General features: G+C 69.9%; 104 protein-coding genes, 1 tRNA gene and 5 pseudogenes (2 of these 110 only partly in view). 50 read left to right on the forward strand and 60 right to left on the reverse strand.

What is annotated here, in order from left to right; genetic code table 11:
* Together EV375_RS03050 and EV375_RS03055 are read left to right on the forward strand one after the other, a co-directional pair.
* Positions 1–116: the 3' end of an aldo/keto reductase gene (locus tag EV375_RS03050; RefSeq protein ID WP_130298071.1), read on the forward strand. It extends 871 nt beyond the left edge of the window; 116 of the gene's 987 nt are visible here — the last part of the coding sequence; its start codon lies beyond the left edge, outside the window; it ends in the stop codon at positions 114–116.
* On the forward strand, positions 113–2,155 hold the full coding sequence (locus EV375_RS03055; RefSeq protein ID WP_130298072.1) for a helix-hairpin-helix domain-containing protein: 2,043 nt from the start codon (positions 113–115) through the stop codon (positions 2,153–2,155). The genes EV375_RS03050 and EV375_RS03055 overlap by 4 nt, the downstream gene beginning before the upstream one ends.
* Before the next feature lie 73 nt (positions 2,156–2,228).
* Here the strand turns inward: EV375_RS03055 and EV375_RS03060 are convergent, their stop codons facing one another.
* Positions 2,229–2,900, reverse strand: coding sequence for a hypothetical protein (locus EV375_RS03060; protein ID WP_130298073.1), 672 nt, complete (start codon positions 2,898–2,900; stop codon positions 2,229–2,231).
* 47 nt (positions 2,901–2,947) lie between these two features.
* On the opposite strand from EV375_RS03060, the gene EV375_RS03065 reads away from it, so the two are divergent.
* Complete coding sequence (locus tag EV375_RS03065) at positions 2,948–3,136, forward strand: DUF5703 family protein (RefSeq protein ID WP_037976561.1); 189 nt, start codon at positions 2,948–2,950, stop codon at positions 3,134–3,136.
* 91 nt (positions 3,137–3,227) lie between these two features.
* Here EV375_RS03065 and EV375_RS03070 read toward each other — a convergent pair whose 3' ends face one another.
* The 3 genes from EV375_RS03070 to EV375_RS03080 all read right to left on the reverse strand — a co-directional run bounded on the left by EV375_RS03070 (position 3,228) and on the right by EV375_RS03080 (position 5,893).
* Positions 3,228–3,950, reverse strand: coding sequence for a chaplin family protein (locus EV375_RS03070; RefSeq protein WP_130298074.1), 723 nt, complete (start codon positions 3,948–3,950; stop codon positions 3,228–3,230).
* 173 nt (positions 3,951–4,123) lie between these two features.
* Positions 4,124–4,357, reverse strand: coding sequence for a chaplin (locus EV375_RS03075; protein ID WP_130298075.1), 234 nt, complete (start codon positions 4,355–4,357; stop codon positions 4,124–4,126).
* Positions 4,358–4,558: 201 nt separating this feature from the next.
* On the reverse strand, positions 4,559–5,893 hold the full coding sequence (locus tag EV375_RS03080) for a M20/M25/M40 family metallo-hydrolase (RefSeq protein WP_130298076.1): 1,335 nt from the start codon (positions 5,891–5,893) through the stop codon (positions 4,559–4,561).
* A 154-nt stretch (positions 5,894–6,047) separates the two neighbouring features.
* Here EV375_RS03080 and EV375_RS03085 point away from each other — a divergent pair.
* Positions 6,048–6,132 (forward strand) — tRNA-Leu (locus tag EV375_RS03085).
* A 532-nt stretch (positions 6,133–6,664) separates the two neighbouring features.
* On the opposite strand, the pseudogene EV375_RS03090 reads toward EV375_RS03085, so the two are convergent.
* Positions 6,665–7,786: pseudogene (locus tag EV375_RS03090) on the reverse strand (IS256 family transposase); the annotation flags it as partial.
* 347 nt (positions 7,787–8,133) lie between these two features.
* Complete coding sequence (locus tag EV375_RS03095) at positions 8,134–9,297, reverse strand: LLM class flavin-dependent oxidoreductase (RefSeq protein ID WP_165434669.1); 1,164 nt, start codon at positions 9,295–9,297, stop codon at positions 8,134–8,136.
* A 162-nt stretch (positions 9,298–9,459) separates the two neighbouring features.
* On the opposite strand from EV375_RS03095, the gene EV375_RS03100 reads away from it, so the two are divergent.
* The 4 genes from EV375_RS03100 (at position 9,460) to EV375_RS03115 (ending at position 14,530) form a co-directional block, all read left to right on the forward strand.
* Positions 9,460–9,852 carry a VOC family protein gene (locus EV375_RS03100; RefSeq protein WP_130298078.1) on the forward strand — a complete coding sequence of 131 codons (393 nt, stop codon included), beginning with the start codon at positions 9,460–9,462 and terminating at the stop codon, positions 9,850–9,852.
* 699 nt (positions 9,853–10,551) lie between these two features.
* Entirely contained in the window at positions 10,552–12,264 is a 1,713-nt protein-coding gene (locus EV375_RS03105; RefSeq protein WP_130298079.1) for a helix-turn-helix domain-containing protein, read from the forward strand.
* 311 nt (positions 12,265–12,575) lie between these two features.
* Positions 12,576–13,106, forward strand: coding sequence for a flavin reductase family protein (locus EV375_RS03110; RefSeq protein ID WP_130298080.1), 531 nt, complete (start codon positions 12,576–12,578; stop codon positions 13,104–13,106).
* 59 nt (positions 13,107–13,165) lie between these two features.
* Positions 13,166–14,530, forward strand: coding sequence for an NAD-dependent succinate-semialdehyde dehydrogenase (locus tag EV375_RS03115; RefSeq protein WP_130298081.1), 1,365 nt, complete (start codon positions 13,166–13,168; stop codon positions 14,528–14,530).
* A gap of 272 nt (positions 14,531–14,802) precedes the next feature.
* Here EV375_RS03115 and EV375_RS03120 read toward each other — a convergent pair whose 3' ends face one another.
* Genes EV375_RS03120 through EV375_RS03130 form a run of 3 tightly spaced genes read right to left on the reverse strand, consistent with a single transcriptional unit; the run spans position 14,803 to position 17,038 of the window.
* On the reverse strand, positions 14,803–15,495 hold the full coding sequence (locus tag EV375_RS03120; RefSeq protein WP_130298082.1) for an SDR family oxidoreductase: 693 nt from the start codon (positions 15,493–15,495) through the stop codon (positions 14,803–14,805).
* Positions 15,496–15,511: 16 nt separating this feature from the next.
* Positions 15,512–16,579, reverse strand: coding sequence for a cyclase family protein (locus EV375_RS03125; RefSeq protein ID WP_130298083.1), 1,068 nt, complete (start codon positions 16,577–16,579; stop codon positions 15,512–15,514).
* Positions 16,580–16,588: 9 nt separating this feature from the next.
* Positions 16,589–17,038 carry a VOC family protein gene (locus tag EV375_RS03130; RefSeq protein ID WP_130298084.1) on the reverse strand — a complete coding sequence of 150 codons (450 nt, stop codon included), beginning with the start codon at positions 17,036–17,038 and terminating at the stop codon, positions 16,589–16,591.
* Between the two features lie 152 nt (positions 17,039–17,190).
* Between EV375_RS03130 and EV375_RS03135 the strand changes: the two genes are divergently transcribed.
* The 4 genes from EV375_RS03135 to EV375_RS03150 all read left to right on the forward strand — a co-directional run bounded on the left by EV375_RS03135 (position 17,191) and on the right by EV375_RS03150 (position 21,666).
* Positions 17,191–18,132, forward strand: coding sequence for a LysR substrate-binding domain-containing protein (locus EV375_RS03135; protein WP_130298085.1), 942 nt, complete (start codon positions 17,191–17,193; stop codon positions 18,130–18,132).
* A 71-nt stretch (positions 18,133–18,203) separates the two neighbouring features.
* On the forward strand, positions 18,204–19,091 hold the full coding sequence (locus EV375_RS03140) for an NAD(P)-dependent oxidoreductase (RefSeq protein WP_130298086.1): 888 nt from the start codon (positions 18,204–18,206) through the stop codon (positions 19,089–19,091).
* Positions 19,092–19,149: 58 nt separating this feature from the next.
* Positions 19,150–20,253 (forward strand): enolase C-terminal domain-like protein, encoded by a 1,104-nt coding sequence (locus EV375_RS03145; RefSeq protein WP_130298087.1) that lies wholly within the window; start codon positions 19,150–19,152, stop codon positions 20,251–20,253.
* Positions 20,254–20,301: 48 nt separating this feature from the next.
* Entirely contained in the window at positions 20,302–21,666 is a 1,365-nt protein-coding gene (locus EV375_RS03150; RefSeq protein WP_130298088.1) for an MFS transporter, read from the forward strand.
* 382 nt (positions 21,667–22,048) lie between these two features.
* Here the strand turns inward: EV375_RS03150 and EV375_RS03155 are convergent, their stop codons facing one another.
* The gene (locus tag EV375_RS03155) at positions 22,049–23,791 is read right to left on the reverse strand and encodes a helix-turn-helix domain-containing protein (RefSeq protein WP_130298089.1); all 1,743 of its coding nucleotides are present in this window, start codon (positions 23,789–23,791) and stop codon (positions 22,049–22,051) included.
* A 346-nt stretch (positions 23,792–24,137) separates the two neighbouring features.
* Here EV375_RS03155 and EV375_RS03160 point away from each other — a divergent pair, with 346 nt between their 5' ends.
* The 3 genes from EV375_RS03160 (at position 24,138) to EV375_RS03170 (ending at position 26,663) form a co-directional block, all read left to right on the forward strand.
* Positions 24,138–24,479, forward strand: a complete 342-nt coding sequence (locus tag EV375_RS03160; protein ID WP_130298090.1) for a hypothetical protein — start codon at positions 24,138–24,140, stop codon at positions 24,477–24,479.
* Between the two features lie 200 nt (positions 24,480–24,679).
* The gene (locus EV375_RS03165; protein WP_130298091.1) at positions 24,680–25,729 is read left to right on the forward strand and encodes a 2,3-butanediol dehydrogenase; all 1,050 of its coding nucleotides are present in this window, start codon (positions 24,680–24,682) and stop codon (positions 25,727–25,729) included.
* A gap of 160 nt (positions 25,730–25,889) precedes the next feature.
* Complete coding sequence (locus EV375_RS03170; protein ID WP_130298092.1) at positions 25,890–26,663, forward strand: acetoin reductase; 774 nt, start codon at positions 25,890–25,892, stop codon at positions 26,661–26,663.
* A 210-nt stretch (positions 26,664–26,873) separates the two neighbouring features.
* On the opposite strand, the pseudogene EV375_RS03175 reads toward EV375_RS03170, so the two are convergent.
* Positions 26,874–27,880 (reverse strand): annotated as a pseudogene (locus EV375_RS03175) (IS30 family transposase); the annotation flags it as partial.
* A gap of 168 nt (positions 27,881–28,048) precedes the next feature.
* Between EV375_RS03175 and EV375_RS03180 the strand changes: the two are divergent.
* Positions 28,049–29,149 (forward strand): NAD(P)/FAD-dependent oxidoreductase, encoded by a 1,101-nt coding sequence (locus tag EV375_RS03180; protein ID WP_486588686.1) that lies wholly within the window; start codon positions 28,049–28,051, stop codon positions 29,147–29,149.
* A gap of 209 nt (positions 29,150–29,358) precedes the next feature.
* Here EV375_RS03180 and EV375_RS03185 read toward each other — a convergent pair whose 3' ends face one another.
* On the reverse strand, positions 29,359–30,318 hold the full coding sequence (locus tag EV375_RS03185; protein ID WP_130298094.1) for an IS630 family transposase: 960 nt from the start codon (positions 30,316–30,318) through the stop codon (positions 29,359–29,361).
* Positions 30,319–30,834: 516 nt separating this feature from the next.
* Here EV375_RS03185 and EV375_RS03190 point away from each other — a divergent pair.
* Positions 30,835–32,727 (forward strand): maleylacetate reductase and hydroxyquinol 1,2-dioxygenase domain-containing protein, encoded by a 1,893-nt coding sequence (locus EV375_RS03190; RefSeq protein WP_486588246.1) that lies wholly within the window; start codon positions 30,835–30,837, stop codon positions 32,725–32,727.
* 17 nt (positions 32,728–32,744) lie between these two features.
* A complete protein-coding gene (locus EV375_RS03195) occupies positions 32,745–34,517 on the forward strand; it encodes an FAD-dependent oxidoreductase (RefSeq protein WP_130298096.1) in 1,773 nt (590 codons plus the stop codon).
* Between the two features lie 104 nt (positions 34,518–34,621).
* Here EV375_RS03195 and EV375_RS03200 read toward each other — a convergent pair whose 3' ends face one another.
* Together EV375_RS03200 and EV375_RS03205 are read right to left on the reverse strand one after the other, a co-directional pair.
* Positions 34,622–35,497: a helix-turn-helix domain-containing protein gene (locus tag EV375_RS03200; protein ID WP_130298097.1), complete on the reverse strand. Its 876-nt coding sequence runs from the start codon at positions 35,495–35,497 to the stop codon at positions 34,622–34,624.
* A gap of 153 nt (positions 35,498–35,650) precedes the next feature.
* A complete protein-coding gene (locus EV375_RS03205; RefSeq protein WP_130298098.1) occupies positions 35,651–36,412 on the reverse strand; it encodes a pirin family protein in 762 nt (253 codons plus the stop codon).
* Between the two features lie 232 nt (positions 36,413–36,644).
* Here EV375_RS03205 and EV375_RS03210 point away from each other — a divergent pair, with 232 nt between their 5' ends.
* On the forward strand, positions 36,645–37,598 hold the full coding sequence (locus tag EV375_RS03210) for a pirin family protein (RefSeq protein WP_130298099.1): 954 nt from the start codon (positions 36,645–36,647) through the stop codon (positions 37,596–37,598).
* 526 nt (positions 37,599–38,124) lie between these two features.
* Here EV375_RS03210 and EV375_RS03215 read toward each other — a convergent pair.
* The 4 genes and pseudogenes from EV375_RS03215 to EV375_RS03230 all read right to left on the reverse strand — a co-directional run.
* On the reverse strand, positions 38,125–38,382 hold the full coding sequence (locus tag EV375_RS03215) for an integrase core domain-containing protein (RefSeq protein WP_486588687.1): 258 nt from the start codon (positions 38,380–38,382) through the stop codon (positions 38,125–38,127).
* A gap of 50 nt (positions 38,383–38,432) precedes the next feature.
* Positions 38,433–39,794, reverse strand: coding sequence for an IS30 family transposase (locus EV375_RS03220; RefSeq protein ID WP_207227970.1), 1,362 nt, complete (start codon positions 39,792–39,794; stop codon positions 38,433–38,435).
* Positions 39,707–40,168: a DDE-type integrase/transposase/recombinase gene (locus tag EV375_RS29515; protein WP_130301558.1), complete on the reverse strand. Its 462-nt coding sequence runs from the start codon at positions 40,166–40,168 to the stop codon at positions 39,707–39,709. The genes EV375_RS03220 and EV375_RS29515 overlap by 88 nt, the downstream gene beginning before the upstream one ends.
* A gap of 59 nt (positions 40,169–40,227) precedes the next feature.
* Positions 40,228–40,725 (reverse strand): annotated as a pseudogene (locus tag EV375_RS03230) (transposase); the annotation flags it as partial.
* A 321-nt stretch (positions 40,726–41,046) separates the two neighbouring features.
* Between EV375_RS03230 and EV375_RS03235 the strand changes: the two are divergent.
* On the forward strand, positions 41,047–41,889 hold the full coding sequence (locus tag EV375_RS03235; RefSeq protein ID WP_130301559.1) for a PhzF family phenazine biosynthesis protein: 843 nt from the start codon (positions 41,047–41,049) through the stop codon (positions 41,887–41,889).
* A gap of 164 nt (positions 41,890–42,053) precedes the next feature.
* Here EV375_RS03235 and EV375_RS03240 read toward each other — a convergent pair whose 3' ends face one another.
* The gene (locus EV375_RS03240) at positions 42,054–42,497 is read right to left on the reverse strand and encodes an Lrp/AsnC family transcriptional regulator (RefSeq protein ID WP_130298102.1); all 444 of its coding nucleotides are present in this window, start codon (positions 42,495–42,497) and stop codon (positions 42,054–42,056) included.
* A gap of 152 nt (positions 42,498–42,649) precedes the next feature.
* Between EV375_RS03240 and EV375_RS03245 the strand changes: the two genes are divergently transcribed.
* Complete coding sequence (locus EV375_RS03245; protein ID WP_130298103.1) at positions 42,650–43,834, forward strand: aminotransferase class I/II-fold pyridoxal phosphate-dependent enzyme; 1,185 nt, start codon at positions 42,650–42,652, stop codon at positions 43,832–43,834.
* 262 nt (positions 43,835–44,096) lie between these two features.
* Positions 44,097–45,395, forward strand: coding sequence for an amidohydrolase family protein (locus tag EV375_RS03250; RefSeq protein ID WP_130298104.1), 1,299 nt, complete (start codon positions 44,097–44,099; stop codon positions 45,393–45,395).
* A 503-nt stretch (positions 45,396–45,898) separates the two neighbouring features.
* On the opposite strand, the pseudogene EV375_RS29520 reads toward EV375_RS03250, so the two are convergent.
* From EV375_RS29520 to EV375_RS03265, 4 genes and pseudogenes are all read right to left on the reverse strand, one after another.
* Positions 45,899–46,034, reverse strand: a pseudogene (locus EV375_RS29520) (IS982 family transposase); the annotation flags it as partial.
* Between the two features lie 42 nt (positions 46,035–46,076).
* Positions 46,077–46,631 carry an amidohydrolase family protein gene (locus EV375_RS29525; RefSeq protein WP_486588247.1) on the reverse strand — a complete coding sequence of 185 codons (555 nt, stop codon included), beginning with the start codon at positions 46,629–46,631 and terminating at the stop codon, positions 46,077–46,079.
* Between the two features lie 230 nt (positions 46,632–46,861).
* Positions 46,862–48,109, reverse strand: a complete 1,248-nt coding sequence (locus EV375_RS03260) for an ABC transporter permease (RefSeq protein ID WP_130298106.1) — start codon at positions 48,107–48,109, stop codon at positions 46,862–46,864.
* 96 nt (positions 48,110–48,205) lie between these two features.
* Positions 48,206–49,609, reverse strand: coding sequence for a sugar ABC transporter ATP-binding protein (locus EV375_RS03265; RefSeq protein ID WP_130298107.1), 1,404 nt, complete (start codon positions 49,607–49,609; stop codon positions 48,206–48,208).
* Positions 49,610–49,774: 165 nt separating this feature from the next.
* Between EV375_RS03265 and EV375_RS03270 the strand changes: the two genes are divergently transcribed.
* Together EV375_RS03270 and EV375_RS03275 are read left to right on the forward strand one after the other, a co-directional pair.
* Positions 49,775–51,118 carry an FGGY family carbohydrate kinase gene (locus EV375_RS03270; RefSeq protein WP_486588688.1) on the forward strand — a complete coding sequence of 448 codons (1,344 nt, stop codon included), beginning with the start codon at positions 49,775–49,777 and terminating at the stop codon, positions 51,116–51,118.
* Complete coding sequence (locus EV375_RS03275; protein ID WP_130298109.1) at positions 51,115–52,101, forward strand: 2-hydroxyacid dehydrogenase; 987 nt, start codon at positions 51,115–51,117, stop codon at positions 52,099–52,101. Before EV375_RS03270 ends, EV375_RS03275 begins: the two co-directional genes overlap by 4 nt.
* A 265-nt stretch (positions 52,102–52,366) precedes the next feature.
* On the opposite strand, the gene EV375_RS29010 is transcribed toward EV375_RS03275, so the two are convergent.
* Positions 52,367–52,528: a hypothetical protein gene (locus EV375_RS29010; protein WP_165434671.1), complete on the reverse strand. Its 162-nt coding sequence runs from the start codon at positions 52,526–52,528 to the stop codon at positions 52,367–52,369.
* 359 nt (positions 52,529–52,887) lie between these two features.
* On the opposite strand from EV375_RS29010, the gene EV375_RS03280 reads away from it, so the two are divergent.
* The 3 genes from EV375_RS03280 to EV375_RS03290 all read left to right on the forward strand — a co-directional run bounded on the left by EV375_RS03280 (position 52,888) and on the right by EV375_RS03290 (position 55,960).
* The gene (locus EV375_RS03280) at positions 52,888–54,054 is read left to right on the forward strand and encodes an acyl-CoA dehydrogenase family protein (protein WP_207227971.1); all 1,167 of its coding nucleotides are present in this window, start codon (positions 52,888–52,890) and stop codon (positions 54,052–54,054) included.
* Between the two features lie 71 nt (positions 54,055–54,125).
* Positions 54,126–54,920 carry an electron transfer flavoprotein subunit beta/FixA family protein gene (locus EV375_RS03285; RefSeq protein ID WP_130298111.1) on the forward strand — a complete coding sequence of 265 codons (795 nt, stop codon included), beginning with the start codon at positions 54,126–54,128 and terminating at the stop codon, positions 54,918–54,920.
* Positions 54,921–54,997: 77 nt separating this feature from the next.
* Positions 54,998–55,960 (forward strand): electron transfer flavoprotein subunit alpha/FixB family protein, encoded by a 963-nt coding sequence (locus EV375_RS03290; protein WP_130298112.1) that lies wholly within the window; start codon positions 54,998–55,000, stop codon positions 55,958–55,960.
* Positions 55,961–57,476: 1,516 nt separating this feature from the next.
* Here the strand turns inward: EV375_RS03290 and rpsR are convergent.
* Genes rpsR through rpmG form a run of 4 tightly spaced genes read right to left on the reverse strand, consistent with a single transcriptional unit; the run spans position 57,477 to position 59,372 of the window.
* A complete protein-coding gene (gene rpsR, locus EV375_RS03305) occupies positions 57,477–57,713 on the reverse strand; it encodes a 30S ribosomal protein S18 (protein WP_130298113.1) in 237 nt (78 codons plus the stop codon).
* Between the two features lie 51 nt (positions 57,714–57,764).
* Positions 57,765–58,916, reverse strand: a complete 1,152-nt coding sequence (locus tag EV375_RS03310) for a GTP-binding protein (RefSeq protein WP_130298114.1) — start codon at positions 58,914–58,916, stop codon at positions 57,765–57,767.
* Complete coding sequence (locus EV375_RS03315; protein WP_130298115.1) at positions 58,916–59,170, reverse strand: type B 50S ribosomal protein L31; 255 nt, start codon at positions 59,168–59,170, stop codon at positions 58,916–58,918. The genes EV375_RS03310 and EV375_RS03315 overlap by 1 nt, the downstream gene beginning before the upstream one ends.
* A 37-nt stretch (positions 59,171–59,207) precedes the next feature.
* Positions 59,208–59,372 carry a 50S ribosomal protein L33 gene (rpmG, locus tag EV375_RS03320; RefSeq protein WP_055488288.1) on the reverse strand — a complete coding sequence of 55 codons (165 nt, stop codon included), beginning with the start codon at positions 59,370–59,372 and terminating at the stop codon, positions 59,208–59,210.
* Positions 59,373–59,440: 68 nt separating this feature from the next.
* Here rpmG and rpmB point away from each other — a divergent pair, with 68 nt between their 5' ends.
* The 3 genes from rpmB (at position 59,441) to rpmF (ending at position 60,294) form a co-directional block, all read left to right on the forward strand.
* Positions 59,441–59,677, forward strand: a complete 237-nt coding sequence (gene rpmB, locus EV375_RS03325) for a 50S ribosomal protein L28 (RefSeq protein ID WP_130298116.1) — start codon at positions 59,441–59,443, stop codon at positions 59,675–59,677.
* Positions 59,677–59,982, forward strand: coding sequence for a 30S ribosomal protein S14 (gene rpsN / locus EV375_RS03330; RefSeq protein WP_130298117.1), 306 nt, complete (start codon positions 59,677–59,679; stop codon positions 59,980–59,982). Before rpmB ends, rpsN begins: the two co-directional genes overlap by 1 nt.
* A gap of 141 nt (positions 59,983–60,123) precedes the next feature.
* Positions 60,124–60,294: a 50S ribosomal protein L32 gene (rpmF, locus tag EV375_RS03335; protein WP_130298118.1), complete on the forward strand. Its 171-nt coding sequence runs from the start codon at positions 60,124–60,126 to the stop codon at positions 60,292–60,294.
* A 114-nt stretch (positions 60,295–60,408) separates the two neighbouring features.
* On the opposite strand, the gene EV375_RS03340 is transcribed toward rpmF, so the two are convergent.
* Both EV375_RS03340 and EV375_RS03345 read right to left on the reverse strand, forming a co-directional pair.
* Complete coding sequence (locus tag EV375_RS03340) at positions 60,409–60,846, reverse strand: hypothetical protein (RefSeq protein WP_130298119.1); 438 nt, start codon at positions 60,844–60,846, stop codon at positions 60,409–60,411.
* Complete coding sequence (locus tag EV375_RS03345; RefSeq protein WP_130298120.1) at positions 60,846–62,306, reverse strand: Nramp family divalent metal transporter; 1,461 nt, start codon at positions 62,304–62,306, stop codon at positions 60,846–60,848. Before EV375_RS03345 ends, EV375_RS03340 begins: the two co-directional genes overlap by 1 nt.
* A 149-nt stretch (positions 62,307–62,455) precedes the next feature.
* Here EV375_RS03345 and EV375_RS03350 point away from each other — a divergent pair, with 149 nt between their 5' ends.
* Entirely contained in the window at positions 62,456–63,163 is a 708-nt protein-coding gene (locus EV375_RS03350; RefSeq protein WP_130298121.1) for a GntR family transcriptional regulator, read from the forward strand.
* 127 nt (positions 63,164–63,290) lie between these two features.
* On the opposite strand, the gene EV375_RS03355 is transcribed toward EV375_RS03350, so the two are convergent.
* Complete coding sequence (locus tag EV375_RS03355; protein ID WP_130298122.1) at positions 63,291–64,172, reverse strand: Scr1 family TA system antitoxin-like transcriptional regulator; 882 nt, start codon at positions 64,170–64,172, stop codon at positions 63,291–63,293.
* 166 nt (positions 64,173–64,338) lie between these two features.
* Positions 64,339–65,100, reverse strand: a complete 762-nt coding sequence (locus EV375_RS03360; RefSeq protein WP_486588248.1) for a lysoplasmalogenase — start codon at positions 65,098–65,100, stop codon at positions 64,339–64,341.
* Between the two features lie 230 nt (positions 65,101–65,330).
* On the opposite strand from EV375_RS03360, the gene EV375_RS03365 reads away from it, so the two are divergent.
* From EV375_RS03365 to EV375_RS03375, 3 genes are all read left to right on the forward strand, one after another.
* Positions 65,331–65,534, forward strand: coding sequence for a hypothetical protein (locus tag EV375_RS03365; RefSeq protein WP_130298123.1), 204 nt, complete (start codon positions 65,331–65,333; stop codon positions 65,532–65,534).
* A 252-nt stretch (positions 65,535–65,786) separates the two neighbouring features.
* A complete protein-coding gene (locus EV375_RS03370) occupies positions 65,787–66,257 on the forward strand; it encodes a VOC family protein (protein ID WP_130298124.1) in 471 nt (156 codons plus the stop codon).
* A 108-nt stretch (positions 66,258–66,365) separates the two neighbouring features.
* Entirely contained in the window at positions 66,366–66,752 is a 387-nt protein-coding gene (locus EV375_RS03375) for a MazG-like family protein (protein ID WP_486588249.1), read from the forward strand.
* A gap of 251 nt (positions 66,753–67,003) precedes the next feature.
* On the opposite strand, the gene EV375_RS03380 is transcribed toward EV375_RS03375, so the two are convergent.
* The 6 genes from EV375_RS03380 to EV375_RS03405 form a co-directional block, all read right to left on the reverse strand.
* A complete protein-coding gene (locus EV375_RS03380; RefSeq protein ID WP_130298125.1) occupies positions 67,004–68,533 on the reverse strand; it encodes an MFS transporter in 1,530 nt (509 codons plus the stop codon).
* A gap of 13 nt (positions 68,534–68,546) precedes the next feature.
* Complete coding sequence (locus tag EV375_RS03385; RefSeq protein WP_207227972.1) at positions 68,547–69,089, reverse strand: aconitase X swivel domain-containing protein; 543 nt, start codon at positions 69,087–69,089, stop codon at positions 68,547–68,549.
* Entirely contained in the window at positions 69,086–70,363 is a 1,278-nt protein-coding gene (locus tag EV375_RS03390; RefSeq protein ID WP_130298126.1) for an aconitase X catalytic domain-containing protein, read from the reverse strand. The genes EV375_RS03385 and EV375_RS03390 overlap by 4 nt, the downstream gene beginning before the upstream one ends.
* On the reverse strand, positions 70,363–72,081 hold the full coding sequence (gene ilvD, locus EV375_RS03395) for a dihydroxy-acid dehydratase (RefSeq protein WP_130298127.1): 1,719 nt from the start codon (positions 72,079–72,081) through the stop codon (positions 70,363–70,365). The genes EV375_RS03390 and ilvD overlap by 1 nt, the downstream gene beginning before the upstream one ends.
* A gap of 104 nt (positions 72,082–72,185) precedes the next feature.
* Positions 72,186–73,478, reverse strand: coding sequence for an FAD-dependent oxidoreductase (locus EV375_RS03400; RefSeq protein ID WP_130298128.1), 1,293 nt, complete (start codon positions 73,476–73,478; stop codon positions 72,186–72,188).
* 217 nt (positions 73,479–73,695) lie between these two features.
* Positions 73,696–74,652, reverse strand: a complete 957-nt coding sequence (locus tag EV375_RS03405; protein WP_130298129.1) for a LysR family transcriptional regulator — start codon at positions 74,650–74,652, stop codon at positions 73,696–73,698.
* 318 nt (positions 74,653–74,970) lie between these two features.
* Here EV375_RS03405 and EV375_RS03410 point away from each other — a divergent pair, with 318 nt between their 5' ends.
* Entirely contained in the window at positions 74,971–75,792 is an 822-nt protein-coding gene (locus EV375_RS03410; RefSeq protein WP_130298130.1) for an IclR family transcriptional regulator, read from the forward strand.
* A gap of 128 nt (positions 75,793–75,920) precedes the next feature.
* Here the strand turns inward: EV375_RS03410 and EV375_RS03415 are convergent, their stop codons facing one another.
* The 5 genes from EV375_RS03415 to EV375_RS03435 form a co-directional block, all read right to left on the reverse strand.
* Complete coding sequence (locus tag EV375_RS03415; protein WP_130298131.1) at positions 75,921–76,934, reverse strand: PDR/VanB family oxidoreductase; 1,014 nt, start codon at positions 76,932–76,934, stop codon at positions 75,921–75,923.
* Positions 76,931–77,152: a hypothetical protein gene (locus EV375_RS03420; protein WP_130298132.1), complete on the reverse strand. Its 222-nt coding sequence runs from the start codon at positions 77,150–77,152 to the stop codon at positions 76,931–76,933. The genes EV375_RS03415 and EV375_RS03420 overlap by 4 nt, the downstream gene beginning before the upstream one ends.
* A 5-nt stretch (positions 77,153–77,157) precedes the next feature.
* Positions 77,158–78,222, reverse strand: a complete 1,065-nt coding sequence (locus tag EV375_RS03425) for a Rieske 2Fe-2S domain-containing protein (protein WP_130298133.1) — start codon at positions 78,220–78,222, stop codon at positions 77,158–77,160.
* A 157-nt stretch (positions 78,223–78,379) separates the two neighbouring features.
* On the reverse strand, positions 78,380–79,162 hold the full coding sequence (ddaH, locus tag EV375_RS03430; RefSeq protein WP_130298134.1) for a dimethylargininase: 783 nt from the start codon (positions 79,160–79,162) through the stop codon (positions 78,380–78,382).
* 112 nt (positions 79,163–79,274) lie between these two features.
* Complete coding sequence (locus EV375_RS03435; protein ID WP_130298135.1) at positions 79,275–79,889, reverse strand: TetR/AcrR family transcriptional regulator; 615 nt, start codon at positions 79,887–79,889, stop codon at positions 79,275–79,277.
* Between the two features lie 110 nt (positions 79,890–79,999).
* Here EV375_RS03435 and EV375_RS03440 point away from each other — a divergent pair, with 110 nt between their 5' ends.
* The gene (locus EV375_RS03440; RefSeq protein ID WP_130298136.1) at positions 80,000–81,487 is read left to right on the forward strand and encodes a cytochrome P450; all 1,488 of its coding nucleotides are present in this window, start codon (positions 80,000–80,002) and stop codon (positions 81,485–81,487) included.
* 78 nt (positions 81,488–81,565) lie between these two features.
* Here EV375_RS03440 and EV375_RS03445 read toward each other — a convergent pair whose 3' ends face one another.
* Positions 81,566–82,792 (reverse strand): FAD-dependent oxidoreductase, encoded by a 1,227-nt coding sequence (locus EV375_RS03445; protein ID WP_130298137.1) that lies wholly within the window; start codon positions 82,790–82,792, stop codon positions 81,566–81,568.
* Positions 82,793–83,212: 420 nt separating this feature from the next.
* Complete coding sequence (locus EV375_RS03450; RefSeq protein WP_130298138.1) at positions 83,213–84,739, reverse strand: bifunctional aminoglycoside phosphotransferase/ATP-binding protein; 1,527 nt, start codon at positions 84,737–84,739, stop codon at positions 83,213–83,215.
* 427 nt (positions 84,740–85,166) lie between these two features.
* Here EV375_RS03450 and EV375_RS03455 point away from each other — a divergent pair, with 427 nt between their 5' ends.
* A complete protein-coding gene (locus tag EV375_RS03455; RefSeq protein ID WP_130298139.1) occupies positions 85,167–85,868 on the forward strand; it encodes a phosphoribosyltransferase family protein in 702 nt (233 codons plus the stop codon).
* On the opposite strand, the gene EV375_RS03460 is transcribed toward EV375_RS03455, so the two are convergent.
* The 3 genes from EV375_RS03460 to EV375_RS29015 form a co-directional block, all read right to left on the reverse strand.
* Positions 85,826–86,464: an MBL fold metallo-hydrolase gene (locus EV375_RS03460; protein WP_130298140.1), complete on the reverse strand. Its 639-nt coding sequence runs from the start codon at positions 86,462–86,464 to the stop codon at positions 85,826–85,828. The two genes, EV375_RS03455 and EV375_RS03460, sit on opposite strands and share 43 nt — an antisense overlap.
* Positions 86,465–86,537: 73 nt before the next feature.
* Positions 86,538–86,996, reverse strand: coding sequence for a CBS domain-containing protein (locus EV375_RS03465; RefSeq protein ID WP_165434672.1), 459 nt, complete (start codon positions 86,994–86,996; stop codon positions 86,538–86,540).
* A 40-nt stretch (positions 86,997–87,036) separates the two neighbouring features.
* Positions 87,037–87,252 carry a hypothetical protein gene (locus EV375_RS29015; RefSeq protein ID WP_165434673.1) on the reverse strand — a complete coding sequence of 72 codons (216 nt, stop codon included), beginning with the start codon at positions 87,250–87,252 and terminating at the stop codon, positions 87,037–87,039.
* Positions 87,253–87,906: 654 nt separating this feature from the next.
* On the opposite strand from EV375_RS29015, the gene EV375_RS03470 reads away from it, so the two are divergent.
* Both EV375_RS03470 and EV375_RS03475 read left to right on the forward strand, forming a co-directional pair.
* The gene (locus tag EV375_RS03470; RefSeq protein ID WP_130298142.1) at positions 87,907–88,152 is read left to right on the forward strand and encodes an acyl carrier protein; all 246 of its coding nucleotides are present in this window, start codon (positions 87,907–87,909) and stop codon (positions 88,150–88,152) included.
* A gap of 33 nt (positions 88,153–88,185) precedes the next feature.
* Positions 88,186–88,389, forward strand: a pseudogene (locus EV375_RS03475) (DUF1918 domain-containing protein); the annotation flags it as partial.
* A 387-nt stretch (positions 88,390–88,776) separates the two neighbouring features.
* Here the strand turns inward: EV375_RS03475 and EV375_RS03485 are convergent.
* Both EV375_RS03485 and EV375_RS03490 read right to left on the reverse strand, forming a co-directional pair.
* Complete coding sequence (locus tag EV375_RS03485; protein WP_130298144.1) at positions 88,777–89,820, reverse strand: cation diffusion facilitator family transporter; 1,044 nt, start codon at positions 89,818–89,820, stop codon at positions 88,777–88,779.
* 458 nt (positions 89,821–90,278) lie between these two features.
* Positions 90,279–90,653, reverse strand: a complete 375-nt coding sequence (locus tag EV375_RS03490; protein WP_130298145.1) for a DUF3140 domain-containing protein — start codon at positions 90,651–90,653, stop codon at positions 90,279–90,281.
* Between the two features lie 440 nt (positions 90,654–91,093).
* Between EV375_RS03490 and EV375_RS03495 the strand changes: the two genes are divergently transcribed.
* The 3 genes from EV375_RS03495 to EV375_RS03505 all read left to right on the forward strand — a co-directional run bounded on the left by EV375_RS03495 (position 91,094) and on the right by EV375_RS03505 (position 95,431).
* A complete protein-coding gene (locus EV375_RS03495; RefSeq protein WP_130298146.1) occupies positions 91,094–92,971 on the forward strand; it encodes a LamG domain-containing protein in 1,878 nt (625 codons plus the stop codon).
* A 1,041-nt stretch (positions 92,972–94,012) separates the two neighbouring features.
* Positions 94,013–94,276 (forward strand): DUF397 domain-containing protein, encoded by a 264-nt coding sequence (locus EV375_RS03500; protein ID WP_130298147.1) that lies wholly within the window; start codon positions 94,013–94,015, stop codon positions 94,274–94,276.
* A gap of 153 nt (positions 94,277–94,429) precedes the next feature.
* Entirely contained in the window at positions 94,430–95,431 is a 1,002-nt protein-coding gene (locus tag EV375_RS03505; RefSeq protein ID WP_130298148.1) for an SDR family NAD(P)-dependent oxidoreductase, read from the forward strand.
* Between the two features lie 296 nt (positions 95,432–95,727).
* Here EV375_RS03505 and EV375_RS29325 read toward each other — a convergent pair whose 3' ends face one another.
* Positions 95,728–96,189, reverse strand: a complete 462-nt coding sequence (locus EV375_RS29325) for a 2-keto-3-deoxygluconate permease (RefSeq protein WP_207227973.1) — start codon at positions 96,187–96,189, stop codon at positions 95,728–95,730.
* Positions 96,190–96,674: 485 nt separating this feature from the next.
* Between EV375_RS29325 and EV375_RS03515 the strand changes: the two genes are divergently transcribed.
* Both EV375_RS03515 and EV375_RS03520 read left to right on the forward strand, forming a co-directional pair.
* Positions 96,675–97,772 carry a peptidoglycan recognition protein family protein gene (locus tag EV375_RS03515; RefSeq protein ID WP_130298149.1) on the forward strand — a complete coding sequence of 366 codons (1,098 nt, stop codon included), beginning with the start codon at positions 96,675–96,677 and terminating at the stop codon, positions 97,770–97,772.
* Positions 97,773–98,041: 269 nt separating this feature from the next.
* Positions 98,042–98,806: a YqjF family protein gene (locus tag EV375_RS03520; RefSeq protein WP_130298150.1), complete on the forward strand. Its 765-nt coding sequence runs from the start codon at positions 98,042–98,044 to the stop codon at positions 98,804–98,806.
* A gap of 115 nt (positions 98,807–98,921) precedes the next feature.
* On the opposite strand, the gene EV375_RS03525 is transcribed toward EV375_RS03520, so the two are convergent.
* Positions 98,922–99,737: a GntR family transcriptional regulator gene (locus EV375_RS03525; RefSeq protein WP_130298151.1), complete on the reverse strand. Its 816-nt coding sequence runs from the start codon at positions 99,735–99,737 to the stop codon at positions 98,922–98,924.
* Positions 99,734–100,792, reverse strand: coding sequence for an HTD2 family dehydratase (locus EV375_RS03530; protein WP_486588250.1), 1,059 nt, complete (start codon positions 100,790–100,792; stop codon positions 99,734–99,736). The genes EV375_RS03525 and EV375_RS03530 overlap by 4 nt, the downstream gene beginning before the upstream one ends.
* 229 nt (positions 100,793–101,021) lie before the next feature.
* On the opposite strand from EV375_RS03530, the gene EV375_RS03535 reads away from it, so the two are divergent.
* Entirely contained in the window at positions 101,022–102,209 is a 1,188-nt protein-coding gene (locus EV375_RS03535; protein ID WP_130298152.1) for a CaiB/BaiF CoA transferase family protein, read from the forward strand.
* A 128-nt stretch (positions 102,210–102,337) separates the two neighbouring features.
* On the forward strand, positions 102,338–102,613 hold the full coding sequence (locus EV375_RS03540; protein WP_130298153.1) for a hypothetical protein: 276 nt from the start codon (positions 102,338–102,340) through the stop codon (positions 102,611–102,613).
* A 313-nt stretch (positions 102,614–102,926) separates the two neighbouring features.
* Here EV375_RS03540 and EV375_RS03545 read toward each other — a convergent pair whose 3' ends face one another.
* Complete coding sequence (locus tag EV375_RS03545) at positions 102,927–104,069, reverse strand: MGDG synthase family glycosyltransferase (protein ID WP_486588251.1); 1,143 nt, start codon at positions 104,067–104,069, stop codon at positions 102,927–102,929.
* A 197-nt stretch (positions 104,070–104,266) separates the two neighbouring features.
* Here EV375_RS03545 and EV375_RS03550 point away from each other — a divergent pair, with 197 nt between their 5' ends.
* The 3 genes from EV375_RS03550 to EV375_RS03560 are packed head-to-tail and all read left to right on the forward strand — an operon-like array spanning position 104,267 to position 106,708.
* Positions 104,267–105,052, forward strand: coding sequence for an SDR family oxidoreductase (locus EV375_RS03550; protein WP_130298155.1), 786 nt, complete (start codon positions 104,267–104,269; stop codon positions 105,050–105,052).
* A 19-nt stretch (positions 105,053–105,071) separates the two neighbouring features.
* Positions 105,072–105,941: a DMT family transporter gene (locus EV375_RS03555; protein WP_130301563.1), complete on the forward strand. Its 870-nt coding sequence runs from the start codon at positions 105,072–105,074 to the stop codon at positions 105,939–105,941.
* Positions 105,938–106,708 carry a polysaccharide deacetylase family protein gene (locus EV375_RS03560; protein WP_486588252.1) on the forward strand — a complete coding sequence of 257 codons (771 nt, stop codon included), beginning with the start codon at positions 105,938–105,940 and terminating at the stop codon, positions 106,706–106,708. Before EV375_RS03555 ends, EV375_RS03560 begins: the two co-directional genes overlap by 4 nt.
* Positions 106,709–106,762: 54 nt before the next feature.
* Here the strand turns inward: EV375_RS03560 and hypE are convergent, their stop codons facing one another.
* From hypE to EV375_RS03590, 6 genes are all read right to left on the reverse strand, one after another.
* A complete protein-coding gene (hypE, locus tag EV375_RS03565; RefSeq protein ID WP_486588253.1) occupies positions 106,763–107,857 on the reverse strand; it encodes a hydrogenase expression/formation protein HypE in 1,095 nt (364 codons plus the stop codon).
* Positions 107,850–109,064, reverse strand: a complete 1,215-nt coding sequence (gene hypD / locus EV375_RS03570) for a hydrogenase formation protein HypD (RefSeq protein WP_130298157.1) — start codon at positions 109,062–109,064, stop codon at positions 107,850–107,852. Before hypD ends, hypE begins: the two co-directional genes overlap by 8 nt.
* Positions 109,061–109,339 (reverse strand): HypC/HybG/HupF family hydrogenase formation chaperone, encoded by a 279-nt coding sequence (locus tag EV375_RS03575; RefSeq protein ID WP_130298158.1) that lies wholly within the window; start codon positions 109,337–109,339, stop codon positions 109,061–109,063. Before EV375_RS03575 ends, hypD begins: the two co-directional genes overlap by 4 nt.
* Before the next feature lie 63 nt (positions 109,340–109,402).
* Positions 109,403–111,883, reverse strand: coding sequence for a carbamoyltransferase HypF (gene hypF, locus EV375_RS03580; RefSeq protein ID WP_130298159.1), 2,481 nt, complete (start codon positions 111,881–111,883; stop codon positions 109,403–109,405).
* Positions 111,880–112,692, reverse strand: a complete 813-nt coding sequence (hypB, locus tag EV375_RS03585) for a hydrogenase nickel incorporation protein HypB (RefSeq protein WP_130298160.1) — start codon at positions 112,690–112,692, stop codon at positions 111,880–111,882. Before hypB ends, hypF begins: the two co-directional genes overlap by 4 nt.
* Before the next feature lie 5 nt (positions 112,693–112,697).
* Positions 112,698–113,099, reverse strand: coding sequence for a hydrogenase maturation nickel metallochaperone HypA (locus EV375_RS03590; RefSeq protein ID WP_130298161.1), 402 nt, complete (start codon positions 113,097–113,099; stop codon positions 112,698–112,700).
* Between the two features lie 210 nt (positions 113,100–113,309).
* Here EV375_RS03590 and EV375_RS03595 point away from each other — a divergent pair, with 210 nt between their 5' ends.
* Positions 113,310–113,413, forward strand: partial view of an NADH-quinone oxidoreductase subunit B family protein gene (locus tag EV375_RS03595; protein WP_130298162.1) — the beginning only. Its footprint extends 970 nt past the window's final position; 104 of the gene's 1,074 nt are visible here — the first part of the coding sequence; its start codon is at positions 113,310–113,312; its stop codon lies off the right edge, out of view.

Here is a 113,413-nt window from a genome sequence, read left to right on the forward strand (position 1 = left end):
TCACGGAGGCGCTGTCAGTGGAAGCCCTTACTCTTCCTGACGAGATCTGCCGCGCGCTCGACGATGTCTCGGCGCCGGTGCACCGCTACCCCGACCAGGACTGGAGCGAGCTGTGACGGACGACAAGGCAGCCGAACTCCTCGCTGCGGTAAGGGCGGTGGAGAGCGGCGAGCGCTCCGCCGCGTCCTTCTTCACTGCGCCCGAGAAGCCGCAGGCCGCGCCGCGCCCGGAACCATCCGCCGCCCCGCGGCCGGCGCCGGCGGGCGTTGCAGCCCGTCGCGGCCCCGTAGACGTCCCCGACGGACTGCGCGAGGTGCTTGCAGAGGGCGGCGCACCGGAAGCGCTGGCTCCCCGCGTCGCCGAAGTCCTCGGCGACCAGTCCGGCGACCTGCTGCGCTCCGACCCGTGGCAGCTGCTCGCCGTTCCGGGCGTGCGACCCGAGCAGGCGGACGGATTCGCCCGCGCGCTGCTGGGCGAGGCGGGCGGCCCCGGTGACGAACGGCGCACCCAGGCGCTCGTGTTGTGGCTGCTGGAGCGCGCGGCGCTGGCGGGGCACACGGCTCTGGAACCCGCCGCCCTCGCCAAGGGCCTCTCCGGATATGCGGTTCCGGAGCCCGACGAGGCGGTGCGGTCGGCCGTCGACGCGGGAGCCGTCCTCGTCTTTGAGGACGCGCTGGACACCATGCCCCAGGGAGGGCTTCCGGAGGCCGGCCAGGACGAGCGGGAAGAAGAAGAGGGCCGTCCCGTACGGATTCTGCTGGGCCTGGAGCACTGTGCGCTGGCGGAGGAGAGCCTCGCGGACGGGCTGGGGCGAGTGATCAGTACCGCGGCCCGGCCCGGCGCGCCGGGTGAGACGGGCCCGGACGCGTGGGAGACCGCCGCTGCCGGTGCTCCCTCGGCGTCCGCGGCGGAGCTGATCCGCGCGGTGGCCGGACACGGCCTGGTCGTCCACACCGGCGGCGAGGCGGCCCGCGCCGAACCCGCCGCGCTGCTCACGGCCGCCGGGCAGTTGGGGCTCCGTGTCTGCGCCGCTGCACACACGGCCGGCGGACGCGACCGCCTCGCGCGCCTCATGCCGGACCCGGCCCGTGCGGACAGCGCCGCGAGCGAGCGGCCACGCCCCCCGGTCGTCACCGTCGCCGGGCTGCTCGACGGCCGCGAGGGGCCCGGACGGGACGGCGAGGGTGCCTGGGTGCTCGATCTCCTGATCGTCTGCGACGCTCCCCAGCTCGACGCGGAGACCGCCGCGGCCCTCGTGGAATCCCTGCCGGACGGGGCCCGGCTGGTTCTGAGCGGAGATCCGAACGTGCTCGGCTCCGCCGGGCCGGGCCAGGTCTTCGCCGACGTCCTCTCCTCCGGCGCCTGTCCGCACGTCGCTTCGCGCACGCCGGACCCGGGCCCCGTCGGCGAGCTCGTCTCCGGCATCAGCATCGGCGAACTGAACCAGGTCGACGCCCCCGGCAAGGAGGTCGTCATCGTGCCGGTGCGGGATGCGGGCGAGGCAGTGCACCGCACCGTCCAGCTGGTCGCCGACTCGGTACCCAGGGCGATCGGTGTCCCCTCCGGCGACACCCAGGTGATCACCGCCGGCCACGGTGGAGCGGCGGGGACAAGGGCGCTGAACGCCGCTCTCAAGGAGCGGCTCCATCCCGGCCCCGGGCGCTTCGACGGCTTCGACCCGGGTGACCGCGTCGTCCACACCCCCTCACGTGGCCGTGCGACGCCGGCGGTGGTCGTCTCCGGCGAGGAGGAGGGCCTGCGGCTGGAGCATCTCGCCACGGGAGAGAGCGTCGTCGTCGCGCGTGATCGCGTCGCTGACGAGGTCCGGCACGGCTGGGCGGTCACGGCCCATCAGGCGGTGGGGATGAGCTGGCCCGCCGTGGTGGCGGTGCTGCCGGGCGACGCGGCCTCCGATCTCACCCGCGAGTGGGTATACACCGCCTTCGGACGGGCTGAGAGGCACCTGTCCGTCGTCCACGGCGTGGAGGACGCGCTCCCGAAGGCCGTCGCCTCGGTGACGGCCCCGGTACGCACCACGCGGCTGCGGGCCCTGCTCACGCAGTCCGCCCGCGCGGCGGAAGCCGCTCGGACCGCCCAGGCGGGACCGGGCGCGGCCGGAGTGCAGGACGATCAGCCGCAGGACGACCCGGCGTAGCACGGACTCCCCCAGCACGAGCAGGCGCTGCGGGAGCGGCGGCGTTCCGCGTGCCGCGGCGCCGCCCGTCCTGTCACTCTTCGTCGTCCAGCTCGATGTCGGCCTCGTCGAAGACGGAGCTGACGTCGAAGCGGCAGATCACCCTTTCGGGGTCGGCCTGCTCGAACGGCGCGGTCAGCCACTCCCCCGGCTCGGCCGGTTCCTCTGCCGCGGCCACCCACAGCGTCGAGTCGCCTTCCTCGAGACCGAATTCTTTGTGCCGGGTGGCGATCTCGTCGGCCTCGTACTCCCCGAACAGGACGCCTAGCGCCGCGGGCACGCTGCTGCCCGCCGACGTTGCGGCGGCGGTGTCCTCGTCCGCCGAATCGGGATCGAGGTCGGTGACGCGCTGAGCCTGCGAGAGCAGCCGCTGCGGATGGACGACGGTGTAGTCGCGACGGATCAGCACGCTCAGCGCGCTGGGGACCTCGGGCCCCGTGTAGGCGGGCATCGAGTCACCCCCGGGGATCTCGAATGGAGTGACCTCGTCATAGGTTTCGTAGAGCAGCTCGTCGTAGGCCTCGCCCGCGGCCGCGAGTTCGTCGAAGGCGGCGTAGACGGCGCCGTCGGAGTCGCCGTTCCCGGCGTCTTTCCCGGCGCCCTCCGCCCTTCGCTCGACCGCTTCGAGGTGCCGGTCCAGCGCGGCTTTCACCGCTTCGGCGGCGGCGCGTACGTCGGCAGCGGTGGGCTGCTCAGCATCAGACATAGTGCAGACGCTATCCGGATCGGTCCTCTGCCCGCACAATAGATGAGATGCCGGAATACGAATTTCGCGATGTGTACGTTCCTCGCGGGGTGTCCCGCAAGGCCGCGACCCGACTTCTGACCGACCATGCCGAGTACGGGCACTGGGAGTTGGCCCGTACACGGCTCTATCCCGACGGCAGCCGCAGGGTGCGGCTGCGCCGCCGGATCATCCGCCAGCTGCACGCGACCTGGTGAGCCTCCTGGCCGGAGGAGGCGACGGGACAAGGCAGCGGAGCGGGCCCCACCCGTGTGGTGCCCGCTCCGCTGTCTTTCAGGCTGTCTCTACTCAGCGCTGCGCGAGCCGCGCGGCACGACGGTAGAGGACGAAGCCGCCGACCAGCAGGCCTGCGCTGAGCGGCACGCCGATCCCGATCATCTCGCCGGCGCCGGTTTGCGCCAGCTCGCCCATCGGCTCGGACTGGGTCCGCACGTCCGAGGTCGGGGTGTCGTCGCCAGAGCCACCGGGGTTGTCGGGACCGGGGTTGTCCGGCCCCGGGTTGTCCGGCCCCGGGTTGTCCGGCCCCGGGTTGTCCGGCCCCGGGTTGTCGGGACCGGGGTTGTCCGGCCCCGGGTTGTCCGGCCCGTCGTCGCCGGGCGGCGTCGTCTCGGCGTCGCCGCCGCAGTCGGCCGATGCGGAACTGTCCACGCCGACCGCGTTGATGCCGTTACCGCACACGTTGACCGGGACGTCGATCGGCGCCTGGATGTTGTTGCCGGAGCCGATGCCCTCCGAGCTCCCGGAGCTGCCGCTGACGCTGGTCGACCCGCCGCCGCCGCAGCTGGTGCCGGACGCCGGGTTGAGAGCCCCGAGGACGGTCACGGTGTTGCCGCACACGTTGATCGGGGCGCTGATGGGCGCCTGGACGTTGTTGCCCGAAAGCACTCCGCCCGAGTTCCCGGTGGTTCCCTGCACCGCCGAGTCCGCGAACGCCGTTCCTCCCGAGAACGTGGCGAGCACGCCACCCGCCGCGGCTACGGTGATCAGGCCTTTTCTTGTGACCTGTCGCATGGTTCTGATTCCCCTGCCTTGCTATCTGCCAGTGGTGTTACAAGGGCACACAAAGGGGGATTGGATTCGTGGATTCCGCGCATCCGCCCCCCTGAAAGCCCTGACGGCACCGCGGCCGCGCAAACGGCGCGCCCGCCGCCCGGACTTCGCTCCTCATGCGTTGAGGGATGACCTCAGTTGCCGGTGCAGGCGCTGCCGGCGGCCGGGTTCATCCACCCGAGCACGGATACCGTGTTGCCGCAGACGTTCGCGGAGACATCGACCGGGGCCTGGATGTTGTTGCCGGAGACCAGGCCGGGTGAACTCCCGGTCGTCCCCTGCAAGCCCTGGTCGGCAGCGGCGATGCCCGCACCCGCGAACATCAGACCGCCGGCGGCAGCCGCGACAGCGGCGACCTTCTTGATCATGAATTCCTCCTCGTTGGCGTGCAGTTCAAACCTCGAACCGCATCACCTGTAACGAAGATGGAGGAATCGGGGTACGAGCCGACGCGGGCATTCACCCTTTCCGGGTGCTTGCGTACAAGAGCCCGAATTCACCGCGGGCGGGAGAGAGCGGAGTGCAGCAGAGCGAACTGCCATCTCCCCCGCCCGTACGGACGGTTCAGCTCAGCACTGGTCGAGGAAGCGGTCGAGCACGCGGACACCGAACTTCAGACCGTCGACCGGCACCCGTTCGTCGACGCCGTGGAACATTCCAGCGAAGTCGAGCTCCGGCGGGAGCTTCAGCGGTGCGAACCCGAAGCACCTGATACCCAGGTCGTCGAAGGACTTGGCGTCCGTGCCGCCGGAGAGCATGTACGGCACCGCCCGCGCGGCCGGGTCCTCGGCCTTCAGTGAGGCCTGCATCGCGTCCACCAGCGCGCCGTCGAAGCTCGTCTCCAGCGCCTTGTCGGCGTGCACGTCCTCGCGCTGCACACGCGGCCCGAGGACCCGGTCCAGATCGGCGAGGAACTCCTCCTCGTGTCCCGGCAGGAAGCGGCCGTCGACGTGCGCGGTGGCCTGCCCCGGGATGACGTTGACCTTGTAGCCCGCGCCGAGCTGGGTGGGCGCCGCGGTGTTCTGCAGGGTGGCGCCGATGATCTTCGCGATGCCGCCGAGCTTGGCGAGCGTCTCCTCCATGTCCTCGGGGTCGAGTTCGGTGCCGAGGGCGTCGGAGAGCTCGTCCAGGAAGGAACGCACGGTCTTGGTGACGCGCACGGGGAACTTGTGCCGTCCCAACCGGCCCACGGCTTCGCACAGTTCGGTGATGGCGTTGTCGTTGTTGGTCATCGATCCGTGCCCGGCGGTGCCGTCGACCGTGAGCCGCATCCAGTGCATGCCCTTCTGGGCCGTCTCCACCAGATACAGGCGCAGGTCCTCGTTGACGGTGAACGAGAAGCCGCCGACCTCCCCGATGGCCTCGGTCACTCCTTCGAAGAGGTCACGGTGGTTGTCGACCAGGTGCCGGGCCCCGTAGAGGCCGCCGGCCTCCTCGTCGGCGAGGAAGGCCAGCACGACGTCGCGCGGGGGCCTGCGGCCACTGCGCAGCCGGTCCCGTACGACGGCGAGGGTCATCGCGTCCATGTCCTTCATGTCGACGGCGCCGCGTCCCCACACGCAGCCGTCGGCGATCTCCCCCGAGAAGGGATCGTGCGTCCAGTCCTCCGCGTTGGCGGGCACGACGTCCGTGTGCCCGTGGATGAGCAGCGCGGGGCGGGAGGGGTCCTCCCCGGCGATGCGGGCGACGGTGGAGGCCCGGCCGGGCCGGGACTCGAAGATCTCCGGTTCCAGGCCCACCTCGGCCAGCTTCTCCGCGACGTACTCCGCGGCGGCCCGCTCCCCCGGGCCCTCGTTGCCGCCGTAATTGCTGGTGTCGATCCTGATGAGGTCACGGCAGAGGTCGACGACCTCACTCTCGGCGCTCGCTCCGCCACCGGCCGGTGCAGGGGTCGACTGGTTCACGCTGCCTCCTCGTATCGCCGCGGGGTCCGCCCCCATACTCCCGCTTACGGTGCGCCTTCCCAAGGGCGGGGAGCGGGAGCCGGGGTGATCGGTGCCGCGGGATCCAGTGTTAAAGTTGGCTCTGGCCGCACGCCGATGGCGGGCGGCGCACCTTGTCGGGGTGGCGGAATGGCAGACGCGCTAGCTTGAGGTGCTAGTGCCCTTTACAGGGCGTGGGGGTTCAAGTCCCCCTCCCGACACGGACCATTTCCCCACGGTCTTTCACGAACCGTGGGGTTTTGTCGTTCGTGGGGCAGGGCGCGAGCTCGGCCAGTACGGTCGCGTTGTTGGGGGCATAGGTGAGCCGAAGCCCGAGCAGCCGGTAGATCTCGGCTTTGTCCTCCACTTTGGCTTGTCGGACAGCTGCTGCGAGATCGCTGACGGAGCGGACGAGCTCCCCAATCGCTTCCCGGCTCATGTGGGCGGGCCGTTCGGATGCGCTCGCTAGGGCGGCTGCGGCCTTGGCACTGCGAGCCTGGGTCTCGGGCAATCCACCCGCTCACGATTGCGGGATCGGCGCCCGCTTCGCAAGCTGCCTCGTGCGTGGCGAGCTTGGAGTCGCAGTCCGCGATGACCGCCCGTGCTGATGCTTCTGTCTCCGAATCACGGGACCGTTGAGCGTGGCCCGCTGCCGCTGCCGGACGGTCGATGGTGTCCTCGAGCCGGTGCGGTAGGAAGACTTTCGCGAGCCAGTCATCCAGCGGTTTCGTCAGCCACGCTTCGCGTAGATATACGTTCCGAAAGTGATCGACGCGGGGCGTTGACGCTCTCGATGGCGTTCGTGGAGCAGATGACCTTGCGGGTCTCGACGTCGAAGGCGAGGAAGGGCACGAACTCCGCCCAGGCGTTCTCCCACAGGCGGATGATCGCCGGTACTTCCTGCCCCAGGTCTCGCTGAACTCCAGGAAGCGGCTGGTGGCAGCGTCCTCGGTCGGCGCGGTGTAGACCGGCTTCAGGTCGCGGGCGAGCGTGTCCCAGTCCGCGCGGGAGGCGTATCGAAAGCTGTTACGCAGCAGGTGGATGATGCAGGTCTGGACGATGGTGGCCGGCCAGACCGTCCCCACCGCATCCGGTAGGCCCTTCAGCCCGTCGCAGACCAGCATCAGGGCATCGTTCAGGCCGCGGTTCTTCAGCTCGGTGAAGATCGGCAGCCAGAACTTCGCGCCTTCACTGCCGTCGCCGGCCCAGATGCCCAGGATGTCGCGGTGGCCCTCGACAGTGACGGCCAAGACAAGGTAGATCGGCCGGTTGGCGACCTGCCCGTCGCGTATCTTCACGTGGATCGCGTCCACGAACAGCACGGGATACACCGAGTCCAGGGGACGGTTCTGCTACTCGTGCAGGCTGTCCATGACCGCGTCAGTGATGGTGGTGACTTCGACACGCTCGCGCCGTAGACCTCGGCCAGGTGGGCGGAGATCTCCCCGTGGGCGAGCCCCTTGGCGGACAGCGACAGCACCATCTCATCCACCCCGGACAGCCGACGCTGCCGCTTGCGAACGATCTGCGGCTCGAAGCTGCCGTCGAGGTCCCGCGGCACGCTGATCCCGACAGGCCCGATATCGGTGGTAACCGTTTTCGACCGGCGCCCGTTGCGGGAGTTGCCGCCGTCCTTCCCGGCGGCGTCGTGCTTCTCGTAGCCGAGATGGTCGGTCACCTCACCGTCCAGAGCGGACTCGATCACCCGCTTCGTCAGCCGCTGCAACAGCCCGCCCTCGCCAGCCAGTTGCAGGCCCTCGGCGCGGGCCCGATCCACCAGCATCCCCACCAGCTGGTCGTCCACCACCGGCTCCGCGACCGCAGCCGACGGCTCCGGTACGGACTCGGCCTGGGGCTCAGTACAACGTCAGTCATTCGGTGTCACTCCAAGATCCAGTTCCACCCTTCGTTGTACACGCCCCGACGCCGCCGCAGGGTGGGCCGAGGAACAGGCCGAAGCTCGCGCCTGGGCCGCCCGCTACGACATGCCGCCCCTGGACGGACCGCCCAAGATCGCCCTCGTCCCCGAAGGCACGTGGAGTGAGACCGACTGGGCCCCCATCGAGGAGGGAGCCCGCACGATCACGCGGGCCGGATGGTGGATCGACCCAGCGCGACGACGACGGAGCCGACCTGCCCGAACTGCTCGAGGCGGCCACCACCGAAGACAGGCGGCCGGATCTTCCGTGATCCGGCCGCCTGGCCACACCCCCGACGCTCACTCAGCCAGCCGCCGTGGCTTCCCGTTCCTTGGCGTGCCGCTCGGTGGCCTGGGCGATCGCGTCGGCCTGGCGACCGTCCAGCTCGTTCCAGCGCGACACCGCGTAGTCCTGGGACTGGAGGAGACGGTCCGCGCTGCCCTGGAACCTCGGCTTGACGTGGTCGGCGAAGAGCTCGTAGCTCTTGAGCGTGGCGGCGTGCCGTGCCCACTCGTGATGGATGAGCAGGAACGAGCCGAAGCCGCCCGACTGGCCCTCGAGCCGCTCGATCTGGGCGATCGCGTCGTCCACGGTGCCGATGACTCCGAGGCCACTCTCGTTGAGCCACTCGATGCGCTCGTCGAAGGTCTTGCCAGCAGCCCGGAAGTGAGGAGCTGCCAGCACGTCTTGGGTGTAGTCGCACCAGGCGTCGAGGCCGTAACGGACGTCCTCGATGGCCTGCTCCTTCGTCTCAGCGAGGTGCATCGGGCCACACAGACGCCACTTCGAGCGGTCGGGCACGTGGCCGAACTGCGGCGCACGCTCCTCCATCACGTCCCAGTGCAGGGCCAACGCGTCGAAGCCGCTCTTGTTGGTTGCGCCGACGGACATCAAGTGGATGCCGTTCTTCGAAGCGATGCGCGGTCCGGTGGGGGAGGCGATCGCGGCGACCGTGACCTCGAAGTCGCTGTACGGCGCGTACTGGGTGTGCGCGTCGACAAGGTTGTAGCGGCTGGTCTTCGCGGTCACGGTCTCACCGCGGAGGATTGCCATCAGCACGTCGACGTCCTCCTCGAACGCCGTGCGCTGCTCTTCCAATGTGATACCGATCATCGTGGCGTCGGTCGGCAGGGCACCGGGACCCAGGCCGAGCATGAACCGTCCGCGCAGCAGACGGTCGAGGAAGAGCGCACGGTCCGCGACCCACAGGGGGTTGTGGTACGGCAGCGAGAGCACGCCGGTGCCCAGCTTGATGTTCTTGGTCTGCGGGGCGGCCCAGGCAATGAACGACATCGGGTCCGGGATCAGCTCGTGGCCTCCCGAGTGATGCTCGCCGATCCAGGCCTCGTCGAAGCCCAGCTTGTCCATGTGCTTGAGGACATCCAGGTCACGCTCGTACGCCGTCGTGGGGTCCTGGCCCGGGGGGCAGTGGAAGGGCGCCATGAAGGTGCCGAACTTGAGTGTCATAGCCATTTCCTCCTCGTCGAGGGTGGAGTTCGCGCGTCCCTTGCTGCGCGCGGTGATGACTGTCACACGCGCCGCGCGGCCACGGTTGTGCCACTTTGGGACGCCCTGCGCTGTGCCAAGAATGGACAGTCATCCCCTCGGGGGCCGGGGTTGACTGTGTTCATGACCGCACATGACTCACCCACGCACCCGACTGAGCCTTCGTCTGCAGCACCGGCAGCGAGGCTGCGCCAGGTCGTGCATCCGGTCGATGACGTGCCCGCGGCCGTCGCGTTTTACGGCACCGTGCTCGGCCTCCCCACCCGTTTCGTCGACGGCGGCCGCTATGCCGCCCTCGACTCGGGACCCAGCACCCTTGCCATCGCCGCGGACACCGAGGACGTGGTCGGCGTCGTGGCAGCCGCTTTCAAGGTCGATGACATCGTGGCTTTTCTCGACCGGCTCGATGCCGCAGGCGGCCAGGTCATCCATGGCCCGGTCGATGGTCCGCACGAGCGCCGGGTCGTGATCAGCGATCCTTGGGGCAACCGCGTGATTGTCTACGCTGCCCTCTGAAGCTCCGGCAACAACCGGCTTCACCACGTCTCACCGATGTTGTCTGACCGCAAGGCGTCGACTTGGTCTTCTTCGTGGCGCCGCACCACGGAGACGAAGAGAGCGGCCATGCCGTCTTGCTGACGGGTCCGAAGACCGGACTGCTCTTGGCTTACACCACCAGGAGGCCGTGATCGCAGTAGCTCTCGCCAAACGCTGCGTCGACCTCGATCAAATCGCGCACGGCAGCGTGAGCGACAAGCCCGTGCCCGTCCGTACTCGGTCCTCGTCTTCCGCAGCCCTGACGAAGCCCACTCCAACTGTTCCATCACTCCGCCTGAACTCTCCGGCGGTGCGTCGCGCCAGACCAACCGCCCTATTCGTCGCTTCAAGCGTCTGTCCTGTAGCGGCGCCTTCGAGCTTGACCGGATCGATGTCAACGTCGTTACTCATGTCCCGGTAGTTCGACAGCTCAGCCGCGTCCCCCGCCGTCGATGTCTGGGACGCCACGAACTCGGGTGCGCGGCGGATCCCGACTGACCGTTGATCGGTTCCCGATGGCCACGGCCACGGACGCTTCCGGGTCACGAAACTCCACTCTCCGATTATTACGGCTGCCAAATGAATAGACACTGCATTGGTATTGGACGGTGTATGTGCTTCGTGCTTGTGTCAGGAGAAGTAACAGCGTCGTTACCGCGGTAGGAAGGTGGGACAGCAGTGATCGACGCCCATCGCGACCGCCTCGACAGCGATCAGCCGGGCTCTCTCATTGTGAGGACCGAAATCCTCGAGTCCTGGCGTCGGTCGAAGCTGAACGGGGTCGACCCGGATCACGTCCCATGTGTCGAGGGTGAGGCCGGCCTCGACAGTAGGATCGCCAAGGTCGCCATCCCCGTCCTTGCCTCGATGGCCGACGTTCTGATCGGCGCAAACACCAGCCTTTTGCTCAGCGCGCCGGACGGCACACTTCTCTGGCGCTGGGACGAGGACAGCCGCCTGCGTTCTCGCCTCAACCGCAGCAGCGTCGTGGTCGGCACCCGCTGGTCGGAAGACGTCATCGGCACAAACGGCCTCGGCACGGCACTCGAGACCGCGGGTGCCGTTACGGTCAACGGCGCAGAGCATTTCAGTGAGGCCTTGCACGACTTCACCTGCGCAGGAGCACCGATTCACCAACCGGTCACCAACCGGGTGACCGGCGTCCTCAGCGTCACCAGTCTGGTCGAGGACGCCAGCCCGCTGATGGTGCCGACCTTGCTGCACCTAGCGCGCGACATAGAGGAGGAGCTGTACGGCGAGACCTCGATGCATGAGCGCCAGATGCTGCGCCACTTCCTGGCCGAGCGACGCCGCGGACGCAGCGCCGTGGTCGCGGTCAGCGCAGACGTCGTCATCGCCAACTCCCAGGCCGCGGCAATGGATCTCGATCACGAGGCGCTGTGGCAGCAGATCGAGGGCGGGCCCGGCGACATCATCGGACTCGAACTTGCCGGCGGGTCACGGGTCACTGTGTGCCGCCCGGTGCAAAGGGGGGGCGCGTTGGTCGGGGCCGTGGTCGTGGCCGACGAGGGGTCGGCTGGTGCCGTCGCCCGGCCGACGCCGACCCGGGCTCGGAACTCCGCCCGGGAGCCGCAGCACCCGGAGCGGCCCTGGGTCCGACTCGTCGCAGACCTGCGTGCGATCAAGTCCACGACCGAGCGGCTCCTGGTCGTCGGCGAGCACGGGGTCGGCAAGCGCACCGCCCTGCGGGCCGCGCTTGCGGACTCCGATCGCCAATATCGCGAACTCGACTGCGCCACGATCAACGAGCTCGGCCACGAACAGTGGCTGGCCGATGCCCGGGCGCTGGTGGAGCATGCCGATGAACTCGTCGTGTTCGCCCACCTCGACGCTCTTGACGTCAACGTCTGCCGAGCGCTTGCCACGATCCTCGAGGGGGCACCGCGCATCGACGGATCCGACCTGCGCATCGCGGGCACGGTCTCCGCCGCCGCCCACCACAACGACACGCTTCCGCGAGTGATCCTCGATCAGTTCCCACCGTTCACCTTCGAGATTCCGCCCCTCCGTAAGCGCACCGAGGACGCCCTCGCCCGGCTGGTCGACCAAGGGCTGGGCATGCCGACGCTGTCGCGGGAAGTGATCCAGGTCGTCCAGCGTCATCCATGGCCCGGCAACCACCGCCAACTCGAAGAGTTCCGGCGGTGGTTGGCGCGTCAGATTCGCCCGACTGTCGCGACCGCAGACCTCCCGCCCGCGTGGCTCCACGAGGTCACTCGTGGTCACCTGACCGCCATGCAGAGCGCGGAGTCGAACGCCATCGCGACCGCGCTGCAAGAGCACCACGGCAACAAAGCGGCCGCGGCGACTGCACTCGGAATCTCGCGCTCGTCTCTCTACCGGAAGATGCGCGAGTACCGACTGCGCTGACGCCGCCTCACGATGCCGACCGCCAGCATCGTGACAACTTGGCTGCCGACGTACTGGTGGGCCCGTCGAAGCACCGACGCCTCCTGTGCTGTGTGCCAAATCGATACATCTGACCACGGTGCCCACGTGTGAGGGTCAGCACATGCACCGAGGTGGCGACCCGCGATACCTGTCGAGGAGGAAATGCTTTGACACTCAAGCTCGGCGCCTTCATGGCGCCCCCCCACTGCCCCCCGGGCCAGGACCCCACGAGCTCGCAGTGCGCCTCCGCCTGACTCCCCTCGCAGGCACCGCAGGAAGGAACAACACAGATGATCCGCATGCAACGGGTGACTTCCGGGGGACAGTTGCGCCGTGCCTTCGGCGCGTTCCCATCCGGAATCGCGGCCGTCTGCGCCCGCGTGGACCGCACCCCGATCGGCATGGCCGCCAGCTCGTTCACCTCGGTCTCCGTGGATCCACCGCTGGTGTCGGTATGCATCCAGAAGACGTCCTCGACTTGGCCCATCCTGCGGGAGCGGCCGCGCCTTGGTCTGAGCGTGCTCTCGCAGTGGCACGACGTCGCGTGCCGCCAGCTCGCGAGCAAGGAAGGCGACCGGTTCGCCGGCGTGGAATGGGACGCTGGGGCGAACGACAGCATCCTGATCCGCGGTTCGAGCGCGTGGATGGAAGTCTCGCTCCATGACGAAGTCGAAGCCGGCGACCACTTGATAGCGCTCTTGCAGGTGCACGGCCTCGAAACGGCGCCGCACACGCCGCCGCTGATCTTCCACGCCAGCCAGTTCCGCAAGATCGCGCTGACGTGCGACGAGGAGCTGCACACCAAGGCAGAACAGTGGTGACCAGCCCACACGACGGCACGCCCGTTCAACACCGAGATCCCATCCGGAGGACTCCCGAGGTGTACACAACCGTCGATCCGACCACAGGTGCCGTCGTGCGCAGGTTCCCGATCCTGACGGATCCCGAGGCCGAACAGGCCCTCAGCGCTGCGGCATCGGCCTATCAGGCTTGGTCCGCGACTCCCCTCACCGAGCGGGCGGCGGTCCTGGTGCGCATCGCTGCGTTGTACCGGGAAGGGGTCGAGGAACTCGCCGCCCTCACCACCCTGGAGATGGGCAAGCCCATAGTCCAGGCACGGGCCGAAGTCGAGCTGGCGGCGTCGATCTACGAGTACTACGCCACGTCAGGTCCTGATCTACTCACGGACGAGGTACTCGACATTGCAGGCAGTGGCCGGGCGTTGGTGCGCACCGCACCCATCGGGCCGTTGCTCGGCATAATGCCGTGGAACTTCCCCCTCTATCAGGTAGCGCGCTTCGTCGCACCGAACCTGCTACTCGGGAACACCATCCTGTTGAAGCACGCGCCCAATTGCCCGCAGCTCTCCCTTGCGATCGAGCGCATCGCGGCCAAGGCCGACGCCCTCGACGACGTGTACCAGAGCATCTTCGCCACGCATGAGCAGATTGCCACGATGATCGCGAGTCCGCTTGTCCGGGGGGTGTCGCTCACGGGCTCCGAGCGCGCGGGTCGGGCCATCGGAGCCCTCGCAGGCCAGCACCTGAAGAAGTGCGTGCTTGAGCTGGGCGGCTCGGACCCCCTGATCGTGCTGCCGCAGGCGGACCTCGACCAGGCTGTTCCCGCGGCCGCGATCGGCCGTTTCTGGAACGCCGGCCAGGTATGCACGTCAATGAAGCGGGCCATAGTCGCCGAGCCGGTTTGGGACGAGTTCGTGTCCCGCTTCCTCGAGGAGGCCACCACCTGGCAGACCGGTGACCCGACCGACGAAGCCACCCGCCTCGGTCCTTTGTCGTCCGTCTCCGCGCGCGACGAGGTTGCCGAGCAAGTCAGGGACGCCGTCGCCAAGGGAGCACTGCTTCACCTCGGTGGGGAGGTGCCCGACGGGTCGGGCGCGTACTATCCCGCGACCGTGCTCTCCGGCGTGACTCCGGAGATGCGGGCGTACCACGAGGAGATTTTCGGTCCGGTTGCCGTCCTCTATCGCGTCGACTCCACCGAGGCAGCGATCGACCTTGCGAACAGCTCACCTTATGGCCTCGGCAGCGCGGTGTTCACCGCGGATCCCGCCGAGGCCGAGTACGTCGCCAACCGGCTCGAAGTCGGCATGGTGGGTCTCAACCTGCTTGTCCGTAGCTCGCCCGAGATGCCGTTCGGCGGAGTGAAGAACTCCGGCATCGGGCGCGAGCTCGGCCGGTTCGGACTCGACGAGTTCGCGAACAAGAAGCTGATCCGCACTCCCTGACCACGCGTCAGTGCCGCACCAATCTAGGTGGGGCCCGTGTCGGCGTGGAGACGCACCGAGACCGTCTGCCGCAGGTGGAACTGTTCAACGACCACGTCAAGCCGCGATTCCAGCACCCCAACACTGGCGAGCGGCGGGATCGAACCCGCTTTCTCCGCCGGGCACGGCCCTTTTCTGGACGCCCATCGCGCTCCCCCGTCCCTGCCCGGCCCGGGCGTCAGTGCCTTGCGTACTCGCGGCGTGCTCCTTGTCCAGCGAGTCGGCACACCTGATCAGATTGGGGACACACCTGCGGTCAGCCCGCCGCAGACATAGACGACCTGACCGTTGACGTAGCCGGCTCGCCGGTCCAGGAGGTACCCGGCGCTGTGGGCGATGTCGTCTGGCGTGCCGATGCGGCGGACCGGGACGGCGTCGACAATCTGGTTTATCCGATCGGGGTCGTTGGCCTTCGTGAACAACTCGGTCGAGATGGGACCGGGTCCGATGGCATTGACCGTGACACCGAGTGGTCCGAGTTCCAGCGCCCACCCCTTAGTCAGCCCGATCAACCCGGCCTTCGACGCGGCGTACGCCGTTCGGAGCGTCTTGCCGAGTGCGGCCCGAGAGGTCATGTTCACGATTCGTCCGAACCTCGCTTCGGTCATTGCTGGGAGCAGGGCCTGCGTGCACTGAACCGCGCAGCGCAGGTTGAGGGTGTACGCCGCGTCGACCTGATCGAGGGTCTGCTCGGACAACGGTCCCGGGTATACCGCGCCGACGTTGTTGACCAACCGGGTAATAGGGCCGCCAGCCAATGCCTCCTCGAGCGCCGCGGTTGTGGCTTCGGTGTCGGCGAGATCGGCGACGATGCTGGTACCCGCAGGAGCCTGGTCCCGGTCCACGACGATCACCTCCCACCCGCGCGCCAGGCCTTCCTCGACGATGGCGCGGCCGATGCCCGACGCTCCACCTGTCACGAGCATGCGTTCAGGAGGCACTTCACACCGTCGCAATCGGGGTCAGCGGCGACCCGGTCGCGCCGGGAAGCCGTAGTGGAGGGGCAGTGAGGAGGAAGCGGAACCGGTGACTCTCGCGCAGGTACTTTGCGAGCTCGGAGAGCCACCAGAGCTCACCGAGGTGCACGCCGAGCCGGAAGAGACACAATTCGTGCAGGGGCAGTGCCGGGGCGCCGCGAACATGGTGAGGTGACGGGAATGCTTCGACGGCGTAGTTGTCCGCGGCGATCGCCGCCACGCCGCTCTCCCGGACCCAGCTCTGAAGATCAGGATCCGCACCGTCGAGGACGGCACAGACATCGAGCGAACCGGGGCCCGGCCGGCCGTTCTGGCCGAGCACCGCACGGGCGAATCCGGTGTGCAGAACGAGGATGTCGCCCGGCTCAACGATGACAGCGTCCTCGTCGAGCACGCGCGCGAACGCCTCGAATCCGACCACCGTACGCCCGGTACCGAGGTGTGCTTCGAGGTCGACGAGGACCGCCCGGCCCTGAACGCCGTGGCGGGCCATGTGACTGATGTCCACGGGTCCCGCGTTCGAGGTCGAAGCGGCACCCTCAGCGGCGCCATCGAGGCGGCAGAGGCTAGTCAGACCTGCCGAGCCCGTATCCTGCGGTCCGACCACGTCGACTCCGGCGCGCCAGCCGTTGTAGTAGACCTGTTCCGGAATCCCGTCGCCGTCCGCGTCGAAAACGGCTCCCGCGTGGCCGAACGCGTCCCACTGCGTCGAGTACTGAGTGTGCAGGACGACCAGGTCGTCGCTCATCACATCGGTCGCCCCCGGCACAGCAACCGACATGGCGCAGTTGAAGTTCACGACACCAGCCCGCAGGGACGGCCTCACAACGGGCGGGAAGCGGTTCGGGTTGAGGACGGTACGCCCAGGTAGGTCAAGCGGCAGAGACAGGCTGAAGACCTTCCCGTCCTGCACTTCGGCTATCCCTTTGCGGACCTGCTCCGGTCCAATGAGGTTGAGCCGTCCCAGGACATCGTCCGGGTCCTCGAAGTCACCCCAGGTCGAACCGGACGGCCGACGGCGCCAGCGTTGCACCGCGCGTCCTCAGGACAGGACTTGGTGGATCTCGATGACGTTGCCGGCGGGATCGGTGAGGAAAATCTGGTCCCAGTTCTTCACCGCCCACTCGCCGTAGTCGGAGAACGGAATCCCTGCCTTGGTCAGGTGCTTGCGCACTGCGTCGAGGTCATCGGTGCGGAAAGCGAAGTGACCGGTGAGCAGCGGGTTGATCACGTGGCCCATACGGGGACCGAGATAGGCCTGCCGCCGACCGGCGTGGATCTGCGCTTCGTCTTCGCCGCTCGCGTCGAAGAATGCAACGTTCGCCTTCCACTTTCCCTCGTCCTCGGACTCAGTCAGGTCGTTCTGGTGCGCGAGGTGCTCGATCATCGGGGGCAATGGCGCCGTCTCGAGACCGAGCACGTCACGGTAGAACCCGTGGAGTTCGTCCATGTCGTCGGAGACCACGTTCACGTGGTGCAGACGCAGCTTCATCGAGGTCGGTCCTTCCGTAGTGACTGTGCACGGTCGGCGTCGAACTCCGGTTCGGCCGACTCCTCGTTATGCTGCCTGCCCGAGCCTTACCAATCCAATACCAATGCCATCCGTACTGATACCTCGCGGATAAGAATGAGGGAGGTGTGCCCGTGGACCTGCGTGGCCTTGAAGCGTTCGTCGCGGTCGCCGAAGAACTTCATTTCGGCCGGGCCGCGGCCCGGTTGCACATGGCACAGCCGCCGCTCAGCAACCGCATCAGCCAGTTGGAGAAAGAACTCCGGCTCCAGCTCTTCCAGCGCAGCACGCGCAGCGTGACCTTGACCGGCGCAGGCGACAGGTTGCTGACGCCTGCCCGGCGTGTGCTCAACCAAGTCGCCGCGGTGCGGGAAATGGCTTCGTCGATCGTCTCCGGGGAGGAGGGGTGCGTCCGGATCGGCTTCGCAGGGGCGTCGAGTCGGCGAGCGCTGCCCCTGCTTACCAACGCCGTCCGGCGGGCTCACCCAGGCATCGAGCTGGACCTGCAGTCTCAGACGTACGTCTACACCGCGTTCGACCTGCTGGCCTCGGGCGACCTCGATCTCGCGTTCGTCCGGGTGCCCGTGACGGACCCCCAGCTCAGCTACCGCATCGTCGAGGTGGAACAGGTGCTTTGCGCACTGCCGGAAGGCCACCGCCTCGCTCGCGAGGACAGCGTGCGCCTGGAGGACCTCGAGGAGGACGGGTTCGTCAGCCTTCCGGAGAACAGCAGGTCCATGTTGCGGGCCACCATGCACAGCATGTGCCTGTCCGCCGGCTTCCCTCCGCGGATCACGCAGGTCGCCCCGGACTCCGCCACGGTGCTCGCGCTCGTCGCCGCCGGGGCCGGCGTCACCATCACACTTAGTTCGGTCTGCCCGGTCCAGAGCGTCGGCATCGTCTACAAATCCATTACCGGCACCGGCCCCAGCCACCTCTTCGCCGCGCTCGCCTGGAGGACCGACAACACTTCACCGGCTTTGGAGAAGGTCCTCGAGATCGGGAAAGCGGCGCTGCCGACACCGGACTCATATGGACTCGATATCAGCGAATCCGAATTTAGTGTTGGACAATAAAAGATGCCAGTCGTTAGCTACCCCTTGAACGCGGCGAGCACAGTTGCTCGCTAGTAGAGGGAGTGAGTTCGATGACCGATCTACTCGCCGACAGCAGTGCCTCCACCGTTGCGGTGGTCGGGTTCGGCGCGCTGGGGACTCCGATGGCGCGACGGCTCGCCGCTCACCGCCACACGGTCCTCGCTGTCGATCCGAACGCCGGTGCTCGGGCACGAGCCGAGAGGGAAGGCATCCAGGCGCTCCCCGACATCGCCGATGCGCCAATATGCGACGTCGTCCTGGTGCTCGTGGCCACTGGCCAGCAGCTTCTCGACACCGTGAAGTCCGGAAGCGCACACCGTCGCGTCGAAGGCGAGACTTGGGTGCTCTCCTCGACGGTTGGCCCGCAGGCTGCCCGCGAGGCGGCGGCGGCGCTGGTCGACGCCGGTGCAGGTGTGATCGACGCACCGGTCACTGGCGGTACATCGGGCGCAGAGAGCGGAACGCTGAGGTTTCTCGCCGCGGGTTCACCCGAGCTGATCAGTTCACAGACGCCGATTCTCTCGGTCCTCGGCACAGTGACGCCGGTGGGCGAGCGCCCCGGCGACGGCCAAGCCACCAAGATGGTCAATCAGCTCTGCAGCTCCGTGCATCTCGTCGCCGCCGCGGAGGCGATTGCCCTGGCCAACCGGCTGGGGCTCGACCCGGCCAGGACCGTCGATGTGATCAGCGGCGGCTCAGGAGCCTCCTGGTTCTTCGACGAGCGCGGGCCACGCATGGCGGAGCCCGGGACAGCACCCGAAGTGCTGACCCGCCTGGCGATTCTCACCAAGGACAACAGCTTGGTCGAGCAAGAGGCCGACGCACACGGGGCCCACGCCCCCCTGCTCAAGGCAGCTAAGCAGCAGTACCAGCGCGCGTCGGAACTGGGTCTGCTCGAGGCCGATGACAGCCAGATCATCCGGACCTACCTCGGCTGACCCGCCTGCGGGCAATCGCGGCGAATGGCCTTCAGCGACCACAGCAGGGAACCCTTTCATGCGGATCACCGACGTACGGGCCATCCCGTTCGCCATCCCCTACCGCAAGCCGCTGCACTTCGCGAGCGGCCACATCGACGTGGCCGACCACGTGCTCGTCGAAGTCGAAACCGAAGACGGTGTCGTCGGTGTCGCCGAAGCCCCTCCCCGCCCCTACACCTACGGCGAGACACAAGCCTCCATCGTCGCGGTCATCGACTCCCTGTTCGCCCCGCTCATCCGGGGCATCTCGATCCTCGCGCACGAACAGGTAGGCGCGAGACTCGCGAGGACAGTAGGGAATCCCACCGCGAAGGCCGCCATCAACATGGCGATGTGGGACGCCTGGGGCAAGACCGCCGGACGGCCGGTGCACGAACTGCTCGGCAACTACACCGATCGGCTCCGGGTCAGCCACATGCTCGGATTCGATGATCCGGCAGCAGTGGCCGACGAGGCGATCCGCATGCGCGAGGAGTTCGGCATCACGTCGTTCAAGGTCAAGGTGGGACGCCTGCCGATCGAACTCGACATCGCCGTGTGCCGCGCGATCCGCGGAGCAGTCGGCGACAACGCCGAGCTCTATCTCGACGGCAACCGCGGCTGGCCGGCGTCCGACGCCGCCGCCGCGCTTCGGCAGCTCGACGACCTCGGCCTGTCTCGGGTGGAGGAGCTCTGTCCAGCCGACGACATCCTTGGTCGCCGTTGGCTCGTACAGCACTCGTCCATCCCTTTCGTGGCGGACGAAAGCACCCCAACTCCTGCTGACGTTACCCGCGAACTACTCGCCGGGGCAGCCACCGGAATCAGCATCAAGACCGCCCGCACCGGTTTCTCCGACTCCCTCCGGGTTTCTCACCTCGCGGAGGGATTGGGCGTGGAAGCGGTGATCGGCAACCAGATCGACGGCCAGGTCGGTACCGCTTGCTCCCTCGCCTTCGGGGCTTCTCAGCAAATGACCTCCCGGCGGGCCGCCGAATTGTCGAACTACCTCGACATGGTCGAGGACCTCCTGACAGAACCGCTCCAGATCACGGGCGGAGTGATGACCGTCCTTCCCGGACCGGGGCTCGGCATCGAGATCGACGGGAAGAAATTGAACCACTACCGGACGGACCGCTGAACCTGCGTCGGGCATCACCCTCAGCCAGAAACGAAGGAAAGCGATTCAATGACGAATCATTCCGGCGCATTGACGCCGACCGACATCGAAACGCGCATCTACCGCAAGATGCTGCTACGCGTCATTCCGATCGTGATGCTCGGAATGTTCATCTCCTACATCGACCGGGCCAACATCGGCGTCCTGGCCGAACCGATGTCGAAGGATCTCGGGCTCACTGCCGCGACATTCGGTCTCGCCGCGGGCCTGTTCTACATCGGCTATTGCTTCTTCGAGATCCCTTCGAACATGGCTCTGGCCAAGTTTGGCGCGCGGCGGTGGATAGCGCGGATCATGGTCTCCTGGGGTGTAGTGACCATGCTGATGGGCCTGGTGCAAAACGAAACCACCCTCTACATCGTGCGCATCATGCTCGGCCTCGCCGAAGCCGGATTCTCCCCCGGAGCACTGCTGTTCCTTGCGATGTGGTGCCCGCCCCGCATGCTGACGAAGACCTATTCCATGGTGAACCTCGCGGTCCCCGTGGCCCTTGCGGTCGGGTCGGTTCTGACCTCAGCGCTGCTGTCGCTCGACGGCTTGCTCGGCCTCGCCGGGTGGCGGTGGGCCTTCCTGGTGGAAGGACTCCCCGCCATCCTGCTTGGGATCTTCATCTGGCGGCGGCTCCCCAGTTCGCCCGCCGAAGCCAACTGGCTGGATGCCTCGGAGAAGTCGTACCTCGCCGAGACGGGTGTCCAGCGTGGAGACTCGTCAGCCCATAAGTTCCGGCAGTTGCCGGCCGTGCTGAGGCGCCCCGCGTCATGGCTATTCACTCTGCTGTACTTCTGCATGACCATCGGATACTGGGCGATCACGTACTTCCTGCCCACGATCGTGCAGGAGCGGTTCTCACTCGACGCTGCCGGAGCGGGTTTCGTGTCCGCCATTCCCTGGGCCTTCTCGGCGGTAGTCATGTTGCTCGTCGCGAAGAACGTCACGCGGACCGGCGAGCGCACCTGGCACCTGACCATCCTTCAACTTGTCGGCGCAGTCGGGTTGATCGTAGCGGCCACGACCGACAACGCAGTGCTCGCCCTGGCAGGCATCGGCCTCGCCGGTGCCGGCTTCTTCGGCTCGCTCTCGACCTTCCAGTCCATGCCGGCGCAGGTTTTCGCGGGGGGCCTAGCGGCGGTGTCGCTCGCGATGATCAACGGCCTCGCCAGCCTGAGCGGCCTCGTTGGCCCGTACGTCGTGGGCGTGCTGAAGGACGCGACAGGCTCCACGAACAGGGGACTGCTCATCATGTCAGCCTTCTTTGTGGCCGCAGCGGTGCTGACTTATTTCATGAGCAAGTGGACGGACAAACTGACCGGCGGCCTGAACCCGAACATCTCCGAGAGCGCGGCGAACTCCACCGTCGCGCCCGCAACAGCGTGAAAGGCCAATTCACATCGCTGTACGCTCTGGGAATCCGGCTTTATGCCTCGATGCCGTTGGCGTGCCTCGAGGGATCGAGCCTGTCGTAGAATTCGGGTCGGTCGGGGTACTGGAGTACAGCTCCAGCCCACCCCGTGGCGCCGTCAGTGCCACGGCAGTGGCCAGGCCACCCACCGTGCCGCCGACGGCAAGCCGATCCGGGTCGATGCCCAGCTTGATTTCGTACTCATGCCCAGAAGCACGCGCAGCTGGAATGACTCGGTTACGAGACTAGGGATCCGAAACCATCCATGCTGCAGTTGCGCAGATGGCGCCCTTCCTCATCGGGGTGAGACACAACAGGTCGTGAGTGCCCGGATGCTAAAACGTCCTCGCCCATGCTTCAGAGAGACCCCTCGTCATCGTCCAGTCCGAGCTGGCGCAGACGTCGGTAGAGGGTGGTCCTGCCTATGCCCAGCAAAGTCGCTGCCTCCGACTTGTTGCCCCCGGCGACGTCGAGCGCCTGAATGATGGCCTCGCGCTCTGCCCTCTCGATCATGGTGAGATGACGTCGCGGCGGCGCCTGCCGCAGATGTTGCGGGAGGTGTCGACGCTGGATGACGGAGGTGGGAACTTCGCGCGCCAAAGTAGCCAGCGTTTCGGCGAGTTCAGCAATGTTGCCCGGCCAGCCCCACTGCATGAGGGACTGAAGCGCTGCCGGTGACATCGTGTGCCGTCCCTCGGGATCGACATTGTCGAGAATTCGCTTGACCAGGCCCGGCACTCGCTCGGGAGCCCGCGACAAGGCCTCGGTGCGTTCCGCCGGACCGACCTCGTCGATCAGGGCTTGGACTGCGGCGGACGCGTTCCCCCGAGAGACCGTGAGGAGGAGGGCGTTTGTCCGCTGTCCGGTGACCGCCGCAGCCCGATGGTCGGCGACAAGACGTGACAGCTGGTGGGCATAACGCTCAGGAAGATCCTCGACGCGACGAAGCAACACATCCGTTCCACCCGCCAGGAGATCAGCGAGACCGGACCATGGCGTTGTCAACGTCGGAGAGACAGTGACCTCCTCGAGGCACGCCCCGTGCGCGCGGTGCGCGTGCAAGCCCCGGGCGACCGTCGCCCTGCCCGATCCCCGCGGACCCTCGACGACAACCAATCCGTTGTCGGCGACCCCGCCGCCGACTGAAGACGTGACCGGACCGATGGCTGGTGGTGGCGGAGTCGTCAGGTCGACCTGTCCTCCAATGCCCTCCTTCAAGGCAGAGAAGTGCAGCACGAAGTGCACTCCCGGCCCGTCGAGCACCCGATGCGCCGTAACCTCCGCGCCCGTCCCGTCCAGGACAAGCTGCGCGACGGTACTCGACGACCAGTTGTGGGCGTTGAGCATCTCCCAGAGCGCGACGTGCGAACTGACATTCACGTACGGAAGCCCAGGCGTGTTGGCCAGGAGAGATTCGCGGTCCATCACCACCGTCGGTCGCCTCGAGTTCGTGAAACGCATGAACGACATCGCCAGGGCGAGGTCCTGAGGCCGGGACGCAGACCGGAGTCGTTCCTCTATTTGCTGACCGATCTCCCGTGTAAGGGAGAGCATGAGCGGGTTAGCGGTCTCGCTCAGCCCTCCGAGCGAGACCGAGCCGATGACAGATCCTGCAGGCGCGCATACGGGGGCCGCGGCGCAGGTGACGTCGGCCAGTGCATCGTTGTAGTGCTGGCTGCCCTCGATATAGACAGCACGCCTCTCGATCATCGAAGTGCCGAGCCCGTTGGTGCCAACCGAGTCCTCGGAGTAGTCGAAGCCTTCGGCAGCGTGAACGCGATCCAGACGCCGTCGCAGGCTACTGCCACCTGCGCGGCGGACGACGATCCTGCCCGCGCGGTCACTCAGAAACAGCGTGGTCCCAGTGTCGGTCAGCAGGTGCTGCCAACGATCAAGAACGGGTTTGGCTGCTCGACAAAGGAGGGAGTCCGTGTCGAAATCCTGGTAGCGCTGACAAAGGGACGCGTTGTCGACGCTGTTGCTGATCGACCTGCGCCAGCTGCGCAGGACCAGATCGGGCACCACCCCATCTGCACGAACCTCGCCAAGGAGACCGACGCGCATCAGCTCTTGACGTGCTTCTCGCACCAGATCAGGCATCGCACTGCCTCCTCCACTTACCCAGCTACCACCCTGTCCCCCGAAGACCAGGCAACTCCAATACAGAAAGTGTCTGGGTTTTTGCGTGCCGACTAAAGATCCTGGTCACATCCCGTTAACGTGCGGTGTTTCATGTTGAAACACCGCTGCTCCGCTGCTTCCTCCCACGATTGTGCCTCGCCAGTGAAGTAGTCCGCACAGGTCCACGGACGCCCCCGGAGGAGCAAGCGCCATGGATGGAACCCGCATCCGAACAGATATGCCAGCTCGACGCCCTCTTCTCCGGGACCAGTTTCGGCGGTATCCGGATGCTCTACAAGCTGCGCAACCAGTTGGGCTTGACGCGATGGCCATCGACAAGGCGGCCAGCGTGGCGACACATGGGCACTGGAACAAGTACCCCGGTGCGCTCTCGGACTCCGAAGACCTCGACTATCAGTACTCGTTGGACCAGGAGCTGTACGAGCAGCCTCCGTTGAAGACCAAGTTCGTGCATCAACCGGAGATTCTCGACTACGTGAACGCCGTCGTGGATCGCCACGGCATGCATGACCTCATTCGGCTTGAGGCTGGCCTGACGGCAGCCGAGTTCGACGAGGTCTCGGAAACCGGGCCCGCCCGATCACCCGCGACGAGGGCGAAGTCGTCCACGTCGCGAATCAAGTCGAGATCGGGATGTTGGGTGTAAAAGCCACAATCATGGGCGCCCGGACATGCCGTTCGAAGGTGCCAAGTACTTAGCGATCGGACAGAAGCCCGGCCGCTTCGGCCTCGACGAGTTCTCGAACAAGAAGCTCGTCCACTACGCCTGAGACCCCCGACTACAGAAGCCTGGCCGCTCCCACTACTGCAGGCACAGCCCGGAGCGGCGCGAGATGAGGAGGAGCCATGCGCGCTGCCGTCTACTACGGCAACAAACATCTGGAGATAGAGGACCGTCCCGAGCCCTCACCGGGTGCGGGGCAGGTCAAGGTGCGGGTCAGCCGCAACGGCATCTGCGGCACCGACCTTCACGAGTACTACGACGGCCCCATATTCATCCCGTCGGCCGACCCGCACCCGCTCACGGGGAGTCGCATGCCTCTGATCATGGGGCACGAGTTCTCCGGAACGGTTACAGAGATCGGCAAGGGTGTCACCGACGTGCGCGAAGGTGACCACGTCACGATCGAACCGGTCTATCGGTGCGGCGAGTGCCGCCCCTGCAAGACCGGCCGCTACAACGTCTGCAACTTGGTCGGATTCCACGGCCTCATGGCCGACGGCGGCATGGCCGAGTACACCGTGGTACCCAGCAATCAGGTGCACCGCCTGCCCGACAGCGTCCCGGTCGAACTCGGCGCATTGGTCGAGCCGATGTCGGTCGCCTACCACGCCGCCCGGCAGGCCGATGTGGACGAGCAGGGCAGCGCTCTCGTCTACGGCGCCGGCCCGATCGGGATCGGGCTCTGGTTCGCACTACGCAGCATGGGTCTGACCGAGATCGACGTCGTCGAGCCGTCGGAGACCCGTCGACGGTCGATCGAGGCACTTGGTGCGCGAACGCTCGACCCGACAGCCGAAGACATCCCAGCGCTGATTGCGGACCGGACGAAGGGAAACGGCGTCGACGCCGCGTTCGACGCGGCGGGTGTGGAGCCCGCGGTCGCGTCGGCTCTCGAGTGCGTCGGCGAACACCGGCCGCTGGTCAGCGTCGCGATCTACGACAAGCCGCTGTCCACTCCGCTGATCAACCTCGTCCTGCGCGAGCGCCGGATCCTGGGAACGCTCTGCTACACCGCCGAGGACTACAGCGCGGTCATCGACCTCATGGGGCGGAACCACTACGACACCACGGGGTGGGTCGAAACCGTCCCCCTCAGCGGCGTGGTCGATGAGGGATTCGAAGAGTTGCGAGCCGGCCGCAAGATGAAGCTGCTCGTCGACCCCACGGCCTGACCGCCTGCGTGAGCCTCCTGGAAGACGCAGCCAAGACAGGTTCGCCGCAGGACTCACAGCGAGCAGTCCGTGCAGCCGCAATCGTGCACCTTCAACGTGCCGCTGCCTGTGCCACGCCTCTCAGGAGACGACGTGCGAACCCAAAAGACTGGAGACAAACATGACCGTTGCACACGTCACCGGTGCCGCCCGTGGGATCGGCAAAGCCATCGCCTTGCGGCTTGCCCAGGACGGCCACAACGTCGCCGTCTCGGACCTCCCGGCGATGAGTGAAGCGCTTGAGGAAACGCGCAAGGTCCTCGAGTCCCACGGCGTACAGGCCATCGCCGTTACCGGCGACGTCTCTAACCCAGACTCCGTCCGAAGGCTGGTCGGCGACACGGCCGAACAGCTCGGATCCCTCGATGTGATGGTCGCCAACGCCGGTGTCGCACAGACGAAGGCACTGCTTGACGTCTCACCCGAGGAGTACGACCAGATTCATGCCGTCAACAGCCGCGGCGTCTTCTTGTGCTACACGGAGGCGGCACGGCTAATGATCACACAAGGAGCCGGTGGCAAGATCATCGGGGCCTCATCGATCGCCGGTCACAAGGGCTTTGGTTTGTTGGGCGTCTACAGCTCGTCAAAGTTCAGTGTCCGCGCTCTTACACAGGCGGCCGCCCAAGAGTGGGCCAAGCACGGCATCACGGTGAACGCCTACTGTCCAGGCATCGTTGACACGCAGATGTGGGTGGAGGTCGACCGTGACCTTGGCGCGATCAATAACGTCGGTGAGGGCGAGTCCATGAAGGCCATGGCCGAGGGCATCACGCTCGGTCGCGTTTCCACTGGTGAGGACGTGGCGAGCTTCGTCTCCTACTTGGCGGGGCCTGACTCCGACTACATGACGGGCCAGTCCGTGCTCATCGACGGTGGAATGCTTTTCGTCTGAGCCTGGACTCTTAAGATCCGGGCACAGGTTGCAATTAGGCCCAAGCCGCTGCTGTGAAGACCACACTCGTCACCCCGTTCAGAGCGCCGGCTCAGCCATGTCACCGCTGTGGGTACTAAGGGTTCGAATCTCACCGCCTCCGCGCTGAGAGCAAGCAACTCGGCCCCGACCAGGGAAGGCGGATTTCGGGGGTCGTTGCAACACAAGTGATCAACTGGCTGTTGCCAGGAGCTTAGCGAGCCGCTCGGCTGGGGTTTCCCAGCCGAGCGTTTTGCGTGGGCGGCCGTTGAGTTCGGCGGCCACGGTGTCCAGGTGCTCGCGGGCGTAGACCGACAGGTCGGTGCCCTTGGGGAAGTACTGTCGCAGCAGGCCGTTCGTGTTCTTGTTCGAGCCGTGTGTTGCCAGGGGCTGGCCGGTCGCAGAAGTAGACCGGAATGTCGGTGGCGATGGTGAACTCGAGGTGCCGGCCCATCTCACTGCCCTGGTCCCAGGTCACGGACCGCTTCAGATGGACCGGCAGGGTCCGGACACTCTCGACGAGGGCATCGCGGACCAGCTCGGTGCCCTGGCCGTTGGGCAGGTGCACCAACAGCACGTAACGGGTGGAGCGTTCGACCAGGGTGCCGATGACGGAGGCGCTGTCCCTCCCGATGATCAGGTCGCCTTCCCAGTGGCCGGGCACCGCCCGGTCCTCCACCTCGGCGGGACGCTGGCTGATCATCACCATGGGGTCGCGGAAGCGGGGATTGCGCCGCTGGGCCTGACGGCGGGGGCTTGCGCCGGGCCCGGCCGGTGCGCAGTGCCTTGGCGAGATCGCGGCGCAGTTCGCCCCGGCCCTGGACGTAGAGGGACTGGTAGACGGTCTCGTGGACCACGTGCATCTCCGGCCGGTCGGGAAAGCGGCCGCGCAGGGCCTGGCAGATCTGCTCAGGGCTCCACCGTAGGTCCAGGTGGTCCTGGATGAAGGCGCGCAGCCGGGGATTGTGCGCGATCTTCCCTGGCTTCGGGCGTGGCCGGCGGGCATCCGCGCGGGCCTGGGCAGCGTACGGGCGGTAAGCCCATCGGGAAGCGTCGCCGCGCAAGGGGATTCCGTTGCGACGGATCTCTCGGCTGATCGTCGACGGGCTGCGGTCCAGCTCCGCAGCGATCTGCCGGACTGTGGCCTTCTCCCGCAGCCGGTCGGCGATATGGATGCGGTCGGCTGTCTGGAGATGGCGGATTCAACTGGTCGTCGCAACACCTTGATCACGGAGGTGTGCGTTGGGGCGAGGCAAGACGCAGAAGGTGCCGGGGGTGCCTGCGGGTGCGCGACGGCAGTGGGCGGCAGATCGGGCGATGCGACCGCCGATGCGTTCACCGGGTCGCCCGGAGCCGTTCACGGATCCATCACCGTCATCGGGGGCGAGGTCCACCGGCCCTACGACCGACCGCCGCTGAGCAAGCAGGTATTGCGCGGTGAGCGCGACATCACGGAGTTCAGCGACATCGACGGGCTGGACGCGACATGGGCCCTCGGCTCGCGGGTGGCCTCGCTCGATACCGACAGCCGCGAAGTCGTCACCGAGAACGAACAGGTCTTCAGATACGACGTGCTCGTGCTGGCACCTGGCGGCCGCCCCCGCTCCCTGCCGGGAGTCGAGCCTGGGTCGGGCGTCCACGTGCTGCGGACGATCGACGACGCGATGGAGTTGCGTGAACGTATCCGCCGGAACAAACGGATCACCATCGTGGGCGCCGGTTTCATCGGCTGTGAGATCGCCGCTAGCGCCCGGCAGATCGGCTGCGAAGTCGACCTTGTCGAGTCCCTGTCCGCGCCTCTCGTACGCGTGCTGGGGGCGGAGGCCGCCTCACGAGTGGCCGATCTCCACGTCGGCAACGGCGTGCGGCTGCATCTGGGCACCACGATCAGCCAGGTCCTGCGCAGCGAGGACGGCAGCGTGCGGGGGATCGAACTGGGAGACGGGGCGATCATCGACAGCAGTGACGTGGTCATGGGGATCGGGATCGTTCCCGACGTCGACTGGGTGGACAGCTCGGGTATCGAGACCCAAGACGGGATCGTGTGTGACAGCAGCGGCCGGACGAACGTGCCGGACGTCTTCGCACTCGGCGACGCGGCTCAGTGGTGGCACCCACTCGCGGGCGGGCACCGTCGCGTGGAGCATTGGACGACGACCGCCGATCAAGCCGCGATCGTGGCCCAGGCGATCGTCTCCATCGGCCCGGACCGTCTCCCCGAACTCGCGGAGCCGCCCTACTTCTGGAGCGATCAGTACGAGGTGAAGATCCAAGGCATCGGGTTCATCGACCCGGCCGATCACATCGACGTCATGGACATCCGCGACCGGCCCGTTCTGCTGTACTCCCGTGACGGCGTGGTCCGGGGCGTGGCGGGCTTCTCCGCTCCCGCGGCAGTCATGCGAACGAAGCCGCTCATTCAACGCGGAGCTTCGATGCTCGAGGCAATCGAGATTCTTACGAGGTGAATGTGCCGCGGAGCCGCTCCAGGAGTCGTTCGTGGTGCTGGGTGTCGACGAAGCTGGCGGACAGGCCACCGAGTTCATGACAGTCCTGGCTGGGGGACCTCGCGTTCTCGGACAGGGTTCTGGAACCGCTCTGCAGCGCTCGCGTGTCCGTTGACCGCTTCGCGGTTCGGCCTGATCCAGGGTGCTGCTCCGCGTTAGTTCGTGGAGGGTCACGCAGCTTTGAGGCGGCTGCCGTCGTAGGTCCATCGGAAGGGCTTGGCGGTGTCGTTGCGGTTGATCACGTAGGTGTCGATTTTGTCGATCAGGTCGTTGCGGCTGGTGAATTCGCCGTGACGCAGGACCCTTCGGGTCAGGGCGGAGAAGAACAGTTCGACCTGATTGAGCCAGGACGCGTGCGGCGGGGTCCAGTGCACGTGCCAGCGCGGGTGATCGGCCAGCCATGCCGTGGTCTTCCGTGCGATGTGGGAGACACCGTTGTCCAGTACGACGTGGATGGGCCGGTCGGAGGCGATGACGCGGTCGAGCGTCCGCAGGAAGCCGATGACGGTCGCCGCGTCGTTGCGGGCGATGGGCTGGGTGAGAACCTCACCGGTTCGCACGTTGAGTGCGGCGCTGATCGAGACGGTGCCGTGGCGGACGTATTCGAACTCCTGCCTGGCCGGGCAGCCGGGGTGGGCTGCCCGGCCAGGGTGCTCGCGGGATCGGGCTGCGATCGCGGTCTTCTCGTCCACGGACAGCACCACCGCGTCCTTCGGCGGGTTGAGGTAGAGGCCGCAGATGTCGGCGGCGCGTTTCCAGAACTGCGGACACTCGCGGCGGGTGAGCCAGCCGCGAACCTTGTGCGGCTTGAGGTCCAGTTCGGCCAGGATTCGTCCGGCCTGGGAGGCAGAGATCGGAGCAAGGACGGTGGCTGCGACATGCGCGGCGACGGCCTGATGCAACCAGACTGCCTCCGGATGGGGCGGGGCGCTGGTCGCTGTGGCCACCACCGCAACCCGCACCTCGGGCCCGTAGATGCGAAGCCGGCCGGAGCGCTGCGCGTCGCGCAGTTCGTCGCTCCACCGCATCGATGAAGCCGCGCGCGCTCGGGCCGGGGCGGAGGTCACCGTCACCGCGCTGGACGCGGCCGGCACGGCCCAACTGGTCACGTCCGCCTGCAACCCCGACACCACCGCTCCTGCGGCGGAAGAGGGTGACACCCCGTGATCCGCCTGCTCCCACGACGCTGTTCGGCTCTGGAGGCTGCCGGCCCCGAAGCGGTGGAGGTGCGAGCACGCATGCTGGCCGTGGGCCCCCAGCTGGCTTCCACTCTGGTGGTGACCCAGGGGTCAGTCGCCGTCCATCAGGCCGACGAACATGGTCCGGTGACGGAGGGGATGCCGGGGCTGATACGACGGCAGGTGTCATTGCCTGCCGTCGATGAGCGCGATGACAGCTGTGGATGCCGCCGGCCACTCCCCGGCAAGGACGCACTCGGCGAAACGTGTCCAAGTGCCCTCCCTCCACGGGCCCCCGCGGCCCCCACCCCCGCACACACGCGTTTCGTGCAGAAGGACGCGCCGATCGTGCAGGAGTTCACGCGGTCGTCATCCACATACTCGGTGCCCAAGCACCCGACGTATCCAGACGACCAGCGGAGGCGGAACCCAATGGAGACGTTTGTCCATACGTCCCACCCTTCACGGGTGGTCTTCGGTCCCGGCACAGTGACCCGGCTCGGCGAAGAGGTCGAGCGGCTCGGCTGCTCGCGGGTGCTCCTGCTGTCCAGCCGGCCCCTCGCGCAGACCGCCGCGCGGGTCCGAGAAGCACTCGCCGACCTGCTGGCGGCGGAGTTCGACGGCGCGGCCATGCACACCCCGGCCGAGGTCACGGAGCAGGCCCTCGGCCTGCTCCAGGAAACCGACGCCGACTGTGTCGTGGCCGTGGGCGGAGGTTCGACGACGGGCCTGTCCAAGGCGCTGGCCCTGCGCACGGGCCTGCCGCAGGTCATCCTGCCGACCACCTACGCCGGCTCCGAGGTGACCCCGGTGCTGGGCGAAACCCGGGACGGGCGCAAGGTGACTCAGTCGTCCGCCGAAATCCTGCCGGAAACCGTCGTATACGACGTCGACTTCACGCTCACCCTCCCCCTGTCCCTGGCGGTCACCAGCGGCGTCAACGCTCTCGCGCACGCCGTCGAGGCCCTGTACTCCCCCGACGCCGATCCGGTCACCGATCAGCACGCGCTCGACGCGATCTCCCGGATCGGGAGAGCCCTGCCCCGCCTGGCCGCCGACCCCGCCGACCCGGAGGCGCGCGCCGATCTGCTGCAGGCAGCGTGGCTCGCCGGGACCTGCCTCGCCACGGTCGGCATGGGCCTGCACCACAAGCTCTGTCACACCCTCGGCGGCAGCTTCGACCTGCCGCACGCCGATACGCACACCGTCGTCCTGCCGCATGCCATGGCCTACAACGCGCCCGCGGTGCCCGACGTGATGCGCCGCATCGCCGACGCCCTGGGGGTGCCCGACGCCCCCAGCGGCGTGTACGACCTGGTCGTCTCGCTCGGCGGCCCCACCTCGCTGCGCGACCTCGGCATGCCGGAGACCGGACTCCCCCGCGCGGCCGAGCTGACCGCCTCGGCGCCGTACCCCAATCCCCGCGACCTGACCACCGAGGGCATCGCCGAGCTGCTGGCCGGAGCCTGGCACGGGCGTCGCCCCCAGGGCCCGCCTGCCACGGAAGCCAAGCTGGCCCGTCTCACCGAACAGGTGGTGGCCAGCTTCGCCCAGGCCCCCGAGCCCCGCATCGGCGCCTTGATGAGCGACCTCACCCGGCATCTGCACACCTTCGTCACCGCCAACGACGTCACCGACGCGGAATGGCGGTGCGCCATCGACTTCCTCACCCGCGCCGGACAGATGTGCACCCCCACCCGCCAGGAGTTCGTGCTGCTGTCGGACACCCTCGGCGTATCCAGTGCCGTGGACCTGCTCACCAACTCCCGTACACCCGACACCACTCCGTCCGCGGTTCTCGGCCCGTTCTACGTGGACGGTCCGCCCGAGGCCGCGCACGGCAGCGACATCTCCCATGGGCTGCCCGGCACCCCGCTCTGGGTGGACGTACGGGTCACGGACACCGACGGCGAGCCGGTCAAGGAAGCGGTCGTCGATGTCTGGCAGTCCAACGAGGACGGCTACTACGACGTCCAACTCCCCGACCTCGACGGGCCGGTGCTGCGCGCCCGGCTGCGCACCGACGAGGCCGGGCGCATCACCTTCTGGTCCATCCTGCCCTCGGACTATCCGATCCCCGAGGACGGACCGGTCGGGCAGCTGCTCACCGCGGTCGGGCGCCACCCCTACCGGGCGGCTCACCTCCACTTCCTGTGCGATGCGCCCGGGCATCGGCGGCTCGTCACGCAGCTGTTCGTCTCGGGCGGCACCTACCTGGGCAGTGACACGGTCTTCGGCGTCAAGGACGAACTCATCGCCGACTTCGCCCCGCAGACGGGCTCCACTCCCGACGGCCGCCAGGTCGACGGTGAGTGGCGCCGTCTCGACTACACCTTCCGTCTCGCCCCGCTGGCCGGATGACCGAGGAGCGCCCACCCATGAGCACCACCGACGCGCACGATCCATACGACACCGACGTCCTCGTCGTCGGCAGCGGCCCCGCCGGCGGCTCGGCCGCACTGCTGCTGGCCACGTACGGCATCCGCACCCTGCTGGTGACCAAGTACGGCTGGCTGGCCAACACCCCGCGGGCACACATCACCAACCAGCGCACCATGGAGGTGCTGCGCGACCTCGGCGTCGAGTCGGAGGCGCTGGCGTCGGGCAGTCCGTCCCAGCTGATGGGGGACACGGTGCTGTGCACGGCGCTCACCGGGGACGAGATCGGGCGTATCCGCAGCTGGGGCACCGGGCCCACTACGGCCACCGAGTACAGCTCGAAGAGCCCCTGCGAGATGATCGACCTGCCGCAGACCTACCTGGAACCGATCCTGGTGAGCAACGCGGCGACCCGCGGCGCCAAGGTCCGCTTCGACACCGAGTTCCTCAGCTTCACCCAGGACGAGGACGGCGTCACCGCCCTGCTGCGTGACCGGATCCGCGGCGACGAGTTCACCGTGCGTGCCCGCTACCTGATCGGTGCCGACGGTGGGCGCAGCAGGGTCGCCGAGCAGCTCGGCCTTCCGTCCGACGGACGCATGGCCAAGGCCGGCAGCATGAACATCGTCTTCAAGGCCGACCTCACCCGGTACTGCGCCCACCGGCCGAGCGTCCTGTATTGGGTGCTGCGGCCGGGGGCGGAGACCGGTGGCATCGGCATGGGTCTGGTCCGCATGGTCCGCCCCTGGTACGAGTGGCTGCTGGTGTGGGGGTACGACATCGAGGAGCCGCCACCGGACCTGGACGAGAGGGCGGCGAGGCAGATCGTGCGCGACCTCATAGGCGACCCCGACCTCCCGGTGGAGATCACGTCGACGTCGCTGTGGACCGTCAACCACTCCTACGCAACGCGGTACTCGTCGGGGCGGGTCTTCTGCGCGGGCGACGCCGTGCACCGCCACCCGCCGTCCAACGGGCTCGGCTCCAACACCTCCGTACAGGACTCCTACAACCTCGCTTGGAAGCTCGCCATGGTGATCCGCGGGGAGGCCGGGCCCGAGCTGCTGGAGACCTACACAGCCGAACGCGCCCCCGTCGGCCGGCAGATCGTCGAACGGGCCAATCTCAGCCGCGATCAGTTCGGGCCAATCTTCGAGGTGCTCGGCGTCGGCGCCGGCAGCGACGAAGGGGCCATAGCCGAGGGGCTCGCGGCGCTACGGGCCCGGTCGCCCGAGGGCGCCAAGAAGCGACGGCTCCTGGACGAGGCGATCCAGCTGAAGAACTACGAGTTCAACGCGCACGGCGTCGAGATGAACCAGCGCTACGTCTCCGCCTCTGTACTGCCTGACGAACGTCCCGCCGAAACCTGGGAGCAGGACCGGGAGTTGGTCCACCAGCCGACGACCCGGCCCGGTGCCAAACTTCCGCACGCCTGGCTCGTCGATCAGAGGGGAGAGCGCGTGTCCACGCTGGACGTCGTGGGCAACGGCGTCTTCACCGTGCTGACCGGCTTGTCCGGCGGCCTCTGGGAGAGCGCCGCAAGCGCCTGCCGGGATGCCCTCGGCGTGCCGCTGCGGGTGGTCCGTATCGGCGAGGAGGGCTGCCACGACGCGTACGGCGAGTGGAGCCGCATCTCGGAGGTCGCCGAGGACGGGGTGCTGCTGGTCCGCCCGGACGGATATGTCGCCTGGCGCAGCGCCGCCCCGCCCACGACCGCGGAATCGGCCCGGGACGAACTCCTCGGGGCGCTGCGCCGGGTGCTCACGCGATAGAGGAAAAGCACCCGGCATCGATCAGCTCGTGGCTGTGGTCCTGGCCTTGGCCTTGCCTCTGAAGCCCTGAAGCCCTGAAGCCCTGAAGCGACGTGTGCGCGCCCTCAGCCGGCCCGGCGAAGGGCTGCCGGGGTCGTATCGAGCCGGGCGCGCATGACCCGAGTGAGATGCTCCTGGTGGGAGAAGCCGCAGCGCATGGCCACTTCCGCGATCGGGTCGGAGGAGGTACGCAGCAGCCGGCACGCCAGCTTCAGGCGCTGCCCGAGCAGGAAGCGGTGCGGCGACTGGCCCGTACTCGCCCGGAACTGCCGCGTGAACTGGCTGCAGCTCAGCGCGGCCGCGGCAGCGAGGTCCGCGATGGGCAAGGGGTCGGCCAGCCGGTCCTCCATGAGCTGACGCACCGCGGCGAGCTGCCGGGGGGACAGCCCGGACGGCCCAGGTTCGGTGGGAGGCGAGGCGGTGGCGGCCTGGTGGCGACGTACGAGCTGTGCGGCGAGCATCCCGGTCAGGTGGTCTGTGTATGTACGGGCCGAGGGCTCCCAGGAACGGACCGTGCCCGCCAGCGCGAGCAGAAGCTGCTCGGTGAGTGGATCGGTGGCACCGAGTTCCTCGGAGAGTGCGACCTGCCGCCCACCGTTCGCATCGCGCAGGGCGTCGTCGCTGAGATAGGCATGAATGGTGTCCAGTCGGCCGCCGAGTTGGACGGAGAGGGTCCGTCCGGCCGGCTGCACGAACAGCCCGCCCGGCGAAATCGTCCGGGACCGGGCACCCGTACCTCGTCCCCGGCGCACGGTCACGGGGCCGTCGAGGTGCAGGATCACCAGGTGCGTGGAGGCCGGACCGAACGCGGCGCGGTAGGGCTGTTCTTCCTGTGTCGAGAGATACAGCCGCTCCCACCCGAGCCCCGTGCTGCTGTGGCGTGTACGCACGCCGGGCTGTTGCAGGATGCCGACCGTGTCGGCCAGACCGAGCTCAGCCATGGCGCGACCTCCTCGTGACACCTGATGAAATTGAAGAATAAGCTTTTCCGCGAGGGTTGGGAAGCGCTGATCCGCCTCACGATCCGGCGCCCGGACGTCCCCGTGGGGCATCACTCAAGTCTCCCTGTTGCACGGGAAGTTCAGCGTGCGCTGTCAAGTCTTGGAGATGGCGGCACGCATTTCCCACATGAGGACCTCGGCGCCCTCGGGACCGGCGGTGATGCGCTGACCCTCCGCACCGACGATGCGGACGGCGTCACCGACGGCCAGGGCGCCTGCGCCCTCCAATTCGGCGCTGCCGCGGGCGAGGAAGAGGTGAGTGAAGGGGGCGGTGACGATCGGGAGAGTCTCGTCGGGGCGAATGCGGGCGACATGCAGGGCGGCCTCCTTCTGCCGGATGCCGATCGCGCGCTGGTGTGTGTGCCGGGGCATGCCGGAGGCCAGGGTGGTCCAACCGCCGCGGGAGAGTTGGTCGTTGATGTCGAGCTGCTCATAGCCGGGCTTGATGCCGGCCTCGTCGGGGATGACCCACATCTGGATGAAGTGGACTGGCTCCTGGTGGACGGGCTCACCGGTGAGGGTCCAGGAGTCATTCTTCTCACTGTGGAGGATGCCGGAACCGGCGCTCATCCGCTGGGCGAGGCCGGGGTAGATCACCCCGTTGTGACCCTCGGAGTCCTGGTGGACCAGGCCGCCGTCCAGGACCCAAGTGATGATCTCCATGTCCTGGTGAGGGTGGGTTTCGAAGCCGGTGCCCGGCGCCACGACATCATCGTTGGAGACCAACAGCAGCCCGAAGTGGGTGTTGTTGGGATCCCAGTGACGGGAGAAGGAGAAGGAGTGCCGGGAGTCGAGCCAGCCGGCACGGGTGTGGAAGCGCTCGCCGGCGCGGCGGACGTCGGGGGCGAAGGCCATGACGTTGTCCTTGTCGTCGGTGGAAGCAGGGCCATAGGATTTAGTTGAATGTTATACCAACTGGCTCATCGGCCATTCCCCACCCCGGGGAGCGCAATGAGGGCGGGAGGATCCCGCAAGCGCCGAGCCGCGCCCGTACCGGCACAAGCATGCGAAACGCCACCGGGCGCCGCGCAGCCACGAACCCCCTCCGTGACACACCCGAGCGAGACATGAAGAAGGAGGTCTGGAGATGAGCGGACCGGTCAGCAAGGCCGACGCCCCTGCCGATCAGGCCGACACCGGACACCCCGCCCCGCCCTGCCTGGAGGTAAGCGACGGCCGTGAGGCGACCGTCGGCGCGCTGCGCGTGCGCCGGTCCCTGCCACGCCGAGGCCGACGCACGGTGGGCGCCTGGTGCTTCGCCGACCACATGGGGCCCGCCGACGTCACCGAGAACAGCGGTCTGGACGTCGGACCGCACCCCCACACCGGCCTGCAGACCGTCACCTGGCTGACCGACGGCGAGGTCCTCCACCGCGACAGCCTCGGCTCCGAGCAGGTCATCAAGCCGGGCCAGCTCAACCTGATGACTTCCGGCCACGCCGTCTCCCACGCAGAGGAAGGCACCGGCCACTACCGCGGCACCCTGGAGGGCATCCAGATGTGGACCGCCCTTCCGGAGAGCACCCGGCACGGCGCACCGGCCTTCGAACACCACGCGCAGCTGCCGCGGGCCGACCTCGACGGCGGAGCCGGCGCCGCCACCGTCCTGATCGGCGAGTTCGGCAGCCTGAACAGCCCCGCCCGCCACGACACCCCGCTCGTCGGCGTCGAACTGGACCTGCGCGCACCGGTCACGGTGCCCCTGCGCCCCGACTGGGAGTACGCGCTCATCGTCCTTAAGGGCGCCGTCGCCGTCCGCGACCAGCCCCTGCCCCCCGGGCGGCTGGGCTACCTCGGCGAAGGACGGGACGAACTTCCCCTGGACGTCCATGAATCCACCCGGGTCATGCTCCTGGGCGGTGAGCCCTTCCCCGAACCCATCATCATGTGGTGGAACTTCGTCTGCCGCAGCCGCGAAGAGGTCGACGCCGCCTACAACTCCTGGGCCCGGCAGGACGACCGCTTCGGCCGCGTTGAATCCTCCCTCCCCCTCATCCCGGCCAAGGCTCCCTACTGGCAGCAGGCGCCGGACGACCGATGAGCCCGGGTGCCCGATGAGCAAGGCGAGCGGCGGCGCCCGGTCTGGACGACGGGACCGGCCAGTCCCTGCGTTCCGGGCCGGACGAGCGAAGACGCGCCCCTCCCCAAGGGCGCGCCCGCCCCGTTCTCTTCCTTGCGGTACTGCAAGAGGGCCGTTGGCCTCCGGGCCCGGCATGACTGTTGCCCCCTGTCGAATTCGATGACCTGGGGGGCGGTCCTACGTTGTTGGCGGGTCGGATGGGCTGTCGTACGGCCCGGAAGATCCAGTGGCCTCGGGCATGGCTCGGGGGTGGTTGCCTTCCATGGTTCCTGTGGCACCTGGCCGCCCGGGGCCGCACGACGACTCGACCACTGATGAGGAGCTGCGAGTCCGCGGGTATCGCTGAGTAGGACCACGCTGGCGAGGTCGTCCGGATGCACTCTGCACGGCGAACGACCGGAGGAGCTCGTGGCCCGGAACTGGGCGGGAACCGACGTCGGCAAGGTTTGAGCTGCCCCGGGTTTCGTAGCGGCCGGTTTGTGTGTGTTCAGGCTGCTGTTGGGGGTGCCTGGGGTCGGTGGTGTTGGGCCTGGTATTCCTCGAGTGGGAGATAGTCGAGGGCGGAGTGCAGGCGCTCGGTGTTGTACCAGCCGACCCATTGGACGAGGGCACGTTCGACCTGGTGAGCGTCACGCCAGGGGCCTCGATGCTCGATCAGCTCGGCCTTGAAGGAACCGTTGAAAGCTTGCTTCAGCCATCGCGTTGTCGTAGCTGTCCGCGACGGAACCAACTGAGGCGGTTGCACCGACCTCAATCAGCCGCTCACCGTAGCGAATTGATACATATTGGGCAAGTTCAACCGGTCGTTGCACCACCGGGCTGTTGTAGCGATCGTAGCTGTTCCTCGAAGGCCTCGGCCGGTGTCCGCCAACCGAGGATCTTGCAGGGTCGATTGTTGATCGCCAGTGCGACGGCTTCGAGGTCCGTGGACGACCAGCGGGCGAGGTCGGTGCCCTTCGGGAAGTACTGACGTAGCAGCCCGTTCGTGTTCTCGTTCGTCGGTCGTTGCCAGGGCGAGTGCGGATCGGCAAAGAACACTTTCGTCCCGGTATCGAGAGCGAACTGGGCATGGCCGGAGAGTTCCTTCCCGCGGTCCCAGGTGAGGGTCTTGCGCAGTTGCCCGGGCAGTCGGGTCATCGCCGTGGTGAGCGCCCTGTTCATGGCGATCGCGCCGTAGCCCCCGAGCGGGGTGCCGTTTTTCACCGGCGGATTCTCGCCCCAGCCCTCGAGCCGGGGCAGGTGCACCAGGAGCGTGCAGCGGCTGCTGCGCTCGACAAGCGTGCCGATCGCGGAGCGGCCCGTCCCGATGATCAAATCGCCTTCCCAGTGTCCGGGGGCCGCACGGTCCGCGGCCTCGGCGGGGCGTTCGCTGAGGAGGACGTCCGCGGTGACGTGCCCCTGCGGCTTGTTCCGCGACCGTGCACGGGGAGTCCGCAGCGCCCGGCCGGTGCGCAGGCACGTGACCAGCTCCCGCTTGAGCGCGCCACGGCCTTCGATGAACAGCGCCTGGTAGATCGCTTCGTGGCTGATGCGCATGGACTCATCATCGGGGAAGTCGACATGGAGTCGGTGTGAGATCTGTTCCGGGCTCCATGCTGCCGCCCATCGTCTGTCCTGCCGATGCGGCTTATTCAGCCCCTTCCAAGCGGGCGTTTCAGGCCCGGTGACGGTCGTGCCGTCGGGGCGGCGGACGCTGCCGGCGAGCCGTTCCTGTACGTATTCACGCAATCTGTCATTGCCCGCGAGCTTCGCGACCTTCGGGCGTTTCGCGGCTTGCTGCGCCTTCCACTGCGCCACCAGAGCCCGATGGACCGGTTTGCCGCCCCGGGTCGCCGCGTTGCGGCGCAGCTCGCGTGAGATCGTGCCCGCGTCGCGTCCGATCCTGCGGGCGATCTCACGCACGCCGAGCTCCTGGGCGTGCAGCAACGCGATCTCCTCACGCTCGGCGAACGACAGGTAGCGGCCGGTGGGCTCGTCCAGGCTGATCGGCGATATCCCGCCAGCGTGGCGGAACCACCGGGTTCCGACAGGCCACGAAACGCCGACAGCCGCCGCGGCCTCTGCCGTCGTCACTCCCGACGCGATCTGCCGCCAGAAGTCCCGCTGAACCGCACGAGACGGCTCCGGGCGACCCGGTGAACGCATCGGCGGTCGCATCGCCCGATCTGCCGCCCACTGCCGTCGCGCACCCGCAGGCACCCCCGGCACCTTCTGCGTCTTGCCTCGCCCCAACGCACACCTCCGTGATCAAGGTGTTGCGACGACCAGTTGAATCCGCCTTGCGATCCGCGATCGCTGTGATGAATCAGATCCGAGCCCTTCTTGATTCCCCGCCGCCACAAGGCCATCTCCGGTGCGTCCAGCGGGAGATCGGTCCGCATGTGGGTGGCGAGCTGCCACCCGACGATCATCCGCGAGTACACGTCCATGACGAAGGCGACGTAAACCCAGCCCGACCAGGTGCGGATGCAGGTGAGGTCGGCGACCCACAGCTGGTTCGGGTGGCTTGCGGTGAAGCGCCGGTTGACCAGATCGGGCGGCCTGGGGCGGACCGCTCAGGAATGGTGGTGCGGCGCTGCTGCCCGCGGATCACACCTTCGAGGCCGTCTTCGCGCATGAGGCGTTCGACGGTGCATCGGGCCGCGGTGATGCCTCCGCGCCGCAGCTGGCGGTGAATCCACCGGGCTCCGTAAGTCGGGCGTTGTATGCCGAGACCGACAGATCCAGTTCCAGGCATACGGGCTCGACCCCGAAGTCGTCGCGGAGGTGGTTGATCACCGCGTCGGCCTCGTGCGGGGCTGGTCGAGCTCCATCGCGAATAAAAAACCGATGCGGCTTTCAGGATCTCGTTCGCCCGACGCAACTCGGCTATCTCCTTGCGGAGTTGGGTCAACTCGGTCCGCTCGGCGGTGGTCAGCAGATCCGGCCGGTCGCCCTGGTCGGCCTCGGTCTGGCGGACGCACTGCCGCAGCGCTTCCTTGTGGATGCCCAGGTCTTTCGCGACGTGGGCGACCGGACGGCCGGAGGTGTGGATTTCGCCGGCGGCTCGCTCTCGCAGCCCGTCGGGGTACTTCCGTGATGCAGGCATAGGACTTGTGTTCTCCCATCTGCCGAGGCGATCGGGCCTGGCTTCAGGCCGCTACAAAATCCGGCTCAGCTCACCCTCTGTGCAAGGAGGGCCTCAACCCGGCAATGGCAGGAACTCCTCGGAGACGGGCGCGGGGCATCGCGTCGTCTCGCGACACGAGTCCGACGATGTGCGCCCCGCCCTCATGTCCCGGTCCGTCGGTCCAATTTGTTGTGACTGGCTCTGTCCCGACCACGCAAGCCTCGTTGGGATGGGCTTGCTTCCGCTGACGTGTGGACGCACAGCACTCGCTGCAGTCGCTACGAAAGGCCCTTGGTGACGATGCCGCGTACACGCTCGTTCGTGCAGGTCGACGTGTTTTCCACGAGTCCTTATTCCGGCAACCCGGTTGCGGTCGTCCTGGACGGGACGGATCTGACCGATGAGGAGATGCAGCGCCTGGCGCGTTGGACGAATCTGTCCGAGACCACGTTCGTCCTGCCTCCGACGACTCCTGAGGCGGACTACCGGCTGCGGATCTTCACGCCCCAGGGCGAGTTGCCGTTCGCCGGACACCCCACGCTCGGCTCCGCGCATGCCTGGCTGGACGGCGGCGGCATGCCGCGGAACGCAGACCGCATCGTGCAGGAATGCGCCGCCGGCCTGGTCACCGTGCGCCGAGGCGAGGACGTCCTGTCCTTCGCCGCGCCCCCACGGGTCCGCGAGGGCGCGCTCGATGATGCGTACCTGAACCGGATCGTCGACGCGTTCGGCATCACGCGCGACCAGGTCCTGGCTCACCAGTGGGTGGACAACGGGCCCGGCTGGGCGGTGGTCCGGCTAGCCACCGCCGAGGAGGTCCTCGCCCTCGACCCCGACCTGTCCCTCATCCCGACCGCGATGGTCGGCGCGATCGGGGCTTACCCCGAGGGATCCGAGCACCACTTCGAGATGCGCACCTTCGCCCCCGGTGCCGGCGTACCCGAGGACCCCGCGTGCGGCAGCATGAACGCCGGCGTCGGGCAGTGGCTCACCTCCACCGGCGCCGCGCCCTCCGCCTACCGGGTCTCCCAGGGCGCGAGGCTTGACCGGGCGGCCAGCATCGAGATCACCTCCGGTGCGGACGGCATCGTCTGGGTCAGCGGCGCCGCCACCGTCTGCATCCGTGGAGCCATCACGCTGTGAACGGGCTCGATGCGGATGCGGCAGCGACTGCCGGAGTAGGGGCATCTTCCTGGCGGTTCGCGCGCCGGATCACCCATGGCTGCCGCAGGGGGTGTCTGTGCTCGCACGATCGGTCGCTCTCCCGGGCTGCCCGGCACTTCAGATGAGCCGCCGGGCCGGGGCCGTCAGGTGGTGTCTCCGGAGAGCGTTTTCATGGTGACGTAGCTGGTCACCGTCGCCACGTGGGGCAGACCGGCCAACTGGTTGGCGTGGAAGTCCTCGTAGGCGGGCAGGTCGGCGACCTCGACCTGGAGCAGATAGTCGAAGTTGCCGGTGACGTGGTGGCTGTGGACCACCTCGGACAGCCGGGTGACCGCGCTCTCGAACGCGACCACGTCCGCGCGGGTGTGCCGCATCAGCCGCACCCCGGCGAACACCCGCAGACTGCGGCCGACCGCGGCGGGATCGATCATCGCCCGGTAACCGCGGATGACCCCGGCTTCCTCAAGCCGGTGCACGCGCCGTAGGCAGGGCGACGGCGACAGCCCGACCCGCGCGGCGAGCTCGGTGTTGCTGATGCGACCGTGCTGTTCGAGCACAGCCAGAATCGACCGGTCCACCTCGTCCATGGCGGCAGATTATTGCTCCAACAGCTTCACTACCACAATCCTGCGCCTGCCCTGAGCGCAATTTGCTGCCAATGTTGCCGGGATTCACTCAGATCGGAGCGATGGTCGGCCATGCTTCATGGCGTCATACCGAGGTCCACGAAAGGGCACCCATGCCGGGCAACAGCACCATCACCGTCCACGCTGATCGCGATGTCCACTCCAGCCGCGCCGTGGCACCGCCCATCTACCAGACGGCTGCGTTCTGGGCCGAGAACGGGGAGGCGTTCGCGCAGGTTGCCGTCGAACCGCGCGGCAAGGACTTCTACACCCGCTTCGGCAACCCGAACCACGCCCAAGTCGCGGCCGTCGTCGCGGAACTGGAGAACACCGAGGCGGCCATGGTCACCGCGTCCGGGATGGCCGCGCTCACCACCGCCGTGCTGGCCCTGGTCTCAGCCGGTGACCACGTCATCGGGCAGAAGTCCACCTACGGCGGGACCGCGTCGTTGCTGCAGAATCTGCTGCCACGCCTTGGCGTTTCGACCACGCTGGTCGACCAGACCGACCCGGAGGCGTTCGCGAACGCGCTGACCCCGCAGACCCGCTTGATCCTGGTGGAGTCGCCGAGCAATCCGCTGCTCCAGATCACCGACCTGCGCGCCGTCGCGGAACTGGCCCGCGCGCACGACGCGCTGACTATGGCGGACAACACCTTCGCCACGCCGCTGAACCAGCGTCCGGCGGACCTCGGCATCGACCTGGTCTGGCACAGCGCGACCAAATACCTCAACGGCCACTCCGACGTCTCCGCCGGAGTGCTGGCCGGGCCGGCAGAGCTCCTGAACCGGATCTGGGACGTCGGTCTGCTCACCGGTGCCACCCTCGGTCCCATCGACGCGTGGCTGCTGCTGCGCGGCATGCGCACCCTGCCGCTGCGGGTGCCACGGCACAACGCCAACGGCCAGGCGCTCGCTGAGGCGCTGAACAAGCATCCAGCAGTGAGCCGGGTGCACTATCCCGGTCTCGCGACTCACCCGCAGCACAAGCTGGCTGCCAGTCAGATGAGCGGCTTCGGCGGGGTGCTCGGCATCGAGTTCGCCGGTGGTTTCGAGATGGCCGACGCCTTCCTCGGCCGGCTGCGCTACCCCCGGCGGTCGGCCAGCCTCGGCGGCGTGGAATCGCTGGCCGTGCACCCGGCGTCCATGTGGCGCGGGATGCTCAGCGAGGAACAGATCGCGGAATCGGTTCCGTTGGGCCTGGTCCGGCTGGCCGCAGGCACCGAGGAAGCGTCCGACCTAGTTACCGACGCACTCGCCGCGGCCGACGCGGTCCACGGCCTAGCGGGTAATGCCTGAGCGACCGATCGTGCCGCGGCGGCGACGCCCAAGGCACGCGTGCCAATGCTTTGCGGGGCCCGCACCCCAACTACTGGGGGCGTCAGGACGTCAACGGCGCCCTCATGACCGGTGGCCTGGCGTGCCCCTCCCCCTCGTTGTCTACCTGCGGCACAAGGGCCTGCCCGTCCTCAGCTCATCTTCTCGGCCACAGGCAGAGCCGCGGCGGCCGCCACAACATGATCTTGAACATTCCGAAAGCGCCTGTGAAGGAGTTCATCCGATGAAGACCCTGCTCACTGGCGGCACCGTGGTCAGCATGGACCCGGCTGTCGGCGATCTCGACCGCGGTGACGTGCTGATCGAGGACGGCGTGATCGTCGAGGTGGCCGAGCGCGTTGACGCGCCGGACGCCGAGGTGATCGACGCGACCGACCGGATCGTCATGCCCGGCTTCGTGGACAACCACCGCCACACCTGGCAGACCACGTTCCGAGGCGTCGGCGCGGACTGGACGTTCCCCGAGTGGGCAGTGGCCACGCACGGCACGGTCAAACCCCACTACCAGCCCGAGGACGTCTATACGGCCACCCTGGTCGGCCGCCTGGAGGCCCTGCACTCCGGCGTGACCACGATGCTGGACTGGTACCACGTCGCACAGAGCCACGAGCACGAGGACGCCGCCGTTACCGCGCTGCGGGACGCTCCGGGGCGGTCGATCTTCTGCCTCGGCGCCGGATGGGGCACCCCCGACCCCGTCGACGCCGACATCCGCCGCGTCCGCTCCGACCTTGCCGGGGACGGCCTGGTCACCATGGCGCTGGGGCTGCGCGGACCCGAGGACACCAGCATGGCCACCGTCGCCCAGGACCTGAACCTGGCAGCCGAACTCGACCTGCACACCAGCGTGCATGTCGTCGGCGGCGGGACGCAGCGCCCGGTCGCCGATTTGCGCGAGCACGGTCTGCTGCGGGACACCACCACGTTCGTGCACGCCAACGGGATCAGCGACGAAGAGCTGAGGATGCTCGCCGAAGCGGGCAGTTCGGTGTCGATCAGCCCGGACGTCGAGCTGAAGCTGGGGTTCGGATCGCCGATAACAGGCCGGGCGTTGGCCGCCGGCCTGCGCCCGACGCTGTCCATCGACGACGTCCCGTCGGCCGGCGGCGACATGTTCTCCACCATGCGTACCGCCTTCGCCGTGCAGCGCGGCCTGGACGGCGGCCTGCGCTCCCGGGACCTGCTGGAGTTCGCCACCGTCGATGCCGCCCAGTCGTGCGGGCTCGACGCCCAAACCGGCAGCATCACACCCGGCAAGGACGCCGACGTCATCCTTCTGCGCGCCGACGACCTGACCGTCTTCCCGGTCACCGACCCGGTCGCCACCATCGTCAGCGCCGGCCATCCCGGCCTGGTGGACACCGTCCTCGTCGCCGGCCGCGTGGTCAAACGCGACGGCGTGCTGCTGGACCTGGACTTGGCGGCGCTGAGGACCCGACTGCTCGAATCACGCAACCGGATCGCGACGGCAGCCGGCATCCCACTCGACGGCACATGGCGCCCACGGCCGGAATCGGACTAGGGGGCAATGCCGTTCGGTTAGGGGTCTTGCCTGCGGTGCAACTCTCGTTGCTCCGGCTGGTGTTACGGGTGCAGCTTTTGTAGTGGTTCTCGGGTCCGCCAAGACTCGTGTTCCACCGCAAGGGCTGCAGTGTCCGATTCTGTCATCACGGATGCTCCCGGCCCGTTGGCCGTTGGCCACCTGGGCGAATTGACCCAGGCTGTTCCGTTCGAACTCGTCGGCGAGGCACTCCCATCCGCGGGTGGTCTGCAGCATCGCGCTGGCGCGTCCGCAGGAGAGGGTCGTGGTGCTGAGCGAGGTTCGCGGTCCCGTCGACGCGGTCGACCAGAGTCTGCAGATGCGGGTGAGCGACCCCGCGCAGCAGAGCCACCGGTGCCTCGGCGGCTTCGGCGGGACGCAGCACCGGTCCCGCCCGGTATCGCCGGTCGTCGATCTACTCGGCGAAGTCCCGGTAGACGAGCTTGGCCACCAGCGGTCGGACCTGGTCCCGGAGGGCCCCCATGAGTCTCACAGTTGTGCCAAATGCGTGGTCATCGCGAGAATGCGCTGGGCAACGCGGACAGTTACGCCTTCGAAGGGCCGCCCGCCGTGTTGTTCCAGGTCGAGCCGGCCCTTGAGGCTGTCGTTGGCCGACTCGATCGCAGTGGGTGGCAGGACCCCTTTCGCGGCGGGAAGAAGCCGTCATTCGGTGGAAGCCAGCCGGTACACCTCGGTCGCCGTACCCGAAAAGAGTCGAGTCCGCTCGTGGCTGCTGAAGTCGGCGGTCAGTTCGTCGAAGGCGGCGTACAGCTCACTGAAGGTCGAGTAGAGGCTGTCCACGGGGAAGTTGCTGGCGAACATGCTGTGGTCGGGGCCGAAGGCCTCGATCGCGCCCAGCACGATGGGCCGGACGGAGTCGGGTGTCCAATGATGGTCCTGGGTGCCGATGGCGGAGATCTTGCAGACAACGTTGGGGCACTGGGCAAGGAGGCGCATCTGCTCCCGCCAGCTGGCGAGTTCCGGCTGATCGGCATCCCGGCGTGGTCGAGGATGATCTGCACCTCGGGGAAGGCGCGGCCAGTAGGACCGCCTGTTCCATTTGGTGCGGGTAGATCTGGAGGTCGAAGGAGAGTCCGAGTCCGGACAACCGGTTGAAGTTGTCCAGCCATGAGGGGGCTTCGATGATGTCCGGGACGGTTGTGTGCGTGTACGCCGGGTCTGGGTGCCAGCTGAGGATCTGTCGGAATCCACGCACACCTGGCTGGGCTGCCTGCCACTCGAGGTCTTCGGCGGCGTTGCCGGACAGCAGGTCGGCCTTGGCCACCAGCGCCCAAGGAATCTGCGCGGACCGCATGATGTCGACGAGCCACTCGGTTTCCCTGCGGGGGTCCGCCGCGCCGTTCTCAACGTGTACCGATCCGATCAGATCGATGCCGTCGGCATCGGCGAGATAGTCCTGCACGAGGTAGTCCCGGCGCAACGACGTGTCATCGCCGTGGTAGGGAAATCCCTGCTCGACGGGCCGCTCCAGCCAGGGGTAGGACTGGCGGCTGAAGTTGCACAGGTGGTGGTGTGCGTCGACAACGGGGAGATTCACCCGCCGATCTGCCGCTTCCCGGCGCGCAGTCGTGCTCACGGCGTCTCACCGGCCGAAGCGGCACACGAGGTGGGCTCGGCCGCCTCGGGCAGTATCGCGATGCGCTGTGCCATGTCGTGTGCGGAGACGGGAGTGCCGGCGGGTCCGTTGGCCGGCCTCGCAGCATCGGCCATCCCTTGGCGCCCTGGTCGACGGCGACCGCGACGATGACGACGGCACCGGTGACGATCTGTTCGTAGAAGCTCGGCACGTTCAGCAGTACCAGGCCGTTGGTGAGGGCACCGAGGATCAGGGCTCCGACGAGGGTGCCCGCGATGCGTTCTTCCCCGCCCATCAGGTTCGCCCCGCCGATCACTGCGGCGGCGATCGCCGTCAGGAGGTAGGGGCTGCCGCCCTCTGGCTGTGCTGCGCTGATGCGTGCGACCAAGACAAGTCCGCCCAGGCCCGCCAAGGCCCCGGAGAGGGCGTAGACGCCGAGCTTGATGCGCTTGACGGGAATGCCTGACAGCCAGGCGGTTTCCTGGCTGCCGCCGACGGCGATCACGTTCTCGCCGAAGACGGTTCGGCGCAGCAGCAGCCATGTCACGAGCCCTATCAAGAGCACCAGGGCCACCCCTGTGGGGATGCCGCCGATGTAGCTGTTCAGCATGAACACGAAGGACTGCGGGACGTCGTAGACGGGGTCCCCTTCGGTCACCACGTATGCGCATCCTTGGAAGACGCTCATGGTGCCCAGCGTGGCGATGAATGGCGGGAGTTTCAGGCCCGTGACCAGGGCGCCGTTGGCCAGTCCGCAGATTGCGCCCGCCAGGAGGCCGATGAAGAGGCCCGCGACGGGAGTCACGCCGTGATCGACCATCAAGGTGGCGCTGACGATGCCGGCGAAGCTGGCGATGGAACCGACAGAGAGGTCGATGCCGCCGGTGATGATGACGAATGTGACACCGAGGCCGATGATCGCGTTGATGCAGGCGGACACGGCGACATCGCGGAGGTTGCCCAGCGTGAGGAAACCCGGCGCGAGCAAGCTGAGAAGGATGAAGATCGCCAGCGCGGCGACGTAGATGCCGAGTGCCTGTGCGCTGACGGCGGGAAGCTTCAAGCCTCCCGGTCGGGCCGAGTGGTTCGGCTCATTCATCGGTTGCCCCTTCCGTGTGCCCCATGGCGCTCGCCACGAGTGAGTGCTCCGTCATCTCGGCTGCTTCGTGTGTGGAGTTGATCCGCCCGGAACGCATCACCAGTGCCCGGTCGCAGAGGGTGATGATTTCGGGCAGGTCTGACGAGACGACGATGACCGCTTTGCCCGCACCGGCCAGCTCATCGATGAACTTGTAGATCTCGGACCGCCCCCGATGTCGACACCCTTTGTGGGCTCGTCGAACAGGTATACCGACGCGTCTCGCCACATCCATTTTGCAATGGCGATCTTCTGCTGGTTTCCACCGGAGAACTGCCGTGCTGTCAACGTGACATCGGATGGCCGCAGTTCGAGTGCGCGGGACGTCTCGCAGGCGGCTGCCAGTTGCTTCCTGCGGCTGGTGAACGGGCCAAGGGCGTTGAACTCGTTGCTCGCGGTCATGGCCACGTTTGCGTAGGCGGGAAGTCCGAGCACCAGTCCTTGTCCCTTGCGGTCCTCCGGTATGAAGGCGATGCCCGCGCGTCGACGGTCACGCGGACTGGAGATCTCCAGCCGGCGGCCGTCGATCCCGGCATCCCCGGAACATCCGCTGTCCGCCCGGGTGAGAGCCCGGAGGAATTCGGTCCGTCCTGATCCCACCAACCCTGTGATGCCCAGCACTTCGCCTTGTCTGACGTCCAGTGATATCGGGCCGGTGCCGTTCGGATGAGTCACTCGGCTTGCGGTGAAACGGACCGGACGGTCAGGTGTCAGCGGGTGTTGGCGGGTGAACTGAAGAAGCTCGCGGCCGACCATGCGGCGCACGATCTGGCCCTGATCCGTCTGCCCGATGGGGCTCCTGGAGGCCACTTTGCCGTCCCGCAGAACCAGCACCGAGTCGGAAACGCTCATGATCTCGGGCAGTTTGTGGGACACGTAGAGGATGCCCACACCGCGTTCGTGCGCGAGTTCCCGTATGCGCTTCAGCACGTGCTGGACGTTGTGCTCGAGCATGCTGGTGGTTGGTTCGTCGAGAGCGACGACCTTCGGATTGAAAGCGAAGGCCCGGGCAATCGTGAGGGCGTGGCGCTGGGCAGGACTCAGGGTCGCCAGCCGGCTTTTCGGGCTCAAGGGAAAGCCCATGAGGCGGACGTCCTCAAGGACCTGGCCCACGACGTCGGGCATCTTTGCTCGCTCTGCCCGGGAGCGGCCGAGCACGACGTTCTGTGCGACGGTGAGTTGGGGAACGACGGCAGGCTCTTGATGGGCGATCGCGAGGCCGTCTGCCAGCCCGACCCCAGGGGTGTACTCGTGGCGTTCGACGCCGTCGAGTGAGACCGAGCCCCGGTCAGGCTTCAGTGCTCCTCCGAGAATTGCCAGAAGGGTGCTCTTGCCAGCGCCGTTCTCGCCGCTGATCGAGCAGACCTCGCCTCGTTCGAGGTGGAGGGTCACGCCGTCCAAGGCACGGACGCCGGGAAAGGACTTGACGACGTCGTTGACTTCTAGGAGATGGGTTGGCATACCGACGAACCTCCTGGTCGTCTCGTGGTGGTGCGCGGAGGGCCCTGCGCTTCCCCGTCTGTGTTCGAGTACGTGTGCGGACGCGCGAGCGTCGTGCCGTCATCGGCCGTATAAGGTTCGCGGCGTCGATGAGGCCTCGTCGACACGGCGGCTTGGGGCCGCAGCCTGCGCACGGCATGCCGTGCACTCGGCAGGGCAGCCGCCGACGTCTGCGCGATCGGCCTCTCTGTGCACTGCCCGGTGGCTGTGCTGCTCGGAGAGGACGGGGAGGCACTCGCTCCGGGCATCACCTGGAGCCACCCAGCGCTGCCGCCGCTGGTCGTGGAGTACCGCCGGGTGCGGGCCGAAGAGGAAGAGGAAGACCATGTAGGCAACACCGCCTCGGCTTCCACTGCGCTCGCCGTGGCCTGGCAGGTCTTCCTCGACGAAGAACCCAGTGCAGCGGAGCGGGCCAACACGCTGGCCTTCACCGGGACATGGCTCGGCCGGCAACTGACCGGCCACGACGCCATCGACCCGACGCAGGCGTCGTACAGCGGATTGTTCACAACGTCCGCCGGCAGCACCGGAACCTGGCTGCCAGACCTGGCCCGGAAGGTCGGGGTGGAGCCCCGGCTGCTTCCTCCGCTGCGGCCCTCTCTGTCGCAGCTGGGCCACCTGCGCGCGGACGCGGCGGCGGATCTGGGGTTGCCGCCCGGCATCCCCGTCATCGTGGGTGCAGCAGACACCGCAGCAGCAGCGCACCTCCTGGACCTCCGTACGAACGACGACGACCCCCCGCTCTACACCCTGGGCACCACCCATGTGCTGACCCGGGCCGCCTCGGCACCGATCCACCGCCCCGACGCGCTGCAACGCGCGGACGTACGTCCCGACCGGTGGTCGCGGCATTCCGCCCTGGGCGGCGGCGACGCTCTCTCGGCCGCGGCGCGGCAGCTGGGATTCGGCGAGGACGTGTCCCAGATGATCGCCGCGGCTCGCGGAGCGACGCAGGAACAGACCAGAGGCGCACCGCACTTCATCCCGCACGTGGCACCGGAACGCGGACCACTCTGGCTCGACCGTCCGCACACCGCGCTGCTCGGGTACGGGCCGGACACATCACCGGTGGCCGCCGCGTGGGGTGCCGTGGAAGGTGTGGCCTTCGCGATGCGGATTCTCCTCGAACTGGATACACCGGCACGCCAGAATGTCCCGATCCTGCTCGCCGGCGCCTCCGGGGCCGACGCCGGCTACCCGGCACTGGCTGCGGACCTGCTCGGCCGCCCCATCGAACTGGTAGAGGAATCACACCTGTCGGCGCTGGGCGCCGCCGCGATAGCGGTCACGGCTACGAACGGCAGCCGTCTGCCGGTGCCGCACTCCCGTCTTATCGAGCCGCGGCCCGGATGGTCAGCGGCGGTCGCAGACCGCTGGGCCGTATGGGCAGAGCACTGGAGCGCTGTTGTGGGCCGCCGCTTTCCCATCCCTGCTGCGCTGCCCGGAGACCAGAAAGGCGTCGCTGTATGACTGCGGCATCACCACATGTCTACGTCGCCCGTGCCCTGACCGATGACGCGATGCGGGCCGTGCAGGACATCGGCCTCCCGACCGTCCTCAGCGCCGAGGAACCGCCGGAACGTGAGGAGTTGCTCAGGTCAGCCGCCGGGGCGGCAGCAGTGGTCTGCACCCTTACCGAGCAGATCGACGAGGAGTTTCTGGGCACTGCCGGGCCGCACCTGCGAGTGGTGGCGAACACCGCGGTCGGCTACGACAACATCGACGTCGCGGCAGCCACCTCACGCGGGGTGGTCGTCACCAACACGCCGGGAGTACTTGACGGGGCGACAGCCGATCTGACGATGGCTCTGATCCTCGCCGCTGCCCGCCGCGTGGGAGAAGGAGACCGGCTACTTCGCTCCAAGACCCCCTGGGTGTGGGGGCCGACAATGATGCTCGGGCTGGATCTCAGCGCCGGCGCGGTACTGGGCATCGTCGGGTACGGCCGGATCGGCAGGGCAGTGGCCCGGCGCGCCCGCGCTTTCGACATGACGGTCATCGCCACACCACGGGCGGAGCCGGCAGCGCCTGCTGCCGAGGACGGGACGGAGTTCGTGCCCCTGCCGGAGCTCTTGCAACGCAGCGACGTTGTCTCGCTGCATTGCCCACTCACGCCAGAGACCCGCCACCTGATCGACACCGCTGCCCTGTCCCTCATGAAGCCGTCGGCCGTGCTCGTGAACACCGCACGTGGCGGCATCGTCGACGACCAAGCACTGACTGCCGCGCTGCGAGCCGGCACCATCGCCGCTGCGGGACTGGATGTGTTCGAGGAAGAGCCGAACGTCGACCCGGCCCTTCTCGAACAGGACAACGTGGTACTCACACCCCATCTGGGCAGCGCAGGCGCGGCCACACGCCAACGCATGTGCGGCCTGGCCGTTGCCAACGCGGCAGCTGTGCTGGGCGACCGGGCCCCCCTGACTCCGGTCACGATGCACGCCGCTCATTGAGCCGGGCCAATTCCAGCTACCCGCGCATTTCGTGAGTCCAGGACGGCTGCACCCGTTGACGGCGTCCGCGAGCCCGGCCGCAGCCGCCGACACCCGCACACCGAAAGCCCGGAAAGGGTGCGATCGACGCCGGGCTGCGCGACCGTCAGGCGGACGAAGCCGAGGCCAAGTGAGACGTCTGCGATCCGCGCCTGGGGCGAGGTTGCGTACATCTTGCCCTCAATGATCAAGGCAATGCCCGATTGGGAAGTTCGGGCTGCCCCGGTCAGCCCTGGCGTCTCGTGGCTGGAGGTTCCAGCGAAGCCCACAATGTCCCGTCGGAGCCGTGGCGGAGGAGCTGCTGGGCCATCTGGTACCCCCTGGCGGCCCGGCCGAAGTGCAGCTCCTCCGCCACAGTGAAGAAGGCTGCCAGCTGGCGCAGTTCCATGAGCGTTATCGGCCTCTCGCAGCCCCCTCCTGCGATCTATCAATCTACTGTCTCAATGTGACTGTAGTTCGGTATTGGACAGTATCAATGGGGTGCTGTCACGGTGGGGTCAATCGTTCAACCGGTGAGCAGTACGACACGAATGTCAGCGCCCACAGATCTGCTCGCCAGCCGTGAACAAGGCATGGAGAGGGGAAGGCGGTCGTGACGTCCCTCCACCACGAGGTCCGTCTCTCCCTCTCAGGAGTTCTGACGCCCAACTGCTAGCCGCGAAGGCCAACTGGAAACGCGGGTCCATGACCAGGGACGAATGCTGGCCCGATGCCTCGAATTCCTCGACCATCCCGAAGCCAAGGAGCATGACAGTGTACGCACGAGATTTCGGCCTGACTGAGACTCAGCGCGACTTCCGCGCCATGGCCGCCGACTTCGTCGACTCGGAGATCGTGCCGCACGCCCGCGAGTGGGACCGCGCCGAGCGCGTGGACCCCGGCGTGGCCAAGAAGCTGGGCGAGCTGGGCTTCCTCGGGCTGACGCTGCCCGAGAAGTACGGCGGTGTCGAGGCCGACATGCTCAGCTACGTCCTGGTCACCGAGGAACTGGGGCGCGGGGACTCTGCCGTGCGCGGCATCGTTTCCGTCTCCCTCGGCCTGGTCACCAAGTCCATCGCTGCCCACGGCACCGACGCACAAAAGGCCGAGTGGATCCCGCGGCTGACCGCCGGAGAGGCGCTGGGCTGCTTCGCGCTCACCGAGCCCGGCACCGGCTCCGACGCTGGCGCGCTGACCACTCGCGCACGGCGGGACGGAGGCGACTGGGTGCTCGCCGGAAGCAAGATGTTCATCACCAACGGCACCGTCGCGTCCGTGGCTCTTACCTTCGCCCGTACAAGTGAACGCGGCATCACCGCCTTCCTCGTGCCCACCGATACTCCCGGCTTCACCGCAACGGAGATCCACGGCAAGCTCGGCTTGCGCGGCCAGGCCACCGCCGAACTCGCCCTGGACGGCGTGCGGGTGCCCGACTCCGCCCGCCTCGGCGACGTCGACCGCGGGCTGGGCATCGCCCTGGGAGCCCTCTCACGGGGGCGCATATCGGTGGCGGCGGGCTCCGTCGGCCTGGCCCAGGCCGCGCTAGACGCCGCCGTGCGCTATGCGGGTGAGCGGCAACAGTTCGGCAAGTCGATCGCCTCTTTCCAGCTGGTGCAGGAGCTGCTCGCCGACTCCGCCGTGGACGTGCGCGCCTCGCGGCTGCTCACCCACCAGGTGGCGCGGATGGCCGACGCCGGCGCCTCGCCTAAGGAGTACGCGACCGAGGCATCCGTGGCGAAGTACCACGCCAGCGAGGCAGCCGTCCGCGTCAGCAACAACTGCCTGCAGGCCTTCGGCGGTTACGGCTTCATCGACGAGTACCCGGTCGGCAAGTACCTGCGCGACGCCCGCGTCCTCACCCTCTACGAGGGCACCAGCCAGGTGCAGAAGCTCATCATCGGCCGTGCGCTCACGGGCGTCGACGCCATGGTCTGAGCCCACCGGGGTCCGTCCAACACGCCCCTGATCTCGAAACGCGTGACAACTAGCGAGCAAGGATGACCGGCGTGAGCTTGAGGATCGTTGTCTGTGTGAAGTACGTGCCCGACGCCACCGGCGACCGGCACTTCGCCGAGGACCTGACCACCGACCGCGAGTCCGTGGACGGCCTGCTCTCGGAACTGGACGAGTACGCGGTGGAGCAGGCGCTGCAGATCGCGGAGGACGCCGATGCCTCCGAGGGGGCCGAGATCACCGTGCTGACCGTCGGACCCGAGGACGCGAAGGACGCGCTGCGCAAGGCGCTGTCCATGGGTGCCGACAAGGCCGTCCACGTCGAGGACGACGACCTGCACGGCACCGACGCGCTCGGAACATCCGCCGTACTGGCCAAGGCGATCGAGAAGACCGGGTACGACCTGGTCATGTGCGGCATGGCCTCCACCGACGGCACCATGGGCGTGCTTCCGGCGATCCTCGCCGAGCGCCTGGGCGTGCCGCAGGTGACGCTGCTGTCCGAGGTCTCCGTCACCGACGGCAAGGTCAACGGGCGGCGCGACGGCGACACCGCGACCGAGCACCTCGAGGCCTCCCTGCCCGCTCTCGTCTCGGTCACCGACCAGTCCGGCGAGGCTCGTTACCCGTCCTTCAAGGGGATCATGGCGGCGAAGAAGAAGCCGGTGGAGTCCCTGGACCTGGACGACCTGGACATCGAGGCGGACGAGGTCGGACTCGAGGGCGCCTGGACGAAGGTCGACGACGCCACGCCGCGTCCGCCGCGCACCGCGGGCACCGTTGTCAACGACGAGGGCGAGGGCGGCAAGCAGCTCGCCGAGTACCTCGCGGGCCAGAAGTTCATCTGAGGCCCGCCCGAGCGACACGCACCTGATGCGAACGCCCGCCCGCACCATCCGCCCCATTCTTCCGCAGGAGCAACCCCATGGCTGAAGTCCTTGTCTACGTCGACCACGTGGACGGTGCCGTCCGCAAGCCGACCCTCGAACTGCTCACTCTGGCCCGCCGCATCGGCGACCCGGTCGCCGTGCACCTCGGCGCGGGCGCCGACGAGGCCGCGAAGACGCTCGCCGAGTACGGAGCCGTGAAGGTACTGGCCTCCGACAGCGGTGAGTTCGCCGACTACCTCGTCGTGCCGAAGGTCGACGCGCTGAAGGCTGCCTACGACGCCGTCTCGCCCGCCGCCGTCCTCGTCCCCTCGTCCTCGGAGGGCAAGGAGATCGCCGCCCGCCTCGCGGTGCGCATCGGCTCCGGGATCATCACCGACGCCGTCGACCTGGAGGCGGGCGACGAGGGGCCGGTGGCCTCGCAGTCCGTCTTCGCCGCGGCGTTCACCACCAAGTCCCGTGTCAGCAAGGGCACTCCGGTCATCACGGTCAAGCCCAACTCCACCTCCCCGGAGGCCGCGCCGGCCGCCGGTGAGGTCGAGCAGCTCTCGGTGTCCTTCGGTGAGACGGCGACCGGCACCAAGATCGTCTCCCGCACGCCCCGTGAGTCGACCGGGCGTCCGGAGCTGACCGAGGCCGCGATCGTCGTCTCCGGCGGCCGTGGCGTGAACGGTGCGGAGAACTTCCACGTCATCGAGTCCCTGGCGGACTCCCTCGGCGCGGCGGTCGGCGCCTCCCGCGCCGCCGTCGACGCCGGCTGGTACCCGCACTCCAACCAGGTCGGCCAGACCGGCAAGACGGTCTCCCCGCAGCTGTACATCGCCACCGGTATCTCCGGCGCGATCCAGCACCGGGCCGGCATGCAGACGTCCAAGACCATCGTCGCCATCAACAAGGACGCCGAGGCACCGATCTTCGACCTCGTCGACTACGGCATCGTCGGCGACCTCTTCGAAGTCGTGCCCAAGCTGACCGAAGAGGTCAACACCCGCAAAAGCTAAGCCTCGTAGATCGGGAGAAGGCATTACCCATGCAACTCACACGGCGATCGTCGTGACGCTCGTGCTCACCGTGGGCGGTGTGCCCTCATCACATGTGCAGTCGCGCAGATCTACCGTTTCGTCATGCGACTGGGGAAGCCGCTGCCTTCCGGGCCGCGGACCAACGCCCCGAAGGCCCATACCACTACTGGGGACTCCGTCAAGACCCCCACCGACGGCTCCGGCGAAGAGGATGAAGCCAACGACGCACCGGAGCCGGAGCCCGCGAAGCGACCGGACTCTGGAATTCAGCAAGCGTCACACCGGTGGCTGGGACGGGGTCGGGCGAGGCGTGTGGCCCAGTCCAGGAAGGCCGAGACGGAACTGGCCCGGCAACGGCAGCCCCTCGACCCGGCCGTGGTCCGCAGCCCGGCCCCCCCTTCGCGCCCCCCCGGGGGGGGGTGGCCGAGCCTGAGCCAGCCGTTGACTTGATCCGCTTGTGGTCCCCAGTCAGACATTTCATACGAACGGAGCTTGCCGCATCAAATGACAAGCTCTGTTCGCGACTTTCAACATCGGCTACCGCTCAGACAAAGAGCATTCCGCAATCGATGAGCACGGATTGGCCGGTCATGTAGTTGGAGTCAGAGCCAGCCAAGTAGGAGACGAAGCTCGCCACGTCCTCGCCGATTGACAGTCATTGCGAACGGCAAGATCCATTCCGTCCTGGGGGAACGATCCAGCTCTGATCCAGCACGGTCCGGATTCCAACGGATGACGTGGGGTGACGACGTGTCAGGTTATCCAGCACCGAGCCAGCACGGCAAGAGCTTGGGGCCGAGGTCCGGAGAACCCGACCCCATCTGACCTGCATGTTTGTCAGGTCAGCGATGCCGTGCTGTGGCATGCGCTAAACGTTGAAGCGGAGCTCCACCAGTTGACAGGAGTGGCTGACCCGCACTGGCCCTCACGGGCATTGCCTCGGCTCGGAACGATCCGCCGACGGCAGCCGCATCATGCGCACAGCAGCGACCACAGTTTCAGCTGTATGACAATTCCAGTTCCGTCGTGACCGGCGTGATCCGTGGGGTATCGGTCCAATTCCCCCTCCCGACACAGAACCCACCGTGAGACATGAGCGGAACGGGCCCCGGCCAACGGCGGAATCGCCGGCCGGGGCCCGTTCCCTTGGGCCGGTCACATGCCTTTTCCGCACATGCACCAACCTGCTGCCCTCCCCCGGTCTTCCGTTCCCGCACGCCACCGGTGAGGGTCCTCCCGCCGCGGTACGGGCACCCGGGGAGGCGGTCAGGACCGTCAGCCTTCCAGTGGCTGGCTCACGCCTGCGGGACGCCCTCCGGCGTTCTGCTGGAGCGAGCCGTTCGCGGATCTCCTCGTGGGAAGCAGGGCAGCGGCCGCCGGACAGGAGCCGCCCTGCCGTCGTGTCCTCCCGGGCGCGGGGGCCGGCCTCGGTGCCGTGCCCGGGAGGACGTGGCCGCGAGGCACGGGCCCGAACCGTCCCTCGGCGGCGGCGTGTTCAGCGGGTGCCGTAAGGCAGCAGCGCCATCTCGCGGGCGGTCTTGATCGCCCTTGCCAGCTGCCGCTGTTGCTGCGCGGACACGCGCGTGACGCGGCGGCTGCGGATCTTGCCCCTGTCGGAGATGAACTTCCGCAGGAGATCGGTGTCCTTGTAGTCGATGTAGGTGATGCCGGCCTGGTCCAGGGGATTCCGGCGGGACCTGGCGGGTTTGCGGGAGGCGTTGGGACGTGGCACGGGGTCTCCAAGGATGTGCGGCGGTACGGGCGTCGACTGGTTGCGGCGGCGTCAGGTCGCGCGGTCGAGAAGCGGGGCGAAGCCGGACGACAACTGCCGCCATGCGTCAGGGCCTTCGGCGTACTCGGCGTCGGTCAGCAAGCAGGATTCGAGGAGTTGCTCGATGCCGTCGCGGTCGAGGTCCGGTGAGGTGAAGACCAGGTGCTGGCACCGGTCGCCGTGTTCGGGATGCCAGTCGAGTGCGGCGGCGGCTCTGCGCTCAGGCATGACCAACTCCCACGCGGCGTCCGGGAGGGCGGCCAGCCAGGGACCGGCGCTCTCCACGCTGAGTGCGCCGCCGGCGGCGTCCCATGCCAGCAGGGTGTCGGGGCGGTCGGCGAGCCAGAAGCGTCCTCGGCTGCGGGCCGCGACGCATGTCAGGTCCTCCAGCGCCTGGTAGAGCCGTTCCGGGTGGAACGGACGGTCGCGGTGCCAGACGCAGGTGCTCACTCCGCACTCGTCCGCCTCCTGCGGCAGCAGTGCGCAGGAGGCGTCCTGCGCCGCGGCCGCGGCCCGTACGTCGAAGCCGGCGAAGGCCGCGGCTGCCAGCTCGCCGGAGGCCGCGTGAACATGGTGCGCCGTGGGGTGCAGCTGGTTCAGCAGCGCGGCGTCCTGCTCGTCCGCGTCCTCGCTGTCGACGAGGGCGAGGACGGAGGCGTACTCCAGCTGCCGGGCGAAGGTGTCGGCGACGGTCCGCTGGTCGGTGGGAGCCGCCGCGAGGCCGGCGTCGGCCAGGTCGTCGCCGTTGCCGAGGCAGGGCAGGACCAGAGCCGGGTCGACTGCTGTGAACACACCGGTGAGGACGGTCTCTTCGCCGTGCGCGGCCACGACCTCGGCCATCGCCTTGGGCTCCACCGAATCCCACAGTTCCACGACGGCGAGCCGGGTCATGCCGTCCGCGGCCAGCCTCTCCAGTTCCGGCATCAGGTCCTCGCGCAGGGCGCAGCACGCGCAGTCGTTGACCAACGGGACGTCTCCTGCGTGCAGTTCACCGGTCGCACTGCGTATGGTGCGCCGCACCGTTCCCCGCGAGGCCGTCGAGTGATCGTGGTGCAGCGCGACGCTGCCGGGCACGGTCCGCAGCAGACGCTGCACCACCTCGGTACGGGCCTCGGAGTGCAGACCGCACACGATGACCACGGGAAGTCTCGGCTGCCTCTGCATCAGCGGACCTCACGGCGGCCGTAGCGGCGCTCGAAGCGCTCGACCCGTCCGGCTGTGTCCAGTACGCGGGCCGTGCCGGTGTAGAAGGGGTGGCTCCGGGAGGAGATCTCGACGTCGATGACGGGGTAGCTGTTGCCGTCCTCCCAGTCGACCGTCGTGTCGCTGGTGGCGGTCGAGCGGGTGAGGAAGGCGAATCCCGCCGCCTTGTCCCGGAAGACGACGGGGCCGTAAGCGGGGTGGATGCCGTGCTTCATTGCGGTCTCCTCTGCGTGGGGTCGGCTGGATGGGATCTCAGCGGGTTTCGCGGAAGTCGACGTGGCGGCGGGCCACGGGGTCGTACTTGCGCAGGGTCAGGCGGTCGGGGTCGTTCCGGCGGTTCTTGCGGGTCACGTAGGTGTAGCCGGTGCCGGCCGTGGAGCGGAGCTTCACGATCGGGCGGAGTTCGTTGCGAGCCATGACTGGTACTATATGAAAATGGTTCCCATTAACAAAACGCTTCACGCGCTTCGAGAGGCAGGTCACCCGTGTCCGCCCGCTGCCAACTGACAGGCGCCGAGCCCCGCTTCGGCAACACCGTGTCCCACTCGCACCGCCGCTCCCGCCGGCGCTTCGACCCCAACATCCAGCGCAAGCGCTACTGGCTGCCGAGCGAGGGCCGCCACGTGCGGCTCACCCTCAGCACGAAGGGGATCAAAACGGTCGACGCAATCGGCATCGAGGGGGCAGTCGCCCGAATCCGCGCCCGGGGAGGAAAGGTCTGATGGCGAAGAAGAGCAAGATCGCCAAGAACGAGAAGCGGAAGGCCGTGGTGGAGCGGTACGCAGCCCGCCGGGCGGAGTTGAAGGACATCCTCCGCCGTCCCGCCTCCACGGAGGCTGAAAGAGAGGCCGCCCTGCGTGAGCTGCGCCGTCAGCCCCGCGACGCCAGCGCCACGAGGGTACGCAACCGCGACGCCGTCGACGGCCGCCCGCGCGGGCATCTGCGGAAGTTCGGGCTCTCGCGCGTGCGCGTCCGGCAGCTCGCGCACAAGGGACACCTGCCGGGAGTGACCAAGTCCTCCTGGTGACGCCCGGCTCGGTGAGGCGTTCGATCCGCACCCGCCGGCAGCGCGACCGGCAGCGGAACACCCCGGAACCTGCCCGCCGTCGATGAGCCCGTGCGTAGCCGCAATCCGCCCGACTGACCCGAACACCCGAGGAGAACCTTCATGGCTGTCCCCAAGCGGAAGATGTCCCGCAGCAACACCCGTCACCGGCGCGCTCAGTGGAAGGCTTCCACGCCTCAGCTCGTGCCGGTCGCCGTCGACGGGTCCGTCCGTCTCGTGCCGCAGCGGCTTGCCAAGGCGTACGCGCGCGGACTCCTGCGCCCCGAGGGCTGAGCCGGGCGGTCCCGGTTCGCGGAGGAGCCGGCGCAGGCTCCTCCGCGACCGGGGGCAAGACCCGCCGGGTCCCCGGGAATTCGCCTGTACGGCGGGGCCTCACCCCGACAAGGGTCAGTGCTGCGCCAGTCCTGCCCTTGTCAGCGTGGAGACCGCACGCCCCGCCCGGCGGGCCCGGTACAGCGAGAAGAGTGCGGCGGCGCAGGCGAACAGGGCGAGCGGGGGCTGGACCATCAGCAGCGCGCCGCCGACAACCACGCCCACGGCGCCGAGAACCTGCCACTGCCGAGCCGAGGTGCGGTACCCCTCCAGGGAACGCTCCACCTCGGCGCGGTCGGGGCCGGGCCCGGACGGCGCAGCAGCCCGGCTCGCAGCGGCGCCCGTCGAGGCGGACCGCGCCCGTCCTTCGTGTACGCCCAGCCAGAAGTTCACGGCCGCGGCCGTGGCGAACACCGCGGCCCACACCGGGGCGTCCTGGGACGCCCTGACACCCGCGAGCCCGACGAAGCCGAGACCGATCACCAAGTAGCGCCATTTCAGAGGCCGGTTCATCAGATGACCTCCACGTACGCGAGCATCGCCACGACGCCGCACACCGTGAGGAACACCGACCCGAGCGCCACCAGCCGGCGCACCAGGGCACTCATCCGGTACTCGGCGGGCAGGTTGACCTTGTCGACGTAGAGGAGTCCCGCGCCGTAGATGCCGCACGCGAAGACACCGCCCACGATCGACGCGGGGGTGATCAGCGCCAGGAAGCTCGCCCCGGTGGCGATCATCAGCAGGGCGCCGATGCCGGTCCACGCGTAGACGAAGGGCCTGATCCCGCGCTGCCCCCGCAGACGCACCTTCTCCGAGACGGCCGCCAGGCTCTCGTACGTCGTCCACGAATACGCCTCCCACACGGCGTAGACGGTGCCGAAGAGCACCGTCACGATGGCGACGATGTAGAAGGACTCGAATATCCGGGCCACCGAGGCGAGGAACTGCGACTGGTACGTGAGCACGTCGTTGCCCTCGGGCACCAGGTGCTTCTCGCCGAGTATCGCCGCGCCGTTGATCATGAACGCCGCGGCGATGATCGCCAGGGCGATGAAGGCCGCCATCATGTCGAAGAGCGGGGCGCGGCTCCACGCACGGGCCTTCGTCACGTCGTCCGGGGCGGTGGACAGCGGGATCGTCTCGCGCGCCTCCATGCCGGCCAGCCGCCGGCCGATCGCGTCGATCTCGTCGTGCCCGAGCATTCCCCACTTCTTCTCGCGCAGCATGCCCGTGTAGCCGATGTAGTCGTACATGCCGCCGCCGAGGCCGCCCATGAAGACCACGAGTTCGACCCAGACCGAAGTGCTGGTGATCTCGGGGTACTTCTCCGCGACGAAGGGCGCGTAGTCGAAGCTGCCGGGGACGAGTCCGCGCAGCACGCCGAGCCATTCGGGCTGCGCGACGAAGACGGCGACGAGGACGAGGACGACCATCAGTCCCGCGATGGCGACCTGCACCCGCTCCAGCAGTGTGTACCCCCCGACCCACGAGAGGACACCGGCGAAGAGGAGGACTCCGACGGCGTAGGCGGTGGCGTTGCCGGCCCCTTGCGATTCGAGGAAGTCGCCGAGCGCCACGGCCACACCGCTCGCCCAGCCCGGGAAGGACGCCAGACAGATCAGCGCCAGCAGGACCGGGAACCATCCGCGCGGCCCGGGCAGCACCTTGGCCAGACGCATCATGGGATGTTCGCCGGTGAGCGTGATGTGCCGGTTGGAGGCGTAGACGAGAGCGCCCTTGGCCACCGTGCCGACGACCACCGCCCACAGCACGGTGTAGCCGAAGACCGCCCCTTCACGTGAGGCGAGGATGGATTCGCCGCTCCCGATGGTGAGCGAGGCGATGATCGCGCCCGGTCCGAAGAACTTGAGGACCGTGGCGACGCTGAAGCGCCCCCGTCGCAGCTCCGTCGGTGGTTCCGGGATACGCAGGGTGGAGTCTGCGTGACGACCGATTTCTTCTGTGGCCATGTCAGTCCAGACGATCGGCTTCGTATATCCTATAGGATACGTTTGACTGGTCGACGATTATTCGAGCGGGTCAGTGCGGCGTCAAGGGAGTGGACCGCTCTCTTTCCGTCACACCACGACCCCTCCAAGGAAACCCAGGGGGAGCCACCATGGGCCGGCCACCTGCGAGAACGGCGCAAGGCACGGATTCCGCGGCACCGCTGCCGCGCCGTCAGATGCTCACCGACGACGTCCACGAAGCGATCAAGGCACTGATCATGGATCACGCCATCGCTCCGGGCGCACGGGTCTCCATCGACGGCCTCGCCCGCCAGCTCGGCGTCTCCCCGACTCCGGTGCGGGAGGCGCTGGCCCGTCTGGAGACGGCGGAACTCGTCGTCAAGGAACCGCTGCGGGGCTACCGGACCACCCCCCTGCTCGACCGTGAACAGCTCGCGGACCTCTACCGGTTCCGGCTGCTCATCGAGCCGTGGGCGGCGGCACGCGCCGCCGAGAACGCGGACGAGCGGGGGCGCGAGAGGCTGCGGAGCGAGATGGCCGCGTGCCAGGCTCCCAGCGAGGCGACGTACGAGGCGTACAAGGCGCTGGCGGCACATGACACCCGCTTCCATGTGCTCGTCGCGGAACTCGCCGGAAGCGCTCAGGTGCGGCTGGCGTTCGAGCGCACGCACTGCCACCTGCATATCTTCCGGCTCCACTACGACCGCGGGATAGGGCAGCGGACGCTGGAGGAGCACCGCGCGATCACGGACGCCGTCCTGGCCGCAGACCCCGGGGCCGCCGAGGCGGCGATGCGCACCCACCTTGAGACGGCGTACTACGAGCGGCTGCGGCCGGTCACGGAGACGACCGGATGATGTCCCCGCCTGCCGGCCCTCTTTCACCGACCCCCGTCTCAACGCCCCCGCTGCGCCGGCCCGTTGACCGCCTCCGCACCGGCCCGGCGGTCGTGGGACTTTCCTTGTATGAAGAAGAGGAGGGATCTCAGCTGCCGTACTCCTCGCGCAGTTCCCTCAGATAGGTGCGGACGTCGGGGATGTACTTCGCGGCGAGCTGTGAGATGCGGGTGTGCGTCTCCAGGTGCGGTACGACCTCGCGGCGCTGGTCGTGGTAGAGCGCACTGGTGAGCCCCACCTCGGTGTACACGATGTCCTGCAACTCAGGCTCCTGGAAACGGAAGTACGTGAAGTGGCTGCCGGCGCCGGAGTGCGCGCCGGCGGCGAGTGGCAGAACCCGCAGGGTGATCCTCGGGTGGTCGAGCGCCTCGATGAGCCTGCCGATCTGGCCCCGCATCACCCTGTGACCGCCGACTTCGCGGCGCAGAGCCGTCTCCTCCATCACGACCCACAGGGCCGGGGCGTCCGGGGAGTCGAGAAGGTTCTGGCGGCGCAGCCTGAGATCGACGCGCTGTTCGAGGGCCTCCTCCGGCGCGTCGGGGAATCCGGCGCGGATGACGGCGCGGGCGTATTCGCGGGTCTGCAACAGCCCGGTCACGTAGTGCGGTTCGTACACGCGCAGCACCTGTGCGGAGGTCTCCAGGCTGACGTATGCGCGGAACCAGTCCGGAAGTGCCTCGCGGAAGGAGTGCCACCACCCGGGCCGGTTGGCCTGCTCGGTCAGCACCGTGAACTCGTCGGCCTCCGCGGCGGAGACCTCGTACAGATCCAGCAGCGCCCTGACGTACGGCAGTTTGAAGCCCACCTGGCCGCTCTCCAGGCGGCGCACCGTCAGCTGGTTGACGTCCAGGACGCGGGCCGCGTCGGACAGGCCGAGCCCGCGCTCCTCGCGCAGTTCACGCAGCCTCCGCCCCAGGACGATGCGCAGCACCGTGGGCGCGCTCTGGCCGCTCGGCAGCGGGCTGCTCACGCCGGACCTCCTGACTGGGTGCGAACTGTGTGCGGATGCACCTCAGTTGGACGGCGCACAGTTGTTGACCTTGTGAACTTCACCTCGATGCCGTCGAGTTGAAAATATCAGGAGACAGCTCGGTCATTGAAGGGTCAAGCACGCCCGGAATCGGACGGACCGGGGCTCATGCGGGCAGTGCGGTGTGCCGGGGTGGCCCGTAGGCGTCCAGGCGGTCGAGCCAGCCGGTGGTGATCAGGTACTGCCCGAGGATGTAGCCGGCCATGATCAGCAGCTCCTGCGAGGGCACCTTGCGGCCCGCCGCCTGAAGTCCGATCAGCAGGTCCGAGCCGACGAACGCCACGGCACCGGCGCCCACCCGGCCTCCGACTCCGAGCCCGGCGACGCCCATCACCGTCAGCGCGAGGCTGTAACCCGCCACAGGCAGCCGAAGCCGCTTCTCCAGCGAGGGTGCGAGGACGGCGTTCACCGCGGCCCAGCCGGCGAAGCACCCGACTGCCTGCCAGGGCCTGTTCCGCAGCGAACGCAGGGCGCCCATGCGGGCGTAGCCCGTGGTGTAACTGATCTGGGTGCCGAGGAAGGCGGCCATGCCCAGGAGGAACGCAGGTTCGTGCTCGTCGAGGAGGAGCGCGGTGTCCCCGGCGGTGGAGCAGGCGAGGCCGGCGACGAGCGGAGCGGGTGCGGGTGTCCGCGGGTCGGGGCGGCGGCGCAGGACGTACGAGGCGAGGGCGGGCATCAGCAGCGGCTTGGCGGCGCGGCTCGGCCCTCGCGTGCGGTCACCGGCGACGGCTGCCAGGTCCGCCGCGGCCAGCGCCCCGAAGGCGACGAGCGCCCCGCGGCCCTTCCCGTCGGGCCGCGTGGCCCACGCCGCCGTTCGTGAGACGGCTCTTCGGATTCCGTGCCGGGCCGAACGTCCTGTGATCATCATGCCGGGCAGTCTTGTCGGCGCCCGTACGGCCGGTCAACAGGGCAGGAGCGCGGCCGGTGGTGCGCACCTGCGGCGCATTCGGCCGAAGCGGGCGAGTGGCGCGACCCGGTCGGATCGGAGCGTTCCTACCGTTCGTCTGTGAGGGCCGGAACGGCCGCACGACCGCACTGCTCCCCCACGGCTGCGCAGCGCTGCTGCGAAGTCGTCCTCGACCGGCTGGAGAAGACCGTATGACGCCCCCGATCGTCGTTCATCCACCCGCCGCCGGAGGCGGCCGCCGGGTCACCGCGCACGCCGAGCAGCTGGGTGTCGCCTTCCGCCCGGAGGACGTCAGCGAGTTCCTGCGCTACGCGGGTCTGAGCGAGGACGAGATCCAGCTCGACGATCCGAACCTCATCGAGTGGCGCGGAGGCGGCCCCGACGAGTGGGGCTGAGGATCTCTGCGGGGCCGGAGACGTGCGGAGGCCGAGCAGGACCGGCCTGCTACGGCGCGGCCTCGAAGCGCAGCCGGCCCTGAAGCGCAGCCGGCCCTGAAGCACCTTCCGAATCACCGCCGCCGCCCGCGGCTCTCCGCATCACACCCCGTCAGAACGCGACCGACCGCACGCGATGACTCCGGCATCCGCCGGCGGTCGGTCCATGCAACGGCAACCGCGCCCACCGTGGCCGAGGAGGACGGAACAGCCATGCAGAAGATCACCACATTCCTCTGGTTCGACGACCAGGCCGAAGAGGCCGTGGAGCACTACACGTCGGTCTTCCCCGACTCCCGGGTGATCGACGTGCAGCGTTACGGGGAGGCGGGGCCGGGCGAGTCGGGAACCGTCATGACGATCGCGTTCGAGCTCGCCGGGCAGCGCTTCACCGCTCTCAACGGCGGCCCGGAGTTCACCTTCAACGAGGCCGTCTCCCTCTACGTGGACTGCGCCGACCAGGCCGAGGTCGACATGTACTGGGCCAAGCTCGGCGAGGGCGGCGAGGAAGGACCGTGCGGCTGGCTGAAGGACAAGTACGGCCTGTCGTGGCAGATCGTCCCCCGGGTTCTGACCGAGCTGCTGAGGGACCCCGATCCGGCCAGGTCGGCGCGGGTCATGAAGGCCATGTTGGGCATGAGGAAGCTCGATGTGCAGGCGCTGGAGGACGCGGGCAGACAGTGAGCGGCGGTTCGACGGGTGTGGCACGGGCGGCGTGCCGCACCCGTGCGCTGCCGGGGTGATGCCGCACTCGTCAGGCGGCACGGGCGCCGCCCACGGAAGGAGCGAGCGATGACGCCTGATCAGTGGGCGACGATCCGGGGTCTTGTGGAGTGGCTCGACGCGGCCAACGGCGAAGGCGAGCAGGAGACGGCGATGCGGCTGATGAAGCTCGCCGAGGAGTCCGGCGAGGTGATGCAGGCGTACATCGGCGCGACGGGCCAGAACCCCCGCAAGGGCCGCACGCACACCTCCGAGGACGTGGCCGCCGAGCTGTGCGACGTCATCCTGACCGCCGCTGTCGCCCTGCACCGCTTCACCGGCGACCCGGCCGCCGCCCTCGACGCGCGGATCCGCGAGGTGGCGCGGCGCTCCCGCTCCCCGCGTGAGCCGCGGCAACCGGCGCCGTCCGGCCCGGGACCGAAGCAGCCTCGTCCCCCGGAGCAGGCCCTGGGGTGAGGCGGGTGCGGCGGGGCCGGCGGAATGGACGCGCGGGGAGAGCGCCGGGCGGAGCGCACGGACGCAGGGTGCGGGCGCAGGGCACGGCCACCTCCACGTCCGGCCCAGCGGTTGCGCCCCCGCCCGGCGGGGTCACCGTGGCGCACCCGGCCCCGAACTCCCCGGGGGCGCACGGCACTTGAGGAAGTCGCCCGGGCCGCGGGAACGGCGGGGGCCACCGCACCTGAACGGAGGACGGGAGGGCCGGGGGGTCAGGGCTGCGGCTCCCGCTCCGGCCCGCCGTGCACCGCGTCGCGGGGTTCGCCCGGCAGCACCCTCGCAGCAGGGGCGGCTTCCGGTGTTCCTGCCGCCCGGCCCGCCGCGTCCGCGTCGGCCTCCGCGGCAGCGGACGCCAGCGCACCCTCCGTGTCCGGAGAGAGCGACCTCTGGGCGCGTCCCATGACGAAGAGGACGACGACCATGACGGCGGGGCACAGCGCGAAGGTGGTGAAGGCACCGGACGTGCCCAGGCCCGCGTCGAGCAGCACACCACCGAGCCAGGGGCCGACCATGGCACCGACCTTGGCGACGGATGACGCCCACGCTGCGCCGTTGGCTCGGATCGCCGTGGGATAGAAGGTGCCGGCGATGCTCGTGATGCCGCCATGGCCGCCGTTGACGAACATCTTCGCGGAGATGACGACGCACACGTACAGCACGGGCCCCGGTGCGCCGAGGCCGAGCATCAGCATCGCGGCCGTCGCCATCAGCGGCATCCACAGGATGCTGCCCACGCCCCTGCGGTCCACGAACCGGCTGATCGCGAGCTGCGCGCATGCGCCGGCGACGCTCGCCGCGGCGGCGATGAGGGCGGCGTTGCTGACGCTGAAGCCCATCCGCTCGTTGATCATCGGCGTCCAGAAGACCATGAAGTAGATCAGCGCGGACGAGCACACGTACACGATCCACAGCAGCGGAGTGATGCGGGCGAGTGAGCCCCGGAAGAGCGTGACGGGCGTGAACTTCTTCTCGGCGGCGGGCGGTTGGGGGTCGCCGGCGACGAAGCGCGTTCCGGGTGCGACGGCGTGGCCGGGCCACAGCCGGGTGAGTATCGCCGCGATGCGCCGGTCCGCGTCCGGACGGCCCCGCTGAGCGAGGAACTTCACGGATTCGGGGAGGAAGATCATCACCGGCACGAGCGCGAGCAGCGAACAGACACCGCCCGCGACGAAGACCGAGGTCCAGCCGTAGTCCGGCACCAGCAGGTTGGATATGGGCCCGCCCGCCGCGCCGCCCAGTGTGTAGCCGACCATGATCACGGAGATCGCGGTGACGCGGACCTTCCTGGGCGCGTACTCCGCGGTCAGCGCCCAGGACAGCGGGAGCACCCCGCCCAGGAAGAAGCCCGAGACGAAGCGCAGCACGAACAGGTGCTCGTAGGTTTCCGCGAGGGCGAAGGCCGTCATGAAGACGCCGAAGCCGGCGACGCACACCACGATCGAGGGTTTGCGGCCCAGGCGGTCGCCCAGGTAGCCCATGCACAGGCCGCCCACGAGCGTTCCGAAGAGACCGACCGTGCCGAGCGTGCCCAGTTGGGTGTCGCTGAGGCCGAAGTCGCCCTTCAGGTAGGTGGCGGTGAAGGAGAGGATCTGGAAGTCGAAGCCGTCGAGGAAGGTGATCAGACAGCAGACGGCGAAGACCCGGTACCAGGCCCTGCGGCTCTGCTGCTTCTCGATGAGCGGGGCGAGTTCGACGACGGGCGGTGCCGGGGGTCCGTCCGGGGACGGCTGTGCGGATGACATGGGAAGCTCCTCGTCATTGAGGGGGCGCGGGATACACGCGGATGAAGCCGTTGTCGGCGTCGGCGTCGACCCGGACACGGTCACCGGTACGGATCACGGTGAGCGGGTCCTGGTCCAGCCCGGTGATGGTGGGGACCCGGGTGACAACCGCCCCGAGGGCGGCCTTGGTTGTGGTGGTGACGTAGATCATCGCGAGCGGTGCGGTGCCGAGCAGCCGCGTGGACTGGAAGAAGCCGGCCCAGCCGGAGGAGCCCTTGGCGCCGGGGAAAACGAGCACCTTGCCAGCGAAGGACTGTCCGTGAAGCGGGTGACGGCGTTCGATGATCACGCCGCGGGCCGGGTCGATGCCGCCCCAGCCGGAGATCGTCTCCGGGGAGACGAGCGCCTCTCCTTCCGCCGTGCCGGGCACGACCGTCCTGCCGCGCAGCTCCAGGGGGGCGCGGATCTCTCCGCCCGCCGCGGAGTCCGCGGTCCCGGGCCCGGCACCGCCGGTGAGGGGGCGGCTGCCGGGGGTCGCGCGGGACGGCGGAAGGGCGGAGGAGTGACGGGGTTTCACCGCAGTTCTCCTTTCCAGCGTCCGGTGACCGCGGCCGAGACGCAGTCCTGGAGCGTGCCGAACCACGCCTCGATGCCGAGGATCGCGGGCAGGTAGTGCGCCTGCTTCGCCGAGTCGGTGGCGAAGACCCTGGTGCCGGGCGGCGCGGAGCGGGACATGGCGGGGCAGGAGTCGGTGAGCACCCTGCCTCCCGCTCGTTCGATGGTTCCGGTCCATCCGTTGCGGTCGGCGGTGGTGCGCAGCGCGCGGGGCACCATCAGCCACAGCTGCGTCCCGGAGTGCAGACGGCGCCCTTCGAGGAGGTGCGCCGTCTCGCGCACCTGGTCCAGGGAGGCGTGCGGGCAGCCGAGCAGGACGAAGTCGACGTCGGTGCGGTCGCCCTGGGAGTTCAGGTCGTCGTAGACGGCGCGGCGTTCGCGCTGCCCGTACGGCACCGCCTCGGGCGGACCGGTGCCGAAAGCGGCCTGCACGGTGGGGGCTTCGGGTGTGATGCCGGGCAGGTGGTAGATCTCCACTCCCCCGGACGAGGCCGCGGCCGCACCGAAGTGCTTCAGGTCGAGCAGGTCGGGTTGCCTCAACTCACCTGTGACGACGGGACGTTCGTCCTGGACGAGGCCGCCGGCGAAGTACCCGAGCATGCCCCACTCCAGCGGTCCGTCCACGGGTGTGCGTGCCTCGACGAGGTGGGTGCCGCGGCGGTTGGCCTCGTGATGGTTGCCCCAGCAGGGGATGCGGCCGGTCAGTGACGCGGCTCCCGTGGAGGCGGTGCCCTCGCAGTTCGTGCGGGCGCCGAGTACGGAGTTGGCGTACACCACGGCGGAGGACTCCATCCACGCGACGTGCTCTCCGCGGACGGGGATGTTGCCCACCTGGTAAGGCGTGCACGTGGCGAGGATGTTGACGCCCTTGCGCCCGTAGAAGGATTCGGCGTCGCTCTGCAGCTCGATCATTTCCTTCGGGTACGGGGCGATGCCCTCGGAGTCCGGGCCGAAGGACTGCTGGAGCTGACAGGTCGGGACGCGCATGGCCGGGATCTCCAGTTCCTCGTCGCTGTCGAGGTTGATCACGGCGTACGCCTTGTCCCAGCCGCCTTCGCGCACCAGTTGCGCCTTGACGGGCGAGGGCTGCGTCATCGTTCCGGCGACGTTGCGCACGTCGCACAGCCTCTCGGCGTCGAGCGCGCGGCCGTAGCGGACGAGGAGGTCCATGGCCGCCGCTGCGGCGGGGCCCTCGGCGCCGTCGAGCATCGCCTTGTCGGAGTCGGTGAGCAGCATCAGCGGCGGTCTCCTTGCGCGCGGGGTGAGAGGACCGCACCCTCCTGGAGCGGGCGGACGGTGCGCCGGTAGACCGAGAGCCAGCCCCGGGACGCGGGACCGCCCGGGGCCCCGGACGCCTCCGGTTCCGGCGGCTCGGCCAACTCCTGTCTGCGCCGGTCGAGTTCACCGTCCGGCACGAGGAGGTCGGCGCGGCGCGAGGTGAGGTCGATCGAGATGGTGTCGCCGTCCCGGACAAGAGCCAGCGGCCCGCCGTCCGCGGCCTCAGGCGAGACCTCGCCGACGACGACTCCCTTGTTGACGAGTCCGGAGAGCTGTCCGTCGGTGACCACGGCGACCCGACCGGTCAGCCCGGCGCCGTCCAGGGCGAAGACGGGCCTGGAGGCCATGCCCATGCCGGGCGTGCCCTTGGGGCCGAGTCCGCGCAGTACGAGCACGTCCCCGGCCTCGACCTCGCCGTCGCGCAGGCCGTCGAGGGCCGAGTACGGGTCCTCGTAGACCCTGGCCGGCCCCGTGAACGACGTCTCGCGCCGCTCGTCGACCGAGAGCTTGACGATGCCGGTCGCCGGGGCGAGGCTGCCACGCACGAGGACGATGGTGGGATGCCGGCCGAGCGGCCTGTCGGCGGTGCGTATCACCCGTCCGTCGGAGGGCTGCGCCGCCTCCAGGTTCTCACCGAGAGTGCGGCCGGTGACCGTCCTCGCCTCGGTGTGCAGCAGCCCGCCGAGGCTGCGCATCACGGTGGCGGCTCCGCCTGCGGCGTCGAACTCCTCGATGGAGTCGGGGCCGTTGGGGCGTACGGCCGCCAGCAGCGGTACGTCGTCGGCGAGTTGCTCGTACAGCCCGTACACGTCGACGCCGGACTCGGCCTCCTCGGCTATCGCCTGGAGATGCTTCACCGAATTGACCGAGGCGCTGAGCGAGAGCATGAGCGTCACGGCGTTCTCGAACGCCTGCGGTGTGAGCAGATCCCGCGGGCGCAGGTCCTCGTGGACGAGCGAGACCGCACGGCGTGCGGCGGCCCGTACGTCCTCCCACATCTTCGGACTGTCGGCGAGGACGGGCGTGGATCCGGGCAGAGTCATGCCGAGGGCTTCGCACGCCATGTGCATCGAGTTGGCGGTGCCCATGCCGGCGCACACGCCGGGGCCCGCCACGGCGTTCTCGCTCATGCCGGTCAGCTCCTCCAGCGAGATCCGCCCCTGGGCGTGGTGACCGGCGCCGAGGAAGACGTCCTCGATGTCGCAGTGCTTGCCCTCGAAGGTGCCGCACGCCTGGTAGCCGCAACCGACCATGACCGTGGGCAGGTTGATGCGGGCGGCGGCCATCAGCTGGCCGGGGGCGGTCTTGTCGCACGAGGCCAGACAGATCATTCCGTCCAGCTGTGCCCCCTCCACGGCGGCCTCGATGTCGTGGCTGATCAGGTCACGGGAGGAGAGGATGTAGCCGCCGCGGCCTCCCGCGCTGTGGATGAAGTCGCTGGGTGCGACGGTGCGGATCTCGAAGCCGAGGCCGCCCGCCTCCGCGACCGCCTCCCTCGCGGCCTGCGCGACACCGTCCAGGTGGCTGTAGCAAGTGGCCAGTGAGGACGAGGAGTTGACGATCGCGATCTTCGGCTTGGCCATGTCCTCGTCGGTGAGTCCAAGGGCGCGCCACTGCGCCCGGCGTACGGCCCAGGGAGATGTGCCGGGCCGGTAGTTGCTGCGCAGTTCCGTCATGCTCTCCTCCTCTTCCCGCTTCCGGTCTGCTCCTTGACCGCTCGCGTCGTGGCCGCGTTCCTGCCTGCGGGCCCGCGGGCGGCTGTTCTTCGCGCCCGGCCTCGTCAGTCGTCGAGGTTGGCTGCGAGCCGTTCGCGGAGCACGGGGATGTCGATGTCGTGCACGCTGCCGTCACCTCCCGCGAGGTCGAGGGCGTGGGCGGCGCCGGCGCCCATGGCGGCGCACGGGCCCATGACGCGGACGCTGGAGAGGGCCGCGGCGTCCCCGTCGGCGCAGCGTCCCGCCGCGACGAGGTTGTCCGCCTGCGGGGAGAGCATCGAGCGCAGCGGCACGTAGTGCACGTGGTCGGCGTCGAACATCTCCCACACGTAGCCTTCGGGACGGTCGTGCAGTTCGACCGGCCACGCCGTACGGGCCACGGCGTCGTGGAAACGGGTGCCGGAGCGGACTTCGTCGAGGCCGAGGGCGTGAACTCCCTTGATCCAGCGGGTCTGCCGGCGGCCGGGCAGCCCGTAGGAGCGCACCCGTGCCCGCCCGAACGCCTTGGGGTACTCCGCGCGCAGGAACTCCACGACAAGGTCCGCCTGTTCGCGTCCTTCGAGCTGGGCCCGTGCGGCGCGAACGGGATCGAGCGGCGCCTCGATGTGGGTCATGTTCATCACGGCCGTGTTCCTGCCGGGGAAGAAGAAGGCGAGGCCGTCGCGGCGCAGCAGCCCGTACTCGCCGGCCTTGCGGGCGACGTGCTCGGCGAGTTCCTCGCGTCCGGGCTGGTGGGTCTCGTCGAGGTGCTCCAGCACGATCTGCTGCGACCCGTAGATGGTCCTCTCCGGGACGCGGCAGGGCAGTCCCGCCTCCCAGGCGAGGGCCGCGTCTCCGCTGGCGTCGACGAAGCCGCCCGCCTGGACGCGTACGTCGCCGAAGCGGGTCGCGAAGGTGACGGCCCCGATGCGGCGGCCGTCGCGTTCGACGCCGGTGATCGAGGCGCCGAGCACGACGCGGATGCCCAGTTCGCGGATTCTGCGCTCCACCCAACGGCCGAGGACCACTTCGTCATAACTGACGGTGATGGTGTGTCCCTTGTTGAAGTGGAGGTCGTCGCTCGCCCCGAGAGCGGCGAAGACGTCGTCGAAGATGCCGTGTGTGAGCTGCCGGTATCCGGGTGCGTTGCCGAAGACGCCGCAGAAGAGGCCGATGAGGGAGTTGACCATCTGGCCGCCCAGCACCGGCAGGCTGTCGACCATCACGACATCCCGCCCCAGCTGGGCCGACTCGATCGCGGCGGACACTCCGGAGACGCCGGCCCCCACGATGCACACGTCCGCGTCCAGGGCGTGAGCAACCGGGTCCGGCGCCTTGGTGACGGTGTGCAGGGTGAGTTCGGTCAGCGCGTGGGGCATGCGGCCTCCCTTGGCGAGCTGCGGCGGCACTGTCGGGTGCGGCGTGAACGCGGCGTCGCGGGCAGGTTAGGGAGGTCACATCCGGAAAAGGAACGTCCGGTTCAATAGGCTCTTCGGCTGGTTGGCATCAACGGTGTTTATGCCGGCAACTCGGCGGCAGGTCACAGCCGTCCCGGACAGGTCCGTGACCGGACCGCCGGGCGCGCGGGCGGTCCGGTCACGGCGCGGCCTCGGACGCCGCCCGCTCCACCAGGCCGCGCAGCCAGACGTTCGCGGGGTCCTTGTCGTAGACGGTGTCCCACCACAGCAGTTCGTCGATCTCGTCGAGCGGGACCGGCCATTCCAGGGCCCGCACGCCGCGCTCGGCAGGCAGCCGCGCAGCGAGCCGGGCGGGATACAGGGCGACCCGGCGCGTGCCGGCGATGAAGTCCGGGACCGCCCGGTAGCTCTCCACGCGTACGGCGACCCGCGGGCGGATGCCGAGCGCCGTCAGCTGCCGGGTCGCCGGGGAGGCGGAGGGGTAGCCGGCGTCCCGGTGGTACGGAACCACCCAGGGCAGCGGCGTGAGGTCCTCCAGGCCGAAGGAGTGCGCTTCGCACAGCGGATGGTCCGCGGAGAGCAGGCACATCCAGCGGTCCTTAAACAGCGGCTGCGAGCCGACCGGCGTGCGGAAGTGGCCAAGACGCGGGGAGACCATGCCGTCGACGAGCCTGATGGCCTCGACGATGTCCCCGCCGATCGTCTCCCGTACGAGCCGCATGTGCAGGGCGGCACGCGGCGCCTCACGCTCCAGCAGCCGCGAGATCCGATCGCCGAGGACGGTCGCCGGATAGTCGGACATCAGCAGCGTGAACTCGCGCCGTGACGCGGAGGGATCGAAGGCGCTGCCGGTGGCGAAGAGCCGTTCGGTGGCCGCGCACACCGTCTCCACCTGGTCGGTCAGCTGCGTGGCCAGCGGAGTGAGGACGTACGCGCCCCCGGAGCGCAGCAGCAGTTCGTCCCCGAAGTGCCGGCGCAGCCGGGACAGCGAGGCACTGACGGCCGGCTGGGAAACGCCGAGTTGCCGGGCCGCCCGCGTGACGTTGCGCTCCCGGAACAGCTCGCGCAACGTGACCAGGAGGTTCAGGTCGAGGTTGGCGAGGTGTGCGGGTGTGCGCTCCGGTGGGGTTGCCATGCGGGCAGCGTGCGCGGTGGTTCCCCCGGCGGCAAGCCTCTGACGGCGGTGGACGCGGTCGGGCGGGGAAGACGCAGGCAGGAGAGGCAGGCCGCCAGGCGGAGCAGGAGGCGAACCCGGGCACGACGGCGGAAGCGGGGCGCAGACGCTGTTCCTGGTGGTGAGCGCGGTAGCGGAACGCGCCGCGCCCGGCTCTGTCCCGCCCGTGCGGGGGCGCCTCCCTCAGGGGCGGGCCCGCCGCTCACGTTGACGGATGGCGTGGGCCTGTCTAGCTTTTCGCCGGGGCGGCCCGGTCCGATTCGTCCGAAGGAGAGCCACATGCGCGAGGAGAACCGGGCCGTGGCGAGCACGGGCTCCGTGACCGGCAGAGCCCTTCGCGTTCTGGAGGCATTCTCCCCCTCCGCCCCCGTCCTCACCCTCACGGAGATCTCGCGCCGCAGCGGACTGCCACTGACCACGGCGCACCGGCTCGTGAACGAACTCGCCGAGTGGGGCGCCCTGGAACGCGACCCCGAAAGGGGCTACCGCATCGGCCTGCGGCTGTGGGAAATAGCGGCACTCGCCCCGCGGGGGATGGGCCTGCGCGAGGTCGCACTCCCCCACCTGTCGGACCTGGCGCGCGTGACCGCCGAGAACGTGCAACTGGCCGTGCGTGAGGAGATGTCGGTCGTGTACGTGGAGCGGCTCGCGGGGCGCCGCTCCGTTCCGGTGCTCACCCGGGTCGGCGGACGGTTCGCGCTGACGCCGACCAGCGTGGGACGCGTCCTGCTGGCCTACGCACCACCGGAGGTGCAGGAAGACGCCCTCGCTCAGCGGCCCGTCCGCTACACCGAACGCACCGAGTGCGATCCGGCGCGGCTGCGTCAGGCCCTCGCAGAGGTACGGCACACCGGAGTCGCCGTGTGCGAGCGGCAGGTGACGATGGACAGCGTGTCCGTGGCCGCTCCCGTGCACGGCCCGGGCGGCGAGGTCGTCGCTGCTGTCTCCGTCGTCGCACACGTCGACTCCGTACAGGGCCACAGCCTCGTGCCCCTTGTGCAGGTGGCCGCTTCCGGCATCTCGCGCGCACTCGGTGCCACGCCGCCCGGCTCCCCCGCGCCACGGCCGGTGCGTGCGGTCCGCGGCTCCGTGCGCCGCTGATCCGGTGCCGCACGGGCGCGCCGGTGCCGGACGAGCACGCCGGTGATCACGCCGGTGAGTGACATGCGGGCCGCAGGGGCCGCTCACCACCAGGTCCGCGTCTGCCGTGCGCGGCACGGGTCAGGGATTCACAGATCCAGCACGAGCCGGTCGCCGCGGCACCGGGAGACGCAGAGGAACATCACATCCGCGGCTGCGCGTTCGTCCGGCGTGAGCAGTGAGTCCCTGTGTTCGGGCTCACCGCCGAGCACCGTGGTCTCGCACGTGCCGCAGGTGCCTTCCCGGCACGACGAGAGCACCTCGATCCCGGCCTCCTCGACGGCCTCGAGCACGGAGCGTCCTGGCGGGACCGTCAACTCCCTCCCGGACCGCGCGAGTTCCACGACGAAGGAGCTGTCGCCCCCCTCGCCCTCCCGCACGCGCGGAGTGAATCGTTCGGTGTGCAGCGCGCCCCGCGGCCATGGGCGGCACCGCTGCTCGACCGCGTCGAGCAGCGGTGCGGGACCGCAGCAGTAGACGGCGGTGTGCGGGCTGGGAGACCTCAGCAGCGGGTCCAGATCCAGCATTCCGCTCTCATCCTGAGGGCACAGCCGGACCCGAGCGGGCCACCGCTGTGCCAGCCGGCCGGCGAACGCCATGGAGGAGCGTGTGCGCCCGCCGTAGAGGAGGTGCCAGTCGGCGCCGCGGCGGTCGGCCTCGGCGAGCATGGGAACGATCGGGGTGATGCCTATTCCGCCGGCGATGAAGAGGTAGGCGGGGGCGGGGGCCAGCGCGAAGTTGTTGCGCGGTCCGCGGACGCGGACCGTCGTCCCTTCGGCGAGTTCGTCGTGCACGTACCGCGAGCCGCCCCGCCCTTCGTCCACGCGCAGGACGGCCACCTGGTACGCGGACGTGTCCCCCGGGTCGCCGCACAGCGAGTACTGCCGCTCCAGTTCCTCCCCGAACCGCAGGTCGAGGTGCGCGCCGGGTGTCCAGGCCGGCAGCGGCCCCCCGTCGGGCCTGGCCAGGGTCAGGCGCACGACGGCCTCGGCGAGGTGCTCCTTGCGCACCAAGGTCAAATTCAGGACGCTCTCGCCGGTTGCCGTCGCTTCGCCCTGTGCCTCGCCGGCCGTGACGGCCGGGCTCGCAGCGTCGCTGTTCACGCGTGCTCTCTTTCGTCTCGTCGCGGCACGGGGCCGTCGTGCGCGGAGAATCCGTCCTCTTCCGGATGTGCGAGCAGCCAGTCCCACAGACGCAACGGATCGTCGAACTCCCGCTCGCGACCGCAGAAGCAGCGTGCGAGGAGCAGATCGGTCCCCGGGATCCAGCGGATGCGCCGCAGTCCGGGCGCCGGTGGGGAGGACGTCGTGTGCGTGTCCATCCCGGTCACCGCGCGGCCGGCTCGCGGCGGCGCTCGCCTTCCTCGCGCAGCCGGGCGAGGATGCGCCGGGCGGCGAGGCCCCCCGTGTCGATGTTGATGCTGAGCTCCTGGCGGCCCGGCGGCTCGGAGGCCAGGGCCTTCTCCAGCGCGTCGAGGGCGACGACGTCCTGGAGGACCACGGTGCGGTTGTTCTCACCCAGGAAGTCGGAGACCTTCTCGTCCTCGGTCGCGAAGTCCCGTGCGACGGCCCAGAAGTCGTGGGTGCTGCCTTCGGTCTCCGGGGTGATCGCGTAGACGACCTCCACGTGGAAGGCCCCGGGGTCGCTGCCGTCGGCGCCGGGCGGCGACGTGCCCACCGGAGCGATGCGGCTGTGCAGCAAGTACAGGCAGGGGGCGAGGTATTCGATGTCCTGCCAGCGCGTGATGCGGCCTTCGATGCCGGTGGACTCGGCGTAGAAGGGAGGGCAGGCGGCGTCCTCCATGTGACGGCTGACCCGCACGATGCCGGCGGCCTCGTCGACCTCCGTGGTGATGGGGGTCTCCGCGACCTCGGGGGTGCCGATGTAGCCGCCGTGCAGATACGTCTCGTGGGAGAGGTCCAGCAGGTTGTCCACCAGCAGGCCGTAGCGCGCCGCGAGCGGCTCCATCCCGCGCACGACGCTCCAGCCCGGAAGGTCGAGCCATGGTGCGCGCGGAATTCGTCCCTCATCCGCCTCCGCGGGGTCGCCGATCCAGACCCAGACGAAGGAGTCCCGCTCGGCGACCGGGTACGTCGCCAGCCGTGCCGTGCGCGGAATCCGCTGCTGCCCCGGCACCGAGACGCACACACCGTCCGTGCCGTACGTGAAGCCGTGGTATCCGCAGACCACGCGGTCGCCGTCCAGCCGGCTGGGCTCCTGGGACAGCGGATACCGGCGGTGCACGCACCGGTCCGCCATGGCCGTCACCGCGCCGGCCTCGGTACGCCAGAGCAGCAGTGGCTCACCGCAGACCGTACGGGAGAACAGCGTGCGGCCGATCTCGGTGCCGTAGGCGGCCACATACCACTGATTCCGGATAAAGGATGTCATGGCGCCTCCTGCCCGTAACGGGCCGTAGGGGAGGTATGGGAGGCACCACCGTGCGCCCGGCCACCGGGCCGGAAACAGAGGTGTTTCCGGTCAACGGAAGACGGGGCTGCCGTCGGCCCGCTCCCCGGCGCGCTCCCGGCGCCGGACTCCCGGCCGCCTACGCGGATGCGGGCACGTCGCGCAGCCGAACGGACAGGCAGGTCACGCAGCCTTCCAGCTTCTCGAACTCGCCGATGTCCACAAGGACGGGCTCGTAGCCCATCCCGGACAGCACTTCCGCGGTGCGGGGCGCACTCGCGGCCATGAGCAGCCGGTTCCCGCCGAGGAGTACGACGTGGGCGCCGGATTCCTCCGGCACGGGCCGGAAGGCGGGAAACCGCGACGGGTCGTCGACGAGCCGCGGGTGGCCGATGACGGTGCCGTCGGGCAGCGCGGTGACTGCGGACTTCAGGTGCAGCACCCTCGCGACGGGAACGGGCGCCACGCGTGCCCCCAACGGCTCGAAGGCGTCCCGCAGTTGGCGCACGCCTCCCTCGTTGGTGCGCCCGCCGGCACCGACGTACACGGTCTCTCCGCTCTTGAGCACGTCGCCGCCGTCCACCGTCCCCGGAGCCTCGACACGGCGGACCGCGTACCCCAGGTCACGCACCGACGCCTCGACCGCTGCGGCCTCGGGGCGTCTTGACGGCGCCCCGGAGCGGCAGATCAACGCGGTCCCGCGCAGAACGACCACGGCGTCCTCCACGAACACACTGTCGGGGCAGGCCTCTTCGGCCGGCACCTCGATGGTGCGCCAGCCGTTGTCCCGCAACGCCCGTACGTAGCCCTCCCATTGGCCGACGGCGCGTTCGCGGTCCACCGGCACCCGCTCCACGTGGGTGACCAGCCCCTCGGCGAGGCTCGCGGCGGGCGGGCGTACGAGGGCCTTCAGTTCGCTCACGGGACGGCTCCCCCTCCGGTGTCCGGCCGGGCCGGCCGCTCGGACGGCCCGGCGTCCTTCTGGTCCCTGCTGCCGCCGGCGGGTTGCGGTGACCCTACGGGCGCAGCCGGCCTCACGGGGACGTGATCGCGCCCAGCAGCGCCCGTGCGCACAGGTCGCGTACCTGGTCACGCGGCATCCTGGGCTCCTCTTCGAGCCACTCCAGGCACACCGTCACCATGAAGGACAGCCAGCCGCGCACGGCGATGCGGAGCGTGGGCAGGTCTCCGGCGGTGCCGGCGGACTCGGGGTCCGCTGCGAGCGCGTCCAGGATCTGCCGCTCCTGAGCCGCGAGGCCTTCCCTGTAGACCCTGCGCACGGCCGGGTCGCCGGCGGCCTCGGCCCGGTGGAAGGCCCGGAAGCCCTGCGCATGTTCCTCCACGTACTCCAGGAAGCACTCCAGGCCGCTGGTCAGCTGCTCCCGTACCGGCACTCCCGGTACCGCGGCGGTCAGCCGCAGCATCCGGCGGCTCTCCCGCTCGACGACGGCGGCGAAGAACTCGTTCTTGGTCGGGAAGTAGTGGTAAAGGAGCCCGCGGGAGACGCCCGCGATCTCGGCGACCAGCTCGATCGACACGTCCTCGTGGGGCCTGGCGGCGAACAGCCGCGCCCCCACGGCCAGAAGCTCCTCGCGACGCTCCTCGGTGCTGAGCCGGCGGCGCGTACGCTCCCCGTGCTTCTCGCCCATGGCCCGTCACTTTACTTGACGCCCGCAGGACGGCGCGCCCAGACTGAACCCTCTATTGAACTCATGTACAACAAGCCCGATCGCAGTGTTGGCACGGGGAGTTGAGGTGGATGGCTCAGGCACAGGCGTCGCAGCCCGGTGCCCGGCACAAGGGATTCCGCAGTGCCCGGCTCGACTGGCCGGAACTGCACCGCATCCCCCATCCGCCGCGCCGCGTACCCGTGCTCGGGGACGTGCTCGGCACCAGCGTGCGCTCGCCCGTGCAGGACTCGATGCGCCTCGGACTCGAACTCGGCCCCGTTTTCCGGCGCAAGGCGTTCAACCGGGAGATCGTCTTCGTCTGGGGCGCGGGCCTCGCAGCCGAACTCGCCGACGAGTCCCGCTTCGCCAAGCACGTCGGCCTCGGTGTCGCCAATCTCCGCCCTCTCGCCGGGGACGGCCTCTTCACCGCGTACAACCACGAGCCCAACTGGCAGCTCGCGCACGACATTCTCGCGCCGGGCTTCAGCCGTGCGGCCATGGAGGGCTACCACCCGCTGATGCTCGACGTCGCCCGGCAGCTCACCTCGCACTGGGACGAACGCAGCGGCGCGGGCGACGCCGTGGACGTACCGGGCGACATGACCAAGCTGACTTTGGAGACCATCGCGCGCACCGGGTTCGGACACGACTTCGGCTCCTTCGAACGCTCCCGTCCGCACCCGTTCGTGACTGCCATGGTCGGGGCGCTCTCGTACGCGCAGCGCCGCAACACCGCCCCGCCGCTCCTCGGCCGGCTCCTGCAGCGCGGCGCCGCGAAGCGCAACGTCGCCGACCGCGAGTACCTCAACCACACGGTCGACCAGGTCGTCGGAGCCCGCCGCCGGTCCGGCGGCAGCGGTGCCCGCGGCGACCTGCTGGACCGCATGCTGGAGACCGCGCACCCCGATACAGGAGAGCGGCTGTCGCCGGAGAACATCCGCCGCCAGGTCGTCACCTTCCTCGTCGCAGGACACGAAACCACCTCCGGGGCGCTCTCGTTCGCCCTCCACTACCTCTCCCGCCATCCGGACGTGCTGGCACGGGCGCAGGCCGAGGTGGACGAGGTCTGGGGCGGCGCAGAAGAACCGGCGTACGAGCAGGTCGCGAGGCTGCGTTACCTGCGGCGCGTGCTGGACGAGTCGCTGCGGCTGTGGCCCACCGCACCCGCCTTCTCCCGCGAGGCACTTGAGGACACGACTCTCGGCGGTGTCCATCCGCTGCGCCAAGGGGCATGGGCCCTGGTGCTGATCACGCTGCTGCACCGCGATCCGGCTGCCTGGGGCGCGAACGCCGGGGAATTCGACCCGGACCGCTTCGAGCCGAAGGCGGTGCGCGCACGTCCTGCGCACGTCTTCAAACCGTTCGGGACGGGCGCCCGCGCGTGCATCGGGCGGCAGTTCGCGCTGCACGAGGCGACGCTCGTACTGGGACTGCTGATCCGCCGCTACGACTTCCGGTCCGATCCGGACTACCGGCTGCGTGTCGACGAGCGGCTCACGCTCATGCCGCGGGGCCTCCGGCTGCACCTCACGCGCCGCAAGGCGGCACAGACCCCGGCGGCGGCCGCCCGCGGCTGACCCGACTCGCCGTCGCGGTGACGGGGACAGCGCGGACGGAGGGGACGTGGGGACGGACGGGACGAGGGAGACGGAGCGTCAACCGCCCTGCACAGCAGGCGAGTCGAGGGGCAGCGGCGTGTCCCAGTCCAGCTGCCGCGCCAGCTCCTCCTCGGCAGCCGACTCGGAGGCGGCCGCCGAATCGCCGTTGCGGCGGCTCCACTTGGCGCGGTAGTTGCTGAGCCGCTTCTGCAGCCGTCCCGGAGCGGGCCGGCGGGCCGTCAGCCGGGCGCTGTTGAGGATGTTGCTTTCGACGCGCGGCCTGCGCAGCCTCTCGTAGCCCTCCAGCGCCGTGCGCGTATCGGGGGCGTCCCGCAGCGACTTGGCGAGCACCACCGCATCCTCCAGCGCCATCGACGCCCCTTGACCCGTCGCCGGTGAAGCCGCGTGGGCGGCGTCACCGATGAGGAGCATCCTCGGGGTGCGCCACCGCGTGACGGTCGACAGGTCCCGGGCGTTGGTCACCATCAGCCTCGTGCCGGTCGCCTCGACGATGTCCGCGGCGGGGGTCGCGTCGGGCCGCAGCAGCGGCAGGAGTTGGTCCCGCCACTGTGCGGGAGTCGTGTCCGCGATCTCGGCGTCACTCAGCTCCGGCGCCGACACGCGCGCGAACCAGAAGGTCTCCCCGCTCGGGGAGACCGCATAGCCCATGGCTGCCCCGCTGCCCCGCAGCATGTCGATGCGCCCGGGTTCGCTCGGCGGCGCGGCCTCGGTGGTGTACCCGTAGAAGACCCGCTGGCCGGCGTAGCGTGGTCGGGCGGCTGCCGGGTCGGTGAACGGCCGTACGACGGAGTTGATTCCGTCGGCTCCGAGCAGCAAGTCGCCCCGCGCGGTGCTGCCGTCGGCGAACTCCGCGGTGACGCCTGCCTCGTCCTCGGTGGCCGTAACGAAGCGCTCGCCGTGCCGGACGGGGATCCCCCGCCGCACCGCCTCCTCCCGCAGCACGGTGCACAGTTCGGCGCGGCGCAGACAGCGGAAGCGCGTGAGCGGATCACCGGTCTCGCCGAGCGGGACGGTCGAGACCACGGAACCGGTGTCGCCGGTGAGGCGCATCGTCGTCAGTTCGAAGCCCGCTCGGGCAACCACCCGTGCCGAGCCGAACTGCGCCAGCGCGAGCATCCCGTTGCTCGCGAGGGTGAGGAACGCACCGATGTCGGCGCCGCTTTCCGGATGCGCCTCGTGGACGGCCACCTCGAATCCGGCCTTGTCGAGGGCCAGCGCCGCGGCAGTTCCGGCGATGCCGCCACCGATGATCAGGATCCGCATCTTCGAAGCCCTCATTCGCTGTTCGGTGCGCCGGCTGGGCGGCCCGTCGACGAGTCTCGTCGCGGACGGGACGCTCCGGCACCGCCGATGGCCGTGCGGACCGTGCCTCCCGGGTGAACGGTACCCGTTGCCGGGCCTCCGCATCCGGGGGAAGCGGCAGGCCGCCCGTGCCGCTCCCGCAGGTCCGCCGGGCCGGCCGGGTCCGTCACGCACGCCGGCGTGCGCCGACGCCTCCTCGATCGCGCAGCGCGATGTCCCGGTCGCAGAGCGCGGTTGTCATCCGCGAAGTCGTGGGCGGGCTTTCGCGGAGCATGAGTTCACGTCCGCTTCCGGCCGGCACCGTAACGTCCCGCGCAGGTTCCCCTCAGCACGACGCAAAACGCCGGCGCGGGGCCCCTGGTGTCACTCCATGCAGTGGCCCTAGTCCGGCTCCATGTAGGGGCGGCGGAAGACCGGGACCTGGCCGGGGGTGTGCGGACGGACAGCTCTCAGCGCCTGGGCGACGGCCGCCTCAAGTGCCCCGCTGGTGTCGACGCCGACGGCTTGGGGCCACGGCGGTTCCCTGGCCTCCATGGCATCGACCACGTCGGGGCCCGCGTCGGAGGCTCCGCCCGTGCGGCCGGCCAGGCGGGCGGCCGTCGTCCCGCGCGGAACGTGGCAGTGGAGCGCCACCAGGTCCGCGTGGGTGCGTTCTGCCATGCGCAGAGCGGCTTCGCGCTGATCCGCGTCGGACCAGGTGGCGTCCAGGACCACCGACTCACCTTGGGAGAGCAGGGCCGATGCGCGGTCGAGGAGAGCCGCGTACGTCTTGTGGGTCCACTCGGGAGCGTAGAGGCCCTCGCCGTAGGGGGCGGCGGCCGACTCCTCCGCGGGGATGCCGGCCAGTTCCTTGCGGACGCGGTCGCTGCTGAGCAGCGTGACGCCCAGGCGGTCGGCGAGCGCGCCGGACAGGGTGGACTTGCCGCTGCCGGGCAGCCCTCCGACGAGCGTCACGCCCACGGCGGAGGCGCGCAGGTGACGCAGGGCGGTCGTCATCAGCCGCTGTGCCGCGGCCTCCGCTCCCGGCCTGCCCTGACGGGCCTGGATGACGGAGACCTTGGCGCGGACGAACGCGCGGTAGGCGACGTAGTGGTGCCGCAGGGAGGCCGGTGCCGGATCGCCCGAGTACTCGCTGTACTCGGCGAGGAGGAACTCGGCGGCCTCGGGCGCCCCGAGTTGCTCCAGGTCCATGGCCAGGAAGGCGGCGTCGTCGAGGCCGTCGACGTACCGGAGACGGTCGTCGAACTCCAGGCAGTCCAGCACCCGGGGGCCGTCGTCGAGGCAGAAGACGTCATCGGCGAGCAGGTCCCCGTGACCGTCCACCACGCGTCCCTGCTCGATCCGCTTGGCGAACAGGGGCTCGCGGCCTGCCAGGTAGCGGCGCACCAGCTCTTCGGCCTCCGCGAGTCCGTCGGGCACGGTGCCCTCCCGGGACAGCTCGTGGACCTGGGCGAAGCTCGCCTCCCAGCGGGACGAGAGCGCGTCGCGCGTACCCTCCTCGCTCACCTCGGGGCCACGGGGTGCCCGCGCGTGATGGGTGGCGAGCAGCCGGGCCACGTCCCGCACGGCGTCGCGCACCGGCGCGCCCTCCCGTACGAGACGTGAGAGGCGGCGCTCCTCCGGCATGCGCCGCATCACCAAGACGGGTTCGGCCACGTCCGCATCCGGGCCGCGGAATTCGCCGACCCCGAGGTAGACGTCGGGTGCGAAACGGCGGTTGAGCGCGACTTCCCGTTCGCACACGGCCCGGCGGGCCGTCACCGAGGTGTAGTCCAGGAACGTCAGATCGACCGGCTTCTTGACCTTGTACGCGCGGTCCCCTGCCAGGAAGACCACCGCGGTGTGGCTCTCCCGGGCCTCCGCGTCCGAGAGAGGCGCCGGAGCCTCTGTGCCGCCCGTGTCAGTCATGAGCGGCGACCACGCGAGGCCCCCGGACGAGACGGACGGCCGGTCCGGGCCACCGGCCCCGGGGCGGCGAGCGTTCCGGAGAAGTCGTCCGGGCCCCGGGTGAGGACCAGGGCCTGTCCTCGGTCCATGGAACACCTCCTCAGGCGGCAGGGCCGCGTCGGTGCGGGGCGGCCGGCGAATGCGGGTGCGCGGCCCCGGCGACGTGACCGAGTCGGACGTGATGCGACGAGTCCTTGCTTCCATCCTCACGCGGGTCGTGCCGCCCCGCACCCGAGGGGGCGGCGCCCCGCACCCCCGTGCCCCGCAGGCGGGGCGGAGCCCTCGCCGCGCGACGGGCGTCAGCTCCCTGCCGGAGTGAACATGGAGGCAGAGGGACGGACGAGCGGCCCGTCGTGGTTGCCCGTTCCTCCCGGAAGGGAGCCGGAACGTGTTCTTCGAGAACCGTCGTGTCGCCGGCCGCCGGCTCGCCGCCCGGCTCGAGCACCTCCGGGGCACCGGCGTGGTGGTGCTGGGCCTGCCCCGCGGAGGGGTGCCGGTCGCCGCGGAGGTCGCCTCGGCGCTGGACGCACCGCTGGATGTGTGCCTGGTGCGGAAACTCGGGCTGCCGTCCCACCCGGAATTGGCGATGGGCGCGATCGGCGAGGGCGGTGTGCGCGTGACGAACGACGACGTGATGCGCACGGCGCGCATCACCCCGGACGAGCTGAGCCGGGCCGAGGCCCGTGAGCGGAAGATCCTGGAGAGTCGTGCGCGGCGATACCGGGGCGGGCGGGAGCCGCTACGGCTCGAGAACCGGACGGTGCTGGTGGTCGACGACGGGGTGGCCACGGGCTCGACGGCGCGCGCTGCCTGCCGGATCGCCCGCGCCCGGGGAGCCGCACGGATCGTGCTGGCCGTGCCGGTGGCGCCGTACGACTGGACCACCCGGCTGGGCGAGGACGCGGACGAACTCATCAGCCTGCACGCACCGCGCGACTTCTTCGGGGTGGGACAGTTCTACGCCGACTTCTCCCAGACGGAGGACGACGAGGTCGTCGCATGTCTGGAGGTCGCCCCGGCCGGCCCGATGGCCTCTCACTCCTCGGGTCACGCCCCGGGCCCCTCCTCGGGGCGTGGGCGGAGGGTGTAGGTCCGACCCTCCCGGCCCCACTCGCCCACCTCCGGCGTCAGCCCCGCGTCCATCGCACGGATGCAGGGCCGCCCGATGTGCGCGTACACGACTCTCCGTACCCCGTGCCTGACGGCCTCCTCCCCGACCTCGCGCACGCTCGCGTGGCCGCCGACTCCGCCGCGGAAGTGGATCGGCCGGTTCCAGGACGACGCCTCGGCGAGCAGCAGGTCCGCGCCTGCGGCCCACTCCGGGAAGTCCTTGAACTCCGGCGCCCACACTGCCAGCAGGCCGCCGCATTCGATGCGGTAGCCGTACGCGGGATGCGAGGTGTGCACGACGGGACAGGCACGCACGGACACCGGCGGCCCGGCTCCCCCGGCGCGCCCGGTGCCGCCCGCTCCCCCGCCGTCCAGATCGAGGTCTCCCGCGTGGGCGACGAGGCCGTGTCCGGCGGCCATACGGCGCAGCTCGGAACGGAGTTCGGCGTGTTCGTCGGTGACCAGCCACGCTTCAGGACGCACTGACGGCCCTGCCCCGGGGCCTCCGTCGAAGACGACGCGGTGGCCACCGTGGCGCAGGAGCAGGCCGGCGGGGGCGAACCGCGGCGAGTTCATCGCACCGACCCCGAGCAGGGTGAGCCGCAACGGGCCGGCCGCCCCCGCTGCGGCGGATCGCCTCCCGGTGGCGTCAGTCCGTGACCGTCTCATTCCGGCGGACGCGGAGGGGGTCGCGGGCCTCGCGGGCCGCGTCGACCACGTCCGCGAGCTCCACCTGCTGGCTGGTGAGGTAGCAGAACAGGTCGTCGAAGGAGACCATCCCGGCCAGCCTCCCGTTCTCGGTCACGGGAAGGTGGCGGGCACCGATGGACCGCATGGCGTGCTGCGCCGCCGGAACGGCCGTGCCGACATCGACGGTCACCGGGTCCGAGGACATGACCGTACGCACGTCCGTCTCCGGTGCCAGTCCGCTGGCCATGGCGCGTACGACCAGGTCACGGTCGGTGAGCAGGCCGACGACATGGTCGTCCTCGACCACGGGCAGCGCTCCGACCCGGGCATCGGCCATGTGCCGCGCCGCCTCCGCCAGGGACGCGCTGGGGGCGACACTGGCCGGCGGCGTGCTCATGGCGTAGCTGATCTGCGTCATCTCTCTCCTCCTCGGCTCTTCCTCCTCGGCGCTCGACGTGTCACAGGTTCCGGGCGAGGAGGATCTCGTGCGCCATCCGCGCGCCCCGAGCGGCCTCCTCCACGTGGGAGACGTCCTCGGTGGGGATGTTCTCCAGGCTCGTGGCCAGTGCCCGAACGGCATCCGCGAGCGTCGAGACCTGCACCTCCAGCAGGGAGATCCGCTCCTCCTGCTGAGTCTTCGGGGGGCCCGTCCCGTATGGGCGGTACTCGCTCATGTGGACCTCCGTACGCTGCCGGATCGGTGAGCGGTTCACGGCCCGCCGGCAGACGGGCGTGAGCCTGCACCGCCCGGGGTTTCCGGTTTCCGCGCTCGTAGCCCCCGTCACGCGAAAGCAGGGCCGAAGGTCCCGGGGCCGGGCTGCCCCCCCGGGGGCCACTTCGTCCCCGCTGCCCGGCATCCGTGCGCCGTTGCGGGGCCCACGACGGGCCCAGCGGCTGTGCCGGCCCCCGCGCCGGCCGGGCGCCGGCCCCGCACCGGCCCGGCCGTCGGGCCCCTGCGCCGGTCGGCGTCCTGCGTCCTTGCGGCCGGCGGTCGGCGGCTCGGCGGCCCGGCGGCCCGGCGGCCCGGCGGCCCGGCGGCCCGGCGGCACAACTCCGCGCTCCGGTAGAGGAGTTCGCGGTCCACGCCACGTGGCGCCTGCCGCAGCGGCGACCGTGCCCTTGCCGGGCGCGGCCGCCGCTGCGGCACTCAGCGCGCGGAGGGCGCTCACGTCACCGATCCTTGAGGCCATGACGGGCGAACCATCCGGAAACGGGCCCGGCCGCCCGCGTGCCGAACCCCACCCCGCATGACCGTCGTCCGGTCCGGGGGTCACCCACCTGCCCCAAGTCGCCCTGGTGGGCCGCCTGCTGCAGAAGCCGGAGGAGCTGTGAACCACGACGAAGCGCTGGAGAAGGTCAAGGAGTCCATCCTGCGGGTGGTTCCGGACGCCGACTTCACCCGGCTCGCCCCCGACGAGCCCTTCCGCGAGACGCTGGAGATCGACTTCATGGACTTCCTCGGCATCGTCGAAGTCCTCATCGAACGCACGGGCCTGCGCATCGACGAGGACGACTATCCCCACCTGGCCACCCTGTCCAGCAGCGCCGACTTCCTCGTCACACACGGCGCCTGACGGGCCGCCACCGGCCGCAGAGGAGGCATTGGGATGAAGGCGAGCGTCGGTGACCGCCTGATCGTGGAGAGTCCGAGCGCCGGGACACCGCGCCGCGACGGCGAGATCGTCGGTCTCCACCGCGAGGACGGCGGGCCGCCCTACGACGTGTGCTGGTCGGACACCGGACGCGTGACTCTCGTCTTCCCGGGCCCGGACGCGCACGTCCACCACTTTCCGGAACACCCCGAACACCCCGAACACCCCGGGCGGTGACGAGGGCGGCATCACGTGGAGACCGGTACCGGCGTGGGCCCGCCTCCGGAAAACGAACGAGGGGACGACCGCTTCGGGTCCCGGCCGACGCTGCCTGATCCGGGCGGGCAAAGCAGTGGCGCCCGCAAGGGCGTGCGCCGGTGCCGGATTCCGGTGACCCCGGCGCCCATGAGCCCGGCGGCGGCATGGGCGGCCGCGTAGTCGGCGGCGGCGCGCACGGCACCGCAGGCCGCGTCGGCGGGTGCCGGCATGGCGCGCCGCGCTGGGCGGCCCTCCGTCCGGCGGAACGCCGTCTGTCCGGCCCGCCGCCCTCCGGGCGTTCCCCTCCGGGCGCGGGAGGTCAGGCAGACGCAGCCCCTGGTGCGGCCGTCACGAATCCGCCTGGGGGCTCAGATCGCGACGCAGCTGCTGGGCGTGCAGGCGGCCGGAGGTTCCTGCGTCGGTGATGTCGAGGAAGACGTGGTCGACTTCGCTCCAGCGGTCGACTATCTCGCCCTTGATGCGGACGGCGACCTCCTCCACCTCCTCGCTGTCCGCGCCGGGCGCGAGGTCGACCCGTGCCGCCAGCAGCGCCGAGTCAGGGCTGAGGCGCATGGTGAGCAGAGCCGTCACCGCGTCGATCTCCGGCTGGCGGTCGAGGAAGGCATGGACCTCCCGCTGGACCCGGTGGCTCACCGCCTCTCCCACGAGCTGTCCGCGGGCGTCCCTGCCGAGGCCGTAGGCGATGTAGACCAGCAGCAGCGCGATGGCCAGGGAGGCGACGCCTTCCCACCTGCCGTCGCCGGTGGCCAGGTGCAGAAAGATCCCGCCCAGGGCGAGCAGGACGCCCGTTACGGCGCCGGCGTCCTCGCCGATGACCGTACGCAGGGCCGGGTCGTCACCGTTGCGCAGCTGCTTCAGGAAGGGTCTGCCGTTCTCCTTGGCCTCGCAGCGGACCTGCCAGAGCGCCCTCGCGAGCGATGTGCCCTCCATCAGACCCGCGACGACGAGGATGAGGACTGCGACGAGGTAGCCGCCCGACGGCCCTCCTCCGGAGCTGCCGAGGGCGTGAATGCCCTGGTAGAAGGAGAAGCAGCCACCCATGACGAAGATGCCCACAGCGGCGAGCAGGGACCAGAAGTAGCGTTCCTTGCCGTAGCCGAAGGGGTGCCTGCTGTCGGGCCGCTTCTTGCTGCGGCGGAGGGCAGCCAGCAGAAAGACCTCGTTGAGGCTGTCGGCCACCGAGTGCGCGGCCTCCGACAGCAGTGCCGAGGAGCCGCTCACGATCCCGCCGGCGACCTTCGCCACGGCTATGACGAGGTTGGCGCCCATCGCCACGAAGACCGTGCCGCGGGTTTCCCCGTCCCGGCTTCCGGGGTCGTCGTCCGCTGCATCCGCACTCGCCGTGAAAGCGGCGCCGTCAGGTGTGGCCATCGTCCCGGGGTATCCCTTCGAACGGTCGGGTTGGAGAGAGACCGTTCGCCGGGGTACCCCCGCGCCCGGCGGGGAATCCACCACTGCCCTCGGACCGGCACGGCGGCCGCATACCGGACGAGCCGGTCACGGCGGACCGTTGTCCCAACGTCCCGTCAACGGGCCCTGACCGGTGTGGTGTTGTGCTGTGCCGTCGCAGGCCCGGGCCGGCGGGCGAACCGGTCGACGGGGACCCGCGGCCGCCCAACGCCCCGGCGGCCTCGCGCGGTTGGGAACATCTGGCACGGGACGAGTGCCCGTGCACGCAGAGGAACCCCCGTACCCCGCACCCCCGCACCCCCGCACCCCGCACTCCGCACCGCGGGCCGGGGCGCCGGAGGCCGGCACCGGGGCGGCCGCCGGAGATACGGCCGCCCCGGGTTCGCGCTCCCGCAGCCCGCCTGCCGCGCACCCGCTGATCACCGCTCGGAACGGGAGGCGCCCTCGTCCGAGGTGAGCGGCTTCAACGGGTCGTGCCCGAGCGTCATCAGACGGTGACGCCAGTTCGGCTGACCTGCGGTGGGCTCCATGTCCACGCCACGCTCGGAGCTGACGGTGTCGACGACCTTGCGCATGACGCGGACGTCGTCATCGGTGACGTCGCCCCGGCGCTTGCCGAGAATGCCCAGCACGTGGCGGCCGTTCCGGGTGCCCGCCTGATCCGGCAGCGTCTCGCTGTCCTCTCCGGCGGAACGCGTCATGAGCCACTCGTCCAGTTCGCGGGACGTCATGTTCACCACGGCGTGAAACTCGTTCCACAGGTCGTCCAGCTCCTGCGAGGAGATGTCAGCCATCCTCGTCTCCTTTCTGAGCGCTGTCGGCGTACTGGGTAGCCCGGCGGACCGGCGTGGAAACAGCCCCGGCGGGGAGCCGCCGGGCCGGCCCCGGGGCCTGACCACTCGTGCAACCGAGCGGTGACCGGCGGAACCCTTGTCGATCTGTGCCAAATTCAGCGCCTCAAGCCGTACCTTCCGCGGCGGTCGATACCGTAGGCAGGGAGCGTGAGGGCATGCGTACCGCAGTCCCGGCCTGACACCACCCCATGAGGGACGACTGGTTGAATCACGGAGGACGGTCGGCGCGCCCGGCGGAACGGGCAACGTGCTCGTTCCGGCACCCTCGGGGTGGGTGTCGTGGGGGCCGACCACGGTGGACGTCGCCGCTGACCCACTCGCCGGCCCGTCCGTCGGCTTCCCGCTCCTGACGCCACGCCTTGACCGATGGGGGGTTACGGATGGAACCCGAGTGGCTGTCCGACATCGAACTGGTCGAACTCGTATATGACGGCGGGGAGTCGGCCGCCGCGGCACTGGCCGAACTGAGGAGCCGCCACTTCGGTGCTGTCCGCAGGTTCGCTGCCCAGTGCGTGAGCGACGAAGCCGCAGGGGACCAACTGGCCGAGCGCGCCTGGCAGCTCGCCCTGTGGCCGCACGGCACAGCCGGGGCCGGGGCCGTGCGCCCCCACGCATTGGCGTCGGTGCTCCGGGCGGCTGCCGAAACCGCGGGCGCGAGTCAACACGGCGTGCTCGACTCGGACTTGGCCGGGTGGCTGGGCATGCCGGTGGCCCTTCCGGACCCGGGCCCCGAGGGCGCGGGCGCAGTCACGCTCCCCCCCGGCGAATCGACGGTCACCCGGGCGTTCGACGCGCTGCCCGCCAATCTCCAGACTGCTATGTGGCATCACTTGGTGGAGCACGCCGACGACGGCTCGATCGGGCGCCTCGTGGGCTCCGACTCGCCCGATTCCCAGGAGATCTCGGCACTGCTCAGGCGCGCGTACAGGGACTTCTACCACGCCTACGAGCAGATCCACCACGACGGGATGACGGACGACTGCCGTCGTTTCCACCGGATGGTCATGGCCTATGCCGACCAGAGGGGCGGCAATACGGCGGATGTGGTGCCGCACCTTCAGCAGTGTCACTACTGCTCCCGCGCGGTCGCCGATCTCCGGCGCATGTACACGGATTTCGGCGAGCTCCTGGTGGAAGCCGTGCTGCCCTGGGGAGGCAGCGCCTACGCCGCCGCCCGGCACGCGGAAGTGACCTCCGCGACGGTCGCCGTCGCCGCAGAAGAAGTGGCGGCTCCCGCCCGGGAAGCCGCTGCTGAGGGGACCCTCCCGCCTCCCGACGACCACCGGGGCGCGCTCGGCAGGGCCACGTGGGGCGTGCTGGGGAGAACCGGACTGGCCGAGCGGAACACCGGTGGGTTCAGGGTCCGTTCCGGACGGCTCACGCTGGCCGTCGGAGCCCTGAGCGTGTGTTCGCTGGTGGGAGCGTTCGCCTACGCGCCCGGGCTCGGCTCCCGGCTGCCTGTGAGCAGCGGTGCACCACCGGCGGAGAAGGTCCCGACCGCCCCGGCACCGTCGGAGTCGGGTGGGTCCGGCCCGTCCGGGTCGCCCACCGGTTCCCCGCCGCCGCCCGGATCTTCCTCGCGGGCTCCCGGCGGCCAGGACGGGCGCACGCCCGGCCCGCCGGTGCGGGGCGCGGGCCTGGAGTGGCTGTTCGACGACGTCAGGGGCAACGTGGCCCCGGACAGCACCGACAACGACCGGGACGGCACGCTCATCGGCGATCCGCTGCCGAAACCCCGCAAGGACGGCGGCGTGGAGTTCTTCGGGAAGCAGTCGGTGGCCACGAAGGACCCCGTGTTCGACACCGACCGCAGCTTCTCGGTCTCGGCCCGCGTGAAACTCCGGAACAAGGACGAATACCAGACCGTCGCCAGCCAGGACGGAACCGAAGTCAGCTCCTTTCAGCTCCAGTTCGACCCGGTGGAAGACCGGTGGGAGATGCGGATGCACCGGGAGGACACTCAGACCTCCCGAGCGGATGAGGCGGAATCCGACGCCGCACCGCGTGCCGGCCGCTGGACCTCCCTCGCCGGCGTCTACGACGCTCCGGAGGGACTCATCCTTCTGTACGTCGACGGGAAGCTCCAGGAGACCGTCCGCAGGGAGGGGGACCGCAGCTCGGAGGGGGTTTTCGCCGTCGGCCGGGCCAGGCTGGGCGACCAGCTCATACGCGGCTTCGAGGGGACCGTGAAGAACGTACGGGCGTTCCCGAAGGCTCTCTCGGACGAGGAGGCAAAGGCACTCGCAGCCGAGAAGTGAGCGGCCGGGCCCGGAAGTTCACCGGGCCGAACGAGTGGAGCCGGGCGCCGCGCCACCGCCCGATGCCAGGCGGGGCGCGCGGCCGCCGGGCCCGCGTCGCCCGCTCCAGCTACCGGGCGGCAGCAGTGATCCGTCGCCGACGGCCGCCGTGTCCCGGAAGCCTCCGTGTCCCGGCCGCCTCCCCACGCGCGGGCTTGTTTCCTGCGGCGCCGCGCCCGCGGCGACGGCCCCGGCTCCCGCAACGCCCGGCGCGCCGTAAACCGTCGATCCCGACGAGGTCGGGCCCGTAGGCGGATTCGAACGTCCGGAAGCCGGGGGTGAACTCGCCCGCGGCAACGCGCCCCAGCAGCAGCCGGGCAGTCCGCCCGGTGAACTCGCAGGCCTCGGGCCCATGCGGCGTGGCCGCCAAAGACGTTGCGTCCGACCGCCGGAAGCGGCTCGGAGTGACTGCCGGAAGCGGCTCGGAGTGACTGCCGGAAGCGGCTCGGAGTGACTGCCGGAAGCGGCTCGGAGTGACTGCCGCCGGCCACCCGACGGACACCGGCGCAACTGGCGTGCACTGGAGGCGAGAAGAGGCGCATCGCAGTCGTACGGACACGGTTCGGGCGAAGACGACGGGCCGCCGCCCCCGGAATGCTTCGCAGGCCGCAGCGAAACAGATCCGGGGGCAGCGCCCTTCGCGGGCCGGTTTGCGCTTGGGCGACATCGCGCTCCCCTGAAGTACGACATCGCACCCCCCAAGCCCGGCCCTGCCCCGGCAGGTTGAGGGGCTGAACTCCGGGCACCCGGTGTTCAGCATCACGTTGACACTATGTCCTTGTGGGCTTCAAGCCGCAAGCATCGTTCTGATAATTTCAACGAAGTCGCAAGGAAAACGCTTGTGTTGACGCTCACACAGCTACGCCGTGTGGTCTGCCGGACCGGCGGGCCGGTGTGTCTGTTCTTTTGGAAGCGCTCACATGTGTCTCGTTGCCGGCCGCACCACTGGTACGTGCTCCGACCGCGCACGTGCCCGATCGACCTGCGTAAGGAGTTCGGACGATGAACCCTGCTGCTGCAACCGGCCCCGCCGACCGCGTCCGCAACGGGATGCCCGCACGTGAACTGGGCACCGAGGGCTGGCACAAGCCCTGGAGCGGGCAGAACGGCGGAGCCTGCGTCGAGGCGAAGAAGCTCCCGGACGGCCGCGTGGCACTTCGCCAGTCCACCGACCCCGAGGGGCCCGTCCTGCTCTACACCCCGGAGGAGATCACCGCGTTCATCGAGGGCGCCAAGGCCGGAGCGGCCGACTTCCTCACCGCCTGAGCGGGCAGCGCCGACGAGGGGCGACGGCGCCGCAAGGCGCGGGCAGGAGGCTCACGCAACACGCTGTGGCCAGGTGGCGGCCGGGCGGCGGGCGGAGTCCCCGCCGCCCGGCGGCTTGCCCTGGAGCGCACTCGAATTCGTACCGTGCGCTCCATGAGCACACTCACACCTCAGCAGAGAATCGGCTCGGGCTTCGGGGCCGGCACCACCGCGTCCGAAGTCCTGCGCGGCATCGACCTGTCCGGGAAGCTCGCGGTCGTCACCGGCGGCTACTCGGGCCTCGGTCTGGAGACGACGCGCGCTCTGACCGTGGCGGGAGCCCGTGTCGTGGTGCCCGCCCGGCGGCGCGAGGCGGCACTGGACGCCCTCGAAGGTCTCCCCGGCACCGAGGTCGGCACGCTCGACCTCGCAGACCTCGACAGCGTCCGGACGTTCGCCGAAGGTTTCCTGGCCGGCGGCCGCAGCATCGACATCGTGATCAACAGCGCTGCTGTGATGGCCTGCCCGGAGACACGCGTAGGCCCGGGCTGGGAGGCGCAGTTCGCGACCAACCACCTCGGCCACTACGCACTCGTGAACCGGCTGTGGCCTGCCCTCGCGCGGGACGGCGGAGCGCGTGTCGTCTCCGTCTCCTCCAGGGGGCACCACCGCTCCGCGATCCGCTGGGACGACGTCCACTTCGCGCGGGGCTACGACAAGTGGCAGGCGTACGGGCAGGCGAAGACCGCGAACGCCCTCTTCGCGGTCGAACTCGACGCGCTGGGACGCGATTCGGGTGTGCGTGCCTTCTCGCTTCACCCCGGAGGCATCCTTACGCCCCTCCAACGCCACCTGGCCACCGAGGAGATGGTCGCGGCGGGGTGGATCGACGAGGACGGCGAACCGCTGCTCCCCTCGTTCAAGACTCCGGAGCAGGGCGCGGCGACGCAGGTGTGGGCGGCGACGTCCCCCCAACTGGAGGGAATGGGCGGCGTCTACTGCGAGGACTGCGACATCGCGCCGCAGGCCCCCTCCGATGGGACGTCGTCATCGGCCCCCGGCTCGGCCTCGGGCGTCCGGGAGTACGCGACGGACCCGAAGGAGGCGTCCCGGCTGTGGGCGCTCTCGGCAGAGCTGACAGGCGTCGACGCCTTCGCGGGGAACGCGGGGGCGTGAGCGCCGGCGGGCGGTCCCGGTTGCGGAGCGGCTCCCGAGCCGGGGGCACGGACGCCGCCGGGGCCGGACGCCGCGATAGCCGCAGCCGGGCCCGTCGCCATCCGCATCAGCCCGTCGCCGGTGCCACCTGGACCGTGCACAGCGGGTCGTCCCGGAATGCGCCGGCTGCTCCCGGCTCGCGCCCGCGTCGGTGATGAGGATCGACGGCCGCTCCAGGACCGACCACCGGTGGGAATCGGCCCGTGCCCACTTGCCCGCGTCGGCGAGGACATGGACGGCACGGGAGCGGTCCGTCATCAGCTGCTGCATCGGGACTCCGCCGCCGCGTCCTCGGTGCTGCCCCGCGCCTCGGCCCGCGCGCCGGTGCCCTTGTCCGCACCGGTGCCGCCGTCCGCACCGGGTTCCGCACCCTCTCCCGCACCGGCGTCCGGTCCCCGCTCCGGCCCGGTGCCGGTCCCGCCCCCGGTCCCCGTCCCATCGTCCGTCTGCGCGTTCCGCGCATCCTGCCCGTCCGTCACCCCGCGGCGTTCCAGCCGGCGCTGGTAGGCAAGGGTGACGACGGGCACGAGAAGCGAGGTCACGACGACCGACGCGGACACCAGAATCGTCGCCTTGTCGGCGGCCTCCTCGTACGCGGGGTTCGCCGCGGCCACGATCGCGGGGACGGCTGTCGCGCTGGCCTCCGTGGTGGCCGCCGCCAGGCCCGCCAGTCCGCTGCCGGCCCGGGGAGCCGCTTCCCCGACGACGGCGGGGGACACGGACGGCGCAGCCGGAGCACCCCGTCTTCGGCACGCACTTGTCCGCTCACGGCGGCGGACCGCACGTCCACCGACCCGCTTCGTGAAGAGGCGTAAGGGGCCTGCCCCTTGAGAAGGGGAGCGGGCCCGACCACCTCGCCGCATCACCCGGCCCGTGCAGAGCTTCTGGCGGAGCGTCAACTGACGGCACGGCAGACTGCCGTCTCCAGTGGGCCGACCAGAGGAGGCGGAGCCCGGTTCGCTCTGCTACAGGTGATTCGTGGCCCGCGTTTCTTTCAGAACTCCGATAAAGCCGCAACGCATTGCCCCCACGGGGTTGTCGCGTACATGGCGGACTGCCTTTACTGGCGAAGCGCGGAATCCGATTTCGGCCCGTGCGGGAGGGAGCGCTCTGCCTGCTTCCCGCCCGGGTCTCTTCCACGCATCGGTGACCGAACTCCGAGCGCGGGAGTCCCCGTTCCTTCCCACTCCCGAAGGAGACCGAGATGGCAGCACAGCCAGGCTTCGACCGACGTGCCCTGCTGCGCGGCGGAGCGGCGGCCACGGCCGTCGGCGCGATCGGCCTGACCACCACCGGGACCGCCCACGCCGCCGCATCGCCCAGCCGCAAGAGAACCTCGCGCGCCCGGATCGCCGAGCCGCGCATCTACAGCACCGAGGAGTGGGGCGCACGGCCCGCATCCGGTGAGATCGTCGTGGAGGACCACAAGCCGACCTTCATCGTCGTCCACCACACCGCGGAGCCCGGCAACAGCGAGGACTACTCGCTGGAGCACGCGATGAAGATCTGCCGGGACATCCAGGACCACCACATGGACGGCAACGGCTGGTCCGACAGCGGCCAGCAGTTCACCAACTCCCGCGGCGGGTTCCGCCTCGAAGGCCGCCACAAGAGCCTGTCCGTCGTACGCGGCGGCACCCAGCACGTGCAGGGCGCCAACGTCGGCGGCCACAACAGCGAGGTCATCGGAATCGAGAACGAGGGTCTCTACACGGACGTGGACGTCCCCGCCGCCCTGTGGAACTCCCTGGTACAGCTCGTGGCGTGGATCGCGTCCCAGTACGGCACCGACCTGGCGAACATCAAGGGCCACCGGGACTTCAACTCCACCGAGTGCCCCGGTGACGTCCTCTACGGCCGCCTCCAGGAGCTGCGCGACGCGGTCGGCGGCGTTCTCGGCGTCTCCGGCCCCTCCTCCGACGACGTGCTGGCCTGGCCGCTCCTGAAGCCCGGCGCCGTCGGCGCCCACGTCCGGGCGGCCCAGCATCTGCTGCGCGGCAGGGGGTTCAAGGTGCCCGCGGACGGCGTCTTCGGTACGGAAACCAGGCGGGCCGTGGCCGAACTGGCCGCCCGGAACGGCGTCGAGCGCCACACGTGCTCGGCCGCGTACCACTGCAGGACCGACGAGACCGGCTACCTCGGCTCCGACATCTGGCCGCTGCTCACTCCCTCGTCCCGCACCACAGGAGGCGAGGAGGCGGAGGACGCGGTCGCCACGCTCCTGCGCAGCCGCAGGCGCCGCGCCAAGCTCCCGTCCGGGGGGAAGCTCACACAGCCCGACTGGAAGCGGCTGCTGTCCTGAAGCGGCAGTCCTGACGCGGGGGACACGGCCGGGTCGCGCTCCCCGGCCGTGTCCCCCGCGCTGCTTCCGCTTCCCCTTGCTGCTCCCGCTCCCCCGCACTGCTTCCCCTTCCCCTTGCTGCTCCCGCTCCCCCGCACTGCTTCCCCTTCCCCTTGCTGCTCCCGCTCCCTCGCACTGCTTCCTCCTCGCTACGTCTCCTCCCTCTTCCTCGACCGGCAGCGTGCTCCAGCGGCAGCGCGCCGCCGACGGTGGTCTGCGATGCTGAAGCGGTGCCGCACACAGCCGGGGCCCCACAGCCCGTCACGCCGGAGCCGCCGGGCTCCACTTCGTGGCCGCTGCTCACCCAGTCCTGGCTCGACCTGGCATTCGAGCACTGGGCGGCGGACCCCGCGGACGTGGCGCCGCTGCTCCCGCCCGGCACCTCCCCCGACGTGCTGCACGGCAGGACGTACGTCGGTCTCGTCGCCTTCCGCATGCACCGGGTGGGCTGGTTCCGGCTGCCGGGCGTCCCCTACCTGGGCAGCTTCCCCGAGACGAACGTGCGCCTGTACTCGGTGGACGGGCACGGGCGGCGCGGCGTGGTCTTCCGCTCCCTCGACGCCTCGCGTCTGATCCCCGTGGCGGTGGCGCTCACCGCGTTCCGCATGCCCTACAGGTGGGCGCGCATGTCGGTACGGCGGGATGGCAGGAACATCACCTACACCAGCAGGCGACGCTGGCCCGGCCCTCGGGGCGCGCATTGCCGGATGACCGTACGGACCGGCGAACCGGTCGAGCAGCCCACCGAACTCGAACACTTTCTGACGGCCCGCTGGGGCATGCACAACACGTTCTTCAACCGGGCCGTGTACCTGCCCAACGTCCATCCGCGCTGGCCGCTGCACCGTGCCGAACTGACCGAATGCGACGAGGACTTGGTCACGGCGGCCGGCCTGCCCCAGCCCGTCGGGGACCCGTTGAGCGTGCTGTACTCGCCGGGCGTGCCCGTGCGGTTCTCACGCCCCGCGCGACCGGCGGGCGTGCCCACACCCTGAAGGCGGGCACTGTGCCTCGTGGCCGCTCGGCCCTGCGCCGGCGCACCTGCCCCTCGGCCCTGCGCCCTCGGCCCTGCGCCCGCGACCCTCGGCGTCCTCGGCCCGCCCCCGGAGGTCAGAGCGGTCCGCGCCGCAGCCGCACCCTGTAGGAGTACTGCTCCGGCAGGAAGTGACTGACCGCCAGCTCGACGCGCTCGCCGGTGGCCGTTGCGTACAACCGGTCGATCCGCAGTACCGGATGGTGCGGCTCGCAGCGCAGCTCCACCGCCACCTGCTCCGGCGCGGCCGCCACCGTGATGCTCTGTTCGGCGTCCGTGATGGGCGCGGGCAGCCGCTCGTCGAGCAGCCCGATCACGGTGACGGTGCTGACGCTTCCCTCGCCGGTGAGTTCGGGAACGGACTGCACCGCCGCGGCGACGTGTGGCGGCAGCGACACGGTGGTGTGGCAGAACGGCATGCCCTCGTGGAGCCGCAGGAAGGCCGCGGAGTGCACCACGTCGCTCTCCAGGCCCAGCCTGCCCGCCGCGTCCAGATCGACCCGCCTGCGCAGCGGCGCCGACAGCCGCATGGTCGTGTCGAGGGACAGGCTCATCAGGTCGTCCACCGAACCGAACTGGCGCAGATAGCGGCCACCGCGCGGCGCCGCGAACGTGCCACGGCCGGGCACCCGCTGCACCAGCCCCTCCGCGACGAGATCCTGGAAGGCACGGCGGACGGTCTGTCTGCTCACCCGGTACGTGCGAGCCAGCTCCGCCTCCGTGGGCAGCCGCGTGCCTTCGGGACAGCTGTGCGAGAGAAGTCCTGCGCGCAGATCGTCGGCGAGGGCCCGGTAGGCACTGCGGGCACGGCGAGGCCCGCCCGCAGCCGCGGGCGCCGCGGCACCCGCGGCTCTGTCCGCACCCGTTCCGTTGCCGCTGCCGCCGCCCGTCACGCGAGGGTCACCTCAGCGGTGGCGTGTGCGTCCTCGCGGCAACTGGCCACCCACAGACGCACGATGCCACTGCCACTGCCACCGCCCCTGCCACCGTCGTCGGCCCGGCTTTCCCGGGCCGCCCCTTCCGCCCCGCCCACCTCATCCACATCGTCCGCCCGCCCCGTCGCCCCTTCCGTCCCGGGCTCTCCGCACGTCAGCAGCCGTTCACCGCAGAAGACCGGCTTGCGCAGCCTGTACGACAGTGCACGCACCGCACGGTCCGGTGCCTCGCGCCGCACGAGCTCCAGCATCGACAGCACCAGCAGCGGCCCGTGCACGACGAGCCCCGGGTACCCCTCGGTGCCCGTGGTGTACGGGGCGTCGTAGTGGATGCGGTGGGCGTTGGCCGTGAGGGCGCTGAAGCGGAACAGCAGGGCGGGGTCGGTGCTCCACGGTGATTGCCAGGACGCGCCGGCCTCCGGCGCCGTCACCGTGTCGGGGACGAGGCCCTCCGGGACGGGCGCTCCGCCGCCGCTGCGGTAGACGAGGTTCTGTTCCTCCGTCAGGCACAGCGCGCCCTGCTGCCGGTACTCGCTCCGCACCGTCACGAACAGCAGCGCGCCGCTGCGGCCCTCCTTGACCTCGACTCCGCTGACGGAGCTGGTCACTTCGGCGGGGCTGCCCAGCGTCAGCGGCGCGTGCACCTCGAGCCGTCCACCGGCGAACATCCTCCGCCGCTGCGGCAGCGGTGGCAGGAAGTGCCCGTCGCGAGGGTGCCCGTCCGTGCCGAGTTCGTGCTGGCGCGGCCAGCGCAGGAAGTGCAGCCACTGCCACAGCGGGGGAAGCGGCTGCCCGGCCACGGCGGCAGCCGCCGGCAGCCCGAGCACCGCCGACAGCGCCGCCGAAGGTCCCGGGTCGAGGGCGTCGGTGCTGTGTTCGGGGCCGGGCCGCCACGTCCGTGCGACGTCCCGGAGGACGTCCGCGCCGCCGCGGCCTTCGGAACCGCCGGACCCGGCCCCGGACTCGGACGCGGACGCGGACGCGGGCTCGGTCTCGGACACGGGCTCGGACACGGCATCTCCTCGCTCTCCCGCTTCCGCGCGGGGGCCGCGTGCGGCGGCTCCGGTACGTACAAAGCAGGGGAATTCTGTGGAGCGCACGGCCCCTGGGTCAAGAAGTCCTGAAGTTCTCCCAGTTCACAGCCGCATTGACAGCGCGAATGAATTGGCCGTACAAATCGAGCGGTACCAGCGGAGTTGACGGCAGCCCGGCGGAGCACACGGAGACGAACGGAGAGCGCCCATGAGCGACGTCCGGCCGCTGGACGGCATCACGGTCGTCAGCCTCGAACAGGCCGTGGCAGCGCCGTTCGCGACCCGTCAGCTCGCGGACCTCGGCGCCCGCGTCATCAAGATCGAGCGTCCCGGCGGCGGAGACTTCGCCCGCCGCTACGACACGACGGTGCACGGGCACTCCAGCTATTTCGTCTGGCTCAACCGCTCCAAGGAGTCCGTGAGTCTGGACGTGAAGGACGAGCGCGGCCGCGCCGTGCTGGACCAACTCCTCGCAGAAGCCGATGTGTTCGTCAGCAATCTCGCTCCCGGCGCCGCCGCGAGACTGGGCCTCTCCCCCGAGGAGGTCACCGCCGCACACCCGCGTCTGATCCCCTGCACGATCTCCGGATACGGAACGAGCGGCCCATGGGCTGACCGCAAGGCCTACGACCTTCTCGTGCAGTGCCAGACCGGCCTCGTCTCCCTGACCGGCACCAGCAGTGAGCCCGCGAGGACGGGCGTGTCCGTCGCGGACATCGCTGCCGGGATGTACGCCTACAGCGGGGTCCTGACGGCCCTGTTCACCCGGGCGACCACCGGCGTCGTCCGCCCCGTCGAGGTGTCCCTCTTCGAGGCGCTGGCCGAGTGGCTGGGCCAGCCCGCCTACTACACCGCGCACACGGGCACACAGCCCCCGCGTCTGGGCACGCAGCACCCCACCATCGCCCCGTACGGCGCCTACACGGCGGCCGACGGCAAGGAGGTGCTCTTCTCCATCCAGAACGAACGCGAATGGGCCGCTCTGTGCACGGACTTCCTCGAGGACCCGGCGCTGACCGAGGACCCGCGCTTCGCCACCTCCTCCGACCGGGTGGAGCACAGGGAGGAGCTCAACGCCCTCCTCGCCGCCCGTTTCGCCCGCTCCGGGTCCGAGGAGATCATCGCCACCCTCGACCGGATCGGCGTCGCCTGCGCGGGCGTCAACTCTGTCGCCGAGTTCCTGGCACACCCGGTCCTCAGCGGCCGCGACCGCTGGCGCGAAGTGGGCGTCCCCGGAGGGTCCGTGCGTGCGCTGCTGCCGCCGGTCGACCTCGCCGGTACGAGCGCCCGCATGGACCCGGTCCCGGCGCCCGGTGAGCACACGGCGGACATCCTCGGCGAGCTCGGCCACTCCGCGGACTCCGTCGAGGCGCTGCGCGCCGACGGCGTCGTCTGACGCGGCCCGGCAGTACCGCCCTGCCCGGCCCCGCCCCGGCCGGGAGCGGCCACGGCCTCGCCCCGGTCGGCCCCCTCGTCCCGCCTCGCGGGAGGCGCCCGGCGGCGCGCGGACTTATCGTCGATGGCATGCGTCCTGGTGAAGCCAGTTACGACATCCTTCTGCAGCCGCAGACGGCCGACATCGAAGGCCACCCGGAGCACGGCCCCGTGCTCCGGGTGATCACGGTACGGGCGACGGGCGCGCAGGGTGAGAGCGGCTATCCGCGTTACGCGGGCGAAGGCGTCGAGGCGGACGTCGACCCCCGGACCCGTACCGTCGAAGCGATCACCGTCGACGGCGAGGAACTCCCGTACGGGTGGGTCGCGTTGGTCGCCGACCAGGACGGCGCCGGGGCGAACTGACTGCCCGGCCGACGGCCGAGCTCCCCATGGGACTCACCGCTCTCCCACGACCGAGCGGGCGGGCCGCCGCCGTTCCGGTCCGACGGTCTGACGGGCCGGCACCCCGCAGCTGCTCGGCCGGTCCGACGGCCGGTCCCGGCACTCGTCGATCGCGACGGTCACCTCCCCGTCGGCAGCGCCGGAACCCTGACCGGGCCCGTGCTGGTACGGAGCCCCTCCGGCCGAGGTCCAGGCCAGGGCGGGCCAGGCGGGGGCGAGCCCTCTCTCGGACCTTCGGGCCGGCGGGCCGTCAGGCCGTCAGGCCGTCAGGCCGTCAGGCCGCCCGCACTCCCGCCACGGTGAGGTCCGTGATCCGCTGCGCTGCGTCCGCACGGAAGAGGTCACGGCCACGGCGTATGCGCTGCTCGCGCGCCGGACCCGGCCGCACGACCCGCTCCAGCGCGGCTGCCAACTCCTCGTGGCCGGTGGCGAGTTCGGTCAGACCGGCATCCGCCATCTCCCGTATGCCTTCTGCGCCGTGACCGGGCAGCGGCCGGTATCCGATCAGCGGAAGCCCGGCGGCGAGGGCCTGGGCGGCGGTCTGCCCCGCCGCGTTGTCGACGAGCGCGTGCGCGGAGGCCATCAGCCCGGCCATGTCCTCGACCCATCCCAGCGCGAGCGTCCCGGGCAGCCACGCGGCACGCCGGCGCAGCTTCTCGTCACCGCCGCACAGCAGTACGGGGCAGAAGCCGGCGGCCTCCAGCTCCCGTGCCGTGTCCGTCAGCGCGGACCCGACACCCCACGCTCCCGCGGAGAGCAGGACAACCGGCCTGCCGGGAGCGAACTGTTCGAACTCCCCCCGCCAATGCGCGGAATCCACTCCGCTCTCCCCGCCGGAGCTCCCCGCCGCGAAGCGGGCCGGCACGACGGGCCCCGTCGCTTCCGCCCGGCTTCCCGTGACGGCGGCGGCGGTGCGTGCGGCGGCTCCGGTGACGCACAGGTACGCGTCGTTGCCCGGATGGAGCCATCCGCGGTGCACGGCGAAGTCGACGACCGTCACCACGCTCGGTATGCGCAGCGTTCCGCGCCGGCGCAGACGGCCCGTCACCTGAGCCGACAGATGGAAGGTGGAGACCACCGCGTCGGGCTGCCAGCTCTCGACGGCATTCATCAGCGGCCGCTCGGCGAGCGCCGCCAGCGGCGCGCTGCCCGGCCTCGGCACCGCGGCGGCGCCCCGCCCGGCCGGACGGGGCGCGAGGAACGCTGCGTAGATCCACGCGTAGAGCTGGGGAACGTGCCGCACCGATCCCCGGTAGCCCGAGCGGAGCGCCGTCCCTACCCCCGACGGGAGCAGTGTCAGCACATCCATGATCCGGGCCGAGTGACCACGGGCCCGCAGCCGGTCGGCGAGTTCGCCCGCGACCGCGTCGTGGCCCGCGCCCATGCTGGCGCTCAGCAGCAGAAACCGTTGCCGCACAGTGCTCCCCCACATCCGGTGATCGGTGACGGACGCCCGGTCCGTCGCCCGTACGGACTGCTTGGGTGCCGCGGTACGGCCGCGGCGAACCGGGCCCGATCGGGTGATTCGCGCTGCTGTGCGATCGAACCCCCGCAGGCGGCTGCGGTGGATAGCCAGCATTCTGGGAGTCCTGCTCCTGATCACGGGAGGGTGTCATGTTCGAGGGTTCTGGGCGGCTAGTGGTGCGCGGCACTCAGCGGCCGGTGGCGCTCATCACCGGTGCCTCGTCGGGCATCGGCACGGCGGTCGCCGAGACGCTCGCGGCGGAAGGCAGCTGGCGCCTGCTGCTGAACGGGCGTGACGAGGAGCGGCTGAACGACGTGGCGGTACGGACGCGGGGCACCGCTCTGCCCGCCGACGTCACCGATCCGCAGTCGCGCGCCGGCCTGGCCCGCGAGGCGGTGGCGCACGGCGGACGGGTCGACGCACTGGTCGCTGCGGCGGGCATCGGCTGGGCAGGGCCGTTCACCGCGCAGCCCGAGGAGTCCATCGACCGGCTGCTGTCGGTCAATCTGTCCGCCGTCATGCACCTGGTACGGCTGCTGCTGCCGGGCATGGTCGCCCGCCGCAGGGGCCGCATCGTGCTCATCGGATCCGTGGCGGGCACCGTGGGCGTGCGGAACGAAGCCGTGTACGCGGCGACGAAGGGCGGTCTGATCGCGTTCGCCGACAGTCTGCGCTACGAGCTGGCCTCAACCGGTGTACGCGTCTCGATGGTGCTGCCGGGGGCGGTGGACACTCCCTTCTTCGGGCGCCGCGGTGCCCCGTACCACCGGACGCGTCCGCGTCCGGTTCCTCCCGCACAGGTGGCGTACGCCGTGCGCAGAGCCCTGGTCTACGGAAGGCCCGACGCGTACGTGCCCGGCTGGCTCGGCATGCCCGCCCGGCTGCACGGCGCCGCGCCCGGCGTCTTCCGGTCCCTCGCACAGCGCTTCGGCTAGGAGTCGGAACAACGTGTGGCTGACGGTGGTAAGTGTCGTCCTCGCGCTGCTGGCCGCACTGGCCAACGCCGCGGCGTCCGTGCTGCAGCGGCGGGCGGCGGCGATGGAACGGATCGCCTCCAGCGGCAGGCGCTTCTCCTGGCTCACCCACCTCCTGCACCGGCCGGTGTGGATGTGGGGCACGGGGATGCTCGTCTTCTCCGGGATCTTCCAGGCGGGGGCCCTGGCCACGGGCCCGCTGGCGGTGGTGCAGCCGGTGATGGCCACCGAACTGCTCTTCACGCTCGTCGTGGGCAGCTTCTTCTTCCACCGCCGCCCGGACACCCGCGCCTGGTGGGCTTTCCTGTCGATGGTGTCGGGGCTGGGGGTCTTCCTCGTACTCATCGACCCCTCGGCAGGTACGACGCGGGTGCCCGTCGGGCGGTGGGTGGTGGTCGGACTGGTGCTGCTGGCCGTCGTCCTGCTGCTGATCCTGCTGGCCGCGCGGCTGCCGTCCTCGCCACGGGCGACGGTTCTCGGTACCGCGACGGCTTTCGGTTTCTCCAGCACGGCGGCCCTGATGAAAGACGCGGTCGCCCGGCTCTCGGACGGGCTCGTGGCGCTGCTGACGGCGTGGCAGACCTACGGCGTCGCCGTCATCGGGCTGGCGAGCTTCCTGCTTCTCCAGATGACCCTGCGCGCGGGAACGCTGGTGGCCTCGCAGCCCGCGCTCACTCTGGGCGACTCGATGATGAGCCTCGTGCTGGGCGCGGTGCTCTTCGAGGAGAAGCTGCGGCTCGGGGTGCTCGTCTTCCCGGAGCTGGGGGCCCTGGCGCTGGTCGGCCTGGGCAGCTTCCAGCTGGCGAGAACCCCTGAAGTCTCGGGCGATCACGAGGGACAAGTCTGGTGAGCGCGGCAGCGCCGGACCGCGACCAGCGGACCGCCGGGGCCGCCCGCGAGGCGGCCCTGTGGGCGGGCGCGGCCGCCCTCGCCCTCGCGGGCTGGCATCTGGGGCCGGCGGCGAGCTGGCTGCCGGGGGTCCGCAGAGCAGTCAGTCCGGGCCTGGACGGCCGCGGCGACCCCGGCCACGTGGCGCTCACCTTCGACGACGGTCCGGATCCGCTCAGCACCCCGTACTTCCTGGAGGAGCTGCGGCGGCTCTCGGCCCGGGCCACCTTCTTCGTCCTCGGCAGCCGTCTCGAGCGGTATCCGCAGCTGGGACGGCGCATCGTGGCGGAGGGCCACGAGCTGGCCGTGCACGGCTGGCGTCACGAGAGGTTCTGGCATCCGAGGCCTCGCAGCGACGTGCGCGACCTGGCGCGCGCCGCGGACTCGGTGCACCGCGCGTCCGGTTCGCGGCCGCTCTGGTACCGCCCGCCCTACGGCGTCCTCACCGCGACGCGGCTGGCTGCGGCGCGACGGGCCGGGCTGCGCCCGGTGCTGTGGACGGCGTGGGGCCGCGACTGGACGGCGGAGTCCGACGCGGACAGCGTCCTCGCGGAGCTGGCGAAGCGGATGGGCGGCGGAGCGACCGTACTGCTGCACGACTCGGATCACGCGTGCGCCCCGCGCGCCTGGCACTCGGCACTGGACGCGCTGCCGCACCTGGTGATGCGGTGCAGGGCCGAGGGGCTGACGGTGGGTCCGCTGGCCGAACACGGCCTGCGGACCACATGACGTCCGCTCCCCCGGCCCTCCGCCGGACCGCGCGCTGCGCCTGCCGGCGCCGGGTCAGCAGATGCGCGGCAGCTGCTCCCCCACCGGCAGGTCCACCACGCGTGTGCCGCCCAGCCCGGTGCGGGCGACGACCATCCCGGGGTGCGTCTCGACGCACTCCCCGATGATCGCCGCTTCCGCGCCCAGCGGGTGCTCCCGCATGGCCGCCAGCACCGCCTCCGCGTGCTCGCGGGGGACGAAGGCGACGAGCTTGCCCTCGTTCGCCACGTACATCGGGTCCAGGCCCAGTACGGCGCACGCGTTGGCCACCGGCGGGGGCACCGGGACCGCCTTCTCCCGCAGGACCACGCCGACCGTCGCCGCCACGGCGATCTCGTTGAGCGCCGCGGCAAGGCCGCCGCGCGTCGGGTCGCGCAGCACGTGCAGATCGGGCGTGACGGCGAGCATCGCTTCGACGAGGCCGCCGAGCGCGGCGCAGTCACTCTCGACGTCGACACCGAACTCCAGGCCGTCCCGCACGCTCATCACGGCGACGCCGTGCACGCCGATCGCGCCGCTGACGATGACGACGTCACCCGGCACGGCGCGCTGCGGGCGGATGTCCACGCCCTCGGGGATGAGCCCGATGCCCGCGGTGTTGAGGTAGATGCCGTCGCCGCGCCCGGCCTCGACGACCTTGGTGTCGCCGGTCGCGACCTCGACGCCTGCGGTGCGGGCCGCGGCGCCCAGGGCCTCGGCGACCCGGGAGACGAGCGGCACCTCGACCCCCTCCTCCAGGATGAAACCGCAGGAGAGGTAGGCCGCCCGTGCGCCGCTCATCGCCAGGTCGTTGACGGTTCCGTTGACGGCGAGGTCACCGATGCTGCCACCCGGGAAGAACAGCGGCCGTACGACGAAGGAGTCGGTGGAGAAGGCCAGCCGAGTCCCTCCCAGCGTCACAGCCGCCGAGTCGGCGAGCCCGGCGAGCACTTCACCGCCGAAGGCGGGCGCGAAGATGTGCTGGACGAGTTCGGAGGAGAGGGCTCCGCCGCCGCCGTGACCCATGACCACACGGGGCTGGTCCCGCAGCGGCGCGGGGCACGTCCAGCCGGAGAAGTCCGGTGCGGCGGTAGATGTTTTCGGCTCGGCGAGGCCGGTGGTCTCAGACAACGGGGCTTCCCTCCAGCGGTGCGGACGCGGGTGCGGTGCTCTTGCCGTCCGGGGTGCGGGGGGCATTGACGGCAGCCGGAGCGGCCGTCCGCGCGGCCTGTTCCGCGCCGCTGCCCGAACTCTCCAGCCGGCGGTAGAGGTAGTACGCGGCGCAGGCGCCCTCGCTGGAGACCATCGTCGCCCCGAGCGGGGTGCGCGGCGTGCAGGTCGTCCCGAACGCCTCGCACTCGTGCGGCTTGAGCAGCCCCTGCAGCACCTCGCCGCTGCGGCACTCCTCGGGTTCGCGGGTGTCGATGTCCGTCACCGCGAAGCGGTACTCGGCGTCGAACTCCCGGTGGCGGGCGGCCAGTCGCCATCCGCTGCCGGGGATGACGCCGATGCCCCGCCAGGAGCGGTTGGTGACCTCGAAGATGTCGGCGAGCATCGCCTTCGCTGCCGGGTTGCCCGCGGGCGGCACCACGCGCGCGTACGCGTTCTCGACGGTGTGCTCGCCCCGCTCCAGCTGCCGCACCGCTCGGCGCACGCCCTCGAGCACGTCGAGCGGTTCGAAGCCCGTCACGACGATCGGCACCCCGAACCGCTCGGCCAGCTCCGGGTATTCACCGGTGCCCATCACACTGCACACGTGCCCGGCGGCGAGGAACCCCTGCACCCGGCACGACTCCGACTGCATGATCGCCTCGATCGCGGGCGGCACGCGGACGTGCGAGACGAGCATGCTGAAGTTGCGGATGCCCAGCTTGCGCGCCTGGTGGACCGTCATGGCGTTGGGCGGCGCCGTCGTCTCGAAGCCGATGCCGAAGAAGACGACTTCCCGCGCGGGGTTCTCCTGCGCGATGCGCAGGGCGTCCAGCGGCGAGTAGACGACACGGACGTCTCCGCCCTCGCCACGCACCTGGAAGAGGTCGCGCCCTGTTCCGGGCACGCGCAGCATGTCGCCGTAACTGCAGAAGATCACCTCGGGCCTGGAGGCGATCTCCAGGGCCTTGTCGATGACTTCGAGCGGCGTGACGCACACCGGGCAGCCCGGTCCGTGGATCAACTCCACCTCGTCGGGCAGCAGTTGGTCGATGCCGTGCCGGATGATGGAGTGTGTCTGGCCGCCGCAGACCTCCATGAGCGCCCAGGGACGGGTGACGGTGGCGTGGATGTCCTCCACCAGTCTGCGGGCCAGTTCCGGGTTCTGGAATTCGTCGATGTACTTCACTTCGCCGCCTCCTGAGCAGCCAGCTCCCAGGGGTCACCGAACTCCTCCTCCAGCAACCCGAGTTCCTCGAACAGCGCGAGCGTCTGCCGCGCCGACTCCTCGTCCAGCCGCTGCAGCGCGAAGCCGACGTGGACGATGGTGTACTCGCCGGCTTGCAGGTCCGGCAGGTATTCGCAGCACACTTCCTTCGCCACACCGCCGAAATCGACCGTGGCCATGCGGGTGCCGTCCCGCTCCTTGATCTCCAGCACCTTGCCGGGTACTGCCAGGCACATGGGTCTTCTCCTCGCTCTGTGGGGCTGTGGGACTGTGGCTCTGCAGGGGTCGGGCCGAGCCGTCTACCGGACGGCCGCCGCCCGGTCCGGCGTCGTGCCTCGTGCGCCGTCCGTGGGCCGGGCCTGTTCCGTCTGCGACGCTTCCGGCGGCCCGGACGCTTCCGTGCGTGCCGCGATCATCAACTGGCCCAGGGCGAGGCCCCCGTCGTTGGGCGGCACGAGGCGGTGCCGCAGCACGGTGAACCCGTCCTCGCTCAGCAGCCGCGCACAGGCCGCGGACAGCAGGGAGTTGGCGAAGACGCCGCCGCTGAGCGCGACCGTCTCCAGCCGGTGCCGCTCCCGGGCCGCGCGGCAGACGCGGAGGACGAGTGCCGCGACCGACCGGTGGAAGCGCGCGGCCGTCGCCCCGGAGGGCACCCCGGCCCGTACGTCCGCGACGATCCCCGCGAGTACCGGCGCCGGATCGCAGGCCAGGGTCTCCGCCGCCGTGGTCCGCAGCGCGAACGCCCACTCGCGGCCGCCCTGTTCGCCTTCGTGAGGGACGGCGACCGCCTCGAGTTCCATGGCGGCCTGGGCCTCGTACCCGGCGTGGTGGCACACACCCGCGAGCGAGGCCGCCGCGTCGAAGAGCCGCCCCATGCTGGAGGTCGGCACACATCCCAGTCCGCGCTCCAACTGGACGCCGAGCGCCTTGAGTTCGTCCTCGGGGCAGGCGGCCGTGCACGGGAGGTCGCGCTCCCAGGGCAGGCCCGCCGCGTACAGATGCGCCAGCGCCATCCGGTAGGGGCGCCGCACCGCCGCGTCGCCGCCCGGCATCGGCACGGGACTCAGATGAGCCAGCCGCCTGTATCCGTCGTAGTCGGCGAGGAGGAACTCACCGCCCCACACCGTCGCGTCGTCGCCGTAACCCGTGCCGTCGAAGGCGACACCGATGACGGGGGACGTGCCGTCCAGTCCGTGTTCCGCCATGACGGAGGCGATGTGCGCGTGGTGGTGCTGCACGCGGCGCAGCGGCCGCCCGCGGGCGTTGCGCTCGGCCCAGCCGGCGGACCGGTAGCCGGGGTGCCGGTCCGCGGCCAGCAGGGCCGGACGCACCCCGGTGATCTCCTCCAACTGCCGCTCCGCGCCGTCGAAGGCGGTGAGTGTGGCGAGGTCGTCCATGTCGCCGATGTGCGCGGAGAGCCAGGCGTGGTGGCCCTCGCCGACACAGAAGGTGTTCTTCAGGTCGCCGCCCACGGCGAGTGCGGGCGTCACGGGTTTCGGCAGATTGACGGGGAACGGGGCGTACCCCCGGGAGCGGCGCACGGGCAGCTGCTCCCCGGCAACGGCCCTGACGACCGAGTCGTCGCAAGGCACATGGATCGGCCGGTCGTGCATCAGCCAGGCATCGGCGAGCGGGGCGAGCCGCTCGAGCGCCTCCTCGTCGGAGGTGACGATCGGTTCGCCGCCGAGGTTGCCGCTGGTCATCACCAGCAGCCGTGGTCCGGGAGGGTCGCCGGGCAGTCCGAGGAGCAGGTGGTGCAGCGGTGTGTACGGAAGCATGATGCCCAAGTCGGCGCTGCGCGGTGCCACTTCGTCCGCCACGGGCGGGGCGCCGCGACCCGGCCCGTCCGTGCGTCTGCGCAGCAGCACGATGGGACGGCGGCCCCCGCCGAGCAGACCGCGCGCCACGGCGTCCAGATGCACGAGCCGCCCGGCGTCCTCCAGGTCGCGCGCCATCAGCGCGAACGGCTTGTCACCGCGGGCCTTGCGGCGGCGCAGCAGGCGCACGGCCGCGGGGTCGGACGCGTCGCACGCGAGGTGGTAGCCCCCAAGGCCCTTGACCGCCACGACGGCGCCCTCGGCGAGCAACTTCCGTGCGGCGGCGACCGGTTCACCGCTCCCCGCGCCGGCCGCACCGTTCGTTCCCGGCACATGCAGCCGCAGCCGCGGCCCGCAGTCGTGGCACGAGACGGGCTGCGCGTGGAAGCGGCGGTCGCCGGGGTCGCCGTACTCGCGGGCGCACCGCTCGCACATCGGAAAGCGTTCCATCGTGGTGTGGGCGCGGTCGTACGGAAGGCCTGTGACGATCGTGAAGCGGGGTCCGCAGTGCGTGCACGTGATGAAGGGGTGCCGGTAGCGCCGGTCGCCCGGGTCGTTCATCTCGGCGAGACAGTCCGCGCAGGTAGCGGTGTCCGGCGCGACGAGGGTGCGTACGGTGCCTCCGCTGCCGCGGGACTCCGCGATGCTGAATCCGCGTCCGCCGGCCAGGTCCATCGGTTCGTGCGTCACGGACTGGACCACGGCCAGCGGCGGGGCGTCCGAACTGATGCGGCCGCAGAAGGCCGCGAGCGCGTCCACCCCGCCCTCGACCTCGGCGACGACGCCGTCCCCGGTGTTGGCGACGTGTCCGGAGAGCCCGAGCTCACCGGCGAGCGCGTAGACGAAGGGCCGGAAGCCGACGCCCTGCACCACGCCCCGCACGGTGACCTTGCGGCGCTGCGCCTCGCGGGAGTCCTCCGTACCGGTGCGTGCCGCTGTGGCCGTGCCGTGCTGCGGGTTCACGAGTGGCTGCGGGCCGGCACACCGGCGGTCGGTGCGTGCGGGTGGGTGTGCGTGTGGCCGTCGTGAGCATGCGCGTGGGCGTGCGTTTGCCCGAACGCGGTGGCGACGCCGGAAGCGGAGGCGGTACGGGCCATGACGGGCCGGTGCGCCCGATCGCCGCCGGCGACGGCCAGCGCCCGGTCCAGCACCAGGCCCACGCCCGTCCCCCGCCGCGCCGACGTCAGCACCACCTCGACACCCGGGTTGACCTGGCGGACGTTCGCCCGGAACGCGTCCTCGTCGAAGCCCGCCGCCTCCGCGATGTCGTCCTTCGTGACGACCACGAGCTGCGCCAGACCGAACGCCGTGGGGTACTTCAGCGGCTTGTCCTCGCCCTCCGTCACCGAGGCGAGGACGACGCGCAGCGACTCCCCCAGGTCGTAGGAGGCCGGGCAGACGAGGTTGCCCACGTTCTCCACGAACAGCAGGCGGGTGTCGTCGGGCAGCCAGCCCTCCAGCTGCGCCCGGAGCATGTCGGCCTCCATGTGGCACAGCCCGTCGGTGAGCACCTGCTTGACCGGAACGCCCGCCCGGGAGAGGCGCTCCGCGTCATGCTCGGTGGCCAGGTCCGCCGTCAGCGCGGCGACGGGCACGCCGCGCGAGGCGGCGAGCGCGAGTTCCGCCTCGAGCAGTGCCGTCTTGCCGCTGCCGGGGCTGGAGAGGAGATTGACGACCGTCGTTCCACGGGCGCCAAGTTCCGTGCGTAGTGTCCCGGCGCACTCGTCGTTCTTCACGAGCACCGCTTGTTGCAGATCGACGACTCGGCACATGCGTCTCAGCTCTCCTTGACCTGTACGGGGGCGGGGTGTGCGGCGCCGTCAGCGGTACCGCTGCCGGTGTGGCGGAGGCCGACGACCTGCAGTTCACGCCCCTGCACCAGGTCGGCCCTGCCGCCGTCGCACTGCGGGCAGCACAGCTGGGGCGGCATGCCGGTGGCCCACTCCGCTCCGCAGGGGGCGCACCGGGCTCTGCCCGGTACGTGGTCGATGAGGAGTTCGGCGCCGTCGAGAACGGTCCCGGCGCACGCGAGTGAGAAGCAGAAGCGCAGGGAGTCGGCCACCACCCCGGCGAGCTCGCCGAGGCGCAGCCGTACGGCGGACACCGTCCCGTACCCGTCAGCGGCGGGGCTCTCGGTCACCTGCTCCACCATCGCCACAGCGATGGACATCTCGTGCATCTCATCCCTCCGCGTCGCGGTTCATTACAGGCCCGGCCCAGCGGGGCTCACCCCTGACACGCCGCCCCCCGGCGGGAAGGTGATCCGTTCGGCTCACGGTCTCCGGCGCGGTTACGTTGTGGCGTATCTACCTATATGTCAGATTTTTAAATCGGCATTGATCTGAGAGCTGTACGAGCGGTCGGCGACGGTGCGAAGGGATCGGTCCCCATGGGCGACGAGACGGCAACGGCAGCGACAGCGACGGCACCTGGAGCGGCGCTGGAGGAGATCCATATCCTGTGGACCTCGGAGGGCCTGAGCTGCGACGGCGA

The organism is Streptomyces sp. CNZ301 (assembly GCF_004217425.1).

Excerpts from the sequence above, each read along its gene's own strand:
- EV375_RS03590 (WP_130298161.1), bottom strand. The coding sequence starts at position 113,099 with ATGCACGAGATGTCCATCGCTGTGGCGATGGTGGAGCAGGTGACCGAG.
- EV375_RS03575 (WP_130298158.1), bottom strand. The coding sequence starts at position 109,339 with ATGTGCCTGGCAGTACCCGGCAAGGTGCTGGAGATCAAGGAGCGGGAC.
- EV375_RS03400 (WP_130298128.1), bottom strand. The coding sequence starts at position 73,478 with ATGCCCCACGCGCTGACCGAACTCACCCTGCACACCGTCACCAAGGCG.
- rpsN (WP_130298117.1), top strand. The coding sequence starts at position 59,677 with ATGGCGAAGAAGAGCAAGATCGCCAAGAACGAGAAGCGGAAGGCCGTG.
- EV375_RS03260 (WP_130298106.1), bottom strand. The coding sequence starts at position 48,109 with ATGAATGAGCCGAACCACTCGGCCCGACCGGGAGGCTTGAAGCTTCCC.
- EV375_RS03245 (WP_130298103.1), top strand. The coding sequence starts at position 42,650 with ATGCCGGGCAACAGCACCATCACCGTCCACGCTGATCGCGATGTCCAC.
- EV375_RS03360 (WP_486588248.1), bottom strand. The coding sequence starts at position 65,100 with ATGATGATCACAGGACGTTCGGCCCGGCACGGAATCCGAAGAGCCGTC.
- EV375_RS03495 (WP_130298146.1), top strand. The coding sequence starts at position 91,094 with ATGGAACCCGAGTGGCTGTCCGACATCGAACTGGTCGAACTCGTATAT.
- EV375_RS03100 (WP_130298078.1), top strand. The coding sequence starts at position 9,460 with ATGACCGCACATGACTCACCCACGCACCCGACTGAGCCTTCGTCTGCA.
- EV375_RS03460 (WP_130298140.1), bottom strand. The coding sequence starts at position 86,464 with ATGAACTCGCCGCGGTTCGCCCCCGCCGGCCTGCTCCTGCGCCACGGT.
- EV375_RS03410 (WP_130298130.1), top strand. The coding sequence starts at position 74,971 with ATGCGCGAGGAGAACCGGGCCGTGGCGAGCACGGGCTCCGTGACCGGC.
- EV375_RS03275 (WP_130298109.1), top strand. The coding sequence starts at position 51,115 with ATGACTGCGGCATCACCACATGTCTACGTCGCCCGTGCCCTGACCGAT.
- EV375_RS03445 (WP_130298137.1), bottom strand. The coding sequence starts at position 82,792 with ATGCGGATCCTGATCATCGGTGGCGGCATCGCCGGAACTGCCGCGGCG.
- EV375_RS03535 (WP_130298152.1), top strand. The coding sequence starts at position 101,022 with ATGAGCGACGTCCGGCCGCTGGACGGCATCACGGTCGTCAGCCTCGAA.
- EV375_RS03315 (WP_130298115.1), bottom strand. The coding sequence starts at position 59,170 with ATGAAGCACGGCATCCACCCCGCTTACGGCCCCGTCGTCTTCCGGGAC.
- EV375_RS03345 (WP_130298120.1), bottom strand. The coding sequence starts at position 62,306 with ATGGCCACAGAAGAAATCGGTCGTCACGCAGACTCCACCCTGCGTATC.
- EV375_RS03365 (WP_130298123.1), top strand. The coding sequence starts at position 65,331 with ATGACGCCCCCGATCGTCGTTCATCCACCCGCCGCCGGAGGCGGCCGC.
- EV375_RS03075 (WP_130298075.1), bottom strand. The coding sequence starts at position 4,357 with ATGATCAAGAAGGTCGCCGCTGTCGCGGCTGCCGCCGGCGGTCTGATG.
- EV375_RS03405 (WP_130298129.1), bottom strand. The coding sequence starts at position 74,652 with ATGGCAACCCCACCGGAGCGCACACCCGCACACCTCGCCAACCTCGAC.
- EV375_RS03465 (WP_165434672.1), bottom strand. The coding sequence starts at position 86,996 with ATGACGCAGATCAGCTACGCCATGAGCACGCCGCCGGCCAGTGTCGCC.
- EV375_RS03205 (WP_130298098.1), bottom strand. The coding sequence starts at position 36,412 with ATGGCCTTCGCCCCCGACGTCCGCCGCGCCGGCGAGCGCTTCCACACC.
- EV375_RS03425 (WP_130298133.1), bottom strand. The coding sequence starts at position 78,222 with ATGACATCCTTTATCCGGAATCAGTGGTATGTGGCCGCCTACGGCACC.
- ilvD (WP_130298127.1), bottom strand. The coding sequence starts at position 72,081 with ATGACGGAACTGCGCAGCAACTACCGGCCCGGCACATCTCCCTGGGCC.
- EV375_RS03195 (WP_130298096.1), top strand. The coding sequence starts at position 32,745 with ATGAGCACCACCGACGCGCACGATCCATACGACACCGACGTCCTCGTC.
- rpmF (WP_130298118.1), top strand. The coding sequence starts at position 60,124 with ATGGCTGTCCCCAAGCGGAAGATGTCCCGCAGCAACACCCGTCACCGG.
- EV375_RS03540 (WP_130298153.1), top strand. The coding sequence starts at position 102,338 with ATGCGTCCTGGTGAAGCCAGTTACGACATCCTTCTGCAGCCGCAGACG.
- EV375_RS03500 (WP_130298147.1), top strand. The coding sequence starts at position 94,013 with ATGAACCCTGCTGCTGCAACCGGCCCCGCCGACCGCGTCCGCAACGGG.
- EV375_RS03110 (WP_130298080.1), top strand. The coding sequence starts at position 12,576 with ATGATCCGCATGCAACGGGTGACTTCCGGGGGACAGTTGCGCCGTGCC.
- EV375_RS03280 (WP_207227971.1), top strand. The coding sequence starts at position 52,888 with ATGACAGTGTACGCACGAGATTTCGGCCTGACTGAGACTCAGCGCGAC.
- EV375_RS03060 (WP_130298073.1), bottom strand. The coding sequence starts at position 2,900 with ATGTCTGATGCTGAGCAGCCCACCGCTGCCGACGTACGCGCCGCCGCC.
- EV375_RS03250 (WP_130298104.1), top strand. The coding sequence starts at position 44,097 with ATGAAGACCCTGCTCACTGGCGGCACCGTGGTCAGCATGGACCCGGCT.
- EV375_RS03370 (WP_130298124.1), top strand. The coding sequence starts at position 65,787 with ATGCAGAAGATCACCACATTCCTCTGGTTCGACGACCAGGCCGAAGAG.
- EV375_RS03310 (WP_130298114.1), bottom strand. The coding sequence starts at position 58,916 with ATGCAGAGGCAGCCGAGACTTCCCGTGGTCATCGTGTGCGGTCTGCAC.
- EV375_RS03130 (WP_130298084.1), bottom strand. The coding sequence starts at position 17,038 with ATGAAGCTGCGTCTGCACCACGTGAACGTGGTCTCCGACGACATGGAC.
- EV375_RS03505 (WP_130298148.1), top strand. The coding sequence starts at position 94,430 with ATGAGCACACTCACACCTCAGCAGAGAATCGGCTCGGGCTTCGGGGCC.
- EV375_RS03350 (WP_130298121.1), top strand. The coding sequence starts at position 62,456 with ATGGGCCGGCCACCTGCGAGAACGGCGCAAGGCACGGATTCCGCGGCA.
- EV375_RS03210 (WP_130298099.1), top strand. The coding sequence starts at position 36,645 with ATGAGCGGACCGGTCAGCAAGGCCGACGCCCCTGCCGATCAGGCCGAC.
- EV375_RS03070 (WP_130298074.1), bottom strand. The coding sequence starts at position 3,950 with ATGCGACAGGTCACAAGAAAAGGCCTGATCACCGTAGCCGCGGCGGGT.
- rpmG (WP_055488288.1), bottom strand. The coding sequence starts at position 59,372 with ATGGCTCGCAACGAACTCCGCCCGATCGTGAAGCTCCGCTCCACGGCC.
- EV375_RS03160 (WP_130298090.1), top strand. The coding sequence starts at position 24,138 with ATGGCCATCGACAAGGCGGCCAGCGTGGCGACACATGGGCACTGGAAC.
- EV375_RS03200 (WP_130298097.1), bottom strand. The coding sequence starts at position 35,497 with ATGGCTGAGCTCGGTCTGGCCGACACGGTCGGCATCCTGCAACAGCCC.
- EV375_RS03145 (WP_130298087.1), top strand. The coding sequence starts at position 19,150 with ATGCGGATCACCGACGTACGGGCCATCCCGTTCGCCATCCCCTACCGC.
- EV375_RS03150 (WP_130298088.1), top strand. The coding sequence starts at position 20,302 with ATGACGAATCATTCCGGCGCATTGACGCCGACCGACATCGAAACGCGC.
- EV375_RS03485 (WP_130298144.1), bottom strand. The coding sequence starts at position 89,820 with ATGGCCACACCTGACGGCGCCGCTTTCACGGCGAGTGCGGATGCAGCG.
- EV375_RS03550 (WP_130298155.1), top strand. The coding sequence starts at position 104,267 with ATGTTCGAGGGTTCTGGGCGGCTAGTGGTGCGCGGCACTCAGCGGCCG.
- EV375_RS03375 (WP_486588249.1), top strand. The coding sequence starts at position 66,366 with ATGACGCCTGATCAGTGGGCGACGATCCGGGGTCTTGTGGAGTGGCTC.
- EV375_RS03380 (WP_130298125.1), bottom strand. The coding sequence starts at position 68,533 with ATGTCATCCGCACAGCCGTCCCCGGACGGACCCCCGGCACCGCCCGTC.
- EV375_RS03155 (WP_130298089.1), bottom strand. The coding sequence starts at position 23,791 with ATGCCTGATCTGGTGCGAGAAGCACGTCAAGAGCTGATGCGCGTCGGT.
- EV375_RS03120 (WP_130298082.1), bottom strand. The coding sequence starts at position 15,495 with ATGCTCGTGACAGGTGGAGCGTCGGGCATCGGCCGCGCCATCGTCGAG.
- EV375_RS29015 (WP_165434673.1), bottom strand. The coding sequence starts at position 87,252 with ATGAGCGAGTACCGCCCATACGGGACGGGCCCCCCGAAGACTCAGCAG.
- EV375_RS03170 (WP_130298092.1), top strand. The coding sequence starts at position 25,890 with ATGACCGTTGCACACGTCACCGGTGCCGCCCGTGGGATCGGCAAAGCC.
- EV375_RS03220 (WP_207227970.1), bottom strand. The coding sequence starts at position 39,794 with ATGCGACCGCCGATGCGTTCACCGGGTCGCCCGGAGCCGTCTCGTGCG.
- EV375_RS03390 (WP_130298126.1), bottom strand. The coding sequence starts at position 70,363 with ATGCTGCTCACCGACTCCGACAAGGCGATGCTCGACGGCGCCGAGGGC.
- EV375_RS03265 (WP_130298107.1), bottom strand. The coding sequence starts at position 49,609 with ATGCCAACCCATCTCCTAGAAGTCAACGACGTCGTCAAGTCCTTTCCC.
- EV375_RS03290 (WP_130298112.1), top strand. The coding sequence starts at position 54,998 with ATGGCTGAAGTCCTTGTCTACGTCGACCACGTGGACGGTGCCGTCCGC.
- EV375_RS03490 (WP_130298145.1), bottom strand. The coding sequence starts at position 90,653 with ATGGCTGACATCTCCTCGCAGGAGCTGGACGACCTGTGGAACGAGTTT.
- EV375_RS03450 (WP_130298138.1), bottom strand. The coding sequence starts at position 84,739 with ATGACTGACACGGGCGGCACAGAGGCTCCGGCGCCTCTCTCGGACGCG.
- EV375_RS03340 (WP_130298119.1), bottom strand. The coding sequence starts at position 60,846 with ATGAACCGGCCTCTGAAATGGCGCTACTTGGTGATCGGTCTCGGCTTC.
- EV375_RS03065 (WP_037976561.1), top strand. The coding sequence starts at position 2,948 with ATGCCGGAATACGAATTTCGCGATGTGTACGTTCCTCGCGGGGTGTCC.
- hypB (WP_130298160.1), bottom strand. The coding sequence starts at position 112,692 with ATGTGCCGAGTCGTCGATCTGCAACAAGCGGTGCTCGTGAAGAACGAC.
- EV375_RS03440 (WP_130298136.1), top strand. The coding sequence starts at position 80,000 with ATGGCTCAGGCACAGGCGTCGCAGCCCGGTGCCCGGCACAAGGGATTC.
- EV375_RS03140 (WP_130298086.1), top strand. The coding sequence starts at position 18,204 with ATGACCGATCTACTCGCCGACAGCAGTGCCTCCACCGTTGCGGTGGTC.
- EV375_RS03095 (WP_165434669.1), bottom strand. The coding sequence starts at position 9,297 with ATGACACTCAAGTTCGGCACCTTCATGGCGCCCTTCCACTGCCCCCCG.
- EV375_RS03240 (WP_130298102.1), bottom strand. The coding sequence starts at position 42,497 with ATGGACGAGGTGGACCGGTCGATTCTGGCTGTGCTCGAACAGCACGGT.
- EV375_RS03435 (WP_130298135.1), bottom strand. The coding sequence starts at position 79,889 with ATGGGCGAGAAGCACGGGGAGCGTACGCGCCGCCGGCTCAGCACCGAG.
- EV375_RS03420 (WP_130298132.1), bottom strand. The coding sequence starts at position 77,152 with ATGGACACGCACACGACGTCCTCCCCACCGGCGCCCGGACTGCGGCGC.
- EV375_RS03235 (WP_130301559.1), top strand. The coding sequence starts at position 41,047 with ATGCCGCGTACACGCTCGTTCGTGCAGGTCGACGTGTTTTCCACGAGT.
- EV375_RS29010 (WP_165434671.1), bottom strand. The coding sequence starts at position 52,528 with ATGGAACTGCGCCAGCTGGCAGCCTTCTTCACTGTGGCGGAGGAGCTG.
- EV375_RS03515 (WP_130298149.1), top strand. The coding sequence starts at position 96,675 with ATGGCAGCACAGCCAGGCTTCGACCGACGTGCCCTGCTGCGCGGCGGA.
- EV375_RS03165 (WP_130298091.1), top strand. The coding sequence starts at position 24,680 with ATGCGCGCTGCCGTCTACTACGGCAACAAACATCTGGAGATAGAGGAC.